The organism is Oligoflexus tunisiensis, assembly GCF_001748245.1.
GTDB lineage: Bacteria > Bdellovibrionota_B > Oligoflexia > Oligoflexales > Oligoflexaceae > Oligoflexus > Oligoflexus tunisiensis.
In genome coordinates this window covers 853,345-968,687 of sequence record NZ_BDFO01000001.1, presented here as the reverse complement: position 1 = coordinate 968,687, position 115,343 = coordinate 853,345, and the positions used below count along the sequence as shown (strand labels likewise).

103 protein-coding genes and 2 rRNA genes (2 of these 105 only partly in view) are annotated in these 115,343 nt (G+C 54.8%); 61 read left to right on the top strand and 44 right to left on the bottom strand.

Going from position 1 to position 115,343, the window contains the following annotated elements; translation table 11 throughout:
- The 5 genes from OLTU_RS04320 to OLTU_RS04300 all read left to right on the top strand — a co-directional run.
- On the top strand, window positions 1–260 hold the 3' end of the coding sequence (locus OLTU_RS04320; protein WP_141731525.1) for a pyridoxal phosphate-dependent aminotransferase. 934 nt of this gene lie to the left of the window's left edge; only the last 260 of its 1,194 coding nucleotides appear in the window; the start codon falls outside the window, past its left edge; it ends in the stop codon at window positions 258–260.
- An 84-nt stretch (window positions 261–344) separates the two neighbouring features.
- Window positions 345–1,403 (top strand): phenylalanine--tRNA ligase subunit alpha, encoded by a 1,059-nt coding sequence (pheS, locus tag OLTU_RS04315; protein WP_141731524.1) that lies wholly within the window; start codon window positions 345–347, stop codon window positions 1,401–1,403.
- Between the two features lie 17 nt (window positions 1,404–1,420).
- The gene (gene pheT / locus OLTU_RS04310; RefSeq protein ID WP_141731523.1) at window positions 1,421–3,970 is read left to right on the top strand and encodes a phenylalanine--tRNA ligase subunit beta; all 2,550 of its coding nucleotides are present in this window, start codon (window positions 1,421–1,423) and stop codon (window positions 3,968–3,970) included.
- Between the two features lie 17 nt (window positions 3,971–3,987).
- Window positions 3,988–4,803 carry a peptidylprolyl isomerase gene (locus OLTU_RS04305; RefSeq protein ID WP_141731522.1) on the top strand — a complete coding sequence of 272 codons (816 nt, stop codon included), beginning with the start codon at window positions 3,988–3,990 and terminating at the stop codon, window positions 4,801–4,803.
- A gap of 149 nt (window positions 4,804–4,952) precedes the next feature.
- Complete coding sequence (locus OLTU_RS04300) at window positions 4,953–7,622, top strand: ATP-binding protein (RefSeq protein ID WP_141731521.1); 2,670 nt, start codon at window positions 4,953–4,955, stop codon at window positions 7,620–7,622.
- On the opposite strand, the gene OLTU_RS04295 is transcribed toward OLTU_RS04300, so the two are convergent.
- Together OLTU_RS04295 and OLTU_RS04290 are read right to left on the bottom strand one after the other, a co-directional pair.
- The gene (locus OLTU_RS04295) at window positions 7,623–8,000 is read right to left on the bottom strand and encodes a DoxX family protein (RefSeq protein WP_141731520.1); all 378 of its coding nucleotides are present in this window, start codon (window positions 7,998–8,000) and stop codon (window positions 7,623–7,625) included.
- Window positions 8,001–8,084: 84 nt separating this feature from the next.
- Window positions 8,085–9,674 (bottom strand): hypothetical protein, encoded by a 1,590-nt coding sequence (locus OLTU_RS04290; RefSeq protein ID WP_176736326.1) that lies wholly within the window; start codon window positions 9,672–9,674, stop codon window positions 8,085–8,087.
- Window positions 9,675–9,906: 232 nt separating this feature from the next.
- On the opposite strand from OLTU_RS04290, the gene OLTU_RS04285 reads away from it, so the two are divergent.
- Window positions 9,907–10,365 carry a response regulator transcription factor gene (locus OLTU_RS04285; RefSeq protein ID WP_141731518.1) on the top strand — a complete coding sequence of 153 codons (459 nt, stop codon included), beginning with the start codon at window positions 9,907–9,909 and terminating at the stop codon, window positions 10,363–10,365.
- Window positions 10,366–10,369: 4 nt separating this feature from the next.
- Here the strand turns inward: OLTU_RS04285 and OLTU_RS04280 are convergent, their stop codons facing one another.
- From OLTU_RS04280 to bamE, 4 genes are read right to left on the bottom strand one after another with little or no spacing between them, the layout of a single operon-like run.
- A complete protein-coding gene (locus OLTU_RS04280) occupies window positions 10,370–10,636 on the bottom strand; it encodes a MoaD/ThiS family protein (protein WP_141731517.1) in 267 nt (88 codons plus the stop codon).
- A 10-nt stretch (window positions 10,637–10,646) separates the two neighbouring features.
- The gene (locus OLTU_RS04275) at window positions 10,647–11,933 is read right to left on the bottom strand and encodes a molybdopterin molybdotransferase MoeA (protein ID WP_218109831.1); all 1,287 of its coding nucleotides are present in this window, start codon (window positions 11,931–11,933) and stop codon (window positions 10,647–10,649) included.
- On the bottom strand, window positions 11,905–12,912 hold the full coding sequence (gene moaCB / locus OLTU_RS04270; protein WP_176736325.1) for a bifunctional molybdenum cofactor biosynthesis protein MoaC/MoaB: 1,008 nt from the start codon (window positions 12,910–12,912) through the stop codon (window positions 11,905–11,907). Before moaCB ends, OLTU_RS04275 begins: the two co-directional genes overlap by 29 nt.
- A 28-nt stretch (window positions 12,913–12,940) precedes the next feature.
- On the bottom strand, window positions 12,941–13,285 hold the full coding sequence (bamE, locus tag OLTU_RS04265) for an outer membrane protein assembly factor BamE domain-containing protein (RefSeq protein WP_141731514.1): 345 nt from the start codon (window positions 13,283–13,285) through the stop codon (window positions 12,941–12,943).
- Window positions 13,286–13,424: 139 nt separating this feature from the next.
- Here bamE and OLTU_RS04260 point away from each other — a divergent pair, with 139 nt between their 5' ends.
- Window positions 13,425–14,054 carry an SCO family protein gene (locus OLTU_RS04260; protein WP_141731513.1) on the top strand — a complete coding sequence of 210 codons (630 nt, stop codon included), beginning with the start codon at window positions 13,425–13,427 and terminating at the stop codon, window positions 14,052–14,054.
- Window positions 14,055–14,073: 19 nt separating this feature from the next.
- Window positions 14,074–14,337, top strand: coding sequence for a DUF2999 family protein (locus OLTU_RS04255; RefSeq protein WP_141731512.1), 264 nt, complete (start codon window positions 14,074–14,076; stop codon window positions 14,335–14,337).
- A gap of 41 nt (window positions 14,338–14,378) precedes the next feature.
- Here OLTU_RS04255 and OLTU_RS04250 read toward each other — a convergent pair whose 3' ends face one another.
- From OLTU_RS04250 to OLTU_RS04240, 4 genes are read right to left on the bottom strand one after another with little or no spacing between them, the layout of a single operon-like run.
- On the bottom strand, window positions 14,379–14,795 hold the full coding sequence (locus OLTU_RS04250) for a YceI family protein (protein ID WP_141731511.1): 417 nt from the start codon (window positions 14,793–14,795) through the stop codon (window positions 14,379–14,381).
- Window positions 14,744–14,983, bottom strand: coding sequence for a hypothetical protein (locus OLTU_RS32250; RefSeq protein ID WP_218109830.1), 240 nt, complete (start codon window positions 14,981–14,983; stop codon window positions 14,744–14,746). Before OLTU_RS32250 ends, OLTU_RS04250 begins: the two co-directional genes overlap by 52 nt.
- A gap of 58 nt (window positions 14,984–15,041) precedes the next feature.
- Window positions 15,042–16,550, bottom strand: a complete 1,509-nt coding sequence (locus tag OLTU_RS04245; RefSeq protein WP_176736324.1) for a phospholipase D family protein — start codon at window positions 16,548–16,550, stop codon at window positions 15,042–15,044.
- A gap of 29 nt (window positions 16,551–16,579) precedes the next feature.
- Window positions 16,580–19,438: a cation-translocating P-type ATPase gene (locus tag OLTU_RS04240; protein ID WP_176736323.1), complete on the bottom strand. Its 2,859-nt coding sequence runs from the start codon at window positions 19,436–19,438 to the stop codon at window positions 16,580–16,582.
- 283 nt (window positions 19,439–19,721) lie between these two features.
- Here OLTU_RS04240 and OLTU_RS04235 point away from each other — a divergent pair, with 283 nt between their 5' ends.
- From OLTU_RS04235 to OLTU_RS04215, 5 genes are all read left to right on the top strand, one after another.
- On the top strand, window positions 19,722–22,478 hold the full coding sequence (locus OLTU_RS04235; protein ID WP_141731509.1) for an AAA family ATPase: 2,757 nt from the start codon (window positions 19,722–19,724) through the stop codon (window positions 22,476–22,478).
- Window positions 22,479–22,566: 88 nt separating this feature from the next.
- Complete coding sequence (locus OLTU_RS04230) at window positions 22,567–22,980, top strand: hypothetical protein (RefSeq protein WP_141731508.1); 414 nt, start codon at window positions 22,567–22,569, stop codon at window positions 22,978–22,980.
- Window positions 22,981–23,252: 272 nt separating this feature from the next.
- Window positions 23,253–23,957, top strand: a complete 705-nt coding sequence (locus tag OLTU_RS04225) for a hypothetical protein (protein WP_176736322.1) — start codon at window positions 23,253–23,255, stop codon at window positions 23,955–23,957.
- Between the two features lie 11 nt (window positions 23,958–23,968).
- Window positions 23,969–25,084 (top strand): hypothetical protein, encoded by a 1,116-nt coding sequence (locus OLTU_RS04220; RefSeq protein WP_141731506.1) that lies wholly within the window; start codon window positions 23,969–23,971, stop codon window positions 25,082–25,084.
- Window positions 25,084–27,312, top strand: a complete 2,229-nt coding sequence (locus OLTU_RS04215) for a hypothetical protein (RefSeq protein WP_141731505.1) — start codon at window positions 25,084–25,086, stop codon at window positions 27,310–27,312. Before OLTU_RS04220 ends, OLTU_RS04215 begins: the two co-directional genes overlap by 1 nt.
- 68 nt (window positions 27,313–27,380) lie before the next feature.
- Here the strand turns inward: OLTU_RS04215 and OLTU_RS32245 are convergent, their stop codons facing one another.
- The gene (locus OLTU_RS32245) at window positions 27,381–27,632 is read right to left on the bottom strand and encodes a hypothetical protein (protein ID WP_218109829.1); all 252 of its coding nucleotides are present in this window, start codon (window positions 27,630–27,632) and stop codon (window positions 27,381–27,383) included.
- 396 nt (window positions 27,633–28,028) lie between these two features.
- On the opposite strand from OLTU_RS32245, the gene OLTU_RS04210 reads away from it, so the two are divergent.
- Together OLTU_RS04210 and OLTU_RS04205 are read left to right on the top strand one after the other, a co-directional pair.
- Window positions 28,029–29,645 carry a hypothetical protein gene (locus tag OLTU_RS04210; protein ID WP_218109828.1) on the top strand — a complete coding sequence of 539 codons (1,617 nt, stop codon included), beginning with the start codon at window positions 28,029–28,031 and terminating at the stop codon, window positions 29,643–29,645.
- Between the two features lie 10 nt (window positions 29,646–29,655).
- On the top strand, window positions 29,656–30,177 hold the full coding sequence (locus OLTU_RS04205; protein ID WP_141731503.1) for a hypothetical protein: 522 nt from the start codon (window positions 29,656–29,658) through the stop codon (window positions 30,175–30,177).
- Window positions 30,178–30,195: 18 nt separating this feature from the next.
- Here OLTU_RS04205 and OLTU_RS04200 read toward each other — a convergent pair whose 3' ends face one another.
- From OLTU_RS04200 to OLTU_RS04190, 3 genes are all read right to left on the bottom strand, one after another.
- Window positions 30,196–31,347 carry a cystathionine gamma-synthase gene (locus tag OLTU_RS04200; RefSeq protein ID WP_141731502.1) on the bottom strand — a complete coding sequence of 384 codons (1,152 nt, stop codon included), beginning with the start codon at window positions 31,345–31,347 and terminating at the stop codon, window positions 30,196–30,198.
- A 26-nt stretch (window positions 31,348–31,373) separates the two neighbouring features.
- Window positions 31,374–31,709, bottom strand: a complete 336-nt coding sequence (gene grxD, locus OLTU_RS04195; RefSeq protein ID WP_245676809.1) for a Grx4 family monothiol glutaredoxin — start codon at window positions 31,707–31,709, stop codon at window positions 31,374–31,376.
- 128 nt (window positions 31,710–31,837) lie between these two features.
- Window positions 31,838–32,314 (bottom strand): glycoside hydrolase family 108 protein, encoded by a 477-nt coding sequence (locus tag OLTU_RS04190; protein WP_218109827.1) that lies wholly within the window; start codon window positions 32,312–32,314, stop codon window positions 31,838–31,840.
- Window positions 32,315–32,472: 158 nt separating this feature from the next.
- Between OLTU_RS04190 and OLTU_RS04185 the strand changes: the two genes are divergently transcribed.
- Window positions 32,473–32,892 (top strand): VOC family protein, encoded by a 420-nt coding sequence (locus OLTU_RS04185; protein ID WP_141731499.1) that lies wholly within the window; start codon window positions 32,473–32,475, stop codon window positions 32,890–32,892.
- Here OLTU_RS04185 and OLTU_RS04180 read toward each other — a convergent pair.
- Complete coding sequence (locus OLTU_RS04180) at window positions 32,889–33,944, bottom strand: glycosyltransferase family 9 protein (RefSeq protein WP_141731498.1); 1,056 nt, start codon at window positions 33,942–33,944, stop codon at window positions 32,889–32,891. The two genes, OLTU_RS04185 and OLTU_RS04180, sit on opposite strands and share 4 nt — an antisense overlap.
- Before the next feature lie 243 nt (window positions 33,945–34,187).
- On the opposite strand from OLTU_RS04180, the gene OLTU_RS04175 reads away from it, so the two are divergent.
- The 14 genes from OLTU_RS04175 to OLTU_RS04110 all read left to right on the top strand — a co-directional run bounded on the left by OLTU_RS04175 (window position 34,188) and on the right by OLTU_RS04110 (window position 45,315).
- Complete coding sequence (locus OLTU_RS04175) at window positions 34,188–35,285, top strand: methyltransferase (RefSeq protein WP_176736321.1); 1,098 nt, start codon at window positions 34,188–34,190, stop codon at window positions 35,283–35,285.
- Window positions 35,286–35,315: 30 nt separating this feature from the next.
- Complete coding sequence (locus tag OLTU_RS04170; protein ID WP_218109826.1) at window positions 35,316–35,594, top strand: phosphopantetheine-binding protein; 279 nt, start codon at window positions 35,316–35,318, stop codon at window positions 35,592–35,594.
- A 3-nt stretch (window positions 35,595–35,597) separates the two neighbouring features.
- Window positions 35,598–36,701, top strand: coding sequence for a beta-ketoacyl synthase N-terminal-like domain-containing protein (locus tag OLTU_RS04165; RefSeq protein ID WP_141731495.1), 1,104 nt, complete (start codon window positions 35,598–35,600; stop codon window positions 36,699–36,701).
- Entirely contained in the window at window positions 36,698–37,411 is a 714-nt protein-coding gene (locus tag OLTU_RS04160) for a beta-ketoacyl synthase chain length factor (protein WP_141731494.1), read from the top strand. The genes OLTU_RS04165 and OLTU_RS04160 overlap by 4 nt, the downstream gene beginning before the upstream one ends.
- Window positions 37,393–37,827 (top strand): ApeP family dehydratase, encoded by a 435-nt coding sequence (locus OLTU_RS04155; RefSeq protein ID WP_141731493.1) that lies wholly within the window; start codon window positions 37,393–37,395, stop codon window positions 37,825–37,827. Before OLTU_RS04160 ends, OLTU_RS04155 begins: the two co-directional genes overlap by 19 nt.
- Complete coding sequence (locus OLTU_RS04150; protein ID WP_141731492.1) at window positions 37,824–38,546, top strand: SDR family oxidoreductase; 723 nt, start codon at window positions 37,824–37,826, stop codon at window positions 38,544–38,546. The genes OLTU_RS04155 and OLTU_RS04150 overlap by 4 nt, the downstream gene beginning before the upstream one ends.
- Window positions 38,527–38,850: an ApeI family dehydratase gene (locus tag OLTU_RS04145; protein ID WP_141731491.1), complete on the top strand. Its 324-nt coding sequence runs from the start codon at window positions 38,527–38,529 to the stop codon at window positions 38,848–38,850. Before OLTU_RS04150 ends, OLTU_RS04145 begins: the two co-directional genes overlap by 20 nt.
- 134 nt (window positions 38,851–38,984) lie before the next feature.
- On the top strand, window positions 38,985–39,695 hold the full coding sequence (locus tag OLTU_RS04140; RefSeq protein WP_141731490.1) for a hypothetical protein: 711 nt from the start codon (window positions 38,985–38,987) through the stop codon (window positions 39,693–39,695).
- 244 nt (window positions 39,696–39,939) lie between these two features.
- A complete protein-coding gene (locus OLTU_RS04135) occupies window positions 39,940–41,262 on the top strand; it encodes a hypothetical protein (RefSeq protein ID WP_141731489.1) in 1,323 nt (440 codons plus the stop codon).
- Between the two features lie 81 nt (window positions 41,263–41,343).
- A complete protein-coding gene (locus tag OLTU_RS04130) occupies window positions 41,344–42,201 on the top strand; it encodes a hypothetical protein (RefSeq protein WP_141731488.1) in 858 nt (285 codons plus the stop codon).
- The gene (locus OLTU_RS04125; protein ID WP_141731487.1) at window positions 42,198–43,280 is read left to right on the top strand and encodes a hypothetical protein; all 1,083 of its coding nucleotides are present in this window, start codon (window positions 42,198–42,200) and stop codon (window positions 43,278–43,280) included. Before OLTU_RS04130 ends, OLTU_RS04125 begins: the two co-directional genes overlap by 4 nt.
- Window positions 43,281–43,306: 26 nt before the next feature.
- On the top strand, window positions 43,307–43,522 hold the full coding sequence (locus OLTU_RS04120) for a hypothetical protein (RefSeq protein ID WP_218109825.1): 216 nt from the start codon (window positions 43,307–43,309) through the stop codon (window positions 43,520–43,522).
- Window positions 43,523–43,546: 24 nt separating this feature from the next.
- Window positions 43,547–44,125 (top strand): hypothetical protein, encoded by a 579-nt coding sequence (locus OLTU_RS04115; RefSeq protein ID WP_141731485.1) that lies wholly within the window; start codon window positions 43,547–43,549, stop codon window positions 44,123–44,125.
- A 14-nt stretch (window positions 44,126–44,139) separates the two neighbouring features.
- On the top strand, window positions 44,140–45,315 hold the full coding sequence (locus OLTU_RS04110; RefSeq protein ID WP_141731484.1) for a c-type cytochrome: 1,176 nt from the start codon (window positions 44,140–44,142) through the stop codon (window positions 45,313–45,315).
- On the opposite strand, the gene OLTU_RS04105 is transcribed toward OLTU_RS04110, so the two are convergent.
- The 4 genes from OLTU_RS04105 to OLTU_RS04090 form a co-directional block, all read right to left on the bottom strand.
- Complete coding sequence (locus tag OLTU_RS04105) at window positions 45,281–46,519, bottom strand: AMP-binding protein (protein WP_176736319.1); 1,239 nt, start codon at window positions 46,517–46,519, stop codon at window positions 45,281–45,283. The two genes, OLTU_RS04110 and OLTU_RS04105, sit on opposite strands and share 35 nt — an antisense overlap.
- A gap of 74 nt (window positions 46,520–46,593) precedes the next feature.
- The gene (locus tag OLTU_RS04100; protein WP_141731482.1) at window positions 46,594–48,228 is read right to left on the bottom strand and encodes a glycosyltransferase family 2 protein; all 1,635 of its coding nucleotides are present in this window, start codon (window positions 48,226–48,228) and stop codon (window positions 46,594–46,596) included.
- 163 nt (window positions 48,229–48,391) lie between these two features.
- A complete protein-coding gene (locus OLTU_RS04095; protein ID WP_176736318.1) occupies window positions 48,392–48,844 on the bottom strand; it encodes a GNAT family N-acetyltransferase in 453 nt (150 codons plus the stop codon).
- Between the two features lie 21 nt (window positions 48,845–48,865).
- On the bottom strand, window positions 48,866–49,465 hold the full coding sequence (locus OLTU_RS04090) for a hypothetical protein (protein ID WP_141731480.1): 600 nt from the start codon (window positions 49,463–49,465) through the stop codon (window positions 48,866–48,868).
- 242 nt (window positions 49,466–49,707) lie between these two features.
- Between OLTU_RS04090 and OLTU_RS04085 the strand changes: the two genes are divergently transcribed.
- Complete coding sequence (locus tag OLTU_RS04085; RefSeq protein WP_141731479.1) at window positions 49,708–49,980, top strand: HU family DNA-binding protein; 273 nt, start codon at window positions 49,708–49,710, stop codon at window positions 49,978–49,980.
- Window positions 49,981–50,161: 181 nt separating this feature from the next.
- Here the strand turns inward: OLTU_RS04085 and OLTU_RS04080 are convergent, their stop codons facing one another.
- The 3 genes from OLTU_RS04080 to OLTU_RS04070 are packed head-to-tail and all read right to left on the bottom strand — an operon-like array spanning window position 50,162 to window position 52,203.
- Complete coding sequence (locus tag OLTU_RS04080) at window positions 50,162–51,256, bottom strand: type I phosphomannose isomerase catalytic subunit (protein ID WP_141731478.1); 1,095 nt, start codon at window positions 51,254–51,256, stop codon at window positions 50,162–50,164.
- A gap of 3 nt (window positions 51,257–51,259) precedes the next feature.
- Window positions 51,260–51,604 (bottom strand): histidine triad nucleotide-binding protein, encoded by a 345-nt coding sequence (locus OLTU_RS04075; protein WP_141731477.1) that lies wholly within the window; start codon window positions 51,602–51,604, stop codon window positions 51,260–51,262.
- Between the two features lie 8 nt (window positions 51,605–51,612).
- Complete coding sequence (locus tag OLTU_RS04070) at window positions 51,613–52,203, bottom strand: SIS domain-containing protein (RefSeq protein WP_141731476.1); 591 nt, start codon at window positions 52,201–52,203, stop codon at window positions 51,613–51,615.
- 190 nt (window positions 52,204–52,393) lie between these two features.
- Between OLTU_RS04070 and OLTU_RS04065 the strand changes: the two genes are divergently transcribed.
- The 4 genes from OLTU_RS04065 to OLTU_RS04050 all read left to right on the top strand — a co-directional run bounded on the left by OLTU_RS04065 (window position 52,394) and on the right by OLTU_RS04050 (window position 56,330).
- Entirely contained in the window at window positions 52,394–53,053 is a 660-nt protein-coding gene (locus OLTU_RS04065; RefSeq protein ID WP_218109824.1) for a type 1 glutamine amidotransferase, read from the top strand.
- Between the two features lie 208 nt (window positions 53,054–53,261).
- The gene (locus OLTU_RS04060; RefSeq protein WP_141731474.1) at window positions 53,262–54,188 is read left to right on the top strand and encodes a flagellin N-terminal helical domain-containing protein; all 927 of its coding nucleotides are present in this window, start codon (window positions 53,262–53,264) and stop codon (window positions 54,186–54,188) included.
- Window positions 54,189–54,356: 168 nt separating this feature from the next.
- The gene (rocF, locus tag OLTU_RS04055; protein WP_141731473.1) at window positions 54,357–55,268 is read left to right on the top strand and encodes an arginase; all 912 of its coding nucleotides are present in this window, start codon (window positions 54,357–54,359) and stop codon (window positions 55,266–55,268) included.
- Window positions 55,269–55,403: 135 nt separating this feature from the next.
- Window positions 55,404–56,330, top strand: coding sequence for a CE1 family esterase (locus OLTU_RS04050; RefSeq protein WP_141731472.1), 927 nt, complete (start codon window positions 55,404–55,406; stop codon window positions 56,328–56,330).
- Between the two features lie 37 nt (window positions 56,331–56,367).
- On the opposite strand, the gene OLTU_RS04045 is transcribed toward OLTU_RS04050, so the two are convergent.
- Window positions 56,368–57,297 carry a CE1 family esterase gene (locus OLTU_RS04045; protein WP_141731471.1) on the bottom strand — a complete coding sequence of 310 codons (930 nt, stop codon included), beginning with the start codon at window positions 57,295–57,297 and terminating at the stop codon, window positions 56,368–56,370.
- 205 nt (window positions 57,298–57,502) lie between these two features.
- On the opposite strand from OLTU_RS04045, the gene tgt reads away from it, so the two are divergent.
- A complete protein-coding gene (gene tgt / locus OLTU_RS04040) occupies window positions 57,503–58,597 on the top strand; it encodes a tRNA guanosine(34) transglycosylase Tgt (protein ID WP_141731470.1) in 1,095 nt (364 codons plus the stop codon).
- Here the strand turns inward: tgt and pbpC are convergent.
- The 4 genes from pbpC to fliG form a co-directional block, all read right to left on the bottom strand.
- Entirely contained in the window at window positions 58,573–60,672 is a 2,100-nt protein-coding gene (gene pbpC / locus OLTU_RS04035; protein WP_176736317.1) for a penicillin-binding protein 1C, read from the bottom strand. The genes tgt and pbpC overlap by 25 nt on opposite strands.
- 10 nt (window positions 60,673–60,682) lie before the next feature.
- Window positions 60,683–66,148, bottom strand: a complete 5,466-nt coding sequence (locus OLTU_RS04030) for an alpha-2-macroglobulin family protein (protein ID WP_141731468.1) — start codon at window positions 66,146–66,148, stop codon at window positions 60,683–60,685.
- Between the two features lie 104 nt (window positions 66,149–66,252).
- Entirely contained in the window at window positions 66,253–67,590 is a 1,338-nt protein-coding gene (locus OLTU_RS04025) for a PilZ domain-containing protein (RefSeq protein ID WP_141731467.1), read from the bottom strand.
- Between the two features lie 122 nt (window positions 67,591–67,712).
- Entirely contained in the window at window positions 67,713–68,714 is a 1,002-nt protein-coding gene (fliG, locus tag OLTU_RS04020; RefSeq protein ID WP_176736316.1) for a flagellar motor switch protein FliG, read from the bottom strand.
- A gap of 154 nt (window positions 68,715–68,868) precedes the next feature.
- Between fliG and OLTU_RS04015 the strand changes: the two genes are divergently transcribed.
- The 14 genes from OLTU_RS04015 (at window position 68,869) to OLTU_RS03950 (ending at window position 83,612) form a co-directional block, all read left to right on the top strand.
- Entirely contained in the window at window positions 68,869–70,038 is a 1,170-nt protein-coding gene (locus tag OLTU_RS04015) for a competence/damage-inducible protein A (protein WP_141731465.1), read from the top strand.
- Entirely contained in the window at window positions 70,035–71,117 is a 1,083-nt protein-coding gene (lpxK, locus tag OLTU_RS04010; protein WP_141731464.1) for a tetraacyldisaccharide 4'-kinase, read from the top strand. Before OLTU_RS04015 ends, lpxK begins: the two co-directional genes overlap by 4 nt.
- Before the next feature lie 118 nt (window positions 71,118–71,235).
- Window positions 71,236–71,928: a response regulator gene (locus OLTU_RS04005; protein WP_141731463.1), complete on the top strand. Its 693-nt coding sequence runs from the start codon at window positions 71,236–71,238 to the stop codon at window positions 71,926–71,928.
- Window positions 71,925–73,349: a sensor histidine kinase gene (locus OLTU_RS04000; RefSeq protein ID WP_141731462.1), complete on the top strand. Its 1,425-nt coding sequence runs from the start codon at window positions 71,925–71,927 to the stop codon at window positions 73,347–73,349. The genes OLTU_RS04005 and OLTU_RS04000 overlap by 4 nt, the downstream gene beginning before the upstream one ends.
- Before the next feature lie 305 nt (window positions 73,350–73,654).
- Window positions 73,655–74,602: a PstS family phosphate ABC transporter substrate-binding protein gene (locus tag OLTU_RS03995; protein WP_141731461.1), complete on the top strand. Its 948-nt coding sequence runs from the start codon at window positions 73,655–73,657 to the stop codon at window positions 74,600–74,602.
- Between the two features lie 21 nt (window positions 74,603–74,623).
- Complete coding sequence (pstC, locus tag OLTU_RS03990; RefSeq protein ID WP_141731460.1) at window positions 74,624–75,535, top strand: phosphate ABC transporter permease subunit PstC; 912 nt, start codon at window positions 74,624–74,626, stop codon at window positions 75,533–75,535.
- A gap of 59 nt (window positions 75,536–75,594) precedes the next feature.
- Complete coding sequence (gene pstA / locus OLTU_RS03985; RefSeq protein ID WP_141736739.1) at window positions 75,595–76,476, top strand: phosphate ABC transporter permease PstA; 882 nt, start codon at window positions 75,595–75,597, stop codon at window positions 76,474–76,476.
- Complete coding sequence (gene pstB / locus OLTU_RS03980) at window positions 76,473–77,231, top strand: phosphate ABC transporter ATP-binding protein PstB (protein ID WP_141731459.1); 759 nt, start codon at window positions 76,473–76,475, stop codon at window positions 77,229–77,231. Before pstA ends, pstB begins: the two co-directional genes overlap by 4 nt.
- A gap of 515 nt (window positions 77,232–77,746) precedes the next feature.
- Window positions 77,747–79,552, top strand: coding sequence for an aspartate--tRNA ligase (gene aspS, locus OLTU_RS03975; protein WP_141731458.1), 1,806 nt, complete (start codon window positions 77,747–77,749; stop codon window positions 79,550–79,552).
- 4 nt (window positions 79,553–79,556) lie between these two features.
- Window positions 79,557–80,510 (top strand): tetratricopeptide repeat protein, encoded by a 954-nt coding sequence (locus OLTU_RS03970; RefSeq protein WP_141731457.1) that lies wholly within the window; start codon window positions 79,557–79,559, stop codon window positions 80,508–80,510.
- 15 nt (window positions 80,511–80,525) lie between these two features.
- Window positions 80,526–80,909: a RidA family protein gene (locus OLTU_RS03965; protein ID WP_141731456.1), complete on the top strand. Its 384-nt coding sequence runs from the start codon at window positions 80,526–80,528 to the stop codon at window positions 80,907–80,909.
- Between the two features lie 213 nt (window positions 80,910–81,122).
- A complete protein-coding gene (locus OLTU_RS03960; protein ID WP_218109822.1) occupies window positions 81,123–81,551 on the top strand; it encodes a hypothetical protein in 429 nt (142 codons plus the stop codon).
- A 30-nt stretch (window positions 81,552–81,581) separates the two neighbouring features.
- The gene (locus tag OLTU_RS03955) at window positions 81,582–82,946 is read left to right on the top strand and encodes a hypothetical protein (protein WP_141731454.1); all 1,365 of its coding nucleotides are present in this window, start codon (window positions 81,582–81,584) and stop codon (window positions 82,944–82,946) included.
- 60 nt (window positions 82,947–83,006) lie between these two features.
- A complete protein-coding gene (locus OLTU_RS03950; RefSeq protein WP_141731453.1) occupies window positions 83,007–83,612 on the top strand; it encodes an NADPH-dependent FMN reductase in 606 nt (201 codons plus the stop codon).
- Here OLTU_RS03950 and OLTU_RS03945 read toward each other — a convergent pair whose 3' ends face one another.
- Window positions 83,613–85,745, bottom strand: a complete 2,133-nt coding sequence (locus OLTU_RS03945; protein ID WP_141731452.1) for an ATP-binding response regulator — start codon at window positions 85,743–85,745, stop codon at window positions 83,613–83,615.
- A 144-nt stretch (window positions 85,746–85,889) separates the two neighbouring features.
- Window positions 85,890–86,339, bottom strand: coding sequence for a response regulator (locus OLTU_RS03940; protein WP_218109821.1), 450 nt, complete (start codon window positions 86,337–86,339; stop codon window positions 85,890–85,892).
- Between the two features lie 766 nt (window positions 86,340–87,105).
- Between OLTU_RS03940 and ffh the strand changes: the two genes are divergently transcribed.
- Entirely contained in the window at window positions 87,106–88,647 is a 1,542-nt protein-coding gene (gene ffh, locus OLTU_RS03935) for a signal recognition particle protein (RefSeq protein ID WP_141731450.1), read from the top strand.
- Window positions 88,648–88,668: 21 nt separating this feature from the next.
- Complete coding sequence (gene miaB / locus OLTU_RS03930; protein ID WP_141731449.1) at window positions 88,669–90,045, top strand: tRNA (N6-isopentenyl adenosine(37)-C2)-methylthiotransferase MiaB; 1,377 nt, start codon at window positions 88,669–88,671, stop codon at window positions 90,043–90,045.
- Between the two features lie 14 nt (window positions 90,046–90,059).
- On the opposite strand, the gene OLTU_RS31765 is transcribed toward miaB, so the two are convergent.
- Together OLTU_RS31765 and OLTU_RS03925 are read right to left on the bottom strand one after the other, a co-directional pair.
- The gene (locus OLTU_RS31765; RefSeq protein ID WP_176736315.1) at window positions 90,060–90,206 is read right to left on the bottom strand and encodes a hypothetical protein; all 147 of its coding nucleotides are present in this window, start codon (window positions 90,204–90,206) and stop codon (window positions 90,060–90,062) included.
- Window positions 90,207–90,216: 10 nt separating this feature from the next.
- The gene (locus tag OLTU_RS03925) at window positions 90,217–90,960 is read right to left on the bottom strand and encodes a DUF1573 domain-containing protein (protein WP_176736314.1); all 744 of its coding nucleotides are present in this window, start codon (window positions 90,958–90,960) and stop codon (window positions 90,217–90,219) included.
- Window positions 90,961–91,110: 150 nt separating this feature from the next.
- On the opposite strand from OLTU_RS03925, the gene OLTU_RS03920 reads away from it, so the two are divergent.
- Window positions 91,111–91,491 carry a hypothetical protein gene (locus OLTU_RS03920; RefSeq protein ID WP_141731447.1) on the top strand — a complete coding sequence of 127 codons (381 nt, stop codon included), beginning with the start codon at window positions 91,111–91,113 and terminating at the stop codon, window positions 91,489–91,491.
- Window positions 91,478–91,738 (top strand): hypothetical protein, encoded by a 261-nt coding sequence (locus tag OLTU_RS03915; protein ID WP_141731446.1) that lies wholly within the window; start codon window positions 91,478–91,480, stop codon window positions 91,736–91,738. The genes OLTU_RS03920 and OLTU_RS03915 overlap by 14 nt, the downstream gene beginning before the upstream one ends.
- A gap of 2 nt (window positions 91,739–91,740) precedes the next feature.
- Here OLTU_RS03915 and OLTU_RS03910 read toward each other — a convergent pair whose 3' ends face one another.
- From OLTU_RS03910 to OLTU_RS03890, 5 genes are all read right to left on the bottom strand, one after another.
- The gene (locus OLTU_RS03910; RefSeq protein ID WP_141731445.1) at window positions 91,741–92,436 is read right to left on the bottom strand and encodes a hypothetical protein; all 696 of its coding nucleotides are present in this window, start codon (window positions 92,434–92,436) and stop codon (window positions 91,741–91,743) included.
- A gap of 99 nt (window positions 92,437–92,535) precedes the next feature.
- Window positions 92,536–93,081, bottom strand: coding sequence for an RNA polymerase sigma factor (locus OLTU_RS03905; RefSeq protein WP_218109820.1), 546 nt, complete (start codon window positions 93,079–93,081; stop codon window positions 92,536–92,538).
- 29 nt (window positions 93,082–93,110) lie between these two features.
- Complete coding sequence (locus OLTU_RS03900; RefSeq protein WP_141731443.1) at window positions 93,111–93,908, bottom strand: hypothetical protein; 798 nt, start codon at window positions 93,906–93,908, stop codon at window positions 93,111–93,113.
- 40 nt (window positions 93,909–93,948) lie between these two features.
- Window positions 93,949–95,616: a caspase family protein gene (locus OLTU_RS03895; protein ID WP_176736312.1), complete on the bottom strand. Its 1,668-nt coding sequence runs from the start codon at window positions 95,614–95,616 to the stop codon at window positions 93,949–93,951.
- Window positions 95,617–95,718: 102 nt separating this feature from the next.
- A complete protein-coding gene (locus tag OLTU_RS03890) occupies window positions 95,719–98,373 on the bottom strand; it encodes a tetratricopeptide repeat protein (RefSeq protein ID WP_141731441.1) in 2,655 nt (884 codons plus the stop codon).
- Between the two features lie 238 nt (window positions 98,374–98,611).
- On the opposite strand from OLTU_RS03890, the gene OLTU_RS03885 reads away from it, so the two are divergent.
- The 6 genes from OLTU_RS03885 to OLTU_RS03865 all read left to right on the top strand — a co-directional run bounded on the left by OLTU_RS03885 (window position 98,612) and on the right by OLTU_RS03865 (window position 104,024).
- Entirely contained in the window at window positions 98,612–100,042 is a 1,431-nt protein-coding gene (locus OLTU_RS03885; RefSeq protein ID WP_176736311.1) for a sigma-54 dependent transcriptional regulator, read from the top strand.
- A gap of 63 nt (window positions 100,043–100,105) precedes the next feature.
- Window positions 100,106–100,351 carry a hypothetical protein gene (locus tag OLTU_RS32240; RefSeq protein ID WP_218109819.1) on the top strand — a complete coding sequence of 82 codons (246 nt, stop codon included), beginning with the start codon at window positions 100,106–100,108 and terminating at the stop codon, window positions 100,349–100,351.
- A gap of 46 nt (window positions 100,352–100,397) precedes the next feature.
- Entirely contained in the window at window positions 100,398–100,943 is a 546-nt protein-coding gene (locus tag OLTU_RS03880; RefSeq protein ID WP_141731439.1) for a crossover junction endodeoxyribonuclease RuvC, read from the top strand.
- A gap of 22 nt (window positions 100,944–100,965) precedes the next feature.
- Complete coding sequence (gene hemB, locus OLTU_RS03875; RefSeq protein ID WP_141731438.1) at window positions 100,966–101,967, top strand: porphobilinogen synthase; 1,002 nt, start codon at window positions 100,966–100,968, stop codon at window positions 101,965–101,967.
- A 1-nt stretch (window position 101,968) separates the two neighbouring features.
- Window positions 101,969–103,219: an FtsX-like permease family protein gene (locus tag OLTU_RS03870; RefSeq protein ID WP_141731437.1), complete on the top strand. Its 1,251-nt coding sequence runs from the start codon at window positions 101,969–101,971 to the stop codon at window positions 103,217–103,219.
- 196 nt (window positions 103,220–103,415) lie between these two features.
- Complete coding sequence (locus OLTU_RS03865; protein WP_141731436.1) at window positions 103,416–104,024, top strand: hypothetical protein; 609 nt, start codon at window positions 103,416–103,418, stop codon at window positions 104,022–104,024.
- Window positions 104,025–104,062: 38 nt separating this feature from the next.
- Here the strand turns inward: OLTU_RS03865 and dnaJ are convergent, their stop codons facing one another.
- The 5 genes from dnaJ to OLTU_RS03840 all read right to left on the bottom strand — a co-directional run bounded on the left by dnaJ (window position 104,063) and on the right by OLTU_RS03840 (window position 109,964).
- On the bottom strand, window positions 104,063–105,169 hold the full coding sequence (gene dnaJ, locus OLTU_RS03860; protein ID WP_141731435.1) for a molecular chaperone DnaJ: 1,107 nt from the start codon (window positions 105,167–105,169) through the stop codon (window positions 104,063–104,065).
- 17 nt (window positions 105,170–105,186) lie between these two features.
- The gene (panB, locus tag OLTU_RS03855; RefSeq protein WP_141731434.1) at window positions 105,187–106,005 is read right to left on the bottom strand and encodes a 3-methyl-2-oxobutanoate hydroxymethyltransferase; all 819 of its coding nucleotides are present in this window, start codon (window positions 106,003–106,005) and stop codon (window positions 105,187–105,189) included.
- 7 nt (window positions 106,006–106,012) lie between these two features.
- Window positions 106,013–108,769: an excinuclease ABC subunit UvrA gene (gene uvrA, locus OLTU_RS03850; RefSeq protein WP_141731433.1), complete on the bottom strand. Its 2,757-nt coding sequence runs from the start codon at window positions 108,767–108,769 to the stop codon at window positions 106,013–106,015.
- Window positions 108,770–108,923: 154 nt separating this feature from the next.
- Complete coding sequence (locus OLTU_RS03845; RefSeq protein ID WP_141731432.1) at window positions 108,924–109,736, bottom strand: hypothetical protein; 813 nt, start codon at window positions 109,734–109,736, stop codon at window positions 108,924–108,926.
- Window positions 109,737–109,745: 9 nt separating this feature from the next.
- Window positions 109,746–109,964: a hypothetical protein gene (locus tag OLTU_RS03840; protein WP_141731431.1), complete on the bottom strand. Its 219-nt coding sequence runs from the start codon at window positions 109,962–109,964 to the stop codon at window positions 109,746–109,748.
- A 209-nt stretch (window positions 109,965–110,173) separates the two neighbouring features.
- Here OLTU_RS03840 and lepA point away from each other — a divergent pair, with 209 nt between their 5' ends.
- Window positions 110,174–111,979 (top strand): translation elongation factor 4, encoded by a 1,806-nt coding sequence (gene lepA / locus OLTU_RS03835; RefSeq protein ID WP_141731430.1) that lies wholly within the window; start codon window positions 110,174–110,176, stop codon window positions 111,977–111,979.
- 31 nt (window positions 111,980–112,010) lie between these two features.
- Here the strand turns inward: lepA and OLTU_RS03830 are convergent, their stop codons facing one another.
- From OLTU_RS03830 to OLTU_RS32235, 3 genes are all read right to left on the bottom strand, one after another.
- On the bottom strand, window positions 112,011–113,039 hold the full coding sequence (locus OLTU_RS03830; RefSeq protein WP_141731429.1) for an SDR family oxidoreductase: 1,029 nt from the start codon (window positions 113,037–113,039) through the stop codon (window positions 112,011–112,013).
- 343 nt (window positions 113,040–113,382) lie between these two features.
- A 5S ribosomal RNA gene (rrf, locus tag OLTU_RS03825) occupies window positions 113,383–113,497 on the bottom strand.
- A gap of 122 nt (window positions 113,498–113,619) precedes the next feature.
- Window positions 113,620–115,343: ribosomal RNA gene (locus OLTU_RS32235) — 23S ribosomal RNA — on the bottom strand; it runs 1,497 nt beyond the window's last position.

Here is a 115,343-nt window from a genome sequence, read left to right as displayed (position 1 = left end):
TGCCTGGGGTGGATATGATGCCGCCAAATGGGGCTTTTTACATCTTTATTGACATTAGAAAAGTCCTTGCAAAATCTCCTCTCTATGCCAATGATAATAGCCTCGCTTTCAGTGCAAAATTGCTGGAAGCCCATCACGTCGCGATGGTTCCAGGCGAGGCCTTTGGCGCTCCTGGTTTTCTCCGCCTGAGTTATGCTGTGGCCGACGAGCAGCTGATCGAAGGTTTGAAGCGACTCGGTGAAGCTCTCAAAGCGGTGTGAAAGCAGCCGTTGTTCTTATCGCAAGATCCAGCGGGCGTGGCCGGTGAGGCCATATCCCGCTGTTTTACTATTGGAAAGCTGAAAATGTCCAAGCTCAATGAATGCGTGCAGCGCATCGAGGAAATCAAGGTCGCCTTTCACGAGGATACAGCGAACGCGTCCTTGAATTCCCGCGCGGTGGAAGAACTGAAAGTCAAGTATCTGGGGCGCAAGGGACTGGTGACCGCTTTAATGGAAACTTTGAAGGAAGTGTCCAAGGAAGATAAACCAGCCGCCGGCAAAATCATCAATGAACTGCGCAAGGGCATCGAGGAAAAACTCGAAACGCTGCGAGCGGCGGCTGAGGAAGGGGCGCTGGATGAATCCCTGGCCGCACAACGCCTCGACGTGACGCTCCCGGTGGCGGCGATGCAAAGCAAGGGTTCGCTGCATCCGGTGACGCTCATGCGTCGCATTATTCTGGATGCCTTCCGCAGTCTCGGCTTCACCGTTTACGATGGGCCGGAAATCGACCTCGACTTTTACAACTTCGGAGCCTTGAACTTCAAGGATGATCACCCTGCGCGTGATATGCAGGACACCTTTTTCATCGGCGATCGCAGCAAAACGATTCTGCGCACGCACACCTCCAATATTCAAATCCATGCGATGATGCATGAAAGACCGCCTTTGCGTGTGGTGGCTCCCGGTCGGACCTATCGCTGCGACAGCGACATCACCCACACCCCGATGTTCCACCAGGTGGAGGGGTTCATCGTCGATGAGAATATCGATATGGGCGACATGAAAGGGGTGATCGATCAGCTGCTGAAGGCGGTGTTCGGTCAGGATTTGTCCACCCGCTTGCGGCCGAGCTTTTTCCCCTTTGTGGAGCCCGGTGCGGAATTCGATCTGCAGTGCGTGAGCTGCCGGGGCAAGGGCTGCCGCATCTGCAAAAACACCGGCTGGCTGGAACTCGGCGGCCTCGGCATGATCCATCCCAACGTCTTTGAAGCGGTGGGTTACGATAGCGAAATCTACACCGGTTTTGCCTTCGGCTTTGGCCTCGATCGGATCGCCATGCTGCGTTACGGACTCTCGGATCTGCGGCAGCTCTTTGAGGGCAATCAGCAGTTCCTTGGCCAATTCCCGACCCATCCCTGAGCGGAGACTCTCAACCCATGCGTATTTCATTGCAATGGCTGAACGATTATATCGATATAAAAGATCTGACTCCCGAGCATCTCGCAACGGAACTGACCCAGCTGGGTTTGGAAGTGGAAGGGATCGAACGCATCGAGCCCTTGAAAGGCGAGGTGGTGGTCGGCCGGATTCTGAAGGCGGAGCAGCATCCCAACGCGGACAAGCTTCGTGTGTGTCAGGTTTCGGTCGGCTCCGGTGATCCTCTGAAAATCGTCTGCGGCGCGCCCAATGCCCGCGATGGCCTCAGGGTGGTCGTGGCCCGCATCGGCGCGGTTCTGCCCGGTGATTTCAAAATCAAGGAAAGCAAGATTCGCGGCGAAAGTTCCTTCGGCATGCTCTGCAGTGAGCAGGAGCTGGGCCTTTCCGAATCCCATGATGGCATTATCGAGCTGCCCGAATCCGCGCCGCTCGGCACCGCCATCAGTCAGTACTATGCGATGAATGATACGGTCATTGAAATCGGTCTGACCCCCAACCGGAGCGATTGCCTCGGCATTATCGGTGTAGCCCGCGATCTTGCGGCCCGCCTCAAACGTCCCTTGAAGGTTCCGGCCCCGGTCGCCAAGCGCTCGCAGGAATCCCTGCACAGCGCCTCGCATGTCACCGTGCAGTTGACCACCAATGGTGATTCTCAGCGGTTCTGCGCTCTTTATGTGCGCGGCGTGCGGGCTGTTCCCTCACCGCAATGGCTGCAAAGACGCGTGCAGCACGCCGGCATGCGGCCGATCAACCTCATCGTGGATGCCACCAACTATGTGATGCTCGAATCCGGCCAGCCGATTCACGCCTATGATGAGCGCGATCTGCAGGGCAAGGTGATTCAGGTGCGGCGGGCCAAGGAAGGCGAGGAACTCACCACGCTGGATGGCCAGAAACGTCAGCTGACCGCCACCGATATCGTGATCGCCGACGCCAGCAAGGCGGTTGGCCTCGCCGGTGTGATGGGCGGTGAAAATTCAGAAGTGAAAGCCGACACGGCGAATATCATTATTGAAGTGGCTCATTTCAATCCGGTCCTCGTGCGCAAGACGGCGAAGCGTTATGGAATGCATACCGAAGCTTCGCATCGTTTTGAACGCGGCATCGACGTTCAAAACATTCCCTGGGTCGCGCGGCGTGTGGCGGAAGTCATCTATCAGGGCGCGGAAGAACTCCGTGGCCTGGGTGTGGATGTTCCTCTGCCGGAAATCGCCGGTCAGGCTGTGGATGTTCACCCTCAGGCGTTCAAACCTGCGATCGTGGCTTTGCGCCTGCCGCGTTTGAAACAGATCACCGCGCTGTCAGCCATCAACCGCGATACCGTCGTCGGCATCCTGGAATCCCTCGGTTTCCAACTCACCGATCACAAGGATGAGCGTCTGCTCTTCAGCGTTCCGAGCTGGCGCCATGATATTGAACGCGAAATTGATCTTATTGAAGAGGTCGCACGTGTTCACGGCTTTGACAAAATTCCCTTCAAACTCCCGAAGATGGAAATCAGTCATTTGCCCGAGCATCCGCTGATCGATTTTCTGGATCAAAACAAGATCACGCTCGCCGACTGCGGTCTGAGTGAAGTGATCACCTTCCCCTTCATGCATGCCGGTGATTTGGAAAACATGGGCATCAAGGAGAATCATCCGCTGGCAGCAGCCGTGCGCCTCGTCAATCCTTTGGTGGAAACGCAGGGCCTGCTGCGGACGACCATGATTCCCGGTTTGCTGGCCAGCGTTCTGGAGAATCGCCGTCACGGCCGGCAGGGCGTGAAAATTTTCGAAGCGGCGCGCACCTTTCATGAACCGCAGAAATTCAACGGCACGGCCTCCGCCGCCTGGGCCCATGTTCAGGAGCAGGGTGTTCACATTCCCGCCAAGGCGCGCAATGATGAGCGGCCGATCGAGCGCAACCGTGTGGCGGTCATTCTGGATCAGCCTTATACAGAAAAATCCTGGAATCAGCCGGAGCAGAAGGTCGATTTCTTTCATGGCAAACAGATTCTGATGCAATGGACCTCAGCCTATGGCGTTCAGTCGCTGCGCTTTGAACCGATTCAGGCCGACGATTTCCCCTGGCTGCATCCAGGCGCGGCCGCGGCCATCTGGACTCCAAAGGGTAAATTCTTTGGCTATGTGGGCCAGTTGCACCCGCGTACCGCCAAGGCCTATGGCCTCGATTTTCAGCATACGCCGGTGGTCTTTGAGGCGGACCTTGAGGTGCTGCTGGAGGAATGGCAGGTGAAGCGCAGCTATGCGTCTGGCTCGGCCAAATTCCCACCCGTAGCCCGTGATCTCGCGCTTGTGGTTCCCGAGTCGGTAACTTACGATGCCTTCATGAAAAGTTTTGCAGGATTCAAGCGCCGCAAATATCTGCGTGAGCAGCATCTCTTCGATGTGTACCAGGGTACCAATATTCCAGCAGGCAAAAAGAGCATGGCATTCAGTCTCGTTTTCCAGGCTGACGACAGGACTCTGACGGACAAGGACGTGGAAAAGGAAGTGGAAGCCTTGCTAACCCAGCTGAAAGAGGATCTCTCGGCTGACATCCGATAAAATAGAAAGGAACGTGCATGAAAAAAAGTTTGCAGACATTGACCCTCGCCGCCTGGGCTTTCTCGTCGATCGCCTTGGCCAAGGACGTCGCCACCATCAACGGCAAAGGACTCTCCGAGGATCAATACAAGGAAGCGCTCGCTCAGCTGGGTCCCCAGGCCGACATGGTCAAGGGCAATCCTGAAATCAGAAAACAATTCCTCGATCACATCATCGAGAGCACTCTTCTGGCCAACGAAGCCAAAAACCAGGATCTGGATGACTCCGATCGCTTCAAGGCGCTGGTGGAAACCGCCAAGCGCGATATCCTCGCCAAGCTTTATCTGGAAAAATACATCGCGGATAACAGCACCGATGCCAAGCTGAAGGAATACTTCGAGAAGAACAAAGCCAAGTTCACCGAGAAGGAAGTGAAGGCGCAGCACATCCTCTTCCCTGAAAAGGAAAAGGCCAAAGCGGAAAAGACCCTGAAGGAAATCAAGGCCAAGAATAACTTCGACGAAAACATGAAAAAATACGCGACCGAGAAAAACGGTTCCAAAGGCGGCGACCTCAACTGGTTCAAACAGGGCCGCATGGTTCCTGAATTTGAAAAAGCCGCTTTCGGCACCGAAAAAGGCAACGTCTATCCTCAGCTGATCAAAACCCAGTTCGGCTACCACATCATCAAGGTGGTGGACGTTCGCGGCGGTGACAGCGTGAAGTTCGAGGACAAGAAGAATGAAGTCGAGCAGGAAATTCGTATGAATGCCCGTAACGACCTCGTGAAAAGCCTGCGCGACAAGGCGCAAGTCAAGGTCGACGACGAAGTCCTGGGCAAAATGCAGCTCTAAGGAGTTTCTGCATCCCCTGCTCCGGCAGGGGAGCTCCTGGCTTTTTCATAAAAACCGCCTTTTTCCTCATGTTTTACGCTCCCCCTTCCCCTTTTCAGTCAGCCCTCAGCCCTGAACTCCGAAAACGATGAGTATTGTTTTGGAGCAGGATGGTGCCCAAACGCGCTTTTATTCCACTTTATGCCTTCATGATCTGGCTGCTGAGCTGGCTGCTGCCTGTATCCCTATCCGCTGCGAACAGCCCTCTGGCGGAGAGGATTGCCGAATTCGATGAACGCACCTTTGTGAATCCCGCGGCGGTCGTCCGGGAAGGCACCGCTCTTTTCGAAAGCCAGGGCGCTTCGATGCAGGCCGCGGACATCATCGGGCTGAGCGTAGTGATCGCCGAATCCGCAGGACTTTATGGCAAATCGGAAACTGTCTGGGAATGGGTGCAACGCGGGCAAAAGCTGATCGATCAGGTGGATCGTCCGGTGGAACGGGTGCGCCTTCTTTCGCTGGCGGGTGTGGCGCTTGAATTTCAGGGCAGGTCCCAGGAAGCGCGGGCTTCCCATGAAAAGGCCATCGCCACCGCCGTCCTGCACCGCGACCTCGCGATGGAAGCCTATGCCCGGGAACTCTTCACCTACTTCGCCAACCGGGAGTCGGATTATCGGGTTGTGGTCGAGAATATCAAACGCCTTCAGGACATCCATCAGCAACTGCCGCATAACCTCACTTATTATTCCACCCGGGCCGCCGTCGGTTCCTTTTTCGCCTCCGAATTTTACAAGCGCTATGACGAAGGCATCACCCTGCTTCAGGAGGCGATCACCTACTTTGAAGCGCATGGTAAAACCTTTCTTGCCTTCAATTACAGCAATTCTCTGACCGGTCTCTATGCTCAGTTAAAACCCGAGGAGGCCATCAGCTTCGGCCTGCAGCTCGTGCAAAAGTATCCGGACACGCCGGACATGCCCTATTCCAAATATATCTATGACAGCCTCGGGGGCGCCTATTTCAAGCTGCAGAAGTATCGGGAGGCCCTGCGCTATTTCCGGCTCTCAGCTGAATTCTGGCAATCGAATGGGGATAACAAACTCTATTACGCGGAACTCATGTTCAACGTCTGCAAGACCTATATCAAGCTGCAGGATTACGACAAGGCCTTTGAAACCTGTGACAGGATCAGCAGCTTTCCGGACCACGCCTCCCTGAGCAATCAACTGACCTGGTATCAACTGCAGGCCGACCTCGCCCGCCATCGCGCGCAGCCAGGCGAGGAAAGGCGTGCTCTGCGCAAACTCCTGGATCTTTCCAACAAATATCATGACGAGCAGAATGCCGAAATCAGCCGGAAGATGGCCGCTCAGTTTGATCTGCAGCGCATCGAGGAGCAAAAGCACCAGCTCGAAGTCATCAATCAGGCCAAGACCCAGGAACTCCAGCGGGTCGAAAGGATTCAACGCCTTCTCATCCTTCTGTCCCTGCTGATCCTTGGACTCCTGGTCCTTGCGCTGCTCTATATTCGCAAGCGCAATGAGGTCCTGGAGAAGCAGCGGGCGCTGCAGGAAATCCTCAACACCATTCAGGAGGGCATCGTTCGTATCGGCCCGGGTTCCAAAATACTGCCCTACTATTCCCGTGCCACCAAAGCGATTCTGGGCTGGGGTGACAGCCTCGTCGGCCAGGAAATTCTGCCCATTCTTTTGCGGAATTCCCAGCTGAATCAGGATCAGATCCAGCTCGCCCAGGAGTGTCTGAACACCATACTCGGTGAACATGCCGACAACTGGGAATTCAATTCCGTGCATCTGCCGCAGCAAATCAAAATCGGTGGCAAGGTACTCTCGCTGGCCTGGCAGCCGACCATTCGCGAAGATAAGGTGGAGGACCTCGTCCTCACCATCGTCGATATCTCGCAGCATCTGGAACTGGAGGAGGCCGTGCGTATGGAACGCTTGAAAAACAGTGAATTCCATGACGCGATCAGCGAATTGCGCCGGGTTTCCATGCGCCGCGCCCTGCATCTTCTTCATGAAATCAAGGAACGTCTCGCGACCACAACCATTCTGAAGGACAAGGTCTGGCTGCATACTCAAAAAGGGATCGCCCGTTCCCTCGGTTTGCAAAGGCTCAGCGACGCCATTCATCAGCTGGAAACTTGCCTGGCGGATCCCGTTCAGCCGATCACCGAGACAGCACTTCTGCCTCTAAAAACCACGCTGCAGAACTATTTTCAAGTCGTGGATGAAATCGGTCCGCACCTGCAGCATGAACCTGGCCAGGACCTGCTCAGCCTCTGCAGTGAAATTTGCGCTGGCCTTCAACCGACCTTGCAGCAGCATCATATCGCACTGAAGGAAATCACAGTCATCGACCGCTATCAGAACTGGAATGAAGATCGGTTGGAAACACTACGAGGCGTTCTGGTTCATGCTGTCACCAACAGCGTGGATCACGGCTTCATTCGGGGTCAAAGGCAGGATGTGCGTTTGCAGATTGAGGCGGATTGCAGCGGCGGGACCTTCCAACTGATCCTGCGTGACAATGGGATCGGACTGAATTGGGAAAGGATCCATAGGCTCGCCGCCGAGCGCGGCCTTCAAACCCAGGATCCTTTGCGCCTGACCGCGCTGCTTTTCGAGGATGGTGTTTCCACCAGCACCAGCGTCAGCTCCCTGAGTGGGCGCGGGCTGGGTCTCTCCGCCATTCGTCAGAACTGCCTCAGCTTGCAGGGTGATTGCACGCTTGCTGACAATCCGGAAGGACCCGGCACCGAACTGCGTCTCACCTGGCCGGAAAAGAGCTGGGACCTCACGATGCCCCGAGCCTCCTGATCAACCCTGACGCGCAGGGTTCCTCCGCGTAAAAAGCCAGGCCCAGGCGATGAACACCAGTTGAAACGGAAGCCGAATGAGCGGCACGAAGGCTGGAATTTCCGGCCACTGGTCCCGATGCAAATACATATGAATATTCGCCGGGAAGACCGCGATCAAAAGCGCGATGATCCCCCAGGCCGCCAGCACCCGCATTCTGGGTAGAAGCAGAGCAATGCCCAGGGCGATTTCCACCACACCGCTGAGCGCCACCATGAAGCCCGGAGCGGGAACATAAGGCGGCATCATGCGCAGGTAAAAATCGGGATTCAGAAAGTGGTTGAGGCCACCGAGGAACATGAAGAGGGCGAGCAGAAGCATGAGAATCTTGCGAACCATGGCCGACTCCTATCAGGACCAGTCCAGGTCCTGATAACAGCACGGAAGCCACGGCCAGGCCAAGCTGAAAATCAAAGCGGGCTCTTACATGGCGTAATAGCGGAAGTCCCAGTTCAGTTCCGCCGTATCCACGCGGCCCGAGGTCCAGCGCAGGTTCAGCAGGTTGATGCCGGGCGGTGAATCAAAGAGAAGATCGAGTTTGCCATCCTGAATATTGCCCCCCGGCAGCGGCTGACCGTTCAGGGTCACTTCCACCGCGGCATCGCCTTTCAGGATCTCTTCGACTTCGATCCGCAGGTGAGTCTTCTTGCCAAGGAAGGCTGTGCCGGTGGTCCGTCCGTCGAGCAGCAGCCGATAATAACCGCGTACAAAGCCCCAGGCCAGATCACCCAGAGGAAAGAACCGCACATCATAGGAATTTTTCGGCTTGTCATGGAACGGATCATCAGGATTGAATCCCATCGATTCCGCCCAGAGCTTGGTCACTTCCACATTGCTCAGGAAGGCATTGCCGCGCGAGTCATCCCCGGTAGGTTCAGCCGGTTCAAAGGGCATCCACACAAAGTCCGGATGATAGGTGCGCGAAGGCCCCATCCATTCCCCGCCGATCACATTGTTGTTCCCATCCAGTTCCAGAATGTATTCGTAACTGGCCACCTTCGGAGCCGGTTTGGTTCCCGCTCCGCTTGTATCAAAGGTGGCTTCCCGATAGGCGACACTCAGGTTCACATGCATAAAGGAAACTGCACGTGGGTTGAAGATCCAGTCGGTCATCGGCGGGAACGCGGAATTCGCCGTATTGTTGGGGTCCCGGATGGAGTTGCGCAGGGCGGTGATCGCCTGCTCCTCGGTCCAGGGTCCTTCCGCTGTGTAGTCATAGGAATAGATCGGATAGTTCCAGACCTCTTCATCCTGATGCTCATCAAACACCAGCGGCTGCTTCTGACGGCCGATGAAATTCACCAGAGCCGCATGGAAGCTTCCCGGATTCACGTCATCGCATTCATCCATAACCTGCGGCACAGCCCGCTCGATGGGACGGCTGCGAATCTGGGCAAAGGTCAAACGGCAGCGATTGCCGGAAATGAATTTCGCCTTGGCATTCATGTTGATTTCAGACAGGAGCGCCCGAATATCGGCCGGGGTAAACTCCGTACAGCCTGCGCTTCCAGCGGTGCAACCTCGCGGGCGCGTGACATTGCGCACAGGATTTTGAAAGCGCGTCACGGTCACGCCGGTTCCATTGCAGTGCCCATACCAGTTGGGTGTCGGCCGATTGTGATTGTCGCGCTCCCACTGAACGGCCTTGCTCTGTCCGCCGTTAAAGACGGCATCGTACTTGGCCAGAGCACTGTTATTGCCAGCCGGAACGTTGGTTCCGCCGGTGCGCTCGGGGTACCAGCTATCGGAATAGGGAACGCGGATGGTGGCCACCGTTCCACTGCGGAATTTGTCGAGCTCGCTCCAGGCCGTGGTATAGGCATCCACCCCAAAGACACGCTTGTAGAAATCGCGGATGTCTTCCAATTCCACGAGGTCGGTTGCATAAATCACGGGACCACTGCGAGCGGCATAGGCCCGCGCCTCGGATGCTGTGCGTTGGCATTCACAGCTGCCCACAAACAGGGTTGCAAAAGTGCCAAATACTAAGGACAAGCGCCTAGGACGGTTCATGTTCCCACCTGTGTCCGAACGAAAATTCTTACTTTTCCTTTCCATTATACCGGAATGGCGGTTGCCAGCCTATGATGGGATAATTTTGCCCACTCGCAAGACCATGATTTCACTGTAAATTTTAATGAATTAAGGGAAGGGCGCCAAAAGCGGAGTGGGTCCATTTCCCCGTCCCGCTCCCGCTATCTCAACTCCTGGTGCGGCCGACCGAAGCATCTTTTGGAGGTGCAAGATGAGCGCCATGAAGCCCACGAAGACCCTGGATCAGATCATTGCGGAAAATAAGGATGTTAAGGGAACTGTTCTTATTGTTGATGACAACGATGATATTGTGGATATCACCAAGGCCTCGCTGCAGCGCTTCACCCGATTCAAAGTCCTGACCGCAGCCAACGGTCGCGAGGCTCTGGAGGTGCTCTTTCACAATTCCGTTGATGTCATTATCCTGGACGATCACATGCCCGAGATGAGCGGCGTGGAATTCTTCCGCATCATCCGTCAGCGTTCCATCTATGTGCCGGTGATTTTCCTGACGGGCAAGCCCAACGACCAGGCCCGACAGCAGCAGCTTTCCCTGGGTGCCTTTGACTATCTGGAGAAACCGGTCAAAGCCCGCGACCTGCTGGTTCTGGTCATGGAAGCCGTCAAGGTCATGGATCGGATTCGCGCGATCCTCGAGCGTCGCGCCTAAGGCTTCAGCCTCCACAGACCGGGGGAATGATCGCCAGCTCCTGGCTCCTCTCCAGTCGAAAATCCTCACTCAGGATTTCCTTTTCATCCGCAAACACCGACTGCTTCAGAAGGCTTTCCACTCCGGCCCCGGGCCGCATATTTTCCAGCAGCGAACCCATCTGCTGGCGCAATTCAGCAATACTGGTACCGGGCGCGCATTCAAACAGGAGCCGCGGATTCTGAGCGAAATCGCGAAACGCACCAAAGAGACGAATGTAAATTTCCAGCATAAGGCATTCCTTAACCTAAAGCGGACAAGGGATAAACCTTGACCAGTGCATCCTGTTCCAGATAATCAGCCGTGCTGTCCAGCGCAGCCCAGCAATTGGCTTCCAGCAGCGGACTCAGCATATAGGAACCCTGTCCTTCCAGGATCTGCACCTGCAACGTCCCATCCACTACAGTCTTATGGGCTTTCAAAAAGCAGGTCAGCCCCGCAGGTTTTTTATAGCCCTGGGCCAGGCGGGCCGTGGCAGCCTCTTCCGGTGCCTGCCCCCGCAGAGCCCGCACATAGGGATCGACAAAAAAGCGCCAGCCCACAACGGTCGAGACAGGGTTTCCCGGCAGTCCAAACCATACCGGACCATTGCGCCATTCGGCAAAGAGCAGAGGCTTGCCCGGGCGCATGGCCACCTTATGAAAGTGAAGTTCAGCCCCGAGTTCCAAAAGACTGTCGCGGATAAAATCATATTTGCCCATGGATACCGCGCCTGTGCTGATGATGATATCCGGCTGCAGCTCCAGAATTTTCAAAGCCTCAGCCTGAAACAGCGCGGCATCATCGATCAGCATCTTATGAGCGACCAGATCAAAATCCGGTCGATGCAGGGAGGCCTGCAGATAGGGTCCGGATGCATCGCGGATCATGCCGGCCGGCAGATCCTTGTCGGTGAAACGGCTGAGTTCCCGGCCGGTAATTAACAGAGCTATGCGCAAGGGATCCTGCACCGGCAGGTTATCAAGACCAAGGCTGGCCGCGCTCATCATCAGCTCCGGCGTGACCATCTGCCCGCGCTGTCCCAGACGCTGGTTGATTTGAAAATCCGTTCCGCGCCGCCTGATATTGTCACCGACACCGGCGGGACGTTTGATCAGGACCTGGCCAAGCTCCGCATCCTTTTCCGTATCCTCGACCCGGATCACCGCATCAAAGATTCCGGCGGGCATCGGAGCGCCGGTCATGATTTCAACCGCTCCCGTCCCCGGGAAAACGCCGGGTTCATCCCCCGCGGCCACGGTGCCCAGCAGCGGCAGGGCCACCGGGGAATCCGCTGTGGCTCGCATGGTATCCGCGGCGCAAACCGCGTAACCATCCATGGCGGAATTATCAAAAGGGGGGACCGCTTCCGGACTCAGGAGCGCTTCCGCCAGAACCTGACCCTGCGCGGAAAAAAGCGGAACTTCCCGCTGTTCGTCCTGTCGATACGTTTGCCGCTCATGACCACGCATCGTTACAATCGCACGTGCTTCCTGATAACTCAGCATGAGGGTGCCCTCGTCAAGATTGGTGTTCGTGGCGACCACCACGCGTTACATGAAACGCATGAGGCAGCAGAGGCAACAAGGCCTCCAATCCTTCTTTGACTGCTTTCAGACTGCCAGGCAGCATAATCACAAGACTCGATCCAATCATGCCGGCACCCGAACGGCTTAAAAAAGCCAGCGGCGTATGCCGGGCTCCGGAGCTTCGCAAAAGTTCACCGAAACCTGGCACCTCGCGATCCCAAATTCCCTTCAAAGCTTCCGGTGTAATATCACGAGGCGAAAGACCCGTTCCGCCCGTGGTCAAAATCAAATCCGCACGATGCGTTTCCACGGCTTCCATCACCACCTGGCGAATGGAATCCACTTCATCGGGCACCAGATACTGTTTGCTGATCATCGCCCCGCTGGCTTCACAGCGTTCCACCAGCCAGGATCCCGACGTGTCATCCGCCGAGCCTTCATAGCAGCTGTCGCTGATGGTGACGATCGCGACCCGCATATGATCGAGATGGGGCTGCGGCGTGGGCTGCCGTTCTTTCATCACGCGCTCGGAATGCTGCGGATGCTGCCAGAATCCGGACTTGCCACCCTCCTTTTCGAGAAGCGTGACATCACCGATCCGAATCACAGGATCGGTGCCTTTGCTTAAATCGTAGATGCAGAGCAGAGCGGCCTGCACGCCCACCAGAGCTTCCATCTCCACCCCGGTCTTGGCCGAGGTGCTGACTTCACAGCGCACCCTCACGGCCCTGGCTTCCGGTTCGAGTTCGCACTGAACCTGGACGGATTCAATGGGCAGAGGATGACAGAGAGGCAGGAGGAGAGCCGTGTTTTTCGCAGCCATGATACCGGCGACTTCTGCCAGCACAAGGGCATCTCCCTTGGGCAGAGTTCGGTTGCTGACCTTTTCAAACACCAGAGGACTCAGATAGATGCGGCCTTCAGCCAGGGAACGCCGATGCGTTACCGCTTTCGGGCTGACATCGATCATGCGGAAATTGGAACCTGAAGTGGCTTCCATGGCATCCTCCCTGAAGGGGTTGTGCATTTCACTTGCCAAACATCAGACGCTTCCGATCCTGAGGAAAACTTGAGTTGAACGAAAAGTCCTGAACCTTGTCACCATTCCAGTAGAATTTAAGTTCCTTCGTATCACTATTGCCGAAGAGGCGATAGTCGTAGTATCCATAGGTCCAGGTGGGAACTCCGCCAGTATTACCAATAGCAACGGGTTGACCCAGGAGACGTGTTACGTCGCTTTGAGTGGTTTGACCTTTCTTCACCCAGGTTAGGTCAGAAGAAAAATCGCGGCCACGCGTGACACAGGCCGTCTGGAGGCCACAGAAGACCACGACAGTCAGCATGAGACGGCTTTTCATTTGGCGGCTTTGCATAGAGAGGACTCCTTTTGCGTGTTACGTGGCCCCTATACTTCCCTAGATGCCGTCCCTCGTCAAATATCAACTTGGTCTTTACCAGGGCCTATGCTACGACCTCTGGGTCGCTCATTAACGGTTTTTGACGGAGTAAGGAATGCCAAAAATCCCCCATCGGACGCTGGCACTTTTCGGTATCCTGATTGCGCTCGTTCTCTTTCTTTATTTTCAAAACGATTCGAGGAATGATCCCGCCATTGGCGGCACCGAACTCATCCCGGCGCAGGAAATTGGTGAGTTCAATCTGGTCGATGTTTATGGCCAGCCCTTTCGGAAAGCCGATGTCCTCGGCAAGTGGACCGTTTTGTCCTTCGGTTTCACACACTGCCCCGATGTCTGCCCTGTGACACTGGCGGCTTTTCGCGATGAACTCAATGCTCTCCCGCTGAATAGTCGCAATCGGATCCAGTTTGTTTTTATTACAGTGGATCCGGAGCGAGACACGCCTGAAGTCCTGAAAAAATACGTTCAGGCTTTTCATACCGCGATTCGTCCGGTGACCGGCAATTTGGATGACATCAAACATTTCGCTGGTCTGATAAATGCAACGTTTGCCAAGGAAGGACAGGGCGAGGTTGGTCTTTATACGATGGCCCACAGCCCTCAGTATTTTGTGATCAACCCGGAAGGGGAATGGCAGGTGATCTATACTCCACCTTTGGCCAAAGGTCGTTTGGCCCAGGATCTGAAATCACTGAGCCGCCCCAAACGCTTTGGTATTTTTTAATTCACGAAAAGAGTTTCCCATGCAAGATTTGCTCTCAATGATTCAAAATTTGAATGTGGCTCCCGAAAAATTGCAGGAACTGGTGAAGGCTGCTCAGGAAAACCCATTCTCGGCCATGGCCAAGGTTCAGGAACTCGGAATTCCACCCGAAGTCCTGCAGCAGCTGGTGATGACGGTGATGTCGAACCCCAGCGCGTTGATCGATCTCGCCAAGCAATTTGGTGCGGATGATTCCGTCGTCAAGTCCGTTCAGGACGGTCTCGATAAACTCAAGGGTCAGTAAAGCCTGCCATGGAAGAGCCCCTGGCCATGCCAGGGGTCGGTTCACTTCTTCGGGGGTCCCTTCTTGGAATCTTCCTTCTTCACACCTTCCACCCAAAGTCGAATCTGAACCTCATGGCCCACAGCCGGCCCGATATCCACCTTGTCATCGTAGTTGATATTGAAGTCCTTCCGATTGATATTCGCCGTCGCCTGCAAGGCCGTTCTTTGCTGTCCCCATGAGTCCTTCACGGAACCCGTATATTTCCCATCAAAGGTGACATCCTTGGTCACATCCTTGATGGTTAGAGCGCCTGTCATTTTAAAAGACTCCGGCGTCCCGCTGAAGGACTTGCTGACGAAGGCCATGTTTGGATATTTCGACACTTCAAAAAAATCCTTCGAGCGCAGGTGATCGTCGCGCTTTTTCACACCCGTATCGATGGACTGAACCGGAATGGTGACCGAGGCCTTGGACACCCGATCACAAAGGACACGCGGGTATGGGCCGGGTCGATATCATAGGTGCCTGGCATATAAGGCGTTGGCTTTGCCGTCTGCGCGAGAGCAGGAGAGGACAGAGCGAGGGCGAGGCAGGATCCCAGAACAAGGCCCGAAAGCCGGTGGCTCTTACATGATTTTTCCAGTGCCGTGATCGCGATTTCCATGGGAAAGCTCCTTCCTTTGCGTTCAGGCCTTTATACCGCCTCGACGGCTGGCTGCCTATCAGAGCAACCACTCAATGGGCAGTTGCGCGAGCAGCCAGACCAGCAACCGCTCCCAAACGTTCATGTTCGGCTCCACCGTATGCTCCACTCTCCTTTCCCCCTGGCGTTCGATCCAGATCAGACCGCCCTCGGCATTGAGAGCCAGTTCGTAAGCGTTCAAGGGAACATCACGATCGAAGACCGTTTTGATCTGCCGGGCCAGGATCGGGCTTTCGATCACAAATCCCATCTCGGTATTCAGCTTCGCGGAACGGGGATCGAAATTGAAGGAGCCTATGAACACCCGCAAACCATCCGTGGCAAAGGTCTTGGCATGCAGACTGGTGCGCGAACTGCCGCGCGGATTGAAGGCACTGCCCTGCTCAGGTTCACGCGGCGGCCCACGAAATTCATAAAGTTTGACCTCGTGTTTCAGAAGGGCCCTGCGACGCCTGGCATAACCGGCATGAACGAAGGCGACATCGGTGGCTTCAAAGGAATTGGTCAGCACACGGATCTGGACACCTTCCTCCGTCAGCGAAGCAAAGGATTCCACACCATCTTCGGTCGGGACAAAATAGGGCGAGACGAGATCAACATGGGCCTTGGGGGTTCCAAGGACCTTCATCAAGCGATGGGGCAGGAGGCCGTCCGGCGGAGCCTGCCCCAGACCTTTCCTGGGATCATCGCTCACCATCCGCGTCTCAGCCCATTCGAACGGCAAGCGGTGCTCTTTCAGGTCCTGAACAAAAGGCAGGCTGCGAATCGCCTCGATGTAGGCCGCGGCTTCCGGACTTTGCTCCAGCTCACGCGCCTTCCGGGCGATTTCCGCCAGGATCGCAGCATCCACAGGCGGCAGAAGGCGGTCGGCAGGGTACGACGAGGCGCTCGACCAGTAGCGATCAAAATCCCGGGAGACATCCTTGACGACCGGCCCGATCGCCAGCACATCAAGATCAGCAAAGAGCATATCGTCGGTGGCACCGAAGTATTCATCCCCAACATTGCGACCGCCGATGATCGTCACCTGGTTGTCGATGGTAAAGGACTTGTTGTGCATGCGTCGATTCACGCGTCCAAAATCCGTGATGAAATCAAGGACCCGCAGATTGCGATACAAAAAGGGATTGAAGAGACGGATCTCAATCTGGGGATGCGCATCCAAAGCCGCAAGGATTCCATCCAGCCCCGAGGTATTATTGTCATCCAGAAGCAGTCGCACCCTGATCCCGCGATCCGCTGCAGTCCGCACAGCATCGAAGAGCATGGTGCCGGTCCTGTCATGCCGCCAGATATAATACTGAATATCGAGCGTGCGCTCCGCTGCGTGGGCGAGCACAACCCGAGCTGCAAAAGCATGCCGGGCATTGCGCAAAGGATATATCCCTGCAAGGCCGGGATGAGCCTGGGTCAAGGGCTCAAGGGCCTGACCCAGCTGCGTATCATGGGTGTCCAATCGAGCGGTGGAGACCGTGCGATGATCCAGGTCTGGCAATGATTTGCAGCCCAGGATGACCAAGGGCAGCATAAGCAACCCATTCAAGACGAGTGACCTCATTAGGTTTGCCTTAACTCCGGCCACGGTGCAGCCTTGGGGGCAGGCTCGGCCTTATGGGCCTGCCTCCTGGAGAATATTTTATGAAGTTCAAGAACCCAAAGCACGGAACTGGCCACGACCGCGCAGCGCAACCAATCCGCTCCGCTCAGGCTGACCGTGGAAAAGGCCTGCTGCAAAACGGGAACATACACCACGGCGATCTGCAGAAGAATGGAAACGATCAGACCCGCCCAAAGCGAGGGATTATGAAACAGGCCTTTGAACGCGCTCTCTTCATCGGATCGGGAATTGAAAACATTGAACATCTGAAAGAGCATCAGGGTGGTAAAGGCCATGGTTTGGGCGTAACGCATCGTACCGTTGCCATCAATCCAGCCGCCAGGCAGGGACGCATCCAGCACCGCAAGTGTGCCGACGGCCATCACCGCTCCGCCCACAATGATGTTGAACCACATCCGTCGCGTGATGACGCCTTCTCCCTTGGGTCTTGGCGGCCGATTCATCACGTCCGGATCCGCCGGATCCAGACCCAGAGCAAAGGCGGGAAAGCCATCGGTGACGAGGTTGATCCAGAGCAGCTGCGTGGCCAGGAGCGGCAACACAAGCGTCGAGCCATCCGCGCGCAGTCCCAAGGCTCCTGCCATGATCACACCGAAAAACATGGTCAGGACTTCACCAATATTCGATGAGAGCAGATAGCGAAGGCATTTTTGAATGTTGGAAAAAATTGTGCGACCACCTTCAACAGCCTTCACAATACTGGCGAAGTTGTCATCCGCCAGCACCATGGCGGCCGCTTCCTTGGATGCATCCGTTCCCGTGATGCCCATCGCCACACCGATATCGGCTGTTTTCAGAGCCGGCGCATCATTCACACCATCCCCGGTCATCGCCACGATCGCACCCTGTTTTTGCAGGGCCTTGACGATACGCAGCTTATGCTCTGGATTCACGCGCGCATAAACGGAAACATCGCGAGTCACACCGATTAATTCATCATCCTGAATCCTATCCAGTTCGGTGCCAGTCATGGTCCGACCATTGCGGGATATCCCGAGTTCGCTGGCTATGACGCTGGCCGTCTTTGAATGATCCCCGGTGATCATGATCGGGCGTATGCCGGCATGCAGAGCCAGTTCCACCGCGGCCTTGGCTTCCTGCCGAGGAGGATCGATCATGCCGATCAATCCGGCAAAGACCAGTTCATTTTCCACTCTCTCATCAAATTTTCCCTCTTCGAAATCCTCCCTGGGCAGCGCGCGGAAGGCGACACCGAGCGTGCGCAGAGCCTCCCCGGCCAGCTCCTCGTTCGTCTCCAGGATCTCGGCACGACGCCGATCACTGAGCGGTCTTTTGGTTTCCCCGACCAGCTCAAAGGCGCAGCGCGCCAGCAAAAGGTCAGGCGCACCTTTGGTGAAGACCATAAGGCGCTCCTGCTGATCGAAGTCACTATGAACGGTACTCATCAGTTTGCGTTCCGATGAAAATGGAATCTCACCGATGCGTTCAAACCGGGCTTCCAGGCGATCCGCATCGAGCCCCGCCTTGCGTGCGGCCACCACCAGGGCCCCTTCGGTGGGATCACCCTGGACCGCCCAGCCACCATTCTTCTCTTGCAGCACGGCATTATTCGCTCGATCTGCAGCGCAGAGGGCTCGTTTCAGTTCCTTCTGCACAATATCGCGGACGGAATCACGGCCTTCCTCCTCCTTGACCTCACCCTCCGGAACATAACCCGTTCCACTGAGCATCACGCGTCCACTGGCAGTGATCACCTTGCGGACTGTCATTTCATTGCGGGTGAGCGTCCCCGTTTTATCCGAGGCGATGACATTGGCCGAACCCAGGGTTTCAACCGCTGACAGACGCCGCACGATGGCATTGCGCCTGGCCATGCGCCTCACCCCGGCAGCCAGCACCGCGGTGACGATGGTCGGCAGACCTTCCGGTACCGCAGCCACAGCAAGAGCCACGCTCAGGATCAGAACCTGGACGATGGCGGAAAGGCCTCGCACATTTTCAAAGATGAAGAGCGTCGCAATCATGACGAGAGCAATGATGACAACGATGATCGCCAGCATACGCGCCACGCGATCCAGTTCCTTTTGCAAGGGAGTGGATTCCATGGGAACGCTATGCAACATGCCGGCGATGCGGCCCATTTCGGTTTGCATGCCCGTGGCCACCACCACAGCGCGACCGTGCCCGTAGGTAATCGAAGTGCCACTGAAGACCATATTATGGCGATCGCCCAGGCCTCGTGGGCCGCTGATCGGAGCCACATCCTTCAAAACGGGAAGGCTTTCGCCGGTCAAGGCCGCCTCACTGGTCTGCAGAGCAACGGATTGAACCAGACGGGCATCGGCGGGAATGGTGTCGCCTTCCTCAAGCAGGATGATATCACCCACCACGACTTCAGCTGTAGGAATACTGCGCCTTTCGCCCTGGCGGATGACATTCGCATGCGGTGCCGCCATCTGGCTCAGAGCGGCGACGGCTGATTCCGCCCGTGATTCCTGAACATAACCCATGATGGCATTCAAAAGAACCACCGCAAAAATGGTGATGGCTTCATACGGCAGAGCCGACCCACGTTCAAAGAACCAAATTCCGAGCGACACGGCCGTCGCAAAGAGCAGGAGAATGACGAAGGTGTCCTTGAATTTCGCCAGAAATTTTTTCCAGGCGGGAGTTCCCGCTTCGGTCTGCAGTTCGTTCCGGCCCAGGTTTTCAAGCCGCTGCCCGGCCTCACTCTCGGTGAGACCTTTTTGAAGATGCGTTCCCAGTGCTGTCACAACACTATCGATGGACAGCTGATAAGCCTGAGGCTGAATCTGATCGAGAACTGTTTTTTGCACCGGAATGCCCTCCAATCCAAGGCGGTTCGCAGGCCACACGACCAGGAAACTGTGACCGACTCAATCTCAGGGGTCAATGGTGTACATTCCTCAGCGGAATGGACTCGCACAATGTGACGCACAATCCTGGTCAAATGCGCCCAACCTGGCTGAACTGGAGAACGTTAATTTGCATCGGCCCTCTCTTGCTGCATGAAGAAAATCAGGCCCTCCTTTACTATCAGGCACCCCTTGCACGGGTTGCATTCGCGCCTCATTCCTGTTTTTGTAAAGGTCAGTATTCATGGAAGACAATTTTGCAGGAGCACTCTGGTCGACAGCTCAGTCGCTGATCGCGAGCCATGAAGCTGGTCGCCTGACACCCTGCCTGCATCGAGAATCGGAAATCGCCGAAGCTCTCCAGCAGCTCCGTGTGGGACGTTCAGTCCTGCTGGTTGGACGTCAGGGTATTGGCAAGACAGCCATAATCCATGGACTCGCGGCACAACTGGCTGAACTAAAAGAATTTGGCATCGCTGAACTGAGCACGGCTTCCATGTTTACCGGCACGAAATATCTAGGCGAATGGCAGAGCAAGGTGAATGCCATACTCCATGAAGCCTTGGAGGACCGGCAGGTTCTCTATATTACCGATATTGTGAACATGGCGACGGCGGGTGTGACGGTCAACTCAAGCGGGTCTCTGCTTGATCATATTCGTCCCTGGATGCAGAACCGAAAATTGCCCTTTCTGGCCGAACTTCGCCCGGAAGCCCTGGACAAGCTGCAACGCCATCCAGGTTTCCTCGAACTTTTCCACGTCATTCGCATCGAGCGTATGAGTGAGATGGCCGTTGAAGAAATATTGGAACACGACCTGAAGACGAAAGGGATTCAGCTGGACGGTGAAGCGAAGCGGACCATCCACGAACTCTGTCGTCGCTTTTTTCCACAGCAGCCCCAGCCTTATGGCTCGTTGCGGCTTGTGGATCAGCTGAACAGCTACGTGAAACGCGAATCCGCAACCGAAAATGTGATCGATCGCGCGCTTATCGAGTCGGTGTTTGCCCAGGCGAGTGGCCTTCCGCGCCTGATCGTATCACGCGATGAAAACATATCGGTCCAGGCCCTTAGGCAATGGTTTCAGGAACGAATTATCGGTCAAACGGAAGCGATTGAGGCGGTGATTGAAACCATTGCGCTGTATAAGGCGGGATTGCATGATCCCCGCAAACCCATCGGCAGTTTGCTCTTTAGCGGCCCCACAGGCGTTGGAAAAACGGAAGTGGCCCGGGCCATCGCGTCCTATATTTTTGGTGATCCAGGCCGCTTGCTGCGCTTCGACATGTCGGAATACAAGGATTATCATGCATTTGAGATGCTGATTGGCTCGCCCAACGACGCCACGAAACCGGCGAAGTTGCTCGAACCCATCAAGCAGCAGCCTTTTCAAGTGATCCTCTTTGATGAGCTTGAGAAGGGTCACGCCAATGCCTTCGACCTCTTTCTGCAGCTTCTTGATGAGGGCCGCTTGACGTCGGCTCGTGGCGAGCGAATTGACTTTCACAATACCATCGTCATAGCCACGTCCAACGTTGGAGCTGAGATTCATGAGCGACAGGGTATTGGTTTTGAGTCAGACGGCAGCAGCGCTGACCGCCGGGGATTCTTCAAATCCCTGGAAGGAACGTTCCGCCCGGAGATCCTGAATCGCTTCCAGCATATTGTTCGCTTTCATCCACTCAGTCCGGAGCAGGTTCGGCTCATTGCCCAGCTTGAAATCAGGCAAATTCTGAAGCGCGAAGGGATTACGGATAGAAACCTCCTCGTCGAGGTGGACCCCAGCGTGATCGATGCCGTGATCGCCCGAAGTTATGATCGGGCTTATGGGGCCCGCGCCCTGAAGCGTGCCTTGCAACAGCAGCTCGTTCTGCCTTTGGCCATGATTTTGCTGGAAAGGAATCTGACGCCAGGGACCATACTGCGAGTCAGCTGGCTCGATGACCGTGTCGTCATTAAAGTTATTGAAACAAGTGAAGTGAAGCAGTCCCGTATCCTGCTCGAGGCCAGGCGTCAGGAGGAGCTCGCGCTGCCAGGCCGAGCTGAACTAAAGCAACGCCTGGAGAAAATCGAAAGCAGACTTGGACAATTGTGTGAAAAATTTTCTTACAAGGACGTCCTCGGGTCCATCGCCAGTCTCGAGGAACAGCGTGAGGCTCCTGATTTCTGGAACAGACCTGAGCAGGCAGCATTGATCGTGCGGGATATTGGTTTTCTGAAAGCCAAAGCGGAACGGGTGGAGCGACTTCTCCATCAATTGGAAATTGCCCGTCAGTCCCTGGCCACTGCCAATTTCCGTAGGGACCTCATGAGTCTTTCTGAAACCCTCAATCGTCTTGAGGAGCAGGGTCGGCGAACCTGGAGAGAACTCCTCGCCATGGGGCCTGACGGCGAATGGGATGCCTTGGTTGAAATCAGCCCGATTGGTGAGCATGGACGTCTGGCCCGTGACACGGTCTTTGAACTTTACCGGCGTTGGAGCCAAAAGCGGAAAATGGAACTGTCCTGGCTCTGCGAGCCGATGCGGAACGATGAGCCCTGCTGGTTTTTGTTGGCCGGACGTCTGGCTTACGGGCATCTTTTCCTGGAAGAAGGACTGCATCGCGTCAAGCGCGATGACCACACGGGTGTCGCACGTGTTCGCGTGCGTCCCCTGCGGGTCGGCAAATCAGAGGTCAAAATCACCGACATCAAAGCCCTCAAGGGGGCCGCGCAGATGGGTGGCAAGGTAAGATCCCGTCTGGTGACAGCTCAGGGATGGATCCTGCAGAATGACAAAACCTTGAATGAAAATCGGGATTGGGCAGCGGAGCTGGCGTTCTCCTGGGACAAGGCCACTCCAGATATTGATCAGGTTGTACGAAGATTGGAACTGGCCCCGGCGCTGCTGGTGCGTGATGAAAGCATCGGACTGAGTTCCGGCAAAGGCGATTCGCTCGCACCCGATGGATTCCATGAGCTGCTTTGCCGTCGATTGGATTGCCACCGTGGGTCCTGGTGAACGGTTCGGCATGATTTTGCCAACTGCAATATTCGAGGGTTCCTATCCTCCTCCGAGCCGGCAGGTTTGAATTTTTGGAGAACACATCATGAAATTAGTTACTTTTGCTTTTATCTTCAGCCTTATGTGGGCCAAAGCTTCCTTTGCATCCGAGACCGATTTGGCTCGAATTGTGGCTCTTCAGGAAGCCAAAATTCAGGCCTTGACCAAGGAATTGGAAACCAGGATTAAACCTGACCTTGAGTCCTGCAAGAATGCGAATAATAAAGCTTCGTGGGCGGAAGGACGCCTCTGTTTTCTGTCGAATGGAGCCTGCCCAGCGGGTTTCACGAAGCAGGCAGGTCACATCCGTGGCATGCGCATCTATCAGGACGTGAATAACGCCGCGTCTTACTTGACTCCAGCCAACTTTGGGGATTCATCAATCGGGTGGCATGGGGGCACTCCGTACCGCTATGGAGAATATGCGGGCGATCTACATTTGAGCGCTTGCTGTCGCTGATTCACGGTCAATACTTTCATTCTGAGGCTCGGGTATCCCTCTTTCCCCCAGCTCGGCTTGAATCAATATTTTTAGCTGCAACCTGCAATAAGGCGAGATCCGGTTTGTCCAGGAAGGGCCGAACCATGCTCAATTCCGGCTATAGTAAGGTTTTTTATAAATAAATTAAGGAGTTACCCTTGAAAAAGGTTATGATCCACCCTCTTTTATTCGCTCTCATGGTCCTCATGATAGGCTGCGGATCCCATAAAGACGTTTCGGAACTCCATGACGTGACAGATCCAGGTTCGCAGCCAGTCGGATCAGCCAGGGAATTCTGGATTTACGAATCCAACCAGGATGGCCTGGGTACCTCGGGCCCTTTTGCTGTCGACGGTGTCCATTATTTTCCAGAGGCCATGCCAACCAATGGCGAAGACTTTTTTTGGATAGCCGATCCCTCATATAATCTCTCTGCAATTCAGTACCGGCCTTCGCTTTTGCCCAAGGTTCCGCATCCAGTGCCTAATATTCCAATCCCTCGGATGCAATCGGGCCAATTAATCCTGGACCTGCCCTTCGAGCATTTTGATCAGCAGTTTGCGCCCAACTGGGAGTTTGTTTTCCGGCCGACGTTTATGGTCACACGGAGCGTTCCTGGTCAAACCTATGGCGGCAAGCTTCGTTTCATCATTCAGCACGTGTGCTTCCGAATGATCGATCAACCACCCTACATGCAAATCCTGCCGCGGGATGGGAAATTGATCTCTGAGATCGTTAAGGAGCACAACTTTGCAGTGGCCAATTCAGGCACTGGCATTACGCTTGAAAAACTCTACACCAATCAAGACCATGCGCCTTACGCAGAGCAATGTAGCAACGATGGCGGCACAATCGCGACCAGCCTCCGGACCGAGCTCAACTTTCAAAACAACGGCAGCGCGGACGCACAGATTGAATTTTCGGGTATGAAAGTTCGCTACCTCACCTTTGAATAAGGACCAGGATGATGAAAAAATATCTGCTTGCTACCGCTATTTTGAGTCTGGCACCCGTCGCGAGCGCGCAGCAAAAACTCTGGGAAGCCACCGCCAATTGTAAAAACGCTTTTGGCTTTTATAACCAATGCCGCGGTTACACCGGACAGTTGAATCTCGATGCGATCACAGAAAGTAAACCGAGAATTTCTGGCAAAACCACTCTTCTTTTTGACCTGAGCTGCAGCCGGGCTACAGGCGCTTCTTCCAAAATCATGGTGGAAGCTGGTGGCACCCAGGCCCAACTGACCTTTACCAATACACCGACTCTTCAAACCTTGGAAATTCCTGCATCACCGAATGGCACCGTTTCGGTGAGCTTCAATCCCAGTCCATCCGCACAGTATGCTCCTGATTGCCGTATTGAATGGCTCGGCTCCTTGAGCACTCCCGATATTTTCTCTATCGAAAACCTGCAGACGGAGCAGAGCCTGGCTTTGGAGATTTTGGAAAGCACTCTGGCCGGCATAACGGATTTACGGCGTCTGCCAGCCAAGTGGCTGAATGTTCGGGAAGCTGAATCGCAGGTGCATGTGATCCGTAAGAGCCTTGAAGTCAACTGCCTGCGTAATATCATTCAGTTGAATCGCCGTTTGGGCAAACCCGTGGATACACGTCTGCCAGAAGACCAGAGCGCGATTGATCTGCTTGTCGGCAATGATTTTGCGTCTTATGAAGGCAAACTGGAGCGCACTGTCTGCAGTGAAGCCCGCATGGATTTCGAAGACAAGCGCATTGAAGGAGCCATCGGTGTTCTAACTCAGCAGATGAATGAACTGGATACTCTGGCCAATAGTCTCGTCGATGCCCTGCCGCTTTCCGGGGTGTGTGCGGGAGGCCAGGCGGATGCGCAGTGTCTGACGCTTGGTGATGAACTCCTGTCCAAAACCAATGCCAATTTGGAACTATTCAGGAGTAAATTGGCTCAGCTGCAGAATTTTATTAGCGCCGAGAAAGCTCGCCTGGCCGTGCGCATTCCAGAACTCAAAAATGCCGCGGCTCGGAGAAACCTCACGATCCTTCAGTCCACAAGCCGATCCTGGGAAGTCTCGATGCAGGGTCTTGATTCTCTCACAGGAGGTCATTAATGAAAACTGGCAAGCATTCACGACTGCAAAGAATTTTGCTCGGTTGGTTACTGGGCCTGACTTCCATCACGGCTTATGCCATCGATTGCCAGACCGATTGCCGTGAACGGGCCAGGGAGGAATGGACCTGCGGCGTGAAGTGTAAAAAATGGAAGTGTAAACCTCGCAAATGTTCGGCCATTAATCCCCTGCGCCTGGCGACGTGTGAAACCGAAAGGGCTTCGGCTTGCGCCAAGGATGGCATCGATCGCGCTGGCGACTGGATCGACGACCGCTTGGGAAGTGACAACGGCCTTGGTCCGAAAGTTGCTGCAACAACTGAACGTTTCTTCAAATGGTCACCCGCGCTCATGAATCCCACTGCCGTCGATTGTAGAAGCAGTGAACTTGCCGTGACATGGAGTTGGGATGCCGGCGATAGTCCATCCAACGGTAATTGGGATGTCAAGGACCCCAATACGTCTTACGACGCTGACCGGGAGAAGCGCGAACAACAGGAAAAAGCTGATTTTCTTAAATCCATCGGGTGCTTGATCGATTACACGATCGATAATCACCGCAGTATGGGCTTAATGGTTTGCGAGGATAAAAACCTGGCTCGGGATATCAAAGAGGAACGTTATGGAGCCTACTATCTTCAAAAGTCCCCGGCTCACGTTTGCAAGATGAAATATCGACATTTGAAGAATGGCCCGGCCAACCTCTATGACCGCAGCCGCAATATCGCAAGCTGCACGACGCGCTTCGAAACCCAGGAGATGTTCTACGGCCGTGAAATGACCTTCGAGTGTCATGACATGCAGAAGGAAATGAACCAGGCGCTTGAGCAGGCTCGTATCGAAACGGAAGGTGATTACCAGACATATCAGGCGCAGTTTAACGAGATGTTCACTGATCTGTTCGGTTTCATTGATTTAACTCCATTTCCCGATATGAAGCAGATAGCCGACAGTACGGGCGAGGCCCTGCTGGCCTTGAAAAGCACCGAAGCCGAGAGTCAAAAGCTTGCCGATGAACAGGCTGAGTTGCTTGCAAAAAAGGCTCAACTCGAAGCCCTCCAAAAACAGATCGAAGCGGATCGCGCGATGCTGGAAGGATCCCTCGAACTCCACCATAAAATGCGCATGGAGTTTTTGCAGCGCTTCAAGACGTTGTCGGAGCAGATGGCCGACAAGATCAACGTCATGCATGCCAGTCTCTCGTCTCATATTGAGCTTGGCAAGAGACTTCAGGCCTGGATGAATGGAGTGGTGGCCCTCACCGCCAGTGAAGACGACATTTCCACTGATATTGAAACCCTTCGACTGGAAAGAGAGAGGCTGAAATCCGGCGCCTTTCATTCCCTTTGTGAGGTGCCAACGCTCAATTCCGCACTCAAAGACGCACAGAATTTTTACGTCGCCATGGAATCTGAGGTTGATTCTTATGTATTTCAAGTGAACCGGTTGGAAATCCCGGCCCGCTTTATCGATAAGAAATCGATCCTGGAAAAAGCGAACTCCGAAATTCAAGACAGCCTGGCCCGGTTCAGTTTTGTTTTGGGTGATTCCTATCTCCGTCTTGCCGACAAACCTTTGGTATGTCGGAGTTTCCTTGAGGCTTCGCTGACGCTCGCCTTCTATGAGAGAGTCTATGAGAATTACGGCACGCTGACGGCACTTGCCTCCTTGGATGCTAAAATCCAGGAGAAGATCGCGCAGTCGCAGCGAACGGTCAAAGCCATTTATGCAGAAGATGGCATCATGCAAAAGATCAACGTCTTGTCCGCCAATTTCTGGAAAAGCGTGAATGCACGTGAACTCAGAAAAGCGGTTGGCATTGGCAATTCGGCTGATCTCTACTACGCTTCGCTGGCCACTGAAATTCAAGGGAATGACCTGCTTGCCGCCAATACAAAGCAGAAGCTCATGAAGCTCCTGGATGAGGCCAGAACCCGTCTTAAAGCGGACCTCGCCAAAGAACTGACTCCGAACAAGTTCCGGTCGCGGCTCCTGACACGTTTGGATCAGGTGGCTTTCGATATCATGGAGAATGCTCCAGACTATGCTGCTCGCGAAGAGTATGTCATTCACTTAAAACCCATGCTGGTAGGCATGTTGCGTTTCGATGAAGATATGGGTTTCGATGTTCCGCTGGTCAAGACATGGGATGAGTTTTTCGCCCTTGAAGATAAAGTCATAACGATTGAATCGGCATGGAACGCCTTTAAAGCAGGTGTAAGACAATGATAACCAAAAAGTTAAACGCATGGCCCGTCCTGATCTTTCTGCTGACTTTCCTCGTTAATGCCCAGGCGTTAGCGCAGCTGAGCTTGTGTGCGACGAGCCAGCCTTCGGTTGACTGCAAATATCCCGTGAATCTCGATCCGGAGCCAACCTGGGGAAGTTTTGACAACAATTATGGCATCTATTACTACAATAATAATAGAGGCAAGGAAGCCAATGCCATTCTGAAAAATCTCTATAAAAATATCGATAAGACCTATTTCAAGTGGTGTAGCCCGCAACACAAATGCCGATTCATGGATGATAAGAACCTGGATAATCATCGCCAAATTATCTCGACCAGGAAAAACGAGAATATTGAGGCTCTTCAGAAGAAGTATAAGGAAGACCTTGACCTTCTAAGCAAGGATAAGGCCAATGTGCAGCAGGGCAAGGAACCTCAAAACCCGAAGGCGAAGAGTGAATTCAATCGCCTGAAGTCGGAAGTCAAGAAAAAGGCGGAAGGGGAACTCGCCGATACGAAAGCCAAAAATACCCAGCTTGAAGAGCAGAATAAAACCAGGAGTGCAGAGAATACGAAGCTCGCAACCCAGACCCTTCCAGATCTGGCCGCTCAGAATCAGGCCCTCCTTGAAGAAACGGAGCGTATTATTTCGGATGAGGTGGTTGTTCAGCAGGGGGATGAATCCCAGCCGCTCCTCGATGCGATCGAAAGCATAGTGGCTCAGCAGCAGCCTGCTGAAGAAGCATTGGAAAACGCGCAGGGTGTGATTGTTGCAGGTCGTTCGAGTAGTCTGCCTGTCGTGGCGCCCAATGTTGATCCCAAAGATGTGCCCGCAGTGCTGCAGGCGCGAAGCCAGGCTTTCTTCGCTGAAGGTTTGAAGGCACAAGGTCAGAGGAATGCGGACCGGGCGATTGCCTTTCAAAATTATCAGTCTGGTGCCACTCTCCCTTATCAGGGCGTCAGGCTTACCGACAAGGCCAGGGAGGAATTCGAATCCAATGCGGCGCCGGACACTTTCCAGGGTTATCAGAACATTCTTTTGTTGAATGCTTTCGGAGAATCCAGCGCCATCATGAACAATGAAGGCGGCATGGGTTCATTTGCGCGGGCCCTGGCCCTGCGTCTCGAGAAGCAGTATGTGATCGGTCCCATGGCCGAGCTGGGCACCTACCTGGCGTTGCTGGATCAGGGTTGGGGATTGATTGATTATGCCCAGGGTATCGGTGTTGGCCTCATGACATCCGCATACAATACCTGGAGCGGGTTGCACGCCGTAATCAGCGATCCCTTGCTTCCCGTGGCCGCCATCTATTATGCCTATAAGAACTGGGATGCTGTCAGCAGCATGATAGGGAGTGAGTTGCTGAAAAGCTTCCATACCCTGCAGAACTGCAGCCAGCAGCCAAGGGAGTGCGGAGAAATTAAAGGCCGGCTGGCAGGGGATATCCTGACTCTTTATCTCGGTTCTGCACTCAGTCGAGGCGAGAAGATGGCTGAAGAGGCCAGCAGTGCTGCGATGCGGGTATCAGATGATCTCGTGAACCTGTCGGAGACAGCGGGACGGTATGGTCTGGATACGGCCGATGAGATGCAATCTTTCATGAAGTTCCTTGGCGCCGATTGCATTCGAAATATGGGACAGGTTTCCCCAGGACCAAGCTTTCCGTCTCTGGATTTTCTGCTAGGTGTTCAGACTGCCTATGCCGCTTCACCCTGCGATGTTGTGACTATTGTGAATCGCATGTCGGCGCTTCTGGATAAATTGCCAGAAGGAACCAATGTAGAGTGGATTCTCAATGCTGAGAAAACTTTGACAAAGCTGCAGCAGGTGAAAGATCGGCTTCCTCCTGGTTCCTATGAGAACCTGGTCAATTTGATGAAGCGTACGGCAAATGAATCGGAGAAAGCTGCTCTTGGCTGGATGAATGGCCGTACTACTGATGTCAATAATGTTATAATGAAGTTCAACGGTGGTGCCATTGCGGAAGCAGAAGCTCTCACTCGGATCACTGCTAAAACCAACGTTGAAATCGTGGACGTGGGTCGTAAACTGATAAAGCCTGATGGCAACCATTTGACGGACGTTGATATTATCTCAAGAGAGAACGGCAAAGTTTGGCTAACAGAAGTCAAGTCCAACTCCGGCAAATGGAAAGAAACTTCAATGACAGGGTATGTTGAACATGCCAGGACTTTTGGAAATGCCGGAATCAGGTTCTTTTACGAAAATCATCAGGAAAGCTATCTCAAGAACATTACTGATTACTTTAAAGCCCGAGGTTATTCTGTTGAAAAAGGTAACTTCGAATTGGTTCCGTTTAAGAGAAAATAAGGGATAATCCATGGGATGGACGGTGTCGTTATCGGCGGTGAAGAAGGAAGGGCAGAGGCTGGTTGCGATCACTCCTTTGAGTTTCGATTTTGAGGATGAACGCTTTCAGATCTGGTGTTCCCATAACGATGAGATGAAGTATTTTATTTATTCAGCCATACCAGACCCGTCACCTGATGACCCGTTTTTCCTGGATGGTGGCCGTTTCTACGGAAAACTGCTGCCATTTATGGAGGATTCTGAAGCCAAGACGCTACGGTTGACGATACCAGCCGAACTGCAGGAATATCTCGAGGAATGCATGGGAGACGACTCCGCGCATTTCTTCCCGGCGAGACTCAAGGACTGGCTGACCTTCAACTATGACGAGCCCATGGGTAGCTTTCACAATCCAGATACTGGCAAAGAGGAGGAAGTCACCTTCCGCCAGTATATAGACCGCTATGACAAGGGCGAACTTTTTAAGGTCATGGATTATCTGAAGCTGCAGGGAGACCCTGCAGACATCTATATCCTGGCGTGGTGGGCCTGAAATCAGCGAGGCCGCTCGTCAGCTTTTCAAAGCCTGATCCAGATCCTTGATCAAATCATCGGCGCTTTCAATGCCACAGGAGAGGCGAATCAGATTCGGTCCGATCCCGAGCTGCTTGCGCATCTCTTCGGGCACCGAAGCATGGGTCATCTTCTCCGGGTGGTTCACCAGCGATTCCACACCGCCGAGACTTTCAGCCAGTGAGAAGACCTTCAATTTTTGCAGAAAGCTCACCACTTCATCATAGTTGCCTTTCAGATTGAAGGACACCATGCCTGCAAATCCACGCATCTGCTTTTTCGCCAGCGCATGCTGCGGATGCGAAGGCAGTCCTGGGAAGAAGACTTCCTTCACGCGGCTGTGTTCCGCCAGGTAGCGGGCCACGGTCAGAGCATTGGCATCATGCTTCTCCATCCGCACGGCCAGCGTCTTCACACTGCGCAAAAGGAGGAAGCTTTCGAAAGGACCGGGCACCGCCCCGCCGGCAAATTGCACGAACTTGATCTGTTCATAAAGCTTATCGTCATTCATCATCACCGCACCGCCGATGATATCGGAGTGACCGCCGATATACTTGGTCGTGCTGTGAACGACAATGTCGGCACCCATTTCCAGAGGCGACTGGAAGATTGGCGAAGCAAAGGTGTTATCCACCACAACGAGGGCCGACGCTTGATGCGCAAGCTTCGTCACCGCTGCGATATCGATCACCTTGAGGAGGGGATTGGTCGGCGTTTCAATCCACACAAGGCGGGTGTTCGGCTTGATCGCGGCTTCCACGTTCTTCACCGCGGTCATATCAATGAATTCAAAGGTCAGGTTGTATTTGGCGAAGAGGCGCCGAAACAGGCGACCCGTTCCGCCATAAACATCATCACAGACCAGCACATGATCACCCGGATTCAGAATCTGGATGATCGCCTGCTCGGCGGCGAGACCCGAGGAAAAAGCCAAACCGTATTTGGCTCCTTCCAGGGCGGCAAACGCCTCCTCCAGAGCATCACGAGTCGGGTTTCCGGCTCTCGAGTAATCCCAGCCTTTGTGCTGGTTGGGTGCTTCCTGCACATAGGTCGAGGTTTGGAAGATCGGGGTCATGATCGCGCCTGTGCGCGGATCAGGCTCCACACCGGCATGCACGACTTTGGTGAAATCAGAGGGGCGAATGCTCATACTCACACATCCTTAACTGGAATGGCTTAGAGGTCCTTGAGAACTTCGGCCAGCTGGCCTTTACGATGCATTTCCGAAACGATGTCACAGCCACCGACGAATTTGCCTTTCACATAGAGCTGCGGAATCGTCGGCCAGTTGGCAAACTTCTTGATGCCTTCGCGGATATCCCAATCGTCCAGAACATTGCGCGAGCCATAAGGCACGCCGTAATTCTTCAAAACCTGAACAACCTGAGCGGAAAAACCGCACTGAGGCGATTCAGGAGTGCCCTTCATGAAAAGAAAAACCTTATTGTTTTCCACGTCGTTTTTTATGGTAGCAAGAGCTTCCTGTTCACCCATGGTGATATCCTTTCCCATACAAAAAAAGATGCTTCCCCATGATGGGGATTTTGCCTGCCTAACCTAATACAAGGGCCAAGGTTGGGGAAAGGTTTTTCGCGATGAATTCCGGCGGAAGATGGTCAAATAGACATATATTTATACCATTAAGACGCAGAACAGATCAGAAAGAGGCGATATTCCCAGCCGGCCCCGGCCCAGCTGTAATCCTCGTGCTTTTTAAAGAGTTCAAGCCGCTGCCGGCTGTAGGTGGCCAGGAAGGTCAACGGATCGGTCGCTTTCACAGCCGCCAAAGTCATCGGTCCCACCACACCGTCCACCGCAAGTTTATGGCCGAGACGATTCAACGCTCTCTGCACGATTTTGTTATTGCTCTTCACACCGTGGTTGATGGCTCCGTCGAAAACGGCGAGACGCACCTTGCCGGGATATTTGGCGATCTGCGCCGGGGTGAAATAAGAGAGCCGATAGATTTTTTTCGCTTCATCCTTGGTCAGCTTTTTCATCCGACCTTTCAGCTCGGGATGCGCCCGCACGCTGATGCCCCAGTTGGTTTCCCCACCATTGTCGGCAGGATGATTGACATAACCCTTTTCAATGCGATCGATAATGAACTCAATCATCTGGTCAAATGTCATAAATGGCCTCCGACTTTATTTCAGTATGCATGAGGAGTCCGGAGGCGCAAAGTGGGTAAGTCCACGAATTGCAATTTTCCGCATTGGCAGTGGATTTCAGTTTTTTTTCTTTATATCGTAGAACGGAAAAGGGGGAATCAAATATGGATACATACCGCGGACGCCTTATCGATCACATCCAAATCGTGGTGAAGGACATCAATGCCAGCAAGAAATTTTATCGTGCGATTTTCGCCGCTCTGGATATTCCGCTCGGTGGTGAGTCCGACGATCATCTGTGGGCCGATGAACTCTTTATTTCAACCCCGGACAGCCGTGCCGCACATGGAGAACTGACCGGGCGTGTTCATATTGCATTTCAGGCTCATGATGAAGAGACCGTGCAAAAGTTTTTTCAAGCGGCTATGAAGGCGGGCGGTCGTGAAAACGGTCATCCTGGAATCAGGCCCTATCATAAGGGTTACTATGCGGCCTTCGTTCTGGATCCCGATGGCAACAATATCGAAGCGGTCTATCATGGTCCCGCCCGTCGCTCAGCCGATTCGGTAAAGATTTCCTTCTAAGCGGACCTCGGGGCCAAAAGGTCGAGAGCCATGGCCGCCACCCGTTCGGGAAGCAAGGTCTTCATACATTTGAAATGACCGAGCGGGCACACCTGCGGTCCGTGATCACTGCAGGGCCGACATTCCAGCTCCACCTCCGCCACCAACCTGTGCGGCGCCAAAGGCCCAAATCCCAGGGCCGGAACTGTGGCGCCAAATATAGCCAAAGTCGGAACCTGAAACGCTGACGCATAGTGCAGAGGTGAGGAATCGTTGCTCACCAGCAGATCGAGCTGAGGATAAAGACCGCGCAGATCATCCAAACTGGTTTCGCCGGCAAGATTGATGACGCGCGCCCCATAATCCTGAAGGCCTTGTTCCATCTCCGCGGCGGCCGCCTGCTCGTCCTGACTGCCCAGGATCAAAAGCGTGTGATCGGTGCGATCCAAAAGAATGCGGGCCATCGGAATGAAGTGCGCAACCGGCCAGCGTTTGGTGCCCCAGACGCTGCCAGGCGCGATGCCAACCAAACCCTGCCCTGACGTGCGGGACCCGATGTCCGTGGACAAGGCTGTGGAAGCCGAGGCCAGCGAGGGGCGGCTGGTAAAAAGCTGCTCGCGCGGGACACCGAGTGGTTCCAGGAGGAGACTGATGCGCTGCGTTTCATGCAGCACGGCCACACGCGGGACCCGCCGATCGGCGAGGAAGCTGAGTTGGCTTTCTTCATAGGTTACTGTAAAAAAACCCAGCGCCACCGCCAAAAGACTGGACCGCACGCTGCGATGAGCCTGCAGAAGGACTGTCCCTTCACGCCCACAGTCCTTTAAGTCGCTTTTTACCGACTGAACCGCCTTGCGCATCGAGCGCCCGCGTTTGTCGAAGACCACTATTTTGTGCAGCGCGGGATGCCCGCCTAAAGCTTTGGCACCGAGCGGAGTCGTGATGAGATACTGCCGAATGGAAGGATGCTGCTCCCGCACATAATTCAAAGCCGCAGTCTGCAAAATGATGTCACCGAGAAAACTGGTTTGGATCCAGATGAGATTCTGCACAGTCTCAAGTTTTGGGTTCATCCGGCGATTACCTGTCAATTCGTTGTGCTTGCCAGCCCCTTGTGCAAACGCTAATCTTCTTCAAGATCCCAAGGATTCATTGCTGACGGCGTGAAATTTTCCCTGTCCGGGACAAGCTGCCTGTCTATCCAAATTGAACCTAAGGTCTTTTGCCTTTATCTGTCAACGCCCTTCAAGCCCGGATACTTCAATGGATTCAGGTCTGAAGCCAGCGCCGGCGCACGCATGCGCAAGGAGTTTTCCGTGTTCGATCCCACCTCCCAACCGTCTCCCCGCTTTGCACCCGGGCGGCAAAATCTTGAAGAAGCCATGCTGGAGGCCCAAAAACTCGCCTTCGCTCCGGTCAGTTTCATGGTGTGCATGGCGATGAAGCGCATGGGAATCCTGGCTGCGCTGGAAAACGCCGTTGGCGAAGGCCTCAGCATTCCGATGGCAGCGGAGCGCCTTAACCTGAGCCCTTATGCCATCCGCGTCCTCTTCGAATCGGCTCTGGCCATGGGCGTCCTGAAGCTTCAGGAGGACCGCTTTCATTTGACCAAACTCGGCCATGTGCTGGCCCTGGATACCATGACGGCCATCAACTTCGATTTCATTTATGATGTCTGTTTCAAGGGCCTTTTTCATCTGGAGGAAGCTCTGAAAACAGGCAAGCCCGCCGGACTGAAGGAGCTTGGTCCCTGGCCGACCGTTTATGAGGGTCTGAATGAGCTGCCCGATCCTATCCGCAAATCGTGGCTGGCCTTTGATCATTACTATTCCGATTCGGCATTTGCCGCGGCCCTGCCTGTAATTTTTGCAGAAGAGGTGCAAAATCTGCTCGATATCGGTGGCAATACCGGACGCTTTGCCCGCACCTGTCTGACGGCACAGCCGCAGCTCAAGGTCACGATCGCGGATCTGCCCTCGCAAATCGAGCTGGCTCAGGCGGAAAGTCAGGAGGAACCCTGGCGTCAACGCTTGAGCTATCATGCCGTTGATCTCCTGTCCTCGCATGCCACTTTGCCTTCTGATTTTCAGGCGGTGTGGATGAGTCAGTTTCTGGTTTGCTTCAACGAGGCTGATGTTTTTAAGATCCTCCAGCTGGCACGATCCTCGCTTGAGCCTGATGGGCGTCTTTTCATCCTGGACACATTTTGGGATCGGCAGCCCAAGGTCCCTGCCTATTGCCTCATGCAAACGTCGCCCTATTTCACGGCCATTGCCAATGGGCAAAGTAAAATGTATGACACCCGAACGATAGTTCGCCTGACCAGCCAGGCCGGTTTCCGTCTGGAGAACATCATCGACAATCTGGGGATCAGCCACAGTTTGATGGTGCTCAGGCCGCACCAGGATTCCTGAAAAAGTTTGGAGGTTGAGAAGAGTATGCCGGTGCAAAAGTCAGTCGACGAAATTAAAAGTGAAATCAAGCAGCTTCTGCTGGAAGTCTCCAATCTGCCTGGCATGACGCCAGATCGTATTGATGACCAGCTTTCCCTGTTTCAGGACGGTCTGGGACTCGACTCCATCGACATCCTGGAACTGGTGGTGGCGCTCGACAAGCGCTATGCGATCAAGGTTCGCAATGATGAAAACGGTCGCAATATCCTGCGAAACGTCAGCAGCATCGCGCAGGCCATTCATTCCAGCCAACTGCAGGCAGCGAATTAAATCATGCTAAGCACCAGTGTCAGCATCACGGGAATCTCTGTCGCCTCGGCCCTGGGCCGGCAATGGCAGGACCTCGGGGATGCTGTCATCCAGCAGAAGTCAGGGATACATCGTGCCCATCGCTTTGCCGAATGGATCCAGGCGCCGCTTGGGGAATTGCCTCTGGACACCTGGCAGGTGCCTGAAGCGGAGCGTTTGAAATCGGATCAGGTCATGCGGCGGGTCATGCAGAGCATGATCGAACAGCTCGACGGTGAAACCCACGTTTTCACGCGCTATGCGCCGCGGGATATCGGTCTTTTCATCGGCACGACGACCTGCGGGATCGATGGCTTTTTTTCCGCTCTGTCCCAGCATCGCAGCACGGGCCAGCCTCTCTTGCATTTTCTTGCGCCGGATATGCAGCAGGTTTGGATCACGCAGGAATTGCGAAAAATGTTTCCTTTGCGGGGACCGCACTTCACCTTTTCGTCCAGTTGCGCCGCCGCCGCTCAGGCGATCGGTCAGGCATATGACGCCGTGCGTTCCGGCCTGTGCAAGGCCGCGATTGCCGGTGGCATTGATATTTTGAATCGCGTGACGCTGCATGGCTTTGATAGTTTGCAGATCCTTGATTATAATCCTTGCCAGCCTTTTTCACCGCAGCGGAAAGGCATCAACCTGGGCGAAGGTGGGGCTCTTCTCCTTTTGGAACGGGAACCGGCCGGAACAATTCTGGCTTCCCTCTGCGGCTATGCCGCGCTTTCAGAAGCCCATCACATGGTGCAGCCGGCGCCGCAGGGAATTTGGATGCAGGCGACTATGGAGCAGGCCCTCGCCAACGGCGGCTGGAGTGCGGACGCCGTGGACTACATCAACGCCCATGGCACAGGAACGGAAGGCAACGATGCGGCCGAGGCGGAGGCCGTGACAGCGGTCTTCGGCAGCCTCGACCGGCTGCATGCCACCAAAGGTTTCACCGGCCATTATCTGGGTGCCGCGGGTGCTTTGGAAGCGGCCATCACCGTGGCCATGCTCCGGAAAAAGCATTTGAAGAAAGGTCTCAGCAATTCCTTTGGCTTTGGCGGCAGCAATTTCTCCCTGCTTATCGCGGCGGATTCCGTATGAACAAGGTCCATCTGCTGGTAGCTCACTCGGAATCCTGGACACCTGAAAGCCAGCTGCGTCTCGCGTCACCTTTTTTCCGACGCATGACCGCGCTGCAAAAAGCGGTGGTTCAGGCCTTTGCGGCCCTTGAGGCGCAGGCTCCGGACGGGATGATCAAGGCCCGCGAGTGCAAGGCACCGATTTTTTATTCAAGCGGCTTCGGGGAACTCGGGGCAATGCTGCAGGTCACGCGCGCGATTGCCGATGCAGACCTGCCGGTTTCCCCCAAGGAATTTCAGCATTCCGTGCAGAATGCAGCGCTCGCCTACCTGTCCATGACCCATGGCATTCGCCATCCCTGCTATGCCCTGTCCGGTGGTTTTTTATCCGCGGATAACTGTCTGCAGCTGGCCCAGCTGCGCATGACACACGGGCTGGACGCCTTGAGCTTCGTGATTCATGCGCACGAGTATTTGGATCAGACCGGAGCCCATCGGGCTCAGGCGGAAATCCTGCTTTTGAGCTGCGACCCGGATCATGCCCTGCGGGTGCTCGATTTTTGTCGGGATGGATCGCTGGAGGATTTCAGCAGCGCCTCGCCGGAAATTTATACTGAAGATGAATCAAGGATTCCACCCTGGCTCCTGAACCAGGGACTTCCTGCTGCGGCCCGTCTGGTCCGCTCCCTTTCAGGAGAAAGTTTGGTAACGCAATGGCTCCCGATACCTTGATCCCGCATCAGGGATACATGCTTCTTGTGGATGATCTGATCGATCTGGACCGTGGGAAAAAAAAAGGTCGCGTGAGCAGCGTTCTGACCAGCGGCAAACCCTATTGGAATGAAAGCGAACGCTTTCGCTATCACTGGCTGCTGGAAATCATGGCCCAGGCTGCCGCCACGGTTTGTGGGGCGCTCCGCGGCGGGGATCATGATGCCAGCACACCGGGATTTTTGTTGTCCATCCGCGAATGGGTGCTTCTCCAAAGACCGGCCCTCGCCCCCGGTGATGCCGTGCTTGCCGAGGTCACCATTGAAACCGAAGTCGAGGCCATCAGCCAGGCGAGCATCACTCTCGAATATCGCGGGGAAACGGTCGCACGTTCGCTGATGAGTTTTTATCAGGAGACCCGGAGTTCCATGTCATGAAACGCGTTTTTATCACCGGCGGCAATCGCGGCATCGGCGCAGCTCTCGTTCGGCACTTCGCAGCTCTGCCGGATCATTGTGTGGCCTTCACCTACCATCAGGGAGCGGAAGCCTCTCTGCGCCTCATGGGTGACCTGCAGCGGAGGGACCAGGTGAAAGCCTTCGCACTCAATTTAAATGATCCGGCCTCGATCGAGGTCTGCCTGAAACATGCCCTCGACTGGCAGCCCGGCTATGATATCGTCATTCACAACGCCGCGACCAAGGCGGATGGCCTCTTCTATTTCCTTGAGGAAAAGGCTTTTTTTGAGCCCATTCAGCTGGCTTTGAATTCCTTTTATCATCTGAACAAGGCTTTTCTCCCGCACATGATTCAGCAACGCTGGGGCCGCATTATTCTGCTCGCCAGCCTCGCCGGTGAAACCGGTCAGGCAGGTCAGACCAACTACGCTGCGGCCAAGGGCGCCCTGATCGCCGCCAGCAAATCCCTGGCCCGCGAGGTGGCGCGCAAAGGAGTGCTGGTCAACACGGTGAGCCCGGGATGGATCGCCACGGATATGACCGAGGATCTGGTAGGTCCCGAACAACTGAAAACCATTCCTATCGGCCGCATTGGAGAACCCGAGGAAGTGGCCCAGGTGGTCGGATTTTTGGCTTCGGATGCGAGTTCCTATATCAATGGCACAACGATTCAGGTGAATGGTGGACTTTACTGCTAAGGACATTGTGATCGCAGCCGATCATCCCTGCTTCGCCGGGCATTTTCCCGGCCATCCGATTTTTCCCGCTGTGGCGCAGATCGATCTCGTGCTTGATCTCTTACAGAAGCACTGCAATCAACCACTCACCGCCGTGGAAATAAGCAAAGCCAAATTCCCTGCGCCTATCGTTCCGGGCACCACCATTCATGTGGCCATCAAGCGACAGGATCAAATGGTGACCTGGCAAATTCTTAACTCCGACCGGATATACTCCACAGGCACATTGAAAATAGCTGTGAACTCTTCGACACAGCTGCAATAAATTTTCGCCATTCAGCGTCCCTCCAGGGCCTGAAAAATCGGCCCGTTTAAGTCATTATGACCTAAAATGCTGCGGCACAGGACTTGCGATAGCAAAAAAGCCAGACACGTTCCATCGGCTTTCGGAGACACACCATGCGACATCAAACACTGTCCCTGCTTCTTTTGCCACTCCTCGGACTCACAGCATGCGGCACGGGTCGATCGGAAGACGTCAGACAGAGCACGATTGAACAGTCGTATGAATTGACCTACACGGAGGCCACAGCGCAACTCAAGGCGTTGGCCTCGTTTCGTTATGAGAATCCTCTCGGTACCAGCCTGAAATTGACCGATGGCAGCTCGATCGCATTCAACGGCACGCCGATGACCTCCATCGACCTGGCCAGCGCTGCCATGTATCATCTCGAAATGCAGATGGCGCGTCCCCCTCACATGCCGATGGAATTCCGTTACGTGAACAACGATGGCGAGGTCTTTACCATTCCAGCCCGGGTGCCAGCCCGCACCGCTATCAAAATTCCACAGGAGGGAGATCAGGTCCGTAGCGATCGCGAACTTGCCGTTCTGATGCAGGGTGACCCTCTCGTGGGCACCGATGAATTGACCCTTTGCCTGAAATACGAACCCGCGGTGGAATCGGCGACCGATCCCATCATTCAGGAGTGCCTGCATTCGAAAGGCCACCTCAGCCTCGTGTTCAGTCGCGAGCAGCTGGGCCGTTTTCCCAAGGATCGCGAACTGAGCCTGCAGATCAGACGAGAATCCCATCCCAATCTATCGAATGACCGCATTCAACTGTCAGAAACCTTTCTCTCCAGGCCCGTGCGTATCACTCTATTATAAGCAAGACATTCCGTTAGGGGCGTGTTTCAAGACCTGAGACGCGCCCGGCTCCCCCCGCCTCCGTCTGCATAACTTTCCCAGTGCCTCTCCATCAGCTGAAAATATTTTTTCCACCAGGCAAAAAAAATCTCCTCCCGCCAGTCTACAGGTCAGGGACTTCGAAACTCATGAGCGAAAGGAGGCTATTCAAAAAATCAGCAGTTCATTTTTTATCCGTTCCACTTCATCAACACAGGAATCGTGCATGAAACAGATAAAGAGCATTTTAACGGCAACCGCCCTTTCCTCTTTAATCGGCACCGCAGCCCATGCGATCCCAGCCGATCCATCGACCGATCCTCTCCCTCCTGAGGTGCTCCGGGCCATTCCCGATGGCCTGCAGGGCTATCTCCTCCTGCGTGACAACACGGCAAAGATTGTCTATGTGGCCCCACGGTATGGCGTTCTCGCGAATCAAAGCGGGCAGCCCTTCCTCTCACTGGCCGAGGTGAATCGCGAGGGCGTGCGTTATGGAGTTTTGAACGCGGCCTTTGACTTCGCCGTGGATAAAGGCGATTTCACCCGCCTAAAAAATGGTGTGGAAAGCGTGGGCTGGGCGATCGCTCCGATTCCCTTTGAATCCACCAGCGGGACCCTCTCGCTCAACAGTTTTGATGATGGCAAACAGGAGGGAATCTGCGGCGAGGTCACCGATCCCATTTCCGGTGAAACCGTCAAGGTCTGCTCCAACTTCGTCATTCGCTCCAACCTGGCTCCGAAAGGTCCAACGCTCGGACAGCTGTACAATGTTCAGCTGATTCTGACCGGTGATGGCGTCGATCTTTATCAGAAACTTCTGATTGGCGGTAACGGTATTTCCTTCAACATGGAAGCGAACTACCAGGCGGCATTCCCCGCCTATACGGCCAAGATCGATGTCAACTACAAGAAGCTGTCGGAAAGCTATGAGGCCTTTGCGGCCATCCATTTCAGCAACTGCCTCGACATCCAGGTCAGCGACTTCTTCAAGCGGGAAGCTCTCTGCGCCCAGAAACCGGATGGCAGCTATGAAAGTTTGAACGGTGGGGCCTGCTCCATCAAGGTGTCCTATACCAACCAGCGTGGCGAAGCCAAACAAAACCTGTTCAAACTTCCTGAGAACTATTCGACCGACGATCTGAAGCAGCTTGCGAAGACCTATAACGAAGACATCAACTATATCCACAACGCCATTGAAGGCCTGCGCCTCGATTTCGAACGGAAAATGCTGGAAAAATATCCAACAGCCAGTGTGGACAAGAACGTGAACTACAACTTCGTCTTCCGCGCCGATCGCAAGAAGTACGAGGAGGATGTCAACGTCACCCTGGAAAGAAAAACCGTGGGAGCCGCTGTGATCAAATCAACAACCATACCGGGCATTGCCGCCTGCGTGAACACCAACGCCAAAACCGGCGAGGTCAAACGCTACAACGGGACAGCAGAATGTGTGGGTTTCTGGAAAGGCGAAACACCACCCATCGAGTTGCTCGAACGTACGGATGAAGAAACGGTCGAGGAAGAAACAGATGACGGCTGGTTTACCTGATTTGGTTTGAGCTTTTCTTCCCGCTGCATTGCGCAGCGGGAATTTTCCCTGAAATTCATGACAGCATAAAGGATACACACCTTGCGAACTTTAACCTGCCTCACCATTCTGTCGAGCTTATGGAGCGTGCCGGCACTCGCTCTGGAGCTCAATGTCTCAGATTATTTCCATAAAAAGGATTTGGGTTTATTCTTCACCAAACCGGAAATCGGCGGCCGCACGGTCTATTACGTGCCTCAGACTCAGGAAAGTCTGCGGGACACCGGAACAATCGCAACCATTCAAGGAGTGGTCTACAACGTCTATGAGGCCAGCGTGGCCTTTCCTACCGGAACCGATCTGGACGAAGTCCGCCGCCTGAAGCCGGAATGGGCTGATGCGGGTTTTCTGCGAACCGAGGTCGAAGCCCTGGAACACTGCAGGGTCAGCCGTCCGGCAACGCCCGAGTTTCCCTACCTGATGCAAATCGACGACGTCTGGAAGAAAACGGGACTGATCTCTTCGACCCAGGCTTTCCTTTGCAAAGTGAAGATTGCGATCAAACCCGGCGATGCGGCCACCAAGGCAGCCATGACCGCTCTGGCTGAAAACGGTGAGCTGATCGATCGTGGTCTCGCCTCCTTTACCTTGAACGTGACCGCCGCGCAGGAAACCGTTCTGAATCTGTCCCCATCGTTCAACTACCTGCGTGAGCCGGACAAGGCTGACCTTTTGGTGGATGTATCTCGTGAAACGGCTCTCGTCGCACTGGGAAGTTCGTTCTCCACACTCGACGACGCCAGCTTTGCCAGGGTTCTGCAATACGTGACCACCGCGGGTGCCAACGAGCTTTTGACTCGTTACTTTGTGGTGAAAAACAATCGCTATACGCTGCGCAGGGACGCAGTGAATACACAACTGACCCTCACCGGTCCTGCCAGGGTGGTGATCGATCTATGAAACACAGGCTTGCTTTCGCTTTCTTTTACGTGATGGTGGCGCTGGGTTCCTCCGCGGCATGGGCCTCGTTTGTGGAAATCAGACAGCCGATTGCGTCCGGGACGGGTGAAATCGCCGGCTTTACCACGGAGGATCCGCATCTGGTTTACATGGTCCCCCGCGCCTGGACCATCTATCGGAACAACATTTATCAGAATGGATCGTCGTTTTATTTCATTCTGGCTCCGCAGTATGATGACCAGACCCTGGCCCAATACAAGCTGAAAAACCCGGGCACGATCATGGTCCCCATTCCGCATCAGTTGAGCGAAGCCAGCCTGTTTCTGGGCGCAACCTGGGAGGATGAATTTCTGCTTGGCAAAATTCGCTACAGTGTTGCGCCCGATAACGCTGTCAATCAGAGCGATATTATCTACTACAATCTCGAGGTGAGCCCTGATGTCATGCCAGCCTTCAAAAACCTTCTGCAGTCCAGCATCGGCATCAACGGCTACCTGAACCTGTCCTATCCTTTTCAAAACACAATTGTGCACGGTCAGATTCCGCTGTTTATTCAATCGAGCCACATCCGCCAGACTCTGCCGGACAACTATCCCATGCTCTGGCTGGAGCGACTCTCGACGGAATACTGTCTGACCCTTGACGATTTCATGTCGGGCAAGGTGTCCCTGGGCTTTCAAAGCGTCACACTGCAATCAACTCACAGCCAGGCCTGCTGGATTCAGGACAATATTCAGCTGCATGCTCTTGGCAATGATCGTTATTCCATAGGTGCCCAGGATGGGTCCCGGGCGAACCTCACCGCACGGATGCAGGTGAAACTGGTCGAGCTGAATATGCTGGTGAATTTCACCTTGACGTTCACGGCGGAAGCCGTCCTCGACATCCGCGATGTTGCGGTGGAGGTCCCGTTGCTCCAGCTCGTCAGTGTGGAGATGCAGCAGGGCCTGAACCCTGTCTATGAAAGAGTTCTGCGCAATGAAGTGGCCCGGCACAATACACGCATGCGCCAGGCGATAGCCAGGACCCTGACCCAGGAACTCCGATCACGCATCATCAATGGAGATCTCTTCGAATGAAAAAGGCGCCACTCCTCCTTCACCTCATGACAGGGACTTCCCTGCTGCTCCCCCTGAGCTGTGATGGCAGCAGCAACGGAAAATCGGACAAGGGTCAGAATCCCGAGGCCGCCCCCGCCATGACGTGTGCCTATAAGCTCAAAACCATGGATGAAGAGCTTCTGCGAGCTGGGCGTGAGCAGACGCTTAAGGGTCAGGATTTTCTTAGCTTACTGGATCATTCCAGACACTGTCTGGAATGATCCCTTTCCATCAAGGATAGACTTATGAAAAAGCCACTGTATGTGATGCTTCTCTGCCTCCTTGCGTCCCCTGCTGCCTGGTTCGGCTGGCATTATGCCTCATTTGACCAGGAAGCCTTTCTCGTGCAGCAGGCTGAATCCCGCTACAAAATCAAAATTAAAGAAACCGGAGTGGAGGAAACCGACCGGCGCATCAAACTGGTCCTGATGAAGGAAGTACTGCTCAGCGAGTACCTTGGAACGCATCCCGATGCCTATCTCACCATGCAGGAAAAACTGGTGGAGGAACAGCATCCCTTCATCATTACTGCCAAAGCCACCGGTGTTTCCCTTTTGAATCTTTCGGACCGTAAATGCCGGCTTGATCCCAATCGGGAGTATGCGGTGCCCGTGCAGGAACTGAAGAATAAATACTGCTTCAGCGAGGATAATGCCCTCTACTTCGAGAAGGTTCCTGTCGCGGAATTCCGCATCACGCCTCTCGAGGATGTTTCCACCATCACCGATGAGGGAGTGCAGGAGGAACTCAAGGTACGGCTGAAGGAGCTTGTGAAACAGGAGGCGGTCGCCGCCTACATTGCCAAACATCGACCCTGGATTTGATCCGGGAGGATACCATGATGAACTCAAAAAAAATGCACGCCTGGCTCTTCGGCCTGACTTTACTCAGCAGCGCCGGGGTTTCAGCCCCAAGGGATGAGGCGGCCTGTGAGGGTTGCCATACACCCCCCGCCCGCCTGGAAAAAGCATTTACGCAACATCGCATCGGCACCCGGGCGGCGGATCTACAGTGCTACGCCTGCCATTTTTATCTCGTTCATGATAAACCGATCGCAGGGATCGAGCCTTTTTTGCAGGAATCCATCGCCCGCCCCATGAAGGAAAAGAAGACCTATTTGAATATCCGCAGTCTGGAATTCACGGTGAAAAGCACCGACAGGAAGACGATTCAAAAATATAACCGTGACGGTCTCCGGGCTTTTCTTGCAGCACCGGTCTCCCGTTTTCCATTTCAGCCCGCAACGTCCATGTATCGCCTGAGCGAAGCCAGCATTCAGGGTTTGATCGAACGTCGCAAAAATGTTTTGCAGAAAGCCCCTCTTCCCCCGCGGGATCAGGGAACATTTGCCTCCGGGCAGACCCTCTTTCAAATCCATTGCGTCAGCTGTCATCAGACGCAAGGGCCAGGGCCGCTCCTGCGCATCGGCCGTCCCCTCTTGAGTCAGGATTATGTGACGGCCGCCGTGCAGGGACGTCTGCCGCAGCTGCAGAATAAAATGCCCGCTTTTCCGCAACTGCAAGGCAAGGACATCACCCAACTCTATCATTATCTCAGTCATGCCGCCGACGATCTGCCTCAGCAGGAGGGCCGGCTGGCCACGACCGCCTTTTATCTGCCGCAGGAAACCTACCCGAAAGTCATCGTGCCTCTTCTCTCCCGCGCCTGCCGGCATTGTCATGCGAGCAACCCGGAGGATCAGAAGAATTTTCAGGCCTTCTTTCAGGCGCCCAAAGAGATCGGCTTTTTATTGCAAAGAACAACATTGGGCTACGAGCCCACGGACGCAGCCTTTCGCTATCTTTTGCCCCAGGATAACAGCTGCCAGACCACAGGTCTTCTGCAGCATCTGGAGGCTCGCCAGAAGGAATGGAAGGGCCACTATCAGCCTGGTGTGACCGGCATGCCGCTGACCCTAAAGCCCATCGACAGCGGAACAATTCAAGCCATTCGGCAATGGGTCAAAGCGGGCTGCCTTGTCAAAGGGGAGAGTCGCTGCAAACCTTGCGCATGATCTGCAATTTCCCCTGCGTATCACGGGGGAATTGCGGCAGGAAATGAAGCACGTGTGGAAAGGGCGCGCGGGTGGCCTCCTGATAACGCTGGCGCCGTGCTGCGTCCACAGGTTGATCGGCGCTCTCGACCCAGGCTTCCAGCCAGCCGCCTTGGGCCACGTTATCATCCACATGAAATTGCGCGAAGGTTTCCGCCTGATGAAACGTCAGGTTTAAACCTTTCTCCACTTCACCGAGCGCATAACGCTGGCCTGCGTATTTGAAAATACGATCGCTGCGGCCCTGATGCAAAAATCGGCCGGCTCCGAGCAGCTCCAGTCGATCCGCCAAAGGCCAGCGTGGAGCAGGCTTGACATAAGGAGACTCCACCCACTGCTGCCCATTCTCTTCAAGAATCCTCACCGAGGGCAGGCACTGAAAAAAATCATCAGCGCCCAGAAGCGAACGCGCTCCGATTCCGCCCGTTTCCGTACTGCCCAATATTTCCCAGGCGCGGGTCGGCTGCCGGGACAGCCACTGCAGTTCGCGCCGTCTCTTGTCTCCAAAGGGGGCTCCCGACATCACAAGGGTGCCAAGGGATTTCGTGTCCAGGAGATCCTTCACAAAACTCCAGGTCGCAGGCACGGCTATCACACCGGCATAACGCGAACTCGATAAAGTCAGCGGATCCACCGGCCCATCCTGAAAGCCGACAAACTCCACCGTGGCCCGACAAAACCAGGGCAAAATGAAACTATGAAGCAGCCCATAGATATGCAAGGGACTCACCAGTGAAAGGATCACATCCTGGTCATGCCACTGATAAATTCCAACCAGATCACGAACCTCGGCCAGCAGACCGGCTCCGGTTTTTTGAATCCGCTTCGGCTCACCGGTTGACCCCGAGGTGCAAAGCGTCAGCTGCCATTCCTCAAGCCGTGTCCAGGGTTCGGGCGCATGAGGATCCGCTTCAATTAAAGCGGTATCGGGGAGCCAATCCTCAGGAATCAATGCTTCATCCAAACGAAAGGCGTCCGCATCCCGCAAAAGGTTTTTTTCATCCAGCAGCACTTCAAATGGCCACAGAAATCCCACCGCGAGCAGCAAAAGACTTCCTGATCGCGTCGTCGGCTGCAACAGCAGAGGCCGTTCCTGCCGCCAGGCTTCCGCCAGCACCTCATTCTTCACCCGCTCCGCGCGTGCAAAAAGTTCGGACCAATTCAAACTTAGGCTCCTTCCGATTCGAGTTGACGCCGGAACGGTTACGCTCCTTCCGATTCGAGATGACGCCGGAACGGTTACGCTCCTTCCGATTCGAGCTGGCGCCAGAACGGAATAAAATTAAACCAGTGCTGAGGGGCGGTCTGCACCTGCTTTTCCAGATGCCCCACATAGCGCTCCACCAGAACCCGGGCGGGCAGACGCTCACGCCCATCATAAATGGAATGGAGGAAAATCTGATAAGGTGCCGCGGGGGTGATGCCCTGTTTGGTGCAGCCGAAGTAAAGAACCGGCACCCGCAGGCGCAGAGCCAATTCAAACGGGGCCTGCAGGAACGCGGCCTCCTTGCCGAGGAAGGGCAGACTCACACAATATTCCCGCGCCTTGCCCTGCAAACGATCCCCAAGAAAACAGACATTGCCGCCTTCATCCAGGATCTGTTTCACCTCGAGCGCAAAAGCCAAAGGCTCCTGAAACGGATCGATGATGCAGATCCGTCCGCCATAGATATCCATGATCTTTTCCATAAAGTCCGGTGTCCCGCGCGGATCCATCACCAGGCCCATCGGTCGATCAAAAACATCGCGCTTGTGCAGGGCCACGAGAAACCAATCCCCATAGTGCGCCCCCACAAAGATGCTGCCCTGTCCGAGGAGCTGCCGCCAGGTTTCTTCACTCAGACTGGCCGGGGCCAGGATGCTGGAATTTCCCGCGGGATTCAAACGATCGAGCAAGCTCATTCCGAAATACCAGAAGTTACTGAGGCTCGCCTTCCAGCGTCCGAGCCGACTCGCGGCTGGCCTGAGCTGAGCATGAAATTCCATAATCGCCGCCCGCCGTGAGCTCTCCTTGAGAAAGATGAACACAACCGGGAGGATCATAAGTGTATAACAGAAGCGAATCCCCAGCCGTTGCACGAGCCAGGCCATCAGTCCGGAACCGCTGATTTCCTCATGACCCTTGAGCGAGCGCTGCCGGTAGAGTCCGAGGACCATCAAAAGCCGCAGCACAAGAAATTGAATATGGAGCCCTACCATACGAAAGGTATCCACCCAGGCGCGAAAATGGGAAACCCTCTCCTCGGGCCGCGGATAAATCACGCCGACCGGGACCGTATGCACAGGCAAACCCATCCACACCGCACGCACCAGAATTTCCACTTCGAAATGGTAGCGCTGGGCTTTGAGATGGCGCAAGAGACGCCGATGCAATCCATAAATTCGCAGACCCGACTGAGTATCCTGAAGACACTCACCGGTCTCAACCCATACAAAAAAATTCGACCACCAGCGGCCTATTTTGGAGCCTCGGGGCACCGGTCCACTGCAGGCTGACCGGAAGTCACGCACCCCGATATAAAGCGCGGACGGATCCTTTTCCCAGGCGGACATGAGTTTGGGGATGTCCTCCACCCGATGCTGGCCGTCGGCATCGAAGGTCAACACGGCCGTATAGCCCTGGCTCATGGCCCATTGCATGCCGGTTCGCAGGGCCTCACCCTTGCCTCGATTGACATCATGTTTCAGAACCGTGTGCTGCGGGAAGTCCTGGAGCACCGCCGCGATCGCATCCGTACTGCCATCATCGACAATAAGGACCGGCAGATTCACCGCACCGAGTTCACGCAGAACCTTGCCCAGCGAGGCGGCGTGATTATAGACAGGCACCAAAATCAGCAGCCGCGCCGCCGATGCCTGAAGAGAGGCTGACATGAATTCATCTTCCTTTTTGAAGTTGCAAGAGGGACCATGCTTTTGTATGGTTAATGAGGTCTTTGTTTCCAATCGTCCATAATTCCTCTTTGTCGCTGCCCGACCCCCGCCTGTTGACCATTTCTGATTACACTCGCCTATGATTTGGAAACAAGGACCTGAATCAGGCGTCGAAGGCTTTCAAGGTTTTTTCATAGATCAGAGCGTCTTCGCCATTCTGATAATAGCCCTTGCGAACAGACATTTTCTCAAAACCATGCTTTTCATAAAGCCTTTGTGCCGCAAGGTTACTGGGCCGGACTTCCAGCATGACTCGTTCACAGGACCAGTCGCGCAGGGCATGTTCACAAAACGCGGTGAGCAGCTCATCCGCAAGACCACGACGTCGAGCTCGGGGACTGACATAGATATAAAAGAGCTCGGTTTCACCACCCAAAGTGCGACCAAGGGCGAGCGAAAGCCATTGATTGTTCTCCGACTGAAAAAGAAGAAACGTGCCCGGAATCTTGAGTGACACCAAAAATTCCTCATAGGGCCAGAACTCTTTCAGCGTCCATTCCTGACAAATACGAGCCAGAGCCTCTTTTTCTTCCGCGGTCCCTTGATAAATTTTCACTTCGACTGTCCTGTCCAACCTTCATCCCCCAAAGGGTTCGATGACCTGATATGTCCGCGCCCGATCATAGAGACGATGCGGGGTGGCATGGAAGATTGTCATAAACCATGGTTCAGCGACATCGATTTTTCGGTAACCCGATAAGACTCCCTGCCCTGTTGTGGCAGGCCGTCCACGGCTTTCCAGATAAGCCTGGACCTTAAACATTCGAATGAGGTGCGCGGTCACTTCCCTATCACTGATCGAGTAGCGACGGTGGAAGTCACGCCATTTGTCATCGGTGGCCACCAAGGCCTCCAGCTTTTCCTGCACCTGCCTTATGGCTTTGTTATCCCCCTGGAGCTTTTCCATCTTCTCTGCATCATTTTCGATATTTATGTAGATCATCATCTCATTGCGGAAACTCTCCAGCGACACAAGCCAATAGGCAGGACCCGGCAAACCCTTGTCAGATGGCTCGCCTGAAGCTATAGTACGGAGAGCCTGGTAGATTTCTATCTGCCTTTGACTATAAGACTTGCCATTGATCTCCAGAACAAGCCGATCAAGGGTCCTGGCCTTTGCCAGGGTGCTCATACTATACACACAGATGACCAGGAAGCAGAGAAGACTGCGCATCATGTTCCTTACCTCATGGTCCCAGACATGGCTCCTGGTGGGCTTTGAGAGCCCATGTGCAGCCCTGGAGTCTGGAGAAATTGTAAAACCTGAATATGCAAATTACCAAATTCTTGACGAGCACCCTGCACAAAAGCTAAAAAAAATGTCTGCCAAGATACTAAATCTTGACAACAAACGCATAGCCTGTAAACCTTTAGCTGCGTACCCAAGTTCCATTTCGATTCAAGCCATTGGAGGTTTCCATGAACAAAGCCGAGTTGGTTGAAGCAATGACCAAAGTCACAGGCCTGACCAAATCCGACACTGAAAAGTCTTTGGACGCTTTCATCGAAGTCGTCACCAAGAACATCAAAAAGAAAGATGGCGTGAAGCTGGTTGGCTTTGGCACTTTCTCTGTCTCGAACCGCAAGGCTCGTATGGGTCGCAACCCACAGACAGGTGAAGAGATCCAAATTCCTGCTCGCAAAGTTCCAGTGTTCCGTCCCGGCAAAGAGCTGAAAGAAGCTGTGAAATAAGCTCGCCATGGCTCCTGAGTTCATCTGTTGAACGGGAGCCTTTCCCCTCTCCTTCACGCCCTTTAAAACCCGATTTTAAAAGAATAACACGACCAGGAGCCCAAGAGGGCAGTCTGAGTGTTTTTGCCAGTTTTCGATCTGATCATTTCCACTCAACCGGGAACCGGATCCGGACCTCCTCCTACTGCAAAGGCTTCAGCTGGAGCTCAGCACCCTTTGGTATGACCACAACACAGCTGCTATCGTCTTCGGCCCGCATCACCATCGGCATGGCCTTATGCGGAAGAAAACCAGGTTCGCCCCCAATAAACCTTTGGGAATCGCCGTGCAAACCCTGACAAATGAAGCGACCTGCCAAACTTACAAGAGTGCCAAAGCCTTTCTGGATCTCAAGCAGAAAGGCGACGCCGGCCTTCATCTCCAGGCGTATCACCTGGTAGTCATCGTTCGCTGGATAAGTATAAGCCTCAAGTCCATGCACAGGTTTTTGCAGGATCGCCTGCCGCCTTAGCGTGGAGACAAAGCCCTCGCCCACCTGCTCCATGGGTTTGATAATCCGCAGCGCTTCCGTAATATGGAGGGGACGGCTTTTACCCTTTACCGGATCCACACGTCCGCGCTCATCATAGCGCCGACCCCAATCCCAAAAACGATAGGTCTTGCCGCTTTTACCGAACAGAATGCGCTGCGGTTCCAGCAGGACAAGGCCAGGGCCGATCGCATGCGGAACACCAGGCTTGATATCAAAGTAGTCACCGGGTTTCACCGGCACAAATTGCAAAACCGGCCGCAGGTCTTCATCCTTTTCCAGCATGCGCTCAAGATCCTGATGGGATATGGGCCTGGAAAAACCGAGGTAAAGTCCGGCTCCCGGTTCAGCATGCAGCACCAGCCAGGACTCCGGCTTGCCACATTCCAAAGGCTTCAGATGGGGATCGTCGTCTTCCGGATGCACCTGTACCGAAAGTGGATCATCAGCATTGAGTAATTTGATCAGGATCTCACAGGTGACACCATGCTCCTGCACGTATTCTGGCGAAAGCATCGCCTCCGGTTTTTGCTGAATCAATTCCAGGAGGGAGACATCATGTCCCAAAACCTGAGAGGGAAAATCAGGATCGCAGGAAACTTCCCAGACTTCCCCGATCGGCTCATGCACTGAAGCCGGCAGGATATCTTTCTTATAGAGTGGTCCGATCAGGCGACCAGCCCAGGGAGTTCGGGTCAACGGCGTAAAAAGATCCGGTGACAGCTTCATCGCCTGCGAGAGTTTCATGGTTCACCCCGGGGGCCACCGCAAACCGCGACCGCCCAGGATATGGGCGTGAATATAATCAACGGTCTGTTGGGCATCCTTGCCATTATTAAAAACCACGCGGTAACCGCCGGCTTCCAAACCTACATGTTCGGCTGCTTTCGCAATGGATATCATATAGTGCCCGATCGCCTCCGGATCGGCCGCTCGAAAGTCAGCGAAGCGCGCCCACTTTTTTTTCGGAATAACCAGAATATGAATGGGAGCCTGCGGGGCAATATCATGAAAAGCCAGGACGGCCTCATCTTCGTAAGCGACCTTGGCCGGAACTTCCCGCTTCAAAATTTTATCAAAAAGGGTTTCGCTCATGGGCTTTTTCAACTCCCATAGTTGCTGGTGAACATGCCGCGTTCCACGAGTTCGATCAGAGTATGGATCACTTTAATATGCAGCTCCTGAACCCGGTCGGCAAAACGGCCCCCCGGGGTGCAGATATCCACATCAGCCAGCCTGCCTAGAGCACTGTCGGGTTTTCCCGTCAGCGTGATCACCTTCATGCCCAGGGCCTTGGCGGTTTCCGCAGCTTTAATGACGTTGGGACTTTTTCCGCTGGTGCTGATGCCCAAAAGGACATCACCGGGGCGCCCCTGGGCTTCGACGAAGCGTGAAAAGACCGCATCAAAGCCAAAATCGTTGCCGGCGCAGGTGATATGCGCGCCATCACCCATAGCGATAGCGCCCAGGGCGGGGCGATCCTGACGAAAGCGACCGGAAAGTTCCTCGGCGAAATGCATGGCATCACACATCGAGCCACCGTTCCCACAGGAATAGACATGGCCCCGGGCCTTGAAGCAGGTGATCAGAACCCCGGCGGCATCGGCGATCCGACGCTGGGCCTGTTCATTCCTCAGGAGATCCTCGAGGGCCGTACGGGCTTCTTCCAAGCTGGCACGAATATGTTCAAGCATCAGCTATGCTTCCTTTACAGATTCATCTTGCATAGTTTGCCCAATAAACCGGATCTTGCCACAAGTGCGATCCATGAGGCAAAGCAAATTGCATGCCCTGACGAAGGATGAAATACTGAGGGGCAAGGTCGTTCCGCTTCCTTGAGTTGTGAGGACAAAAACATTGAGTGCATTACTCCGTCCCCTCCATTTGGCTGTCATTGATCCGGCTGTCCGCGTTCCGGAACTCGATAACTTTAACCGTATGGTCCTCGCGGCCCCCGAACTGAGCCTCAGCTTCCATTTGCCGGCACTCTTTGGCATGACTTCGCTGTCCCTGGTCCCGCAAAAGCCGGATGCTCTAGTTATTTTTGGCAGCGGTGCTTCCGTGTATGAAGGTCTGCCTTGGCAGGATTCCCTCAACGCCTGGGTTTTGGAGCGCATCAAGGAAGGTTTGCCGATCCTTGGCATTTGTTATGGTCACCAACTTTTGGCGCATCTTCTGGGTGGAACAGTGGAATTTGTTCAGCCCGATCGGACCAAGTTCAAGGGTATGCGCACGATTCAATTTACCAAACGCGGCTTCTGGGGTGAGGCGGGAACGTCGGGGCGCTTCATCGTCTCGCATGCGGAAGCTGTGACCCAACTTCCAAATGACACGGAAAGCGTTGCCAGCAGTGATGTTTGCAAGGTTGAAGCCTTCGCGCATAAACATCTGCCCATCTGGGGCATTCAGGCCCATCCCGAAGCCGGACCCGATTTTGTGCAAAATCAAAACATCGATGTGTCCCAGGAAGAACGTCCCTATGCGTTCGGGCAGGAGTTCATTCGTAAATTCATCCAGCATCTGCAGCAGCATCGCATTCAGTAGCCCCTTGCGGGGCCCCAAAATCCTTCAATTTATACCTCCCACGTCAAGGACCGGGCAAAAAAAACCCCTGACGCGAAATTCTTTCCTAATCATTCCATGCCCTTAAGCGAATACAGGGCACTTTCTACTAAACTGTTCAGGGTGCCTGTCGAAAGGAATGGTACAGAATCACACGATGTGATTTGCATCCATGACAGGAGGTCAGAATATGGGTTTACGCATTAGGACCAATATCGCTTCGATCAACGCTCAGCGTCGTCTGGAAACATCAACCAACAAGTTGACAGACTCTGCTTCGAAGTTGGCTTCGGGGAAAAGGATCAACAAGGCAGCGGATGATGCTGCTGGTTTGGCCATCTCCTCCAACTTGACGTCGGACATTCGTTCGATGAGCCAGGCTCGCCGTAACGCCATGGACGGTGTGTCTCTCGTCCAGACGGCTGAAGGCAGTTTGGAAGAAACCACCAACATGCTGACCCGTCTGCGGGAACTCGCCGTGCAAGCTGCGAGTGACACGGTAGGTCAGACCGAGCGCTCCTTCATCAACAAGGAATTCGTCGCTCTGAAAGACGAAATCGATCGGATTGCCAACGCAACGGAATTCAACGGCACCCGTTTGATCGTCGGTGGTGCGGACCTTCCTGAAGATATCGCCAACCAGGAAGGCACGTTCCCTATGGAAGTTCAGGTTGGTAAAGATTATTTTGCTGGCGAAGTCGACGGCATTGAAAATCGGAACCAAACCAACATCATCAAAATCGATCTTCAGAACATCAACGCCTTCACAGATGGCGAGGGTTCGCTGGGCATCGGTCGCGCAGAAGAAGGCACCAATACACTGACCAAGCAGGATGCTCAGATGAGTATCTCGAAACTGGACGACGCCATCGTGAAAGTGAGTGACTATCGCTCCTATCTCGGTTCGATCCAGAACCGCCTGGGCAGTACGATTGACAACCTTGCTGTGTCGATGGAGAACTTGTCTGCTGCCAACAGCCGGATCCAGGATACTGACTTTGCTGCTGAGACCGCGACCTACACGTCGAACAAGATTCTGCAGCAGGGTGGTTCTTCGATTTTGGCTCAAGCTAACCAGCTACCTCAGGTCGCTATGAGTCTGATGCAATCTCTCTAAGCCATGAAGCGATAGCTTGGAGTTATTGAAAGACTGAGAGACCCGGTTCTGGCTCCGTCATAAAAGCGGGAGGTTATCCTCCCGCCCGACGTAGACCAGACAAGTTGGTAGGATTGACCAAACGCAGGCTGTGCGCCATGATAGTGTTTTCACTGTTTGAGGCCACACATGCATCGTCCAAGAACGATAGAAATTATTGGAGTCCCCTCTGACCTCGGAGCCAACATCCGAGGAGCAAACATGGGACCAGCTTCTCTTCGCATCGCCAACCTGAAGACCAAGGTTGAGCAACAGGGTTACGGGGTTGTTGATCTGGGTGATCTGCATGTTCCGATTCGCGAGTCCCTCCCCCTGAAGATCCAGCAAGAGAAGTATCTGACGCCGATCAAGGAACTCTGTGAGAATCTGGCGACGATCACAGAAGGCATTATCGAACGGCAGCATCTCCCTCTGGTCATCGGCGGCGATCACTCGGTAGCCATCGGCAGTATCAGCGGCGTTTTACGGCACTTCGGCAAGAAGAATCAGCACGTGGGCCTGATCTGGTTTGATGCTCATGCTGATATCAACACTCCCGCCACATCCCCTTCCGGAAATATTCACGGCATGCCCATGGCAGTTTTGATAGGCCAGGGTCATAAGGAATTAACCTCGATCAGCACCACGAAATTACGACCACAAAACAGCGTTTTGATCGGTATCCGTAATATCGATGACGAGGAAAAGCGGATCCTTCGTGAAAGCGGCATTCGTTATTTCACCATGCGCGACATCGATGAAAAAGGCATGTTCACGGTCATGCGGGAAGCCATTGCCCATGCTTCGGATGGAACGGCCGGTATCCATGTATCCTTTGATATCGACGCCATCGATCCGCGCTACACCCCAGGGGTCAGCACGCCTGTCAGCGGCGGCCTTACCCTGCGTGAAGCGCATCTCGGTATGGAAATGCTGTCGGAAACCCAAAAGATCGTGTCGCTGGAATTCATGGAACTGAATCCCTTCATGGATGTCGGAGCCGCATCAGCCAACGTCACGGTTGATCTTCTGCTGTCGGCACTTGGGAAGTCTATTGTCTAATCACCAGCTTCTGTCTCCAGGTATTGCATGATACCTGGACATGAGTATCCCGCCCTCCATGTCCTCCCGTATTGATCCTTACGCAGAAAAGCCTATGATGTGTGGACAAGGTACACTTCATATAGGTGGGTTTGTATGCGAATATTTCCGATCGGACTTTTGTCTTTCCTGTTCCTATTCAGCAGCCCCATGGCTCTGGCGGCCTTTGTCTACCTCGGCAGCGACCGTCCGGCGGCTGTGAAGTTGCCGGCGCATTATAATGCCAACCAAAAGTATCCTCTGCTGGTCATATTGCATGGCTATGGCAGCACGGCCAGCGAAACAGGCTTTTATCTGGAAGTCGATGTGCATCCGATGGCGGCTCCTTATATCTATATCGCGCCCGAGGGGACCCTCGATGCGCAGGGCCGTCGGCATTGGAATGCGGCCCCGCCGCAGGAGCCCGGAGAGGTAAATGATTCCATTTATCTGCAGGAGCTGATCGCGCAAGCGAAGGCCACCTTCAGTGTGGATCCGGCCCGCATCTATGTGGTTGGGGTATCCAACGGCGGGTTCATGGCCTATCGCCTCGCCTGTGATACGGATGGACTTCTGGCCGGCATTGTTTCCATTGCGGGGGCGATGTTTTCTGATCAGAGTTACTGCCGCACCAAAACCCCAATCTCCGTGCTGCAGATCCATGGCACCCGGGATGAAATCGTGCCCTTTGAGAGCACCCGCCCCGAATCGCTCGGCGCTCTCGCTTCCGCCCAAACCTGGGCGCAAAAAAATGGCTGTCAGTCCTCCGCTGAAATGTTGAATGCACGCGATGTGATGCTGCAGCCTCTCATTCCCGGAATTGTTCTGGCCGACGGAGCCTATCAGGCGCCTCCTGGTCCGATCGTTGTGGATGATCTGGGAGCCCAGGAAACCGACGAGCTGTCCTGGAGTGCCTGTGCACAAGGAGTCAATGTTGGACTTTGGCGTGTGAATGGCGGCACTCACGTGCCGGACTATTCGGGGAAAAATTTGATCGGGCAGGCTTTGGAATTCCTGACGAAGGGGACGGCGACTTCACGTTAAACAGAGGGCTCCATGCGGAGCCCGCTTTCATTCCACCTTATTTCGCACCCAAAAACCGCAAGGTCTTGCCGACGAAATTTTCGCCGATGAACAGGGGCACATGATTGGAGCCGTTCACTTTCCACAGACCCACTTTCACTCCGTCCTGACAATCCTCATAAAGGTACTGATCCGTTTCCGGGAAGATGCCAAGAGTCAGGTAATCCGACCAGTCGCCAATGATGGTGGGCTTGCCTTCCGGTGTCAGGCCGGGTTCAATCTTGATGAGGACCATATTCAAACTTTTGGGATGCACGCTGCGGGTTTCGCATTGATTGCGCGCGGCCCAGCGTTCCACGGTTTGCATTGCGCCGGGATAGGCTTTGCCTGTCCCCTTGGTATCAAAGGGAACCGTGCTGTCCTCGGTGCCATGGATCTGCAGAACGGTCACCGGTGTGGTCGTCTTGCAGTCGGCGGGATTGGCAAACTCCGACCCGGCGACGGAGACGATCCCGGCAAAGATCCCGTTGGTATCACAGGCCAGACGATAGGCCATGAACCCGCCATTGGAATGGCCATAGATATAGACCCGCTCGGGATCCACCTGATATGTGTCCTTCACTTCCTGAACCAGATCCTGCAGGTAGCGTGAATCATCCACATCCTTGTTGTTCGTCGCGCAGCAGCTCTCCGTCGCATTCCAGACTCTTTGTCCATCATCGCGGATGGTGCCATCGGGCAGGAGCAGCAGATAATTGTGGAATATCTGACTGCGGCTCAAACCGAGATAAAGATCGGTGATTTTCGCATCGCTGCCCCGGCCATGCAAAAGCATGATGAGCGGGTAACTCTTCTTTTCACTATAACCGAATGGCAATTTCAGAACAGCCGGCCGGTCACCGCCTACGGTCACTTCCTTCGCCATCAGGGGTACGGTGAACGCCAGGATAAGACTGAGGCAGGCAAGTTTTCTGAATGGATTGAACATCTCTGCTCCCTTGTGTGGTGTGCTGCTTATCTTTTGTCGCGCCGATTAAACCGTGCCATTCTTGAAAAGTCAAATCGTGAGAATGAAACCGAAAAAACTGCGGAAATAATTCGTAAATATTTCCTGTTGCCGTCCCCGCCCGACCCCTGATATGCAAGTCTGCCTACGCTTTGGATTTTATAGGCCACAATTGCGGGGATAGCGCATGTTTGAAGTTCATCAGCAAGACGGAAAGGCCCGCCTGGGCTCCCTGCAGCTGGCACACGGGGTTGTGCAAACGCCCATTTTCATGCCGGTCGGCACTGTGGGTTCCGTCAAAACCATGGTTCCCGAGGACCTGAATAAACTCAATGCCGAGATCATTCTGGGCAACACCTACCATCTCTATCTGCGCCCCGGCATGGAAGTGATCCGTGAATTCGGTGGTCTGCATCGTTTTATTCGTTGGGACAAACCCATCCTCACCGACAGCGGCGGCTTTCAAATTTTCAGTTTGAACAACCAGCGCCGCATTGACGAAACCGGCGCGCATTTCCAAAGCCATATCGATGGTCGCAAAATTTCCCTGACGCCGGAACTCGCCGTGGAAATCCAGGAGACGCTCGGCGCCGATATTCACATGGTACTGGATGAATGCACGCCTTTCCCTGCGACCTATGAGCAGGCCCGCGAGTCGATGCAAAGATCCATGCGCTGGGCCAAACGCTCCCGGGATGCCCGCAACCGTCCGGAACTCTGGCAGTTCGGAATTGTTCAGGGCAGCATGTATGAGGATCTGCGGCGCGAATCCATTGAAAAGCTGACCGATATCGGCTTCGAAGGCTATTCGATCGGCGGTCTTTCCGTCGGCGAACCCAAGCCTGACATGCGCCGCATCGCTCAGTTCTGCTGTGAATATCTGCCGGAAAACAAGCCCCGCTATATGATGGGTGTGGGCACGCCGCTCGATATTATTGAATCGATCGCGGTGGGTGTTGATATGTTCGACTGTGTAATGCCGACCCGCAATGGACGGAACGGAACTCTCTTCACATCCAACGGCCGGGTCAACATCAAGAACTCCAAATTCCGTCTCTCCCAGGATCCTTTGGATCCCAATTGCAGCTGCTACACCTGTCAGACCTTTTCGCTGTCGTACCTGAGACACCTCTTCATGGCTCAGGAATACACGGCCTTGCGTCTGCTCAGCCTGCATAATCTGACTTATTACCTGAAGCTGATCCACGATATCCGTGGCGCCATCCGCGAAGGTCGCTTTCAGGAACTGCTCGCGCATCATCGCGGTCTTTGGGAAACCTGAACCGCCGAGCCGCCGCGAACTTCAAAGCTGATTCCATCCAGGCGCCGGCCCGCACGATCCTGAATCTCGAGCCTGTGTCTGCCATTGCCCAGGTCGCTGAGCCTGATGTGATCACGCGTCTGCACCTTTTGATCCAAAACCCAGCGCGCTCCGGCGGGGAGAGTCGCACTCGCTTCAAAAAACAGCACCTGCTGCGTTTCCGGAATATCCGGATCAAAGGCCACCAGCGTTCCATCCAAAGGATGCAGAATTTTCAAAGCCCAACGGCGATCCGCGAGTTTCTGCGCATCGGGAGCAGTTCCGGTGAGAAACCATTCCGTGCGCTTTTGTCCTTTGGCATCAATAAATGCAGCGCGACCCACACCTTGTGGAGGAGCGGGTTCCACACTCGGTGTTCCCGCATGCAAAGCATTCATCACATCCCTCCACACCGGAGCGGCTCCGCTGATGCCGGTCACACTCCACATGGGACTGCCATCCGCATTGCCCACCCAGACCACCACGGTGTAAAGCGACGAATAGCCCGCGCACCAGTTATCGCGCATGTCCTTGCTGGTGCCGGTTTTCACCGCCGACCAGAACGGAGTGGCCAAAGGATTTTCCAGACCAAAGGTCAACGAGCGCGCGCTGCGATCGGAAAGTATCTGACCGATGACAAAGGCAGCCTCCGGTCCGAGCCAGCGTTGAGCGGAAGGCGTGGGTTCATCGAGAAACAATTTCAAAGGGCGATACAGACCGCCCTGAGCAAGACTTACATAGGCTCCTGCCAGCTCCCAGGCTGAAATATCCGCAGCACCCAAAGCCAGCGAATGCCCGTAATTTTCCGTGTCGCCCAGGTTTTGAAAACCAAGGGTCCGCATTTTGGCAACAAAGGCCGGCACCCCGACCATATCGATCACGCGCACGGCAGGAATATTCAAGGAACTCGCCAGGGCCTCCCGCACGGTAACCCTGCCGTGATACTGCTCATCGTAATTGCGTGGCACATAAAGCCCGCTGCTCGTCGGCAAACTGATGGGAGTATCCTCCAGAAGGCTCGCCGCTGTGATCAGTTTTTGATCGATGGCATGGCCGTACAGAAGAGGCTTGAGACTGGAACCCGCCTGCCTTGCGCCGCGGGCCATATCCACAAATAAATTCTTCGTGGTCACCTCGGAGCTGCCCACATAGGCCAGAACCTCGGCGCTGGCGTTATCCACGACCAGCACCGCACCATCATGAACATTCTGCGTCTGAATCGCGGCTAGGTGGGATTGCAAGGATTGGCTCGCGACTTCCTGAATGTGACGATCCAAAGTGGATCGCACCGTCTGTTCCTGCGCCTGCACCAGCGCGGCCAGATGCGGGGCAAGTCGAACCGGCGAACCCAGCTGCGGCGCGCGATTCAAGGTGCGACGGGCCAGCCGTTCCAGTTGCTCGCAATCCGTTTTCAAGTCCACCGTGGAACGAAGCCGGCAGGCGCGCCTCGCAATGGACTCCACGGATGCCGTCGGCAGACCGAGAGCCGCAGTCAGGAGCAGGGATTCCTCAGCATTCAAACCATGCGCAGCCTTTTGCATCAAGGCCTGGGATGCTGCTTCGAGACCCTGCAATTCCCCGCGGAAACTCACCAGGTTCAAATACGCTTCCAGGATCTGCTCCTTGCTCCAGGTCTTTTCCAAAAGTCTGGCCGTGCGGATCTGTTGCAACTTTTGCCAGGGACGTCGAAACTTGCCCTTGGCTTTCAGAGTCGGATTCAACTGGGCAGCGAGCTGCATGGTCAGGCTGCTGCCGCCTCGTCTTTGACCGAGCATCGCCAGAAATCCACGACCATCAATGCCGTGATGCTGATAAAACCTTTGGTCCTCCACGCGAAGAATGGTCCGGATCAGCACCGGAGCGACCTGGTCAAGCTGCAGCCAATCGAGACGACGCCTCTGCGGATCGATTCTTGTGGTCAGCAGCAGGTGACCGTGACGATCCAGAATTTTCTGATCGGACATCTGCCAGGAATTTTTCACCGCGGCAAAATCCGGCATCGATCCGGGCAGCAGGACGTAAATCAGGGGCGCAAGCCCCATCATCACGCCGAGCACGAGTAAAATCCTAATCCACCTGGAAGGGGGCATTCGGCAACTCCGCATACTGATCCGGGGCATACAGGGCCTCCAAACGTGTGCTGGTCAACTGGAAAAGTCCGGGGTTGTTCACCTGCATCACATAGGAAACGGTATGTTTGCCCACCGGCATGAATTCAAAATAAGCGAAATAACCTTCATGCCGTCGTTCCACATAACTCGGGTTCAGAAAGTTGCTGGCGCTCTGTCCTGTCTCATCGCGCAGACTCGCGTTCAGGATGCGTGCTCCCGCCGGAATCGGATCGGCCAGTACCACCCAGGTTTGATCACTGCCAGCCTCAATCTGAAAGGTGACCTTGACCATATCACCACGTGACCACTTGCCCTTGGTCTTCTGCTCCACCGGCTGCATGGTTTTTTCCAGACGGTAACCGGCCTGGAAGGGCTGAGTCAAAGGCACAGCGGCGCGGGAAATCACCGTGGCCCACACATCACCCTGGCCTTCACGGCTCAGAGTCAGCGTCTCCGGCTTCTGCGGCCAGGCGAGATGCAAAGGTTCCTTTTCCTTGAGTCCCACCGTTTGCGTTTTCTCCTGCCAGGTCACGCTTGCTTTCGTGCCACTGCCTGCAGGCGGGTGTTGCTTCAGATAATTTTTAAGCGTCAGCGTTCCCCACGCATTGGCCACCGTGGTGGACCAGGCGCCTCGCTTCTGACGGCGCAGAAGCCCTTCCAGCATGCGGGCATGATCCGCAGTCCAAAGCTTTTGTTCCAGTCCCAGAAGCAGAAGTCGGGCCGCGTTGCCATCAGGACTGCTCAAAAGACTGCTGATCTGATTGTATTCCTCACCGGCCAGACCGTATTGCGTTCCGCTCAGGCGCAGGCGGGCCTGCAGCTGCGCAACGGCCTTGTTCTTCAGCTCATTCAATCCGGCATCACCCGGGGAGCGCGACAGCGCCTGCACCAGATCAATCAGAGTCGCATGCGGCAGGAGTTCCGGTTTCACATCCAGGTTTTTGATCAGGGCGGCCTGCCCGGCATCAAAACGGGTCAGAGCTTCCAGAGCCATGATTTTCCGATAGGCCAGCTGATCCCCCGGCATGCGATACTCATGATCTGTGATTTCGCCATCAATCGCCCGCTTGAGAGCATGACGCAGAGCCTCCTCCTTGCCCTTGGGCAAAGGCAGGCCCGCCTCATGGCTCACACTTAAAACATAGGCCGTCAGGGTCATCGAGCCGGACCGCAGCATCGGGAAATATTTCAAAAGACCATCACTGTCGAGATGGGAATCCAAATCCTTGACCACCTGCTCCCAGGCCTTGCGATCATCAAGACCGACCGCACGTGATACCCTCTGCTCGAAACAGGTGTAAGGATAATCCTGGAAGAAAAGCCTCGTGCCTTGCAGCACATCAAGGCCCGGCCCAGGGGAGAATCCAAGTTCAAGCCCGCCGCGTGCAGGATCCGCTTTTTCAGGCAGAGCCACGGGAATTTTCTGCGGCTCATTCAGCACCATCAGCGAAGCCTGCAGGACGCGCACCGGCACGGACGGTTTCACCTGCTGAACAAAGCGGAGGCTATCCTGTCCCCCCTGATCGGCTTTGGCATCAAAGGTATACTGCAGTTCGGAAACACCCCGCGGCACCTCCAGATCCCATGCAACGAGCTGTGAAGCTCCGGCTTTCAAGGCCACGCTCTTTTCGGACAAGGCCGCCTCACCCATGCGACCTGTGATTTTCACGTTTTGATCCGACGCACTGCGATTGCGAACCGTCACCAGGGCCTGCCAACGATCCCCTTCGCGCACCAGAGGCGGCAGCCCTGCAATCAGGCTGATATCCTGCTGGGTCTGAATCGAGGTGCTGCCCGTTCCAAACATATCCGTTCCCGCCTGGGCCACGGCCACAATGCGAAAGCTCGAAAGGTTATCCTTCAAGGGAATTTCCACCGTGGCGCGACCATCCTTCAAAGGCACCTGCGCACGCCAGAGTATAAGGGCATCAAAAACCTCGCGCGTGGGATTGCTGCCACCGCCACCGCCCTGCGGCAGGGCCTTCAATCCAAAGTGCCGTTTGCCGATCACCTGCATCGCACTGGTGGCATGCTCCAGGCCATAGGCGCGTTCGGACATCATCGCGGCGAGGAGATCCCAGCTCGCATTCCCCATCAGCTCCAGCAGAGCCTCATCCACCACCGCAACTGTTACGATCGCTCCGGCCGGCAAAGGCTGGGCATTCGGTGCCTTGACTTCAATCCGAGCCTCGGCTGTCTCCCGAATTTTGTAAACAGGCTTGTCCGCTTCGACTTTCACATCAAGAGTATGCTGACCCCAGCCCACTTTCAGTTCCGTGATGCCGAGTTTATGCGACGGCTTGCCCAGATCCACTTTCAGGAAGGGCTCCGTTCCTTTCACGCGACCGCGCACCGCCCAGGCGGACACAAAGACATTGGGTGCATAGGAACGCGGAATCGGAACCTGAAGGAAAGGCTGCTTGGAGTCGAGTGTCATTACCTTCGCATCGAGTATGCTGCCATCCCTTTCCGTGGCCATCAGCACCGTGGCCTCTGCAAAGGGCATTTTCACCTGAATGCGGGCCGTTTCGCCCGCTTCATAATGTCTTTTCTCGGGAATCAGATCGATGCGATCATGATCCTCACTCATGAACCAAAGACGTTCACCAGCCACCCAGATCGATCGATGACTCAAGGACAGGCGGCCTTCGCGATCCTTGGTTTCGGCCTGAAGAAGAAGAGTGCCACTCGTCGTGACAGGCTTCTGACAGTTCCAGAGACCTTTGTCATCACTGCGCGCTTCACAGAAGACGCCGAGGTCCGTGATCTCGGTTTTGTGTTCATAAATATAAGTCCCGCCGACACCGCGACGACGGTGGCTCAAGACCTCCTCCTTGAAGGCCCGGACCACTACAGTCTGCTGCGGAGCGACCTGACCCTTGGTATCGAGCGTGACTCCGGACAGATTCAGAGTCTCGCCCTTTTGCAGCCACGACGGACTCTTCATGCCGATCACCACGGACGCAGGCCAGATGCGATGTTCGATGGCCACCGTGCGCGCCTCACCACTGGCATCCGGAAATTCCATTTCCGTGACGACCCGCGTGGGTCGATCAATCCTGGGTGCCTCCCAGCTGACCGTGCCTGTGCCGGCCTTATCGAGGGTGACATCCTTGGTTTCCACCTTGCTGTCCTGAAGGCGATCCCGTCGCTCCGGATCCCGATCGATGGGACCGGTTTGAAAATCAAATTCATCATAGCCGGAGAAACGAGGCTGCCAGGCTCCCTGAAACGAACGCCGCAAACGCACCGGCAGATTGGAAGCCGGGCCACCGCTCAAATAACTGACATCAAAGTCATAGGCGATTTCCTTGGGCGCGATCAGGCTGCTTTCGCGAGCCTGCAGCCGTCCCTTCATGGTGGCCAGACGGAATTCGTCCACACGAAAGCGACCGCTCTCATGTTCACCGATCATGATCGTATACCAGCCAAGCGGCGCATCCGCGGGAATACGCCAGCCGCTCTCCGCACGCCCTTGTCCATCGCTCCAGGTCAGAGGCACATTGTATTGCTTTTCACTCCCGACATGCTGAAGGGTCATGGCATTTTTCAAATCCTTCGAACGCGGAAAGGCGAGTCCATCCTTCACCCGACGCCGGGCCACATGCAGCATGGAAACGGTTTCCCCGGTGCGAAAGAGCGTCCGATCGAGCACACTATGAATCTGCAGGTCATGGGATGGACTATCCCACGGCAGCTGAAAGCGCCAGCTTTCAATTCCATCATTCCAGTGGGTCAGGGTAAAACTGAAGTCCCCATCCTTGCTGGCGGTCACCATATAATCGCTCGATTCCCCATCATAATCATAGGAACCATGACAGCTCCCACGACTCGGAGGCAGGGCTTTCGGATGCAGAAATAAACCGGAGGCATCGGTCTTTCCATTCAGCAGCACCTTGCCCTTGCAGTCACTGATCGCAATCGCGGCTCCGCCCACCGGCTGCCCCTGATCAAAATTGGTCACCCAAACCAGAGTGCCCTGCCGGCCCTTTTTCACATGCACAGCGAGGTTGGTGACCAGCACCGCAGCGCGGGCATACATGGGCTGCTTCTTATCCAAAAGCGCCTCGCCCAGACGCTGGCTGCCCACTTCCATCACGTAAAATCCTGGGCCACCGAGCGGCACGCCAATCACCTCGAAAGCATCCGGTCCATTGGGTTTTTTCAGAGGAACATCCTTGAATTCCTTCGCGGCCATTCCCTTAAAAATTGAGGTCCCACGCTTGTTGTAATTGCCGGCACTTTGAATGGTCTTGTACCAGCGCAGCACGGCATCCGGTTGCGATACGGCCTTGTACAATTTTCCCTTGAGTTCACCTTCCACCTTGCGCATGTTGAGCGGCCAGATAGGATGGGCCGCTTCCAGCACACCGAAGTCACCAGGAAATTTCAGCAAAGGGCCATAGTCCCCCACGCGCACGATCATGGGAAATTCCTTGGCATTGGCCAGCTCACGTCCGCGCTCATCCTTCAGATCGGCCGGTAATTCGATGCGATAGCTGGCATGCGCGGGATGGGGACCGGGCAGGGTGAAATACGAGGCTTCCCGTTTGATTTCCACCTCCTGATTCCGGGCGTTGAAGACCCGAATGCGCGCCCTGTCCTTTTCCGCCACCACATCATTGAAGGAAAGGGAGAGATCATTCTGCGGCGCACAGGGTCCACCGGCCTTTTCCCTTTGGCAATGGAAGCTGGCGCGGAAGGGTGGCCGTGTTTTAAAGTGCACAGTTTGCGCCGCCTGCGTCGCCACTCCACCTGGGCTCGTGATGCCCTTGTCGATCACCAGCGTGATGTCGGTCTCACCCGGCAGGCGTTCCTTCGGTTTGATCAGCACATGAAATTTGGGATCGACCTTGAGTTCCTCAAGGATCCAGGGCCACTGTTCGGCCATATATTTTTCCGGTTCAGGAACCATTGTGATGCCGATGGTATCCGCCCGCTGCGGGACCTGGAAAAAAATCTTTCCGGCCAGGGACTCGGGCTTGATCGGCGCATCGAAGATGAGCAGCATCGGATCTTCTTCATTGACATAGGTGCTGTCTTCAGACGGCACACTGCGGATGAGAGCCGGACCTCCGGTATCAAAGGTAAAGACCTTTTGACCCGTGATCGCAGTACCCTGCAGATCCTTCTCCTGAGTCAGGGTAAAGGTGCAGCGGATGCCTCCCGGCAATTCCCCCACAAAGTCATGAACAAAGGTTCGGCTATCCAGCCAGCGTCCCTGACCACGTGCGGGACAGTCCACCTGAAACGGCGAAGGCGCGCGCCCGCTCCCGAAGTTCACCATATCACTGTCAAAACGAGCTTGAACCTGCGACGCTTTCTTGATCGAGCCCTGCGGGGTGAAGCTTGTCACAGCAGCTGCAAAAGCCAGTCCGGAAACCATCCAGCCGAAGATAAAGGAAGGCAGCGCATGGCGCATAAAAAAGAAACTCCTCTTTCAAACGGGTGGCCGATCTGTGACCATCCGTGATTGAGAAGTAACCCAGGACATGCGGAGCCGTAAAGAGACTTTATGCAGCTGCGTCAGGCGATGTTTCGGGCCAAGGGGTGTTTGCGATTGAGATAGGCATGCAGGCGCTTGTAAACCCGCTCCCATGTGTCATGATGCACGCCACGGGTGAGGTTGGATAAACCATATTTGATGCCAAGGCTGACAAAGGACCGATCGGCAGCAGCGGGGCTGCGGGTTTTGAGCGTTGCAAAACCCATGCGATGGAAAATATGCTCGGTCTGCTGGGTGCACTCAAAGACGAGAAAACTGAAATCAGCCTGGATGGACGCCCGCAGACACTGCTGCATAATCGGCACCAGGATCGAGGGCAGCGGGTAATCGGGATGATGGCGGAAATCCAAAATTTCGACCACGGGCTTGCGATAGAACTGGTGATTATAAACACCCGCTTCGTAAAAGGCGGAATTGTATCTCACATCCGGCACGAAATTGAGCTTCATTGTGGCGATCAAGGTATTCTGCCGATAGAACGACAGGACCCGCGCACTTTTCAATTCATGGTCGGCACGATACTGATACGGAGCCAGAAAGCTGCGCTTCAAACGATTGGTCTGGAGATCGGCTCCATCGCGGGGTGAGAATTGCACGCGCAGCAAAAAATCCAGATAAGGAACGGGAAAGCCGGCATCGAGGATCTGCTGAACATGCAGCTGCGGTCTTTGAATCATCGCCATCTTCGCCAGTCGCGCCAGAATCTTTTCGGAGTGCTGGGAAAAGTTCAGCATCAGAACATCGGTGGCCCACCAATCCTGATCGGGAACGGAGCGGTCCACAATAAGGTCCGCGACGAAGGACTGGGAGCCGGGAATCTGAAAACGCGCCTGCACCGGCTGACCTGGCAGGAGAAAGTGTCGATTTTCCAAAGGAGCGACCAGCACAAAGTCCGGATGAACCGCACGAATGCTGAAGTAATCATGTTCCGCGAAAAACATCGGGTTTTCAATCTCGACGAACCCACAGGTTTCCGCTCCCAGATTGATGGCCCGGCTCAGCTTCTGCTCAAGCTGCTCCTTCGTGTCCGTGCTTTCCTGGGGCACCGCCGCCACACCCACCCGCAGATACTGCGAGCCCTGGGAATTGAAGACGCTCTTGTTGCGAATTTCCACGGTGCTGGTAAAGAAACGGCGGGCGTCATAGTAGAGTTTCAACTGCACCACACGTCCGATCGGCAATTCAGAATCCACCTGAGGCTCACAGACAAAGGCCAGGCCCGTTTCCGAAAGGCTGATCACCTCCCCGCCGACGATGCGGGAGCCCTCCAAAATCAGGAAGGCTCGGATGTTTTCACCCAGATAGAGTTCCCGCCTCTGAGCACGCTTTTTCAGCAGCTGACGGTTTTGATGGGCCATGGCTTTCCTCGTTTTTACGCAATTTTCCGTAACGATTCAGCTTCGGCCCATCCCTTTATTTTCTTAAGAAACATCGCATTTTATAAAATAATATCAAGCCCTTAAACCGGGCCCTTTTTACCTTAGACGTAGGCCGCTTCACCACCCTGAGCGATGATGATCTTGCCCTCCTCTTCGAGTTTGCGGGCCACCTGAACGATCTCATACTGCACCGCCTCGACATCGGACAGCTTCACCGCGGCCATGGCTTCCATATCCTCTTTCAGCATCTTGGCCGCACGTTCCGACATATTCCGGAACACCAGTTCCGAGACCGCTTCCGAGGCCGTCTTGAGCGCCGTCATCCACTGTTCGGGTTTGACGTTTTTGATAATTTCCTGAATGCCACGATCGTCAATTTTCGCAAGGTCATCAAAGACGAACATGAGCTGACGAATCTGTTCGGCCAGATCCGGATCGCGTTCCTCGAGGTTGTCGAGGATCTGCTCTTCCGTGGCCTTGTCGATCAGGTTGAGCATCTCGGCAATGGGCTCCACGCCACCGATCTTCTGACTTGAAATCGAACCCATGGCCTGGATTTCATTCCGGAGCACATCATCAATTTCATCGATGATTTCCGGCGCCACGGCATCAAGGTTGGAGATCCGCAAAATGATTTCCGTATGCAGAGCTTCCGGCAGAAGCTTGAGCACCTCACCGCACTTCTGCGGGTCAAGGTGAGCCAGAATCAAGGCGATGGTTTGCGGGTGCTCGTTGCGGATAAAGTTGGTCAGCGTCCGTGGATCGATCAATTCCAGCGCGTCCAGATTCGCCGAGGAACCCAGGGCCAGCTGTTCGATCAGTTCATCCGCTTCGCCCCCTTTGAAGGCGCTGCCGATGACTTTCATGGTAAAGTCATTGCCGCCGTAGAAGAATTTTTTGTTCTGTTGCAGGATGCCGTAGAATTCCATCATCACTTCATCGATGATTTCCTGCTCCAGGCGCCCGAGGCGGCTCATGGCGCTACCGATGCGTTTGATTTCAAACTCGGTCATGTTTTTGAAGATCTCGGCGGAAATCTCTTCACCGAAAGAGAGAAGAAGAATCGCTGCTTTTTGCGCACCGCTATATTTATTGGTTGCCACCGTCGAACTCCTGCCCTGCGTGTAAAGCTTGACAGTTCTATTGTATGCCACAAAGGCGTCAAAAGGCAGAGCCTGTCAAGGCTTTGACACAGACCCGCTGCTCTTTTATGCTCACTTCGAACATTCGTTATCCCTTTTGGGGACGGAGCATAAAATGGAACCCTTACGCGCCAGTATTCTCACCGTCGGCACCGAAGTGAGCACCGGGCAAATTGTGAACAGCAATGCGGCCTGGATCGCGGATCAGCTCGTCAATCTCAAAATAAACCCTGTCTGGCATGTGACAGTTGCCGATGATGAGCGGGAAATCTTTGACGCTCTGAATCTGACCGCAGCCCGCTCCCGCCTCCTGTTTATTACAGGGGGGCTCGGTCCCACGGCGGATGACATCACGCGTCAGGTGGTCAGCCGCTGGTGGGGCGATGCCCTGGAATTTCGCCTCGACAGCTGGGAAAAAGTTACCCAGCGGTTTCAAATGCTCGGTATGACACCTCCGGATTCGAACAAGCAGCAGTGTTTTTTCCCAAGCCAGGCGCGTGTTATCGACAACCCGGCCGGCACTGCGGACGCCTTTTATCTGCAAAGGCAGGACCTGCAGGTCTGGGTCCTGCCTGGTCCGCCCGAGGAAATCAAAGCGATCTGGAAGAGCAGCCTCCAGCAGCAGCTGATGGAACTCGGTCGCGACAGCGATTCGTATCGACTTTTTCGCTGGCATCTCATCGGCAAAAGTGAATCCGCCGTCGGTGAAATCGTCGAGGCGGCGATTGCAGGCTCGACCCTGGTCTCCGGTTATCGCCCCCATGCGCCCTACATTGAGGTCAAAATCTGGTGTCGCGAAAGCGAACTATCAGCCAACCAATCCTGGCTCGACAAACTCACCGCCGCTCTCAGCCCCTGGCTGATCGGTCGCGATGATGAGGACTCGATCGATCACCTCCTGCAAAAATTCCGTGCGTTTTCCCGCATCATCATCAAGGACTGCGGTTCCTCGGGCGCCTTTGCCGATCGGCTGGGAAAGTCGTGGAAAAAGTTGGGCCCGTCCGATATCCGTCTCGAATGTCACAATCACTATCCCTGCACGCAGCCGGAAGCGAACGATGCGACCCGGCGCCCAGGTCCGGGCGAATTGTTTCTCGAGATTCAGCCTCTGCAGGAGGATGGAACCTGGACCATCATCTGGCGCTCGGAACAGGTGAATCGCCAGAAAACTTTGAAATTACCCTATCGCCGTGATCGCAGACGCTGGGATCGCGAACGTCATTTCGTGAGTGAAATGACAATAGCCGCCTGGAGCCAGGCTGCGGATCAGGAGCGGCTCGCGTGAACACACCAGACGTCGGACCAGGAGCGGCTCACGTGAACACACCGGACGGCGCATCAGGCGCCGCTCGCATAAGCATCCTTCTGGCCCCTCTCGGCTGGCTCTATGGTGCCGTGATGCATGGACGGCGTTGGCTCTACCAACGCGGCGTTTTGAAATCGTGGCAGCTGCCAGGCTTTGTGATTTCGGTTGGAAATCTGGAAGCGGGCGGCACAGGGAAAAGCCCGGTGGTGATGGCCCTCGCCTCGAATCTTCTCAAGTCCGGAGCACGGCCCGTGATCCTCACGCGCGGCTATCGCAGCGGCCTCGCACCCGACGATTCCGCTGTCCTGCTCGGCGCGCAGCTGCTTCTGCCGCCGGCCTCCGGTGTCCGCTTTCAGGCCGATGAGGCTACCATGCAGGCGCGCAAACTGGAAAATGTTCCTGTCATCATCGGTGCCCGGCGCTGGGAAGCGGCGCAGCGCTATCTGCAGCAGCATCCCGCTCCCACGCACTGGATTTTGGATGACGGTTTTCAGCATCTCAAACTGCGACGCCAGCTCGATATCGTTCTGCTCGATGCCGCCCGACCTTTACATAACGGGCGCTGTCTGCCGGCCGGACGTCTGCGGGAATTTCCCAGCACCCTGAAGCATGCGCAGCTCATCTTTCTCACGCGCGCCCGGTCCACGCCAACGCCCATCCTGGTACACAACATGACGGCACCCGTCATCCCGGTCGCCTTTGGCAACGCCGCTCCAGTGCAGATGGCAGGACCCGTAAGACCCTGGGCTCAGCAAAATTCCGTGACCCTCGCTCTGGGCATTGCCCATCCGGATCGCGTCATCGAACACTGCCGCCAGCAGAAGTATCCGATCACCGGCCAGCTTTTGACCGGCGATCATGAAGCCTTTCCACCGGAAAAACTCGAGGCTATCGCCCAACAAGCCGGTGCCATCCTCACAACTGAGAAGGATTTCTGGCGCCAGTCCGAGGCTCTGAGCGCACTCAACATTTCTGTTTATGTGCTGCCGCTGGAGTTGCTCTTTCCTGAGTCCTTCAGTTTATCCAAACTTCTCGAATCGTTTACCGTTTCTTTATAAACATTTTCCAATAATTCCCCCGCATTAAAATCCTTGCATCCACGCTTTGCTTTTCTGCAGATTTTGCCTTATACAGAGGTCGCAAGACACCATTGAGTGAAAGCCAGAAGGATGATCCATGAAGCACATTCTTGTCATCGAGGACGATCCGGATATTCGCGAACTGCTCGGTTACAATCTATCGCGTGAAGGTTTTGATGTGACCACCTGCTCCGATGGACAGGATGGATTGGACAAGGCTCTGAGCACCAAGGTGGACCTCATTGTTCTCGATCTCATGCTGCCCCGGCTCAGCGGCATCGAGGTCTGCAAAAAAATTCGTGAGGTCCCGGAAAAACGCAGCGTCCCGATCATCATGCTCACCGCCAAGGGTGAGGAGACCGACATCGTCTTCGGCCTTGGCGTCGGTGCCGATGATTATGTGATCAAGCCTTTCGGTGTGAAGGAACTGATCGCCCGCATCTATACGCGTCTACGCCCCCAAAAATCTTCGGACAGCGAACGCAGTCCCGGCGAGGTCATGCGCCAGGGGGAAGTGGAACTCGACAAGGCCCGCTTTCAGGTCAAGGTCAGCGGCGTGCATGTGCCCATGACACTCGCGGAATTCCGTCTCTTCGAAGCGCTGATCGCAAGGCCGGGCATCGTCCTCTCGCGTGATCGCCTGCTGGATGCTGTGACGGGTGGTGAAGGCGTGCTCATCGACCGCAATATCGATGTTCACGTGCGTTCCATCCGGAAAAAATTGGGCGAATCCCGTGACCTGATTCAAACCGTGCGGGGGCTGGGGTACAAGTTCAGGGAACTGACATGATGCGGTCCCGGTTTTTTTGGAAAAATTTTCTGTCCTATTGCCTCGTCATCGGCTTCACCACGTTTGTGGTGAGCTATCTCCTCGTGCTGAAAACCCAGTCCTTTATCGAGGAAAATGCCATCGAAGGGCTCCAGGAAAAGCTGGTTCTCTTCGAATCGTATTTTGCGGACGGCACGACCTGGCGCGATCCGGAAACGATTAAACTTCTGGTGACCATGGCCCAGGAGACCGAGACCCGCCTCACCGTTCTCAATGAAGCCGGCGACATTCTGCTGGAATCCGAGGTGGACGAGGTCAGGACCAATGAAATCCATCGCAATCGCCCCGAGGTCAAGGAAGCCGCTCGCAATGAGGTCGGCCTGGACAAACGTTACAGCGCCAGCAAATCGTCGCAGACCCTTTATACCGCGAAGAAAGTGCAGACAGCGACCGATACCCTCTTCATTCGTCTCGGCGTTCCCATTCGCAATCTCGAGGATCGCGTGGCCGATATTTTTTCCGCCATCGGCATCGGCGCGTCGATGGGCATGCTGCTTTCCCTTCTGGTGGCTCTGGTCATTGTCCGGCGCATCACGGATCCCGTCTCGGAAATGACCAAGGTCGCGGGTGCCATTAGCCTCGGCAATTACGCGGCCCGCATCCGGCGTCTGCCGAACAATGAACTCGGCACTCTCGGCGAAGCCATCAATCGTCTGGCGGCGGCTGTGCAGGCCAACATCAGCCGGCGTGAAAAGATGGAACAGATCCGCCGGGAATTTTCGAGCAACATCTCGCACGAATTGAAAACGCCTTTGACCTCGATCAAGGGTTATGTGGATACGCTGCTGGAAGGCGCGCTGGAAGACAAGGCTCACAACATGCGCTTTCTCCGCATTATCAACAACAACGCCGAACGCATGATCAGTCTCGTCAGCGATCTTCTGAGCCTGGCCACCATCGAGGCCAATGAAGGCGTCGTGGAACTGGAAACCGTCGACTGGCGTCCCATCGTGCAGGAAGCGATTGCCCGCCAGCAAATCAAGGCGAACAGCAAGGAAATCACCCTCGAAACCGTGATCGATGATCAGGAACCTTTGGTCAAAGGCAGTCGCAAGCCGATGTCGCACATCCTGGAAAACCTGCTGCAAAACGCCATCAACTATACGCCTGTGAAAGGCCATATTCAGATTCATTTACGCCGTGACAAAGGCTTTATTGAACTGTCCATCAAGGACAATGGCATCGGGATCGCCCGTCAGGACCAGCCTCGCATCTTTGAGCGCTTCTATCGTGTCGATACGGCGCGATCACGCAACGAAGGAGGCACGGGTCTGGGCCTCGCCATTGTGAAACATCTCGTCATACAAATTCAGGGCTTCATCACGGTCGACAGTGACATCGGTCGTGGCTCGACTTTCACCGTGAAATTACCTGCGATTTAGCGATTTTCCGCCGGGTCGCTGCCGAAGCTCCGAGCGGCTGCCGGGCTTCCGCTTCCATCGTTTGCTGGCCAGGACTTTGACCATTTTTCTCTTTAAGATTTCACTCTTTGTAGGTATAAAACCGCCAACCGCTAAACATCATCTGCCATGCTGCCACAGCTACAGATAAAGGGGGGAATTAAACTGACCGGATTGCCTTAGCCGACAATCGAGACAGTTTCTCTGTGCCTTTATCCAATCTTTACAGATCTCTTGTATGTAGACGCTGCAAGTCAGGATTGACCTGACCATTCCGGGAGTAAAGCATGAAAGTACGCAACCTCATGTTAAGTTTGGCTTTTATAGCCACAGGTTGTCACGGATTTGCTGCCACCAAAGGTGACAAGCATATGCGCGGTGAAGTCAAGCTGGATGGTTCCAGCACAGTCTTTCCGATCGCCGAGGCTGCCGCCGAGGAGTTTCAAAAACTCTATCCCCGGGTTCGCGTCACCGTTGGCCTTTCGGGCACCGGAGGCGGCATGAAAAAATTCGGCTCGGGTGACATTGATATCGCCACCGCCTCCCGCAAGATGAAACCGGCGGAAACCAAAAGAATTCAGGAAGCCAAAATTGAATACACTGAGCTGCCTCTGGCTTCTGATGGCATTTCTGTCGTGGTAAATCCATCCAACACCTGGGCCACCCAGCTGACCATGGCCCAGCTGAAACAAATCTGGCAGCCTGGCAGCAGCATAAAAACCTGGAAGGACATCAACCCAGCCTGGCCTCAGGAAAAGATCAAACTCTACGGCCCGGGTCCGGATTCCGGCACCTTTGATTTCTTCACCGAGCACGTTATGGGCACCGCCCGTCTCTCGCGCAGTGACTATGTCGCCAGCGAGGATGATAACGTTATGGTCACCGGCGTGAGCAAGGACAGGTTTGCGATGGCCTACCTCGGCTATGCCTATTACGAGGAAAACAAAAAGTTGATGAACGTCGTGGCTCTGGCCAAGGACAAGGACGCCGTGATTCCGAGTCCCAAAACCATCGAAGACGGCACCTATCCTCTGGCCCGGCCGCTGGTGGTTTACGTGAACAACAAGTCGGCTCAGCAAAAACCGGAAGTGAAGCTCTTCGTGACCTTCCTTATGCAGAACGTAGGAGCTCTGGCTAAGGAAGTGGGTTATATTCCGCTGAAAGATGCTGTTTACACCGAGACCCTCAGGAAATTTGAAGCAGCCACGGGTGGCCCGACGCAGCAGTCGCATTAATCGAACGTAGGGGAGACCAGCGTGACGAGTCAGAATTGGGCCAAAATCAGTAACTTTCAGAAGTTCCGTGAAAAACTCGTCGTCAGGTCGCTGTTCGTCTGCGCCTCGATTTCGATTTTGACGACCGTCGGTATTATTTTCCTTCTGCTGGAAGAGTCCCTCCAGTTCTTCCGGCATGTTTCTCTCTTTGAATTCTTCGGCTCCACCGAATGGGCTCCTCTGTTCGAACCCACAAGCTTCGGGGTCCTTCCTCTGATCAGCGGCACGCTGCTGATTGCGTTCGGAGCCTTGATCTTTGCTCTGCCTTTGGGCGTTGGTATTGCGATTTACACATCGCAGTATGCCCAGGGCTGGTGGCAGAGAATTCTGAAACCTGTTCTGGAAATTCTGGCCGGCATTCCCTCGGTGGTTTACGGTTATTTTGCGATCACGCAGGTGACCCCGATGCTGCAGTTTCTCTTCGACGATGTCGAGGTTTTCAACGCGGCCAGCGCCTCCATCGTGATAGCGATCATGGTGCTGCCGACCATCGCCTCCATCTGTGATGACTCCCTGCGCGCGGTGCCTAAAACCGTCAAGGATGGTGCCTATGCTCTCGGGGCCCGCAAGTCGGAAGTGATTATCGACATCGTGGTCCCTTCGGCTTTGAGTGGAATTCTCGCCTCCTTTATTCTGGCCTTTTCGCGCGCCATTGGGGAAACCATGGCTGTAACCCTGGCGGCTGGCGGCACTCCCAATATGACACTTAACCCCTTCGAAGGCGTTCAAGCCATGACGGCCTATATCGCACAGGTTAGTCTGGGCGACGTTGCTCATGGCACGATCGAGTACCAGTCCATCTTTGCTGTCGGCCTTGTTCTCTTTCTGATGACCCTGGCCATGAATCTTTTGTCGCAATTCATTGTCAAACGCTACGCAAGGAAGTATGAATGACCGAGATACCAAGCGCTATGGGTGTCAAAAATCAAGTCATGCCTGGACAGGACAGCCTCATGCCCGATCGGGAAAACCGCAGCATCTTCAGAGTGAATTCGGAGCGGCGGCGGCGTAAGGAACAGGTTTTCAGGATCGCCATTTTTATGGCCACGGTCATGGCCCTGCTTGTGCTGGTTTACCTGGTCGCCAGCGTGGCCATGGATGGGGCCGGACGCCTGAGCTGGGATTTTCTGAGCAACTTTCCGTCGCGCTTTCCTGATAAGGCCGGGATCAAATCCGCAATATTCGGCAGCATCTGGCTCGGTGGGCTGACGCTGATTTTCTCGGTGCTGTTTGGGGTGGGCGCTGCGGTTTATCTGCAGGAATTGGCCAACAAAAATCGTCTGAGCAACATCATTGAACTTTCCATCTCGACTCTTGCCGGTGTGCCTTCGATTATCTACGGCATGCTGGGTCTTGGTGTTTTTGTCAATTTCATGGCTTTGGGTCGCTCGGTTTTGGCGGGCGCTCTGACCATGAGTCTTTTGGTGATGCCGGTGATCATCATCGCCTCGCGCGAGGCGTTGAAAAGTGTACCGGATTCCATTCGCATGGCGGCGTTTGCTCTGGGTGCCACCCGCTGGCAAACGGTCCGCGATCACGTTCTGCCGGCGGCCATTCCTGGAATCTCCACCGGTGTGATTCTGGCGATGGCCCGGGCCATGGGCGAAGCCGCTCCTTTGATTCTGTTGGGAGCTCTTACATATGTGGCTTATGTCCCCGAGGGACTGTTCGATGGTTTCACCGCGCTGCCGATTCAAATCTACAACTGGACGTCCCGGCCTCAGCCGGCGTTCCATGAACTGGCCGCAGCCGGCATCATCGTTCTTCTCATTTTCCTGCTGATCTGCAACTCAGCAGCCATTTTCATCCGTTCCAAGTGGGGAGCCAAAAAATGAGCTTCGGCAGTCCGATTCTGGAGACCAGAAATTTAAATGTTTATTACGGCCAAAAAAAGGTCGTTCGTAATGTTAGCATCAAGGTTCCGAAAAAAACCGTCACCGCCTTGATCGGCCCTTCAGGTTGCGGCAAGAGCACGCTGCTCCGGACCTTCAACCGCATGAATGATTTCATCGATATCTTTCGTCATGAAGGTGAAGTCCTCTTTGAGGGCACCGACATCTATCGCTCACAAATGGAAGTCACCGAATTCCGGCGTCGCGTGGGAATGGTCTTTCAAAAGCCCAATCCCTTCACCAGTTCAATCGCCAAAAACATCACCTGGGGTCCCCAAATTAACGGCTACCAGGGCAATCTCGATGAGCTGGTGGAATCCTGTCTGCGCAAGGCGGCGCTCTGGGATGAAGTGAAGGACAAATTAAACGACAGCGGCCTCGCCCTTTCCGGTGGTCAGCAGCAGCGTCTTTGCATCGCCCGCGCCATTGCCATGGATCCGGAAGTGATTCTGATGGATGAGCCCTGCTCCGCGTTGGACCCGGCTTCGACGCTGGCCATTGAGGACCTCATTCACGAACTCAAGAAGAACTACACGATTGTGATCGTTACGCACAACATGCAGCAGGCCGCTCGCGTGTCGGAATACACGGCCTTCATGTATAACGGCGATCTGATTGAATTCGACGGAACTTCGAAAATCTTCTCGCATCCGGAAGAGAAGCTGACCCGCGATTACATTGTCGGTCGATTTGGCTGATAACGCCGGGGGTGAGGCCAGCTGCCTCTCGCCCCAGCAGCCAGGCCGGGTGCGAATGCCGACCAACTCTTCGCCCAGGTCAACTGTCCCCCCAGCAGCCGGGTGCGAATGCCGACCAACTCTTCGCCCCAGGTCAACTCTCTCCCCAGCAGCCAGGTCGGGTGCGAATGCCGACCAACTCTTCGCCCAGGTCAACTGTCTTCCCGGTAGCCAGGCCGGGTGCGAATACCGACCAACTCTTCGCCCAGGTCAACTGTCTTCCCGGTAGCCAGGCCGGGTGCGAATGCCGACCAACTCTTCGCCCCAGGTCATCTCTTTCCTCCCCGTAGCCCACGCCGGGGTGCGAATCCTGAGGACAAACTCTTCTTTATCTTATGGTGGACCTCGCCAGCCGATGTTACATTAGCACTTTGTTTGGCTTTGGAAGTCTTCGCGGTCGCGGGCTGTGGAGATCTTCAGGCGCCCAATCCATCGCAAGCCGAATTGACTCCCCTTAAAGCATTGAGAGTGGACCCATGAGCACACAATTGGACGGTTGGCATCGCAGCCATAATCTCGGCGAATTAACAGCGCAGCACCATGGACAAGAGGTGACCTTGATGGGTTGGGTTCAAACCCGTCGTGATCACGGAAATCTGATCTTCATCGACTTGCGCGACCGCTTTGGTATCACTCAGGTTGTGCTGGATCCCGCGCGTACGAGCAATATTCTGGAAGTCGGCGAAAAGCTCCGCAATGAATTCGTGCTGGCCGTCAAAGGTGTGGTGAACAGGCGTCCTGAGGGTATGGTCAACCAGAAGGTGGCCACCGGCGCGATCGAAGTTCTGGTGGACGAAGCCAAACTGCTGAACCCCAGCGAGCCCCTGCCCTTTCAAATTCAGGATCAAACGGATGCCAGCGAAACGCTGCGCCTGAAGCACCGCTATTTGGATTTGCGCCGTCCGACTCTGAAAAACAATATACTGGCCCGTATTCACTTCGTGCGGGAAATGCGGCGTGCTCTCGAGGCGGAAAACTTCCTCGACATCGAAACGCCCTACCTCTACAAATCCACGCCGGAAGGAGCCCGCGAGTTCCTTGTACCGTCGCGCGTTCATGCCGGAAAATTTTATGCCTTGCCGCAAAGTCCCCAGCTCTTCAAACAGGTGCTGATGATTTCCGGCTTTGACCGCTACTACCAGGTCGTCAAATGCTTCCGCGATGAAGACTCGCGCGCCGACCGCCAGCCGGAATTTTCCCAGATCGACCTTGAGATGTCCTTCGTCGATCGCGAGCAGGTGCTGTCCACCATGGAGCGTGTCATCAGTCGCGCCTGGGAAAACGTGTCGGGCGTAAAGATACCGACACCTTTACCGCGTATGAGCTTTGATGATGCCATGGAATATTATGGCAACGACAAGCCTGACACCCGTTTCGAGCTGAAGCTGCAAAACCTGACGCCGCTCGTTCAGAAAACGGAATTCAAAGTCTTTATCAATGCCGTCAGTACGGGCGGAATCGTCAACGCCCTGCATCTGAAAGGCCAGGCGGAAACATTCAGCCGTAAGGATCTGGACGAACTTCAGGAAATCGTCAAGCAGTATGGTTCCGGCGGCCTCGCCTGGGCCAAGGTGAAGGAGGGCAAGGGTCAGGAAAGCTGGCAGTCGCCGATCGCCAAGTTCCTTGGTGATGACGTGGTCGACTCCATCAACACCCAGCTCGGTGCCTCCGCTCATGACCTGATTCTGATTGCAGCCGGTGACTATCGGACCACCAAGGCAGCGCTGTCCGCTTTGCGCCTTGAGCTGGGCAAACGTTTGAAACTCTATAACCCCAAGCAGTTCAACTTCCTGTGGGTGCTGGACTTCCCTTCATTCGAACGCGATCCGGAAAGCGGTCGCCTGATCGCCTGCCATCACCCCTTTACTTCGCCGCGCGACGAGGATGCCCACCTTCTGGAGACAGCTCCGGAGAAGGTGAAAGCCAAGGCCTACGACCTTGTCCTCAACGGCAACGAAGTGGCCGGTGGCTCGATTCGTATTCACGATCAAAACCTGCAGGCCCGAGTTTTCGCTTTGCTCGGCTTGACACCAGAGGAAGCTCAGGCGAAATTCGGCTTCCTGCTGGAAGCCTTGCGCTACGGCGCTCCTCCCCACGGTGGTATGGCTTTTGGTCTGGATCGCCTGGTCATGCTTTTGACTGGTTCTGAATCCATCCGTGATGTGATTCCGTTCCCGAAAACCAACAAGGCGGCCGATTTGATGACAGAAGCCCCAAGCGAAGTCACGGCCGATGAATTACGCAATCTGCACATTCGCGTGCAAAAACTGACTTTGGAGTAATGCGATGAGCGACGCTCGTCTTGAACATTGGCATCATTATCCTATGGGCCCGCAGCTGCGCCAGTACCTGGGCATCAGCGCTGGGGAATATACGGGTGATCGCTCATCACGACCAGATGAGAAGACCATGGCGGCTTTTCAGGATTTTCTCATGCAAGTCGTGAGAGAAAAGCCTGTCGCCAACCAGGAACTTTATGTGGATCTCATCGAAGAGTTGACATCCATGGGTTTGCCGCTGGTTGCTGTCGCTATAACCGAACAGTATCCACAGTTCACGATCGATACGGATTTCCGCGCGTGTCTCGCGTTGGGCTCTTCGCTCATGATGCTCGGTGAACTGGACGAAGCGATCGTCGTGATGAACCAGGCGAAGGCTCTGGCCCCTCAGGAACTGGCGCCATACGTGAATCTGGCGAGCATCGCCTTTTCGCAGGAAAAAGACGCTGACGCTCTGGAATTGATCGATAGCGGCCTGGGTATTGATCCTGACAATTTCCGGCTTTGGGAATTGATCGCTTCGATTTATCTTCATGAGGATCGAGTCACGGCTGGTGATCGGCTGCGCGCCAAAGCCACCGAAGTGAATTCCTACGCTGGCCTGTCTTTGGCGGCCGAGGTCATCGACCCGAACGATCGATTGCTCAAGGCGGAGCTTTTGGAAGAAGCTTTCAACGCCGGCGCACGCGATGACGATTTCTTAATTGAGTACACCGCAGCGCTTGGGTTAGCACAGCAATTTGAAAAGATCCCGCAACTGGTTTACCGTCTTGAACACATCGAGAAGAAGAAGGTTCACTGGAAGCTCTACGCGCATGCGGCCCAGGCATTTCTGGCTTTGAACAAAGAGGCCGAGGCTGCAACACTGATCAGCAAGGCGTCTCGATCGCCCGACATACCGGCAAATGTTCTGCAGGACTTGCAGAGCGTCTATGACGAACAAATGCAAGCGCATCACTGACAAGGGGATGGCGTGATGACTCTCAAAACCGTGGAAACAAAAAGCGCCCCAGCGGCGATTGGCCCTTATTCTCAGGCTGTCATACACGGCGGCCTTGTGTACTGTTCCGGACAGATACCCATCAACCCGTCCACCGGGGAGCTGATCGAGGGTTCCATCGAAGAGCAGACGCACCAGGTGATGTTGAATCTGAAGGCTGTCCTTGAAGCAGCGGGCAGTGGCTGGTCGGGAGTTATTCGCACGACAATCTATTTGCAGAATTTGGAAAATTTCGCCAAAGTAAACGAGGTATACGCAAGTTACCTAAGCAAACCCTATCCAGCGCGAGCCACAGTCCAAGTCGCCAAACTTCCACGCGGGGTTGGTGTCGAGATTGATGCCATTGCCTGTCAGATATAGTGATTGCCTTGGATATTACGAATAAGCCTGTTCGTGGGTGATGGTTTTACCAGAAGCGCAGTTTTGGATTTTATTTCCAAAAAAATGCGCCAGATGGGAGGTAAAACCCAGGTTGCTATGCTATGCTGTTAGTGAATCCATCAATTCAGATCTTATGGTACCGGGAGTCCAATGGACCGCAGGGCAACACTGCTGAAAGCAGCAGCCGTATGTATGGGCGCGTTGAGTCTGATGCTCTTGCTGGGAAATTCCATCAAGGCTGCACTCAAACCTGCCGTTTTGACCACATATGTAGAAATTGACGGGGTTGATTACGGCCCCTTTGATAATATTGAAGGCATGGAAAAATTTGCACAGGACGGCTTTCCTTTGGCCGCCAAAGCCAGTTTCGAAACGGTTCGTCTAAGCAGGGAGTTTGTGACAAGCCCCTCGCTTTACCTTTGGGCGAAAAATCAGACCAGTCGAAAATTTGGTCCAAAGGATATCCACCTGATCACCGAGAATGAGGAAGGTTACGTCGTATCGCGCAAGGTTCTGCAACTATGCCAGCCTCTGTCATGGTCAGTCGAATCTTCGAATCCTTCTCTCGGCGGTTTCAACGAAACTGTGGATCTGGCTGTTCAGAAAGTTTCCACATTTTAAGTTGAGACCCTCAATCAGACATGGAGTCGTATGAGCCGTCGCTCTCGATCACGGATGCGCTTTGCTACTGGACTTGGAGGCCTTATCGCCCTGCTTTGGGGTTGCCAATACCTTCTGGATCCGCAGCGCCACGATGAAAATGTTGCGCCCGAACAAAAGACCAACTTCAGTTCGAGCGTGAAGATCTATGTGAAGTCCGCGACCAACGCCAACGTCTACTTTGGTGAATTTGACCGCGAAAGCTGTGAGAATGGTTTCCCGCAGCAGTGGTCCATTTTCATGACGTCGGTGCTGGGCCAGCATCGCTTCGATATCGACTATTCCAATCTCGTTCACAAGAAGAAGAACGAAGTCGATATCAAGGTTCATCCGCAGCGCTATACATTGAAATACGACCGGATTCCCCCTAACCTCGCCACAGCCCTGCTCTGTGAGCGAACCGCTGAATCCTCGGTGACCTTTGCCCGAGAGGCGACGGCGGCTCGGGAAATCCTGCAGCCCCTCCAGCTTCTGGCCCCGGACTGCACCTTTGATTGGACCGAGGACAAGGGCCTCGTCTGCCAGCTGCAGCGTCCCACCGAAGCGGAAGTTGATGCATCGCTGGAAACGATCAAAAAGAACATGACGACCAAGTGGAATCATCAGCCTTATCTGCTGATCCGCCGCATGACCTTGACTTCGCAGCTTCTGGGAGCCTTCCAAAAACCCGAAAACCGCAGCGAGCTGGATAAGGTTTGCCGGATCATGCGCTTCTCGCTGCCGAATGAATTGCCCCTCAGCTTCCGTTCGAAACTCTGGCAGGACAAGGTGTGCCAGGGCAAGGAACGCGGCGACCGTGATGCCGCCTTGATGGCTCTTCAGGAAGCGGCTCAGGAAATTCAAGCACTGTCACGGCGTATTGAGGATGCGAGTCTGGTGGGACTTTTCACGCTCAGCATTCCGCGCGCTCAAAGCATGGCCAAGGGCTACCTGATCACGCTGCAGCCGATCGAAGCACCCTACATTTCCTCGGCCGATCAGCCCAATCAATCTCTGCCCTGCGTCTGGCATCCGCTCTTTTCCGAACAGACCGAAAGCCAGCTGATCGCGATGGATCTTGAGATGGTGGACAACAAGGGCTTCAGCACCTGCGCGGCTTCACCGGGACTGGTCAATGCCTACCGGGATGCGAACATCTATGTGCGTTCCAGTGTGGCCAGCGAAATGGAATTTCAAATCGCCAACGGGCAGTCCAAGAGATTGCGTCTGCCGACCGGTGAATACCAATACAGCGTCATCCAATACAATGGCCCGTTTCCCGAGGAACTGGTATCACCCGAGGAAGTGGCTCCAGTCTCCTCAGGCCAGATCAGCTGGAAAACCGCCCGCCCACACCTGATCATAAAAAGTTGGTAATCCACCCGGGAGAAGGTTTATAGTCGGCCCAAAACCGACTTCTCCCTGGAGGACCCGATCTTGAAAATCACCATTCTGAACGGCAGTTCCCGCAAGAAATCCCAAAGCGGAAAGGTGGCCCGCTATATCGAGGAGCGCTTGCGCGGACAGGCCGGTCTATCCACCTGGTTTCTGAGCCTGGAAAATAATCCCTTGCCGATGTGGGATGAAAGCATCTGGGAGGATGCTCCCATGTGGACCAAGGTCTGGAATCCCATCAAGGCCGAACTGCAAAGTTCAGATGCCTTTATCTTCGTGGTCCCCGAATGGAGCGGGATGGTGCCGCCGCAGGTCAAAAACTTCTTCCTGCTTTGCACCCATCAGGAACTCGGTCACAAGCCGGCTCTCATCGTCGCCATCAGCGCGTCGCGCGGCGGAGCCTATCCCGTCAATGAGCTGCGCATTTCATCCTATAAAAATACGCGCCTGCTCTATATTCCCGAGCATTGCATTGTGCGTGACGTGGAGCGGATGTTCAACGGCCCAACGCCGGAGAGCGAGGATGACAAATATCTCCGCGGGCGTCTCGACTACTGTCTGACCCTCCTTCAAGCCTATGGCCGGTCCATGAAGGAACTGCGGGCCACAGGCGTGGTTGATCATAAGGCTTTTCCGAACGGGATGTAATCAGGCGATGCGGAGCGCCCGGCACAGGTCGTGAATGGCCAAAGGTTTGGGCAGGAACGAATCAAAGCCGGCCGACAAAGCCGTCTTCAGAACATTGCGGTGGTTGTTGGCGGAAAATGCGATCGCATAGAAATCGTATTTCGCTACGCTTCGCAAACGCTTCATCAGTTCAAAACCATTCGAATCCGGCAAACCCAGGTCGGCAATCACCACATCGGGACGGAAGCTGCAGAAGGACTCATAGGCTTCCTGGGCATTCCCATGCGATCGCACCTCGATGCCGGTATTTTTCAGAATCGACTGGAGCAGCTCCTGGGTCATCTTATCATCTTCAACCAGAAGCAGACGCCGCGGCGGCAGACGGCCGTCGATGGCCACCAGCTGAGGTTTGGCCGGCGGCTCCTCTTCCACCAGCTCCTCCGGCTCAGGCACAGGGGTAGGCGCCAGCGCTTCCACGGCCACCTCCTCTTCCTGAGCAGCCGGCAACTGAATGGCAAAGGTCAGGTGATGCTGGGCGGCTTTTTCAAAGATGGACAGCTGCCCTCCCATGCTTTCCAGCAGGCGACAGGCCGTATAAAGCCCGACATCGAAATTCACCGCCAGCGCCAGCGCTTCCTTTGACATAAGGTTCCCGTCCACCAGTCCGGCCAGCACGCCCTGACGGTTGGTGTAATTCGAATGACGGAACTGCAGATGAATTTTCTGGGGCTGCGCATAGACGCGGATCAGAATCTGAGACTCCGGCTCACCAAAAAGAATCAAATGTCGCAGCAGGTGCTCCATCGACTCCTGCAGCGCAAAGGGCCAGCTCTGCACCGCCACCTGCGAGGCGATATTGCCCAGCGTAACGGTCACGGATCGTGCGGACGCAACTTCGGAGACATGCGGCAACATCTGATTGAAGAGCGTTTCCAGGACCACGCGCTCCGGCGGTCCCTGCATGCCCTGGCCTGGCATTTGAATGGCGTCCTGCAAACTCTGGAGGACCTGCATCTGTTTATCCGCCGACGTTTGCAAAATTCGCACGATGCCTTCCATTTCGGACTGCGTTTGCTGGCTCAAAAGTTTGGAGGACAGCACCACTGGAGTCAGATGCGCATGAAGTTCCTGAATGGAACGCAGCACCAGCCTTTGACTGGAATCCATGCGGGTCTTCAGCAGCTGATGCTCACGCTCTTCGGCAAACAGTTTGTCCTGCAGAGCCTTGCGTTGCGTCTCCAGCTGAGTATTTTCCTTCTTGATTCGGGATTTTTCTCGCAGGGACAGGTGCGCAAAGCCCCCCGTTAAAGCCGCAAAGCCCATCAGCTGCCAGACGCGGTGATAAAGATCCTGGGCATCGCGAAAGTCAGCGAAGTTCATGATATAAGCGCCATACACCGCCGTCGCCACACCGCGCATGCCGGCCCAGCTGGCCAGTAAAAGGCCCGCAATCCAAAGCCAGGGTGAAGAAAATGAAATTGGCTGGTGAGCCAGCTTCAGGCCCCAAAAAATAAGAGCCACACCGCCGAGAGCCGCTCCTTTCCAGGAAAAAGCGGACCGGGCCGGTGCCTCGGCGCTTTTTTTCTGATCGGCATGAAAGGGAACCAGGAGCAGAGGAATCAGGCACATCATATAGAATGGGAGCGTGGCGAGCAGATCCGTCGCATGCAAAACCACAGCGGGCACACCATTCCAGAACAGAGTGGAAGCATCCGTCGTGACCAAAGGATATTCAAGCAGCAGGATTTGATTCAACCCAACCCGCAGCACACTCAAGGCCAGAACCAGGCTGAGCGCCTTCACCACACGGCGTGGCGCCAGCTTCCAATCCCGCCCGTGCCAGCGGCTGAACAGCAAAAACAGGCCACCGAGCACCGTGGCCTGAATCAGAGCGCTGCTGATCGAGGTTGGAAACCATACCAGGAAAGAAACAATAGGCAGACCAAGCCACCTGAGAATGGAGGTGGTGCGCGTGGTCAGAAAAAGCCAGGCCAGGAAAAAAGTGAACGAGCCTTTCCAAAGAGGCATGGATGGGCCGCTTTGCTGCTGTCCAAATTCCAGGAGCAACCATACGAACACGAGGACCATGGACTCGGCGTGTTTACGCTCTTCGGCCACTTCCTGGCTGATCGCATGATCGACTGATGTTTTCACTGTTGTTCACTCCCCTGCCTATGAAGTTGTCCAGGAGAATGATGTGATCCCGAGCTGGCGGGCTGCAGACTCTGCCGAACAGTGTATGTTGCGACCGATGTATGCATCCTATCTCTCTGTCCAATCCTCACAAGAATTCGTTCATTAGTTGACCATACGACGCAATTCGCGCAATCGGTTTTCCGAATTGGAGCGACAAAGGTTCGTGGCCACGTTGAGGATATGGCTATAACCTTTTGATTTTTGCAGCACTGCCTTGACACAGGTCGGTGCATCGGCACATTCCTGGCTCCGGTCCTTGGCACTCACGATCACGATCGGCATGTGATGCAGGAGCGCATCGGTACAACGTGCAATTTCAATGCCCGTCGTGTAGCCGAGATCGTAGTCGAGGATGGCAACATCATAGTTGGAAAACAGGCCAATGAAACCCATCTCGTCAAGACTCACGTAGGATTCCAAGTGGACTTTCTCCATCATAGCCCAACGCTTCATGACAGCGATGAAGACGGGGTCATCATCGATCAAAAGTATTTTGGGGCTGTGTTGGGTTCCATCAGCAAGAGGTGCATGCGTTTTTGGTTCGTGAACCATTCCTTGGCTTTTATTCGTTGTTACCATAGCTCTATTCCTTTCCTGGAAATCTGCTGATAACTCTTTACGCAAGGGCCGCTGCCTTGGATGGAGCTTGAGCGCTTAGATCTTCGTTTCATTTTTTGATCGTTGAAGATCCACCGGAGAAGCGGCTGAGTAACTCAGGCTCACCAGGAACCGTCTCAGCCAGGTTTGATCATCATGAACAAAGCAATGCTGCCGCGATGATTTATCACTTCCGGTGTCGAAGCAATTGTGTTTGCCAAATCTTACTTAAAAATAAGAGTTTTAGAGAAAAAACCCAAATGGAGGATATAGATTTTCGCAGAAATTCTTTTACGTGTCCTTAAAAATCTTTTCAACTGTTGAAGTATCATTCCCCGAAAAATACTGAGCATCGGTGCGCGAGAAACCGCTCAGGTCGCCGCGCAGCTGTCTGACCTGCGGTCGTTGCAGGCGATCATGGCAAACCCTTGGCGGGAGCCGCTTCGCGACTTACCGAAGCGCCAGTCCTTGCAAAAACGAAAGGGCCATCGCCCGCATCATCGAAAAGGGTGTTCTGCGAACCTGTTATATGTCAATTTGATGCAGGCTGTCGGATGGGCCGAAATTTTGGAAAAATGCGGGGTTGAAACCCGCGCAATACCCCCCAAGACGCCGGCCTGAGCCTATTTCTGTTTTGACGAGGTAACAGAAAATAAGCTATACGCATAGCTTGCTTAGGGCTCCGCTCTCCCCATCCTCTTGCAGTCGAGGTGATCCAAATATGCTTGATGTTCTCAGCGAAGGCTTTAAAGAGGCCAAACTGAAGCTTAAAGGCAAAGCTGTTCTGAACGAATCGAATGTGAAAGAAGCGATCGATGCGATTCGGAAGAGTCTGCTCGAAGCTGATGTTGAATATTCTGTGACCAAAAACTTTCTGCAGCGCGTTCAGGAAAAGGCCCTGGGCCAGGAAGTGGCACTGCGTGCCGGCAAAGGCGATAGCCGTGTGGCGGTTTCGCCCGCTGATCACTTCGTGATGATCTGCAAAGAGGAACTGGAGCAGCTGATGGGTCCGGTGAATGCCGAACTCAACATGGCTGTGAACCGCCCGACCACGATCATGATGGTGGGTCTGCAGGGTTCCGGCAAGACGACCAGCACAGGCAAGCTCGCCAAATATCTTGTGAACAAGGATAAAAAGAAACCTCTGCTGGTTGCGGCCGATATCTATCGTCCCGCCGCTGTTCAACAGCTGAAGGTTCTGGGCGAACGCATCGGCGTTCCCGTATTTCATAAGGAAGGGGCCGATCCCGTCACCATCTGTAAGGAAGCCTTGCAAAAAGCTTTCGACCTCGGCTGTGACGTAGTGCTCTTCGATACCGCCGGTCGACTGACGATTGATTCCGCTCTGATGCAGGAGCTCGCTGATATTCAAAGCGCGACCAAACCCGACAACGTCCTGCTCGTCTGCGATGCGATGATGGGTCAGGATGCAGTCACCACGGCCAAGTCCTTTGACGAACGTCTGAGTTTGAGCGGCGTGATCATGACCAAGCTCGACGGTGATGCCCGTGGTGGTGCCGCCCTCAGTATCAAGGAAGTCACCGGCAAACCCATCAAATTCCTGGGTATGGGTGAGGACCTGGACCGTCTCGAGGAGTTCCGTCCCGAAGGTCTGGCCAGTCGGATCCTGGGCCTTGGCGATATCGTCGGCCTGATGCAGGATTTCCAGAAAGTGGCTGAAGAAGACCAGGAAGCGCAGGCGTTGAAACTGCTGCAGGGTCAGTTCAGTTATATCGACTTCTATAAACAGATCGAGATGATCCAGAAGATGGGCTCGCTCAAGGATCTGATTGCCAAGATGCCGATGCAGGACATGATTCCCAAGGGTGCGAACATCGATGACCGCGAGCTGACCAAGGTCAAGGCGATGATCGACTCGATGACCAAGCGGGAACGCATTGGCCAGGATAATTTGGATCGTCCGCGGATGGCCCGCATTGCCCGAGGTTCCGGCCGTCCTGTGAAGGAAGTCGAGGAACTGCACAAACGCTTCACCGCCATGCGCAAGATGATGGGCATGCTCGGCAAGAACATGGGTGGTCTGCTCGGCAAGATTCCCGGCATGGGCACCCTCGGTCAGATGAATAATATGCGCAAAGCGGCCTCGCAAATGGGCCAGATGCCCGGCGGGCTCGGCGGCATGGGCGATATGGGTTCGATGTTCGGCGACAGCGCCAGCAAACCGAAGCCCGCTTTTGATCGTGAAAAACAAAAAAAGATGCGGAAGGCCGCGAAAGACGCGCGCAAGCGAAACCGCAAATAAGCTGGATATGAAGGACAGGTTATGAGCAAGAAAAAGGTGTTTGTGGAAACCTGGGGCTGCCAGATGAATGTCGCGGACAGCGAGACCATGCTGAGCATGCTGCAGGCGCAAAACTATGAAACCACCGATCAGGTCGAGCAGGCCGACCTCGTTTTGCTCAACACCTGTCACATTCGCGAAAAGGCCACCCACAAGGTCCTGAGCCGCCTCGGGGCTCTGCGCCAGGTGGCGGAACACAATCCCAACATGAAGATTGCCGTCGCCGGCTGCGTGGCTCAGGCCGAAGGCGAAAAGCTTTTGGACAAGGCCACCAATATCGATATTCTGCTCGGCCCTGGCAAGATCGAACAGCTGCCCGAGCTTCTCAGCCGGCATGAGGAGAGCGCCAAACCCGTGAGCGCCCTCGGCTTTAAGAAAGGCCGTGGCGATGACAAACCGCATCATCCGGTTGAAATGCCGACCACGGTGAAACCCACTGTAACCGGCAAGACCGAGATCACCCGTTATGTGAATATCGCCCAGGGCTGCGATAACTTCTGCACCTTCTGCGTTGTGCCCTTTACCCGCGGCCGGGAGATTTCGCGTCCCGCGGCCGAGATCGTGACTGAGGTCAAAAATCTATTGGCCGATGGCGCGCGCGAAATCACTCTTCTGGGGCAGAACGTCAACAGCTATGGCCATGACCTCGTCCGTGATCAAAAACTCGCTCCGAGCGCACATGGCCCCTTTGTGGACCTGCTGGAGGAGGTGGTCCAATTGCCGGGTCTCGACCGTCTGCGCTTTACCACGAGCAATCCCCACGATTTCACCAAACCGCTGGCCGAGCTCTTCCGGACCTGGCCGAAAATGGGTCGCTACATTCATCTGCCGGTCCAGTCGGGCAACGATGAAGTGCTGGAGCGCATGAAACGCAAAGTGACTGTCGCTGAATATTGGGAACGCGTGAACTGGCTGCGGGATGTGGATCCTGAAATGGCGCTTTCCACCGACCTCATCGTGGGCTTCCCTGGTGAAACCGAGGCGCAGTTTGAAGACACCTTGAAACTGGTGGAAGCCGTGCGCTTCTCCTTCATCTTCGCCTTCAAGTATTCACCACGCAAGGGGACAGCCGCCGCCCGTTTCCGTGAGCAGGTGCCGGAAGAGGTGATGTCACGGCGTCTCGCGGCCTTGAATGAGCTGCAGGATCGTATCACCCTTGAGATGAACCTTGGGGAGATCGGTCGCACGCGGGAGGTGCTTTGCCACTATAAGAGTCGCAAGGAAGAGAACGTCTATTACGCCCGCACGGAGCAGTTCCGCCTGGTCAAGATTCCAAGCGATCACGACCTCGTCGGCCGCATCGTGAACGTTGAGATCATCGATGCCAATAAAACTGCATTGGTGGGTCGCCTCGTTTAGCAGTGCCGGCTCGACTATTTCTTCCTGCTTGTCTCCGGTTCGGGCCGCGCGATAATGCGGCCTTCACGGATATCCTTGGAAAGTTGTGTGCAGAACCAGGCGTAAGCGGCCACACTGATCACAAAAACCAGACCGGTCACAACATAAAGCGCAGAATACATCAGCTTATCCTTAGCGGGGTGCCGAGAGACTCAGCCGCGAGGTCCTGCCGCGCGCGCCAACCACTGGAATTTTCACATTCCGAACCGGTCCATCCATCAGCAATTCAATCGTTTCGTTCATCTTATCAGGCGCGGCTTCACCTTTCCACCGCACCACGACTTCCCATGCCCCTTGGACAGGGTAAACCTGAACCTCCAAAGTATCCTCGTTGTACAGCACTTTCTCAATATGCAAAGTTTGCTTGGACGCCGCCCTCACCCGCACTTTCACTGCCTCATCGTCCAGCTGCACCACTGGCGGGGCCATGGTAATCAGCCGCTCAATGGTGGCCCGCATGCGAAAGACGTGTGGCCGCTCACGGTCCTCATTGGTCAAAATCACAAGTTCCTTGTCGAAGCCCCCGATAAAATGCGTGGTATCCACCTTCACGACCAGCTCGCCCTGGACGCCCGGACCAAGGTCCTGGCCGGCGTGCAGGGACTGCGAGACGCAGCCACATTCCTGATGAAGGCCAAGGACGCGCACCGGCGCCCCTTTTTCCTCCCGATACGGGAAGCGGAATTCCAGGGGATCCCCCTGCTTCACCGACCCGCGGGTCTGGTTATAGGAGTCAAAACGCAAAGACCCGACCTCGCCTCGAATGGCTTCCATCAGGCTCGTTTCATTCTCATAGCCGAAAACCCCGGTGGAGAGCACAAGCCCCAGCAAAAGGCTTCCCAACCGAAATCCACCATTTTTTGTAAAAAAGACCATGGACATCCCCTCCTCGCATGGAAACAAAGCCTCCAGCAGGCTTTTCTATCGACAGATTTTCCGGGAACTCGAGGCACCTTACGGCCAGGCAGTTTCTGCCTTCAAGCCAGGCTCCAGGGCAACCGATGCCAGTCATGGAGGTCATGATCCATGAAGGATTGGCTTGAGTTTATACAAAAGGATGTCCTTGCCATCTTCGCCGAACTTTCGATGAAGGATCTGCAGTATCCTTTTGCGCTGGTCCTGTGGATCATTCTTGTTTCACTGCCGCTGCATGGTGTCGAACGCCGCGATCACATCGCCGGCATGAGTTACACCCTCTACTGCACAGCCACCGCCATCATGCTTTTTCTGGCGTTGCCTGGCAGCTTCGCCGATTACACGGACATTGGATTTCACATAGCTTTTGTTTCATTTTTTGTCGGCGTGACCTCGTATCGATGGTTCTATTCCAACGACACGCTCATCATCGTCAGTGACGGCAAACTCAAGAAAAAGAAAGTGCAGGAGCTGGATCATGAGAAAGCCTGATTTTGACAGCCGCCTCTTAATCTATCGTTCAAGGCAGATGTCCCTGATGATGCTGATGGCGCTGACCACCACAGGTTTTACGATACTGATTGTTCAGGGCACGGAGAGTAAGATCGGCTGGTGGACAATTGGCGTTCCCCTATGTTTGATCGGCGGCCTCTTTATCCTGTTTCCGCCGACTGAGGAATGGGAATATAAGCCCTGGCAGGGCAAGCCCCGGAAAGTCGAACAGCATTTTGATCGCTGATTTTAGCGTTTGATTTTGAGCGGCACTTCTTCCAGCCAATAGCCGGAACGTTCCGCTGCGTTCAGATCCTGTTTATTGAGGGGTCGATCGGTGACCAGAACCGCAAGCCCGTTCCGCGCGCGGACCAGAGAGGTAAAATCCACCCGGTCGATGCCATTCATCACGACCTTTTCCGAGACGGATACACTCAGGTTGCTCATTTCCAGATGCAAAAGCTCACCCTTCATGAAACCCACGTGCACATAAACAGGCTGGCCGCAGTGCAGTTTCAAATAACTGCTCTTATCGGCTTTGACCAGATAATGGGCCCCGGCAAAATCCGGCGTTGTCCCATCGCTTTCAACAATCGATGATTCGCAGGCAAGGCGCGAGGCCTTTGTGATTCCTTTGGTGACAAGTTGCGGTTGGTAGGACTCGTTCTCACTCATGCGTGATTGCACGAAGAGCACAGCCGCGGCTGCTGCCAGAAAGGCGACTGTTCCGGCTTTCCAGGGAGAACGGGAACGTGGGATGGATATTGATTTTGTATTGGAATTGCCTTGTTTGTTCAGAAGCCTTACGAGCCGTTCGGAAGTTTGATCTTCAGCGACATCCAGCTGCTCATCGCTCAAGCTGTCGATTTCCGCCTCATGGATTCTTAACAATTCCCGGAGTCTGGCTTCATCCTCCGGGCCTATCCTGATTTTCCGAACTTCCATGGCAATCCCCTTGTCTTTCTCGTCGTCGAGGCTATGGCCTCATAACTCCAAGAACACTGGGGGTGTCATGATATTGCAAGCTGGTTAAAATTTCTGTAACTAGCTGATTTCGAGGCCTTTTTCTTCGGCCAATTGGATCATGGCCTGGCTCACAATCAGCCTAAAGCGGCGGAGATGGGACAGCACGGTGTTTTGGTTCATCTGCAGGTTATCGCAGATTTCCTTGACCGACATTTGTTCCAGATAGAAATAGCGGGCAACCGTAGCGCGTGGCTCACCTTCATGCATCTGAATCAATTGCCGCAGAAGGGTCAGCGACTGCTCAAAATGCAGCGAAGCACACTCGTCATCAGCCACCAGGATCACTTCCATACCGGACGCACCATCCTCTTCCGAGATGGCATCGGTGCCCGACACGGAAACCGTACGTTTGGTCTTGCGCAGCTCATTCAAACAGCGATTGCGGGCAATGGTCATGAGCCAGCCGCTGAACGCCGCCTGCTCCTTGAGCGATCCCAGGTTTTGCCAGGCCTGAACGAAGATGTCCTGAATCAAATCATCAGCCGTGGCATCGTGAAATTTGAAGCGTGAAACCACCGCACGCACGGCCTGATAGTGTTTTTTGTAGAGGGTTTGAAAATCCAACTGGGGGCTTTCTTTCGTCACTTGCCTATTCACTCGCGAGCCCCCAAGGTAATCGTGTCCTGCCATAGGATTTGGTCTTGAGGCACCACTGTGTCCTTGCTGAGTTCCTTATCCGTAAGAACTAAACTAATGGACCAGGGTTTCCCTGATTGCAATGAAAATCGCGCAATTTGCCCATCGCGTAAGATTCTCTGACGTTCACCGTTAGTCACTGGTGTGATGAGCGTCAGTGTCTCGGGACCTTGAATATCCGCGCGCATAAAGCCTGAGCTGCTGCAGCGGAAACTCACTTCCACGTCCGCACCGGCATCACCCACAAAGCCCAGGCCGTTGGCGGCTGGAGTTACGGTTGAACCATCCCCTGCCGTGGCATCCAGCTCACAATCCGCAGCGGCTGCTTCTCCGGCTGTGCCTTTGATTTGAACATTCTTTTCATTCATCGTCAGGTTTTCACCCTGCGGACGCACCATGACAAAGATCATGGCAGCGGCGGCAGCCACGCCGATGAAAGGCAGCATTTTGTTTTTCCTGGGGCGATTCAAAGGCAGGACATCGGCCGGTTTTTGCGGCTCCGGCGCAGCCTTGGGCGTCTGCTTCAGCTTCTCCTGCAGAGCAGCCCAGTTGCGATCCATTTCTTCCGAATGCGATGGCAGAGTCTCGGGCGCCTTACGAGCCAGCTTGCGAACGGAATCCTCGAGACGATCCTCCCACTCACTCAATTCCGCGTCCGAGGGGTTGGCGGCATCCAGCTTCTCCTCTTCCTGGCGCATGAGCTCCCGAAGCCGTTCCATATCGCCTGGTTTGATCGTAATCTTTTTATCTGCCACGACTGTCACGTCCTTTGTTAGGGCTCCGGACTCGCGGCTCTTACCAGAAAGTTCCGACGTAAACCGCAGCCGTAGGAGCCATCAAAACGCTGGTCTTTTCGACCGTAAAGTTCCGCACCAGGTCCAGCCGGACTTCAGCGCCGGCCCGAATCAAATGGTAAACCCACATGGTATCGAGTCCTGTGCCGAGACTCAAGCCTCCGGTCACCACCAGCTTTTCCTGCTGATCAAAGGCCCCGCCGTCCCCGTCATCAATGACGCGATTCAACATCAAGGTGTTGACCCCGGCCAGCCAGCGCGCCTCGGTGCGAACCGATCGATCGGCCGTGGAGAGGGAACTCAAGGTCATCCGCCGCGACGCACCGATCATTCCTGCCATCATACTGCGTTTTTGGTCAAAGCGCCGGTCGGGATAATCATCGACTTTGATTTTTTCGTCCTGATCGGGGAAGTAGCTGAATTCCGCAACCAGATCGTAGAGCCAGAACGCCTCTTCCCGCACATAACGCAAATTCATGCCCTGCGCCGCATTCGGGGTATAGCCCTGATTGACGTTCCGATTCAGAAATTGATAATTCCTCACACCCACCGTGAGGCTGTTAGGAAGGCGTGGCAAAAGATAATTCGCTACGGAATATTCGCGGCCGGCCTGGAAGTTCACCACCCGATCGGCCAGAACCTTCTGGGTTTCAGGGTCCTTCAGGGTCAGACGCACATCGCCTTCCGGTACGGTCAGGCCTTTGGAAACCGTTCCGTAATCCTTGCCATCAATGCTGACGACCAGTTTGGAAAAGCGATCCATCAGGGAGAACAGACTCGCCCCCTTGTCCCTTTTCCGCACGGCACCGGACACGATCACCGGGTCGGAGCCCAAAAGTTCCATGATGGCGGAAGGTCTTTGCCGGCCCTTGGTGTATTCATAGGTCGCCTGGGACGCAAAGGCATGAGCTTCCGTGATCGACACCGCACCATCGCCGTTGCGATCGCGACCGAAGCCATCGATCAGAAAGTGCGTATAAACATCATTCTGCAGACGCTCATCCTCCAGAGCCGGTTCGCGCCAGCCGCTGGCCGTCAACACGATCGAGCCTTCGGAACGCTCCTGAATCGGTTCTTCAAAATAGGGCGCCTTCAGCTGAGCCAGGGCCCGTTTCATTTCCGGAGTCAGAATCGATTTGCCCACACCTGAGTGACAGAAGGCCAGAATCAAAACCTTCTTGCGCGATTTCAGCTGCTGGAAGAGTTCCATCAGATGATCATAATCCAGCGCTGTTTTGCGGGTGTTCTGGGGATCGGTGTCGCTGGTGATGATATAGCGGCCCACCTTGCCATCGTCCTTGTAGGCCACCGTTCCGTGCGTCGACACATAGACGATAACCGTATCCTCTTCGTTACGGTTATCCTGCTTCAAACGTTCAAAGGCTTTGATGATGCTGGATGCGCTCACCGGCTCATCCTTGTCGGTGACGAGTTCACCGCCATCGAAGCTCTGGCCGGGGGCTTTGAAATACTGGTAGATATCCGTAGCATCCTTGCGCGCATAACGCAGCGGATGCCAAAGATTGCTCTGAAATTCACCGACGCCAATGGAAAGGACGAATTTCTTGGGGCGCAGGCCTTCCGCGGCGGAACTCTCCGCAGCTGTCAGGCGAAGTGCAAAACCAAAAGTAAGGGACAGGACGAAACCAACTAATGTATTCGTTTTCACGGTAACTCCCAGGTCTTAAGCCGCGCCAACTTACCCTACAAATTCATGTTAAGTCAATTCCATTTTCCACCCGGATCGGCCTTCTGGTCCGTGATTGCGCCTTCATGTTGGATTTTTTGCGGGAGCCAAAACTGAAGTCAAATACACTTCCTCCGGGAATTGCCCGATCGTGAAGTGTCCGAGGCTCCGCCGCAATTCCCCGTAAACGTCGGAAACGATCCAGTGTTCAAGGTCCCAGCGCAGGCGCAGGGGAGCCCGCATTTTCTCCAGACCCTGCAGAGCGAGGGTATGGTCCTGCAGAAGAGTCGTGGTCAGACGCGCCAGAAAACGGCTGATAATGCCCTGGGCCTCTTCATCATCAAAGCGCCGGGACTGCTGCGCAAGCTCATACCAGGCCTTTCTCTGGGCCGGGGTCAGGCTTCGGAGCCAGCGGCCCACCTTGCCCTGAGCCGGAGTTTCCGCGCCGCGCATCATGCGGGGGATGATGCTTTCAATTTGATGATGCAGAAGGCTGAGCTGCCAGTCCCAGGCTGTGACGCCAAGCCTTTGCGCCAGGGTCACAAAGAGCAGCGACCACTTGGAATCCAGCAAACTGGCAAAGAAGGGCGGCTTCGGCTGCCAAAGGCCACTGGGATTCGGCGAATAAATCTTCTTCGGCTTTGGCATCCAGGTGATTTTTTCGAGCGCCGCGTGAATCTCATCCTCGACTTCACTCAGGACCTTGGGTTTTTTCACAGGGGTGAGCTGCGGATGCAGGGACGCGAGCAGCTCCGGGATCAACGGCCCGACCGTGAGGATGCCTTCCACCAGCTTTCGTTCATGTCCATCAAAGCTATGGACGACCTTGCGAACCTGGGCATCGGTCAGTTCCAATATCGAAAAATCGCGCCGGCGTTCTCCACAGATTTGCCAGTGACGCTCCAGCTGCTCATTCAAAACCGTGCGATGCTTCAGGACGGTCGCCACACGCCAGCAAAGGTCATAGCGTTTCAGGGCGGCTCCGAGTTGCCAGATGCGGCCGAGATCCTGATTCACATAATGCAGGCTGAGCGCCTTGCGATCGAGAATGAAGAGTTCGAGACCCCATTGATCGCGTTCCCGCGCGAGGTTTTCGAGGGCCCGGATCACTTCACGGCTGGGCTGAGCGACCTGGACCAGGAAATTGCAGACATCCTGCTCGTCAATGTCCTTGCCCTCACCCACGAGGCGGACCATCAGGAGGAGCTTGACGCGCGCCGGTTCCTGCAGTCGTTCCGTTTTGCTGACCCATTGCAGAAGGTGGCGATGGAGCTGAACCCAGGTCAGCGGCAGAGCCTTGCCGCTGTGTTCGGCGGCCTCGCGATAGGATTTCCGCGCATCCCAGAGCAGGTTTTCCTGCTGGCCCTGACTCCAGGCAAACTCATGCAGCATGGCCACGGCATGCCAGAACCAGGTCTTGATCGGATCCGGGAAAAGATAGGCCCGTACCGGAGCCCAAAGCGCATGATCAAAGGCCGGTTTATGAAACTGGGTGGCCTTTTGAATGAAGAGCGTATTGATTTGAGGCAGCAGATATTCCAGCTGATGATACTGCAGGATGGTTTCGGACAGGGCCTGCCAGGCTTCCGGTTGTTCCGGCACCCAACGCAAGGGATCCTTCAGCAGTTCGTTGAGCGCAGCCCGATCCTTGGGCGAGGCGGCTTCAAAACGCTGCATGCGGAGCAGAAAGGAATCAAGCAGGGCCACGCGGGCCCGCCAGTCGAGTTCCCTTTGCAGTTTTTGTCCATAAGGGCAAAGTCCCGACTCATCCCGTTCAATGCGAATGTCGAGCAGAAGGTCGAGGGCTTTTTGAAATTCGGGTGCCTGACGGGAAATGGATTCCAAAAGGCGAATGGCCAGCGCTTCATCGCCATCTGCGAGAGCCTGACGACCGAGCACCAGGGCCAGTTCATTGTCACTGCGCTTGAGCAGGGATCCGAATTCCTTCTGGGCTGACCAGATTTCGCGATCAAAGCGGCGGAACCATTTGAAGGCTTTTTCCGCTTCACCGGCCCGAATATAGGACCAGCACGCGTAGAGGCGTTCCACCGGCAGCAGGCGCAGCTGCAGGTCTTTCCTGAACATCAATCCGTCGAGGATGGCCCAGCGTTCCGCCTGCCAGAGCTTGACCACGAGATGGGAACGGAGATCGCCATCGATCAGTGTATAGAATTGAACGTCCTGCTTCAGAAAACTGCCGAGCACTTCCTCAAGGTCACTGACCGAGCCATAGAGCAGAGCCAGATCCACAATACGCGCCGCCATTTCCGGGCGAGGGAAGGCTTCAAAGAGCTGCCAGGCTTCCTGGCGAAAGGCCGCCCAGTTTTGTTCCGCTTCAACCTTATGTCTGAGCTTAAGCTCCGCTTCCAGAGCATGATCCAGACGGGTCGTCGCCGCCTTGGCCCCTTCCATCGTGGGCAAGGGCTGCTGGGGATTGGTATGTTCCGCGAGCACAGCCCCACGCGTGGGCCTTGCTTCCGGTTGGGCTGCGATGGGTATGGTAATCGAACCCGTAATGTCGTCAGTGGCAAACTGGGGCATGGATTCGACCTGAGCACCCGGCCTTGAATCTTTGACTTGGGTATCTTCTTTCATTATGGAACGACGGAGTCCTTCCACCGTGTCCGGTTGCAGGCCCAGTTTTTCAATCATACGCAGCAGACGCAGGCTTTGCGGCAGGGAGAAATCGTCTGAACTCAAAGCTGGGGGCGTAACAGACTGGTTTTTATCTTTCTCCATGCTGTCCTCCTGGATTGCTGATGACAGAGAGAAGTGTCAATAGGGCATTATAACATTTTAACACAGTTCTGGGGTGATTACTCACGGCGGTTTACTGGCTGCTGCGAACAAACTTTGGGAAACCAAAGTGCAAAATCCCGCCGCTCTGGCAAGCACGCCCTTGACCTTTCCCGGGTCTTTTTATATGTCTGCGGCAGTCGGGATCAAAAATTTCAAGAGCTTACCAGGACACGATGACATGATCCATCTTCTCGCCCTCGATTTGGATGGCAGCATAGTCGATCTCATCGAACGCGAATCGCGTGATGAGCTCGAGTGCTCCGTGCATACGGCGAGTTACCACTATGAGCTCGTGGTGAAGTGCCAGGAAAATCGTTACGACGCCGTGCTCATTGACCTGGATCACCCACGTTCGGGAAGCCTTGAGGAAATCGACCAGCTGAAAACCTTGCAGCCGTCGATTCGTTGCTACGTGCTGACCTCGCTGCCTCAGTGGGAGCAGGCTTTGCAGGCCATGAAAAGCGGGGCGGATGATTATCTCGCGAAGCCCGTGCATCCCGATAAAATCCGCGCGATTCTGCAGAACCTCAACAAGCGTCCCGTGCATCGTCTCACCGGGGATTTGAAGCTCGAATTCAATAAGTCCAAGCGCATCATCGGCCGTTCCACGGCGATCAAGAAGGTTTATGACCTGATCCAGAAGCTGGCCAGGGTCGATACCTCGGTCTTGATTCGGGGTGAAAGCGGAACCGGCAAGGAACTGGTCGCGCAGGCTTTGCATTACAATTCCTCGCGCAAGCAGGGGCCCTTTGTGGCCGTGAACTGCGGGGCGATTCCTGAGACGTTGATTGAGTCGGAGCTGTTTGGTTATGAGAAGGGCACCTTCACGGGTGCGGATAAGAAAAAGCTCGGCAAGTTTCAGTTTGCCAACGGGGGTTCGATCTTCCTCGATGAGATTGGGGACGTGTCGCCGCAGATGCAGGTGAAACTTCTGCGCGTTCTGCAGGAGAAGAAGATCACACCGGTCGGCTCCAATCAGGAAATTCCTGTGGATGTGCGTATCATCTCTGCAACGAACAAGCCTTTGGAAAAGATGATGCAGGAAGGCAAGTTCCGTTCGGACCTTTACTATCGATTGAATGTAATGCCGATCAATCTGCAGCCTCTGCGCGAGCGCCTGGAGGATATTGAAGACCTCTCGGCCTTCATGATTGAGAAGTTCAATCGTTTGCACGAGAGACAAATTCGCTGTTTAACCCCCGAAGTCGTCCAGGCCCTTCAAGGTTATGACTGGCCCGGGAACATTCGTGAGCTGGAAAATGTGATCGAACACGCCTTCATCATCGAAGGCACCGATGAAATCCATCTCGATTCGCTGCCGCCTCATATTCAAAACCAGGCTCCCGAGATCGACGAACCGCACCATGAAGTCGGGGAAACGTCCCGCTTTCAGGAGGAGCTCCGCACCATCGAACAGCTCATGACGGAGGCCAACTCCCTCAAATATCCGGAGCTGAAGGAACAGTTCGAAAAGGAATTCATCAAACGCGCCCTCAAAGCCTTCAACGGCCGTATCAATCAAACGGCGGAACAAACGCAGATGACCAAGGTCACGCTGCTCCGCAAGCTGGAAAAGTACAACATCAATCCGAAAGAGTATCAGCATTGATTCTGCGCTGATTGGGTTCGCCGCACGCTGATTTTCACATCATGCGTCCACTTCCGTCAGCCCGTGCGCCCTCACTTCCGTCAGCCCGTGCGCCCTCACTTCCGTCAGCCCGTGCGACCTCACTTCCGTCAGCCCGTGCGCCCTCACTTCCGTCAGCCCGTGCGCCCTCTCTTCCGTCAGCCCGTGCGACCTCACTTCCGTCAGCCCGTGCGACCTCTCTTCCGTCAGCCCGTGCGCCCTCACTTCCGTCAGCCCGTGCGAAGCACACGGGCCCACATGATGCGCGCCTCACGTGCGAAAACCTTATAAATTTTCAATAATGCTGCTATGATGTCCCCAACCAAAGGAGACCGCCGTGACGAACCCTGACGTATTTCGCATCATCGGCATCGACCCGGGTTCCCGAATCACGGGCTTCGGCGTCCTCGAACTGCCGCGCGGCGCGATCAATTTGAAACGCGTGCAGATCGTGGCGGTGGGAGCCATTCGTTCCAAAACCACGCTGCCTCACAGCGAGAGAACCGGCTATCTCCACGAAGCGGTGCATCAGCTCGCCGGTCAATACAAGCCTGAAATCTGCGTGATCGAACGCGCCTTCACCGGCGTCAACCCCTACTCGGCCCTGCGCCTCGGGGAAACGCGGGGCGCGGTGATTGCCGCTGTGCGCCGCCTGGGAATTCAGGTCGCCGAGATCACCCCAACCGAAGTTAAAAAAATAATCACCGGCCAGGGTCACGCGACCAAAGAGCAGATTGCCGCCGCGTTGAAATATCTTTTGCAATTCGAGCTCGGCGATTTGCCCCATGACGCCAGTGATGCCGTTGCCATTGGGTTGTCCTATGGCTTATCTTTAGGAATCCGAAGCCCATCGCCTCGACCTCGTCACGATGCCTTAGGTTAAACCTTCAAGGGAGTGCCTCTTCATGTTCCCGACTCGTCAATTTCCAGCCACCCGGCTGCGCCGCCTCCGTTCCACCGACTTCAGCCGCCGCCTGGTTCGCGAACATAGCCTGAGCCCAAGCGACTTCATATATCCGGTGTTCATCACCGAAGGCAAAAGCGTAAAGCACGACATCCCCTCGATGCCCGGCCAGCAGCGCCTCAGCATTGATAATCTGCTCCATACGGCTGAAAAATGCATGACCCTCGGCATCCCGGCTTTGACGCTGTTTCCGGCGATTGAAGCCGACAAAAAAAGCAAGATGGCCCAGGAAGCCCACAACCCGGACGGCCTTGTGCCACGCGCCGTCACCGCCCTCAAGGAACGCTTTCCGGAACTCGGCGTCATCACCGATATCGCCCTCGACCCTTACACCATCCACGGACAGGATGGCATCATCGATGAAACAGGTTACGTCATTAATGACAAGACGATCGAAATTCTCTGCAAGCAGGCCGTCTGTCACGCTCAGGCTGGTGCGGACGTCGTAGCACCTTCGGACATGATGGACGGCCGCATCGCCCATATCCGCAATGCCCTCGATCACGCGGCCTTCCCTCTGGTTCAGATCCTGGCCTATTCCGCCAAGTACGCTTCGAATTTCTACGGGCCTTTCCGCGACGCAGTCGGCTCCTCGGGCAATCTCGGCAAGAGTTCCAAGGAAACCTATCAAATGGACCCTGCCAACAGCAACGAGGCCCTCCATGAAGTGGCTCTCGATATCCGCGAAGGGGCGGATATGGTTATGATCAAGCCCGGGCTTCCTTATCTGGATATCATCTACCGTGTGAAAGAATCGTTCAAAATGCCGACCCTGGTCTATCAGGTGTCGGGTGAGTATGCGATGCTCAAGGCTGCCGGACAGAACGGCTGGATCAATTACCAGGCTTGCGTTCTCGAGTCCCTCATGGCCTTCAAACGCGCGGGCGCAGACGCTGTCCTGACTTATTTTGCAATGGAAGCCTCGGAATGGTTGCGGAGCTGATATGTCGTTTGCCTCATGGACTGCCTTTCGCTACCTGAGTTCGAATCGGGAAAATCGCTTTTTTTCCTGGATCACGTTCCTTTCCCTCTTCGGTCTCGCGATTGGCGTCGCGGCTTTGATCGTCGTGCTCTCGGTCATCAATGGCTTTGAGTTCGAGCTGCGGAACCGCTTTCTGCAGGCCAACGCGCATATCATGGCCTATCGCTATCCGGCCGGCATGTCGAATCCGGAGAAATGGTCGCAGATCATCGAGCGGGATTTTGCGGAGGATGTCCGCGGCACTTCGCCCTTTGTCCATTACGAGACCATGGCCAAGAGCGGAGCCATCATGCAGGGCGTCCTGGTGCGCGGCATTGCTCCCAAGCAGCGTGAAGTCCTGCAGGACATGCGCAGCCTGATTGTGCCGCCCGAGGCCCTGGATATGCTGCAAAAGGAAATCGACGATGCCGAGGCCGGCAAGCCGGAACCGGAAACCCCGGGCCTTATTCTGGGCTCAGGCCTGCTGGGCATTCTGAATGTGAAAGTGGGTGAAACAATCCACCTCATCGCCCCGACTGAAAACCGCTTCTCCGATATGAAACGCTTCAAGGTGATCGGAACGTATAACTCCGGCCTGAAGCACTACGACAATCGCCTCGTGGCCATGAGCCTGTCCACAGCCAAGTCCTTTTTTCATACGGGTGACGTTGTCACCGGCCTGGAAATTGGCCTGCACGATGCCGATCGCAGCCCGATGGTGGCCCGCCTGATGGAGGAAAAGTACAACCTTTCCTTCCGTGAGTGGCAGTCCTACAACCGGCCGCTCTTTGAAGCGATGGAACGGGAACGCACCGTGATCGCCTTGATAGTCGCCATGGTGGTGATCGTCGCGGGCTTCAATATACTCACGACGGTCTTTGTTTCGGTTTCGCAAAGGCAAAGGGATATCTCCATCCTCAAGGCCCTGGGCGCTCGCAACCGCCAGATCATGGGTTTGTTTCTGGTGCAGAGCCTCTGCATTGGGATTGGTGGAAGTATTGTAGGCGCAATTCTGGCCGGCGGTATTTCATATCTTTTGGAGCATTATCCGTTTATTGATTTGCCGGAACCTTATTTTCTGAAAAGTTTGCCGGTTCATTACAGCGCTGAGGTTTATCTTGGAGTGGCGGGGGCGGCGAGCCTTGTCTGCCTTCTGGCCGGACTCTATCCCGCCTATGTCGCTTCTCGCGTGGTCCCCACGGAAGGCATCTCGGGCACGGGCCAGGCACTGTAAGCGACCAGGGTCAGGACCAGGACGTCTTCCGGACCCGGAAAACCTGTTGTAAAAAGACACCTGCCATGGCTAAGATAGGCGGTGTTTAGCGCTAAAAGCACACATGGGGTCAATGTTGAGCACCGACGAGGCTACAGCAAAGAAGAAGAAAATCCCTGCAGGGTCCATCCCGATGCAAATGGCAGGAGATCTGCTGATGGCTCGATCGACGAATCGAGAGTACAGCCAGATCTTTCGCCGTTACGAGGCGATCCTGGAGGTTTTTGCCAATATGGAACGCGAAGAGCGACTGATGAACTACAAGTTCCTCATTGCTCTGATTTTAACCAGTCACGCCAAGAAAATTCAGAACGTGGCGGAGCGCAAGAAACTCTTCGATCTGAAGAACCAGCTTTACTTCAGCATTGCGAACAACAAACCGAATCGACGCAAGCTGGCGTTCAAATATCTGGTGTCAAAAAACTTCCGGGTCATCGAATTCTGTGCCAACTGCACGAAGAAGAATACGGAAGAGGGCCTGGAGCGGCACAAGTGGAAGTTCTGCCGCGACTGCCAGGTGGATCGGAAGTTCTATAACGTGCTGCAGATGTCGCATCACTTCGAGAACGGGACGATGTCGCTTTATATTAGCAACGATCTCGTACCCCAGGTGGATAACCTGAAAGTGGCTCAGAAGGGCAAGCTGGAAAACGGGAAGGAAGAAGGCCGCTACGATAAGTTTCACTACAACGTGAAAAACCTGGATATCTTCAATCTGGAATCGGTGAAGAAGATCCAGGCTCGGCTTTTGCAGATTTCGCCTTAGGGGCCAAGCGCCAGCCCCGGAGGGGCCGCCCCCCAGGGCTACTCCCCAAACAGCTTCGCAAAGAAGCCGTTCGAACTCGTCACCTTCTCCCCGGACACTTCGGCAAACTTCATCAGAATCTCGCGCTGCTCCTTGCTCAACTTCGTCGGGATGACAACGGACAATTCCACAACGAGATCCCCACGACCCACACCCCGCAGCCGCGGAATGCCTTCTCCAGCGACCGTCAGCCTTTGACCATGCTGGGCACCAGGTTGAATATCGATCTCAATCCTGTTATCACCCAGAGTCGGCACGCTCAGCTTGCAACCCAGTGCGGCCTGCACCATGGAAATTTCCGCGCTAAAAATCAGATCCGAACCATCCCGTTCAAAATACGGGCTATCCTTCACCTGCAGGAACACATAAAGGTCACCAGCCGGACCACCAAAAGCTCCGCCCTGGCCTTCACCGCCCACGCGCAGACGCACGCCCTGATCCACACCAGGAGGAATCTTCACGCTGACCTTCTTGCTTTCCTTGACCCGGCCACGGCCTTTGCAGGCTTTGCAAGGCGTGGTGATCATCTCGCCTTCGCCCTGGCAGGTTGGGCAGGCGCTGGCCACCGCAAAGAATCCCTGATTGCGACGAATCTGTCCGCTGCCACCGCAGCTGGTACAAACGCGTTTGCCACCCGGCTCGGCGCGATCGCCTTTGCAGGTGCCGCAGCTCACTTCGCGATCATATTCCACCTGCTTTTCAACGCCGAAAGCCGCCTCTTCAAATTCCAGGACCAGATCATAACGCAGATCCGCTCCCTTGCGTGGCCGCTTCCGTCCGCCCTGACCGCCGCCCGCCGAGAAGCCGAAGAAGTCTTCAAAGATGGAACCAAAGGACGAGAAAATATCATTCACATCCGAGAAGCCTGAGAAGCCTTGTCCCGAAAGACCGGCATGCCCATAGGCATCATAGACTTTGCGTTTTTCAGCATCAGCCAGGACTTCATAAGCTTCGGCGCATTCTTTGAATTTATCTTCAGCCTCGCGATTGCCAGGATTGCGATCGGGGTGATATTGCATGGCCATCTGGCGATAAGCACGCTTGATATCGGCGTCCGATGCCCCACGCGATAAGCCTAAAACTTCGTAGTAATCACGTTTTTCCATGTATTCTTAATCCGTCCTTAAAAGCTGTGTTCCGGACCCGGAAATTGGCCGCCTTTCACTTCCTTGTCGTATTGAGTCAAGGCCTGTGAAATCACCTCACCTAAATTAGCATATTTTTTTAAGAATTTTGGGCTAAAATCGCTGTTAAATCCAAGCAAATCATGGAGAACAAGCACCTGGCCATCCGTGCCCGCGCCAGCCCCAATGCCGATTGTAGGAATGGGAATTTTTCGTGAGATCTCTTCCGCAAGGGCCGCAGGCACCAGCTCCAGCACCAGGGCGCAGGCACCGGCTTCCGCCAGCTTGATGGCGTCGTCGATAATGACTTGAGCCTGATCGCCCTTGCCTTGTACGCGGTAACCACCGAGCACATGCACACTCTGCGGTGTCAGCCCCAGATGACCGACCACCGGAATTCCGGCCTGCACGATGGCTCTGACTTGTGGCAAAATGGCAGCACCACCTTCCACCTTCACAGCCGCCGCGCCTCCCTCCTGAACCAGACGGCCGGCATTGCGCAGGGCCTGCTCCACGGACAGATTATAGGAAAGAAATGGCATATCAGCCACCAGCATGGCCCGCTTCACCACCCTGCCGACCGAGCCTGTGAGGTGCACCATATGATCCATGGTGACCGGAATCGTGTCCTTGAAGCCAAGAACCACGTTGCCGGCGCTATCCCCGACCAGAATCATATCGATGCCGGTGTCATCGATCAGGACCCCGAAGGCTGCATCGTAGCAGGTGACCATGGAAATCTTTTGCTTCTCCTGCTTTCTTTTCTGCAGGGTCTTGACGGTAACCTGGGCGGGGGAATCACTGCTGTGCTTGCTCACTGAAACCTCATGAATAAAGAAAGGGCGCCGTCCGTGATTCGGGCACGTCTTTCAGCCCAACCGGTGGCCCTTGATAAACAATACTTCCACCGGCACCGGCGGCTTCGGGACCGATTTCAATCAGCCAGTCGGCAGACTGCAAAAAGCCCATATGGTGTTCCACCACCACAATCGTGTGACCCAGATCGCGGAGGCGGATCATCTGCATCAGCAGCTGATGAACATCTGAATCACTTAACCCAGTCGACGGCTCATCGAAAATCAAAAATCCTGGCTTGCGGTCGGATGCATCAAGCATCATGCGCAAAAGTTTCAGGCGCTGCGCCTCGCCTCCGGAAAACGAGGAAGTGTTCTGACCGAGCGTCACATAGCCCAGACCCATGCCGATGACCTGATCCAGAGCGTTTTTCAGCTTGGGTTGGTCAAAGAAGGCCTCCCTTGCTTGTGTAATCGTTAAACGCAGAATGTCAAGGAGGGAGCGTTCACGGAATGTGATGCTCAAAGCCTCATCGGTAAATTGCCGGCCCTGGCACACGGCACAGGTGACGGGCATTTCCCCCAAAAATGACAAATCCTCTATGACATAGCCAAGGCCCTTGCAGTGTTCGCAGCGCCCGCCGGGAACGTTGAAGCTGAAAAATCCGGGCTTCAGGCCCTTGGCCTTGGCTTCGGGCGTATCGGCCAGCAGTTTGCGAATATCATCGTAAAGACCAAGGTAGGTGGCAATGGTGGAACGGCTCGAGCGACCGATGCCCTCCTGCGAAACAAAATGCACAGCGGACAGGGTTTTGATGGCCGCAATCGGTCCCAGGCCATCCGCAAGCACCGGAGTCGACTCCTTGTCATCCCCATCGTCATCCGCGCCCAGAACCGCAGCCAGCATGGGATAAAGGGTGTGCCGCACAAGACTGGTTTTGCCGCTGCCGCTGACGCCGCAAACGACATTCAGGCCGCGCAGAAGAAAGCGGGCGTCCACGCCTTTCAGATTGTGCGTGCGGGCATTGGTCAGTTCGATGAACAGATCCTTCGGTTCCACGATCCGACCCTTGGGCCAGCTGATGGGTTTTTTATGATAATTCTGCGGCTCGCCATTGAAGACGAGCTGACCGCCCTGATGCCCGGCACCGGGGCCGATTTCCACCAGATACTCCGCGCCCTGCACCAGGGTCTTTTCATGTTCGACGATGACGATGGTGTTGCCCTGATCGCGCAGCTCATGAATCACGCTCAAAAGATTTTTGCTGTCACGCGCATGCAGGCCGACGCTGGGTTCATCGAGGCAAAAGAGGGTTCCGGTCAACGCGCTGCCCAAACTTCTGGACATATTGATACGCTGGACTTCCCCACCGGAAAGAGTCCGGGCGCTACGGCCCATATTCAGATAGCCAAGACCCATTTTCAAAAGATAACCCAGCCGCTGCTGCCCTTCCTGAATCGCCTCCTGGGCTGCAGCCCGCCTTTGCCCTTCGAGGTTATCCTGCAGGGAAACGAGCTGCATGAACCATTCGTTGAGGTCGAGCATGGTCATGCGGCTCAGGTCCGCAAAATTTTTCCCCTGCAGCGAGCAGGCGAGCGCCTTTTGATTCAAACGAAAACCGCCGCAGGCATCGCAGCCGATATAGGTATGAAAACGCGCGGAATGAATGCGATAGTGCGCCTTGTATTTTTTCGTATCGAGCCAGGCAAAGTAGCCGTTGATTCCATCGAAGCGTCCCTTGGGGTCGCCTTCATAGAGCCACTGCCAGTCGGCCGTCGTATATTTTTTAAAGGGTTTGCCCGCATCCATCCCGCGGGCCTCGGCGCTTTTGCGGGCGAGCTTATACATGGCATCATGATCACCGAAATTCCAGGGTGCCACTCCACTTTCCAAAATGGAGCTATCCATATCCGGAATCATCTTGCTGCGATCCTTGACCGCCACGCGCCCAAAGCCCTGGCAGGTTTCACAGGCGCCCAGCGGATGGTTGTAGTTGAAGAGCGTCGGCGACGGTTCCTGATATTCCGTCAGACAATGCGGGCATTTCAAAGTTTTATAGAACGTCCGTGGCTCACCCTTTTCCGGGACCAGGGTGGCTTCTCCACGACCCAGGCGGAGCGTGAGTTCCGCCGCCTCACGACAGCGGGCGCGATTGTCATCGTCCAGCAGAACCCGATCCACGACGATCATGCTGCGCTTCAGATCGGTGGCCTTGGTTTCATCGATGCGTTTGACTTCACCATCCACATAGCAGCGCGTGAAACCCTGGGTTTCCAGCTGCTGTTTCAGATCCGCGGCCTTGAGTTTGCTCCAGGTTTCCATGGATGCGAGCATCAGAACCCTTTGCCCCGGCCAGCGTTCAAAGGCATCCCGCGTGATGGTGCGGCCATCGGCTTTCTCGACGACCTCTCCGTGACAGATGATTTTGGAAAGGTGGCCGAAGAGGATGCGCAGGATATCGTTGAGTTCGGTCATCGTTCCGACTGTGGAGCGCTGATTGAGACCGGATTTGGCCTGTTTTACGGCAATGGCGGGTGGCAGGTTGAGGACCTCCTCGATTTCCGGCTTGGGGAGCTGCTTCAGATACTGCCGCGCATAGCTCGACAGACTTTCCACGTAACGGCGATAGGATTCACCATACAGTGTATCGAAAACCAGGGAGCTTTTGCCGGAGCCGGAGACACCGGTCACGACTGTGAGCTTGCCCAAGGGCAGATTCAAATTGATGTTCTGCAGATTATGCGTGCGAACACCGCGCAATTCGATAGCCTCGTCCTGGCTGTTCATAGCCCCTCCGTGGTTGAATGAGAAAAACAATGGCAAAGTTCACCAGCGAGCACAAGCCCGCGATGCGAGCGCGCCAAGCGCTTGGGATTGCCTGCGACAATCATGCCGCGCGGCCGCCACGCCTTTCCATGTCAAACCGAATATGTGGAGGGAATCAGGGCATGTGACTGCGGAGAAGTCGAAGAAATCCTGCCTGCGGTTTATCAGCGGCATGATCCACGATGACTCCGGAGAGCCAGAAGGAGCCTTTGACAAGATGCCCGGGTTGGGGTTCCATCTTGAGAAGAATGGGATCGACGACCACATCATAGATCGCGGCGTAGGACTGCACCTGAAGCCACCAGAAACCTTTACCGGTCATTTGATTGGTGCGCTTTTGAACATCCAGGACGTGACCACTGATCAGCGCATGGGCCGAAGGCAGGGCCGCGTTGGCCTTTCCATCCACGGGAAAAAGCCCGGCGGGGATGAAGGATTCGGGGGCCATGCCAGGTGCATCCGTTGCGCTTTCTTTCCAGGCTTCCTCTGTGGTGAAGATGTCCACTTCATGTGCGAAGGCGGCGATCTGAACCAAAAGGATGGCCGGCAGTTTCTGCTGGCTGTGGCGCAGAAAATCAGGGGCATCAAACAGCAGGGGATACGCACCCTCCTGATGATTGTGCTCCTCCTCAGGGGCGACCCACGCGAAGTAGGAACCTTCGAAGGCATGATCCTTTTCCCGGTGCAACGAACGCACGATTTTCACCGGCATCACCGACGGCCCGACAAAGTGTGGATTCATGCCGGTAATTTGCCGGTCCTGATCCGCGTGCAGCCAGATTGCGGCACCCGAGGGATCCTGATAGTTCAGATAGTAGCCCTGCCCAATGTCATGGGGTTTGGCTTTTTGAGAAACTTTTTCGGCAAGAGTATAAAGATCCTGTTCATTTTGAACAGGAAAGCCGATACTCGAAAGGTGGCTGGCCATTCAGACTCCTCAGTTCCGCACTTCGTCCACGGTTCCGTCGCGGTTCCAGTCATAGGCCCGCCGCAGGACATTGCCGTCCGCGTCGAGCACTTCGAGCATATCGATCACCCCATCCTTGTTGAAGTCCCAGCCCTTGTAGCCAAGATGGCGTCCAACGAGCTGCTCACCGGCGTAGGTGTTCACAAAGATGGGAATATAATCGGGCAGCGGTTTCGCTTTTTTCTCCACGCTGCCTGACTCTAAAGTAAAATGAGTGGGCAATGGCTTGCCATCGGGACTGAGGGTTTTTTCGGTTGAGGCACAAGACGCCCCTAAGATAGATATGATGAGCCATAGGGCATAGAAACGCATGATGAATCCTCCAAAGTCCCATGACTGGATCGTCACAAACCTGCTTCAGGTTAACCCTTTCGCCGAAAGAAGAGTTTCAGACCAACATGCAAGATCCTAAATTTATTCGAAATTTCTGCATTATTGCGCATATTGATCATGGCAAATCCACGCTCGCTGATCGATTGATTGAAACCACCGGCGCTTTGTCCATGAGGGAAATGACCGCCCAGGTGCTCGACAGCATGGACATCGAGAAGGAGCGCGGGATCACGATCAAGGCCCAGACCGCGTCGATGCGTTACAAGGCCAAGGATGGAAACATTTACCTTTTGAACCTTATCGACACCCCGGGTCATGTGGACTTCAGCTATGAGGTTTCCCGGAGTCTGGCGGCCTGCGAGGGTGCGCTTCTGGTCGTGGATGCCGCGCAGGGTGTGGAAGCTCAGACGGTGGCGAACGTTTACATGGCCATTGAATCCGATCTGGAGATCATTCCGGTCATCAACAAGATCGACCTGCCGAGCGCGGATCCTGATGGCGTGATGATTCAGGTGGAAGAGGAACTTGGCATTGATACGGATCGCGCGGTCAAGGCCTCGGCCAAAGCCGGGATTGGTATCGTCGATATCCTCGAGGCGATCGTAAAATTCGTCCCGCCGCCCAAGGATGCGAACAAGGAGCCTTTGCAGGCTTTGATTTTCGACAGTTGGTTTGATTCCTATCTGGGTGCCGTGTCCCTGGTTCGCGTGATGGCGGGTTCGATCCGCAAGGGTCAGAGGATGCAGATTGTATCGACCGGCAACAGCTTTGAAGTTCTGAAGGTCGCGCAGCTGACCCCGAAGAGCGTGGATGTTCCCGAGCTGACGAGCGGAATGGTGGGGATTGTTTCCGGTTCCATCAAATCGGTCCGGGAAACCAAGGTGGGTGATACGATCACCGATCCGGCGAATCCCTGCAAGGTGCCCTTGATTGGTTTCAAGGAAGCCAAGCAGATGGTGTTCGGCGGGATTTTCCCGGTGGATTCCTCGGAATACCAGAACCTGAAGGATTCGCTTGAAAAGCTGATCATGAATGACTCCTCCTTGACGATTGAACCCGAGGTTTCCCAGGCTCTTGGCTTTGGATTCCGCGTGGGTTTCCTGGGTCTCTTGCATATGGATATCATCCAGGAGCGCCTGGAGCGTGAATACAACCTCGATCTGATCTTCACCGCGCCGACGGTGGTTTACAAGGTGACGACGACCAAGGGGGACGCGATGCAGATCGAGAACCCTTCCAAGTTGCCTGAACCGGCTTCGATTGAAGAGATTCAAGAGCCTTATGTGAAGATGGTGATTCATACACCCGAGGAATATATCGGTGGTATTTTGAAAATCCTGCAGGACAAGCGCGGGATTCAAAAGGACATCGAATATACCAACGCGAAAAAAGTGAAGATCATCTACGAACTGCCTATGAACGAGATGATTTTCGATTTCCATGACAAGCTGAAATCCATTTCGCGTGGTTATGCTTCGATGGACTATGAGGTCATCGACTACCGTCCTGGCGATCTAGTGAAAGTCGATATCCTTGTGAATGGGGACAAGGTGGATGCTCTCGCCTGTATCAACCACCGTTCAACCGCGGATCATCGCGGGCGTGCCATCTGTAAGAAGCTGAAGGAACTCCTTCCTCGCCAGATGTTCCAGGTCGCCCTGCAGGCTGCCATCGGCAGCAAGGTGATCGCGCGCGAAACCATCTCGGCCTTGCGGAAGGATGTGACCGCGAAGTGTTATGGTGGTGATATCTCGCGGAAGCGGAAGCTCTTGGAGAAGCAGAAAGAGGGCAAGAAGCGCATGAAGCAGATCGGGAATGTGGAGATTCCGCAGACGGCGTTTCTGGCGATTCTTAGTCTCGACGAAGATTGAAAGTGTGGCGCCGGGTGACCGGCGCTTTTTTTTATTTCTTGAGTAGTCCGAGCTTGATCATGCTTTGAGCCGTTGCCACAATCGATTCCTCGTTGGAACGGGGATTCCAGCCCAGCACGCGCTTCGCTTTCTCGTTCGAGGCATTCTTCCTGATTCCCAGCTCCGGGATGATTTGTTTCACGGCAGGATCTGTAAAGGACGCAACGCGTACCAGCCAATTGGGAAGTTCGCGCGTGGGAACGCGACGTGCGGCGGTTCCCAAATTCTTTTTTAATATTTTGGCGACATCGAGCATCGAAATAAAGTCGCCTGCCACCGCGAGGAAACGCTCTCCTTTGGCCGCGGGATGGGTCATCGCACGAAGATGGAGGTCCGCAACGTCCCGGACGTCCACGCCTCCAAATGTCATTTTAGGGCAGCCAGGTATGGCCCCATCCATCATGCGTTGAACAATGAGAATCGAGGTTGAATAATCCGGTCCCAGGACAGGTCCAAACACACCGACAGGATTCACAACTGACAGTTCAAGATTGCCGCCCTCTTTGGCCACAAAATCCCAGGCTGCGCGTTCGGCCAGAGCCTTGGATTTAATATAAGGTGCCACCCCTTCGCCATCCGGGTTGGTCCAGTCCTTCTCGGTAAAAGGCGTGTCCTGGGGCGTGATTCCATAGCCAACGGCAGCAAACGATGAAGTCAGAACCACGCGTTTCACACCAGCGTCACGCGAGGCTCGCAGCACCCTGAGGCTACCTTCACGGGCAGGAACAATCAGTTCATTCTCATCTTTAGGCAGCGTCGCAGGAAAAGGCGAGGCCACATGCAGCACGTAATCGCAGCCTTTCACCGCATCCGCCCAGCCGGCATCCCTCTCAAGATCCGCCACAGCAAACGTTAATTTATCAGTTCCTTCAACACCGCCCTGTTTCAGCAGAGCCCGTACATCACTTTCACGCTTCAAACTTCGCACGGTCGTACGCACCTGATGTCCCGCAGCCAGAAGCTGCAGAATGCAATGGCTGCCAATAAATCCTGATCCACCAGTCACCAATACTGTGCTCATTGCTTGCTCCCAATTAGGTTGCTGCGATCTTCGTCGAAGGAAGCTTCATCCGTCCATTCAATTTCGCTGCGCATGCAGCCCCGCCGTCAGCCCGCCTTCATCGTCAGCCCGCCTTCATCGTCAGCCCGCCTTCATCGTCAGCCCGCCTTCATCGTCAGCCCGCCTTCATCGTCAGCCCGCCTTCATCGTCAGCCCGCCTTCATCGTCAGCCCGCCTTCATCGTCAGCCCGCCTTCATCGTCAGCCCGCCTTCATCGTCAGCCCGCCTTCATCGTCAGCCCCGCAGGGGCCCGAACGCACAAAACCCCTGACGGATTTCTCCATCAGGGGTCTTGCTATTTTTAAGGCTGCACCGAGCTACTCTCCCACAGTTTAAACTGCAGTACCATCGCCGCTGGAGAGCTTGACTTCCGTGTTCGGGATGGGAACGGGTATTTCCTCTCCGCCATTGGCACAGCCAAATCATGTTTGGCTCGGATGAACTGAATAGCGTGAATATCATCAAGGGATCAAGGCTTTTTTAGCAGGATTCCCCACATTTCACTCGCTTGAGCTTGTCAAGCAAGGGGGAAAGGCGGATTAAAATTAAGCCTCACGATCTATTAGTACTGATCAGCTCCACACCTTGCAGTGCTTCCACCTCCAGCCTATCAACGTCATGGTCTATAACGGATCTTCAGGGCCTTTCGGCCAGGGAAATCTCATCTTGGGGTGGGCTTCCTACTTAGATGCTTTCAGCAGTTATCCCGACCGCACTTAGCTACCCTGCTATGCCGCTGGCGCGACAACAGGTACACCATAGGTGCGTCCATCCCGGTCCTCTCGTACTAAGGACAGACCCCCTCAAATTTCCTGCGCCCACAGTAGATAGGGACCGAACTGTCTCACGACGTTCTGAACCCAGCTCGCGTACCACTTTAATTGGCGAACAGCCAAACCCTTGGGACCTGCTTCAGCCCCAGGATGTGATGAGCCGACATCGAGGTGCCAAACCTCCCCGTCGATGTGAACTCTTGGGGGAGATCAGCCTGTTATCCCCGGAGTACCTTTTATCCGTTGAGCGATGGCCCTTCCATGCGGAACCACCGGATCACTAAGACCCACTTTCGTGCCTGCTTGAGGTGTCCCTCTCGCAGTCAAGCTCCCTTATGCCTTTGCACTCTACGACCGGTTTCCATTCGGTCTGAGGGAACCTTTGTACGCCTCCGTTACTTTTTTGGAGGCGACCGCCCCAGTCAAACTACCCACCAGGCATTGTCCCTTTCCCGGCTTACGGGAAGAGGTTAGATATTCAGAATTGTCAGGGTGGTATTTCAACGTCGGCTCCCCAACGACTGGCGCCGCTGGATCAAAGCCTCCCACCTATCCTACACAGACAAACCCAAATACCAATGCCAAGTTATAGTAAAGGTTCACGGGGTCTTTCCGTCTTACTGCGGGTAACGGGCATCTGCACCCGTTTTTCAAATTCGCTGAGCACTGGGCCGAGACAGCGGAGAAGTCGTTACGCCATTCGTGCAGGTCGGAACTTACCCGACAAGGAATTTCGCTACCTTAGGACCGTTATAGTTACGGCCGCCGTTTACTGGGGCTTCAATTCGGAGCTTTGCTTGCGCTAACCCCTCCTTTTAACCTTCCAGCACCGGGCAGGCGTCACACCCTATACGTCATCTTACGATTTTGCAGAGTGCTGTGTTTTTGTTAAACAGTCGCTTCTCCCTCTTCTCTGCGACCGGCGCATGCTTGGGGCGCGAGGCCTTACACACTGCCGGCATACCTTATCCCGAAGTTACGGTATCAATTTGCCGAGTTCCTTGGCCCAGCTTCACTCAATCGCCTTGGGATTCTCTCCCTGTCCACCTGAGTTGGTTTGGGGTACGAGCGATGTGCTTCAACGTTTAGCGGCTTTTCTTGTGAGCATGGGATCATCAACTTCAGGACCGAAGTCCACCGCGTCACTTCTCGACATTAACCGCCCGGATTTGCCAAAGCGATCTGTCTACGAGCTTGCACCGGGATATCCAACACCCGGCCTGACTGCCCTTCTCCACCCCCGCATCACTCCACACAAACGGTACGGGAATATTAACCCGTTTCCCATCGACTACGCCTTTCGGCCTCGCCTTAGGGTTCGACTAACCCTGGGAGGATTACCCTGGCCCAGGAAACCTTGGACTTTCGGCGGGACGGTTTTTCACCGTCCTTTTACGCTACTTATGCTAGCATGAGCTCTTGAAGTACCTCCAGCATTCCTCACGGAACACCTTCGCAGGCTGCTTCAATACTCGCCTACCACCCTTGCGGG

Excerpts from the sequence above, each read along its gene's own strand:
- pheS (WP_141731524.1), top strand. The coding sequence starts at position 345 with ATGTCCAAGCTCAATGAATGCGTGCAGCGCATCGAGGAAATCAAGGTC.
- pheT (WP_141731523.1), top strand. The coding sequence starts at position 1,421 with ATGCGTATTTCATTGCAATGGCTGAACGATTATATCGATATAAAAGAT.
- OLTU_RS04305 (WP_141731522.1), top strand. The coding sequence starts at position 3,988 with ATGAAAAAAAGTTTGCAGACATTGACCCTCGCCGCCTGGGCTTTCTCG.
- OLTU_RS04300 (WP_141731521.1), top strand. The coding sequence starts at position 4,953 with ATGGTGCCCAAACGCGCTTTTATTCCACTTTATGCCTTCATGATCTGG.
- OLTU_RS04295 (WP_141731520.1), bottom strand. The coding sequence starts at position 8,000 with ATGGTTCGCAAGATTCTCATGCTTCTGCTCGCCCTCTTCATGTTCCTC.
- OLTU_RS04290 (WP_176736326.1), bottom strand. The coding sequence starts at position 9,674 with ATGAACCGTCCTAGGCGCTTGTCCTTAGTATTTGGCACTTTTGCAACC.
- OLTU_RS04285 (WP_141731518.1), top strand. The coding sequence starts at position 9,907 with ATGAGCGCCATGAAGCCCACGAAGACCCTGGATCAGATCATTGCGGAA.
- OLTU_RS04280 (WP_141731517.1), bottom strand. The coding sequence starts at position 10,636 with ATGCTGGAAATTTACATTCGTCTCTTTGGTGCGTTTCGCGATTTCGCT.
- moaCB (WP_176736325.1), bottom strand. The coding sequence starts at position 12,912 with ATGGAAGCCACTTCAGGTTCCAATTTCCGCATGATCGATGTCAGCCCG.
- bamE (WP_141731514.1), bottom strand. The coding sequence starts at position 13,285 with ATGCAAAGCCGCCAAATGAAAAGCCGTCTCATGCTGACTGTCGTGGTC.
- OLTU_RS04260 (WP_141731513.1), top strand. The coding sequence starts at position 13,425 with ATGCCAAAAATCCCCCATCGGACGCTGGCACTTTTCGGTATCCTGATT.
- OLTU_RS04255 (WP_141731512.1), top strand. The coding sequence starts at position 14,074 with ATGCAAGATTTGCTCTCAATGATTCAAAATTTGAATGTGGCTCCCGAA.
- OLTU_RS32250 (WP_218109830.1), bottom strand. The coding sequence starts at position 14,983 with ATGGAAATCGCGATCACGGCACTGGAAAAATCATGTAAGAGCCACCGG.
- OLTU_RS04245 (WP_176736324.1), bottom strand. The coding sequence starts at position 16,550 with ATGCTGCCCTTGGTCATCCTGGGCTGCAAATCATTGCCAGACCTGGAT.
- OLTU_RS04235 (WP_141731509.1), top strand. The coding sequence starts at position 19,722 with ATGGAAGACAATTTTGCAGGAGCACTCTGGTCGACAGCTCAGTCGCTG.
- OLTU_RS04230 (WP_141731508.1), top strand. The coding sequence starts at position 22,567 with ATGAAATTAGTTACTTTTGCTTTTATCTTCAGCCTTATGTGGGCCAAA.
- OLTU_RS04220 (WP_141731506.1), top strand. The coding sequence starts at position 23,969 with ATGAAAAAATATCTGCTTGCTACCGCTATTTTGAGTCTGGCACCCGTC.
- OLTU_RS04215 (WP_141731505.1), top strand. The coding sequence starts at position 25,084 with ATGAAAACTGGCAAGCATTCACGACTGCAAAGAATTTTGCTCGGTTGG.
- OLTU_RS32245 (WP_218109829.1), bottom strand. The coding sequence starts at position 27,632 with ATGATTATCCAGGTTCTTATCATCCATGAATCGGCATTTGTGTTGCGG.
- OLTU_RS04205 (WP_141731503.1), top strand. The coding sequence starts at position 29,656 with ATGGGATGGACGGTGTCGTTATCGGCGGTGAAGAAGGAAGGGCAGAGG.
- OLTU_RS04200 (WP_141731502.1), bottom strand. The coding sequence starts at position 31,347 with ATGAGCATTCGCCCCTCTGATTTCACCAAAGTCGTGCATGCCGGTGTG.
- grxD (WP_245676809.1), bottom strand. The coding sequence starts at position 31,709 with ATGGGAAAGGATATCACCATGGGTGAACAGGAAGCTCTTGCTACCATA.
- OLTU_RS04190 (WP_218109827.1), bottom strand. The coding sequence starts at position 32,314 with ATGATTGAGTTCATTATCGATCGCATTGAAAAGGGTTATGTCAATCAT.
- OLTU_RS04185 (WP_141731499.1), top strand. The coding sequence starts at position 32,473 with ATGGATACATACCGCGGACGCCTTATCGATCACATCCAAATCGTGGTG.
- OLTU_RS04180 (WP_141731498.1), bottom strand. The coding sequence starts at position 33,944 with ATGAACCCAAAACTTGAGACTGTGCAGAATCTCATCTGGATCCAAACC.
- OLTU_RS04165 (WP_141731495.1), top strand. The coding sequence starts at position 35,598 with ATGCTAAGCACCAGTGTCAGCATCACGGGAATCTCTGTCGCCTCGGCC.
- OLTU_RS04160 (WP_141731494.1), top strand. The coding sequence starts at position 36,698 with ATGAACAAGGTCCATCTGCTGGTAGCTCACTCGGAATCCTGGACACCT.
- OLTU_RS04155 (WP_141731493.1), top strand. The coding sequence starts at position 37,393 with ATGGCTCCCGATACCTTGATCCCGCATCAGGGATACATGCTTCTTGTG.
- OLTU_RS04150 (WP_141731492.1), top strand. The coding sequence starts at position 37,824 with ATGAAACGCGTTTTTATCACCGGCGGCAATCGCGGCATCGGCGCAGCT.
- OLTU_RS04145 (WP_141731491.1), top strand. The coding sequence starts at position 38,527 with ATGGTGGACTTTACTGCTAAGGACATTGTGATCGCAGCCGATCATCCC.
- OLTU_RS04140 (WP_141731490.1), top strand. The coding sequence starts at position 38,985 with ATGCGACATCAAACACTGTCCCTGCTTCTTTTGCCACTCCTCGGACTC.
- OLTU_RS04135 (WP_141731489.1), top strand. The coding sequence starts at position 39,940 with ATGAAACAGATAAAGAGCATTTTAACGGCAACCGCCCTTTCCTCTTTA.
- OLTU_RS04125 (WP_141731487.1), top strand. The coding sequence starts at position 42,198 with ATGAAACACAGGCTTGCTTTCGCTTTCTTTTACGTGATGGTGGCGCTG.
- OLTU_RS04120 (WP_218109825.1), top strand. The coding sequence starts at position 43,307 with ATGACAGGGACTTCCCTGCTGCTCCCCCTGAGCTGTGATGGCAGCAGC.
- OLTU_RS04115 (WP_141731485.1), top strand. The coding sequence starts at position 43,547 with ATGAAAAAGCCACTGTATGTGATGCTTCTCTGCCTCCTTGCGTCCCCT.
- OLTU_RS04110 (WP_141731484.1), top strand. The coding sequence starts at position 44,140 with ATGATGAACTCAAAAAAAATGCACGCCTGGCTCTTCGGCCTGACTTTA.
- OLTU_RS04100 (WP_141731482.1), bottom strand. The coding sequence starts at position 48,228 with ATGTCAGCCTCTCTTCAGGCATCGGCGGCGCGGCTGCTGATTTTGGTG.
- OLTU_RS04090 (WP_141731480.1), bottom strand. The coding sequence starts at position 49,465 with ATGATGCGCAGTCTTCTCTGCTTCCTGGTCATCTGTGTGTATAGTATG.
- OLTU_RS04085 (WP_141731479.1), top strand. The coding sequence starts at position 49,708 with ATGAACAAAGCCGAGTTGGTTGAAGCAATGACCAAAGTCACAGGCCTG.
- OLTU_RS04080 (WP_141731478.1), bottom strand. The coding sequence starts at position 51,256 with ATGAAACTCTCGCAGGCGATGAAGCTGTCACCGGATCTTTTTACGCCG.
- OLTU_RS04075 (WP_141731477.1), bottom strand. The coding sequence starts at position 51,604 with ATGAGCGAAACCCTTTTTGATAAAATTTTGAAGCGGGAAGTTCCGGCC.
- OLTU_RS04070 (WP_141731476.1), bottom strand. The coding sequence starts at position 52,203 with ATGCTTGAACATATTCGTGCCAGCTTGGAAGAAGCCCGTACGGCCCTC.
- OLTU_RS04060 (WP_141731474.1), top strand. The coding sequence starts at position 53,262 with ATGGGTTTACGCATTAGGACCAATATCGCTTCGATCAACGCTCAGCGT.
- rocF (WP_141731473.1), top strand. The coding sequence starts at position 54,357 with ATGCATCGTCCAAGAACGATAGAAATTATTGGAGTCCCCTCTGACCTC.
- OLTU_RS04050 (WP_141731472.1), top strand. The coding sequence starts at position 55,404 with ATGCGAATATTTCCGATCGGACTTTTGTCTTTCCTGTTCCTATTCAGC.
- OLTU_RS04045 (WP_141731471.1), bottom strand. The coding sequence starts at position 57,297 with ATGTTCAATCCATTCAGAAAACTTGCCTGCCTCAGTCTTATCCTGGCG.
- tgt (WP_141731470.1), top strand. The coding sequence starts at position 57,503 with ATGTTTGAAGTTCATCAGCAAGACGGAAAGGCCCGCCTGGGCTCCCTG.
- OLTU_RS04030 (WP_141731468.1), bottom strand. The coding sequence starts at position 66,148 with ATGCGCCATGCGCTGCCTTCCTTTATCTTCGGCTGGATGGTTTCCGGA.
- OLTU_RS04025 (WP_141731467.1), bottom strand. The coding sequence starts at position 67,590 with ATGGCCCATCAAAACCGTCAGCTGCTGAAAAAGCGTGCTCAGAGGCGG.
- OLTU_RS04015 (WP_141731465.1), top strand. The coding sequence starts at position 68,869 with ATGGAACCCTTACGCGCCAGTATTCTCACCGTCGGCACCGAAGTGAGC.
- OLTU_RS04005 (WP_141731463.1), top strand. The coding sequence starts at position 71,236 with ATGAAGCACATTCTTGTCATCGAGGACGATCCGGATATTCGCGAACTG.
- OLTU_RS04000 (WP_141731462.1), top strand. The coding sequence starts at position 71,925 with ATGATGCGGTCCCGGTTTTTTTGGAAAAATTTTCTGTCCTATTGCCTC.
- OLTU_RS03995 (WP_141731461.1), top strand. The coding sequence starts at position 73,655 with ATGAAAGTACGCAACCTCATGTTAAGTTTGGCTTTTATAGCCACAGGT.
- pstA (WP_141736739.1), top strand. The coding sequence starts at position 75,595 with ATGCCCGATCGGGAAAACCGCAGCATCTTCAGAGTGAATTCGGAGCGG.
- pstB (WP_141731459.1), top strand. The coding sequence starts at position 76,473 with ATGAGCTTCGGCAGTCCGATTCTGGAGACCAGAAATTTAAATGTTTAT.
- aspS (WP_141731458.1), top strand. The coding sequence starts at position 77,747 with ATGAGCACACAATTGGACGGTTGGCATCGCAGCCATAATCTCGGCGAA.
- OLTU_RS03970 (WP_141731457.1), top strand. The coding sequence starts at position 79,557 with ATGAGCGACGCTCGTCTTGAACATTGGCATCATTATCCTATGGGCCCG.
- OLTU_RS03965 (WP_141731456.1), top strand. The coding sequence starts at position 80,526 with ATGACTCTCAAAACCGTGGAAACAAAAAGCGCCCCAGCGGCGATTGGC.
- OLTU_RS03960 (WP_218109822.1), top strand. The coding sequence starts at position 81,123 with ATGGGCGCGTTGAGTCTGATGCTCTTGCTGGGAAATTCCATCAAGGCT.
- OLTU_RS03955 (WP_141731454.1), top strand. The coding sequence starts at position 81,582 with ATGAGCCGTCGCTCTCGATCACGGATGCGCTTTGCTACTGGACTTGGA.
- OLTU_RS03940 (WP_218109821.1), bottom strand. The coding sequence starts at position 86,339 with ATGGTTCACGAACCAAAAACGCATGCACCTCTTGCTGATGGAACCCAA.
- ffh (WP_141731450.1), top strand. The coding sequence starts at position 87,106 with ATGCTTGATGTTCTCAGCGAAGGCTTTAAAGAGGCCAAACTGAAGCTT.
- miaB (WP_141731449.1), top strand. The coding sequence starts at position 88,669 with ATGAGCAAGAAAAAGGTGTTTGTGGAAACCTGGGGCTGCCAGATGAAT.
- OLTU_RS31765 (WP_176736315.1), bottom strand. The coding sequence starts at position 90,206 with ATGTATTCTGCGCTTTATGTTGTGACCGGTCTGGTTTTTGTGATCAGT.
- OLTU_RS03925 (WP_176736314.1), bottom strand. The coding sequence starts at position 90,960 with ATGGTCTTTTTTACAAAAAATGGTGGATTTCGGTTGGGAAGCCTTTTG.
- OLTU_RS03920 (WP_141731447.1), top strand. The coding sequence starts at position 91,111 with ATGAAGGATTGGCTTGAGTTTATACAAAAGGATGTCCTTGCCATCTTC.
- OLTU_RS03915 (WP_141731446.1), top strand. The coding sequence starts at position 91,478 with ATGAGAAAGCCTGATTTTGACAGCCGCCTCTTAATCTATCGTTCAAGG.
- OLTU_RS03910 (WP_141731445.1), bottom strand. The coding sequence starts at position 92,436 with ATGGAAGTTCGGAAAATCAGGATAGGCCCGGAGGATGAAGCCAGACTC.
- OLTU_RS03890 (WP_141731441.1), bottom strand. The coding sequence starts at position 98,373 with ATGGAGAAAGATAAAAACCAGTCTGTTACGCCCCCAGCTTTGAGTTCA.
- OLTU_RS03885 (WP_176736311.1), top strand. The coding sequence starts at position 98,612 with ATGATCCATCTTCTCGCCCTCGATTTGGATGGCAGCATAGTCGATCTC.
- hemB (WP_141731438.1), top strand. The coding sequence starts at position 100,966 with ATGTTCCCGACTCGTCAATTTCCAGCCACCCGGCTGCGCCGCCTCCGT.
- OLTU_RS03870 (WP_141731437.1), top strand. The coding sequence starts at position 101,969 with ATGTCGTTTGCCTCATGGACTGCCTTTCGCTACCTGAGTTCGAATCGG.
- OLTU_RS03865 (WP_141731436.1), top strand. The coding sequence starts at position 103,416 with ATGGCTCGATCGACGAATCGAGAGTACAGCCAGATCTTTCGCCGTTAC.
- dnaJ (WP_141731435.1), bottom strand. The coding sequence starts at position 105,169 with ATGGAAAAACGTGATTACTACGAAGTTTTAGGCTTATCGCGTGGGGCA.
- uvrA (WP_141731433.1), bottom strand. The coding sequence starts at position 108,769 with ATGAACAGCCAGGACGAGGCTATCGAATTGCGCGGTGTTCGCACGCAT.
- OLTU_RS03845 (WP_141731432.1), bottom strand. The coding sequence starts at position 109,736 with ATGGCCAGCCACCTTTCGAGTATCGGCTTTCCTGTTCAAAATGAACAG.
- lepA (WP_141731430.1), top strand. The coding sequence starts at position 110,174 with ATGCAAGATCCTAAATTTATTCGAAATTTCTGCATTATTGCGCATATT.
- OLTU_RS03830 (WP_141731429.1), bottom strand. The coding sequence starts at position 113,039 with ATGAGCACAGTATTGGTGACTGGTGGATCAGGATTTATTGGCAGCCAT.